Here is a 110,567-nt window from a genome sequence, read left to right as displayed (position 1 = left end):
CCCGGCGGCTCGATGGCCGAGACCGGCGCGCACGGCGAGCAGCTCTGGCTGCTCGGCGGACTCGCGCTGGCCCTCGCGGGCACGGGCGCGGTGGCGAAGGCGGCCCTGCGCGGCCGCCGTGGCGACTGAGCGCCGACCTCGTATACGTACGTTTGAGCGTTTACGGGACGGGCTAGGTTCGGCACATGGCTTCAGTACTGGTGGCTTCGAACCGCGGTCCCCTCTCGTACGTGCCGCGCGAGGACGGCTCGGGCGCGCTCGACGCCCGTCGCGGCGGCGGCGGACTCGTCTCCGGTCTCTCGGCGGCCCTCGCCGGGCAGCCGGAGGCGCTCTGGGTGTGCGCGGCGCTCTCGGACGGGGACCGGGAGGCCGTGCGCACGGGCGTCTCGGAGCCCGGCGTCCGCATGCTGCCGGTCGATCCGGTGGTCTACGACGGGGCGTACAACGGCATCGCGAACTCGGTGCTGTGGTTCCTCCACCACCATCTGTACGACATCCCGGTCGCGCCGGTCTTCGACGCGGAGTTCCGGCGCATGTGGGAGGCGTACCGCGACTACAACCGCGCCTTCGCGGAGGCGCTGGCCGCGGAGGCGGCGGAGGGTGCGGAGGTCCTGGTGCAGGACTACCACCTGGCGCTGGTGCCGGGGCAGTTGCGGGAGCTCCGGCCCGACCTGCGGATCGCGCACTTCACGCACACGCCGTGGGCGTCGCACGAGTATCTGCGGATGCTGCCGGAGGACGTCCGCGAGGAGCTTCTGTGGGGGATGCTCGGCGCGGACGAGCTCGGCTTCCACACCTGGGCCTGGGCGTCGGAGTTCATCGGCGGCGCGCACATCGACAGCGCCGAGGGGGTGGCGCAGGGCTCCTCACCGAGCGGTGATCCGTGGCGCGGAGTGCACCACCGCCGGTATGGCGGGCCCACGCGTTCCACGCGGGTGCGGGTGTACCCGCTGGGTGTGGACGGGGACGAGCTGCGGGCGCTGGCGCACCGGCCGGAGGTGGACGACCGGCTGGCCGCGCTGCGGGCCGAGGTCGGCGACCGGAAGACGATCGTCCGGGTGGACCGTACGGAGCTGTCGAAGAACGTGGTGCGCGGCCTGCTCGCCTACCGCGAGCTGCTGCGCGAACGGCCGGAGTGGCGGGGCCGGGTCGTCCACCTGGCCTCGGCCTACCCGTCCCGCCAGGACCTGGCGGTCTACCGCGACTACACGGCCGCGGTCGCGCGGCTGGCCGAGGAGATCAACACGGAGCTGGGCACGGAGGACTGGCAGCCGGTGCTCCTGTCCGTGAAGGACGACTTCGCGCGCTCCCTCGCGGCGTACCGGATGGCGGACGTGGCGCTGATCAACCCCGTGCGGGACGGCATGAACCTGGTGGCCAAGGAGATCCCCGTGGTGTCCGAGGCGGGGTGCTCGCTGGTGCTGTCGACCGGGGCGGGGGCGTACGAGGAGCTGCGGGAGGACGCGCTGACGGTCAATCCGTACGACGTGTCCGAGACCGCGCGGGCCCTGCACGAGGCCCTGACGACGGGCCCGTCCGAGCGGGCCGACCGCACCAAGCGCCTGGCGGCCAAGGCGACGGCGCTGCCGCCGCGGCGGTGGTTCCTGGACCAGCTGGAGGCCCTGCGCGAGCCGCGCTGACCGGCCCGGCTCTCCGGGCGCGTCCCCGCCGGCACGGCGGGGACGCGCCCTTCGCGTCTCAGCCGGCACGGCGGGGACGCGCCCTTCGCGTCTCAGCCGGCCTCGCGTACCGCCTCGGCCAGGTCCGCGAGGAAACGGACCACGGCCGCCGGGCCGGGGACCGAGAGGTCGGCGCGGTCGGAGACTTCGGTGACCTCCGCGGAGCCGCTGCACACCAGCAGGCCCGGGATGCCGTCCGAGCGGAGTTTCTCCACGGCCGCGAAGGCCGGAAGGTCACCCAGGTCGTCGCCCGCGTACAGGACGGAACCGGCGCCCACCTCCCGTACGTACTCCCCGAGCGCCACCCCCTTGTCCATGCCCGGCGGGCGCAGTTCCAGGACCATGCGGCCCGGTTCCAGGACCAGGCCGTGGCGGGCCGCCAGGTCACCGAGGGGGTCCTTGAGGGCCTCGAAGGCGCCCTGGGGGTCGGAGGCGCGACGGGTGTGCACGGCGACCGCGCGCCCCTTCTCCTCGATCCAGGTGCCCGGCCACGCGCCGACGCGGTCCAGGAAGCCGGGGAGTTCGGCGCGGACGGCGGCGACGCCCGGGTGCGGTGGGGCGGCCTGGACGGTGCCGGTGACCGCGTCCCAGCGTTCGGCGCCGTAGTGTCCGAGGACGACGAGGTGTTCCAGGCCCGGGACGCCCGCGAAGCCGCCGTACCGTACCGCCACACCCGCCGGGCGGCCGGTCACCACCGCGATCGAGGCGATCCGGGGGGCCAGTGCGGCGAGGGCGGGGACGGCGCCGGGGTGGGCGCGGGCCTGCTCGGGGTCCGGGACGATCTCGGCGAGCGTCCCGTCGAAGTCGAGGGCGACGACGGCCGTCTCGGGCCGCGCGAGGAGCGCGGCCAGGCCGTCGCGGCCGGCGGGCGTGGTCGGGTGCGGAAGACTCACCATGGGAAGACCCTACCCAGGGAGCCTCAGCGGCGCTGCTCCTTCTCGGCACGCACCCGGCGCAGGCGGTTGACGGTCACCGGGTCGTGGGCGAGGGCGCGCGGGTCGTCGAGGAGGGCGTTGAGCAGCTGGTAGTAGCGGACGGGCGACAGGCCCAGCCGCTCGCGGACGGCCCGCTCCTTGGCCCCGGGCCCGGGCCAGGACCGGCGCTCCAGCGCGAGCACGGCCCGCTCCCGCTCCCCGAGGCCGCGCTCCTGGGCCTCGGACCCTTCGCCGGAGCCGGGGCCACCGGCGGCCTGTCCCTCACCGAGGGCGGGATCACCGGCCCCCGGCTCCTCGGCGAGCCCCCGGACACCGCCACCCGGCTCCTCGCCGTGGACTACGTCCGGCTCCTCGCCGCACCCCGTCCCCGGCCCTTCAACGTTGGTCATACGACCCAACTTATTCCGCGCTCTCGGCGGCCGTCGCTTCCCGGGCTATCTTCCCGAGCACCTCCGACGCCTTCGCCCCGGGCGCCACGGCCTTGCCGATGTTCTGCTTGATGTTCTCGCTGACCCGCGCCCAGGACGTCTTGCCGACCGGCGGCAGCTGCGAGCCGGGCAGTTCCTTGAGGAACTCGCGCAGGTTCCGGTGCTCGGGCTCGGCCTGCATCGTGGCGTACGCGCTGACGGTCGGCGGCAGCAGATCGTTGTCCCCGGCGAACTTCAGGACGTTGGCGTCGCTGAAGACGAAGTCCAGGAAGCCGCCGATCCGCTCGCGGTGGCCGTTCTGCTTGAAACCCATGATCCAGTCGGCGACGCCCATGGACGCCTTCGCCTTGCCTTCCACCCCCGGCAGGGCGATCTTGCCGACCTTCACGCCCTTCTTCTCCGCCTCCTGCATCAGGGACGGGTGGCCGTTGAGCATGCCGACCTCGCCCCGCGCGAACGCGGCGAAGGCGTCCTTGCGGTTGAGCTTCCCGGGCGCGACCGGGCCCGTCAGGCCCTTCTCGACGAGGTTCGTCCGCAGCCAGTCGAAGGTCTTCACGTTCTGCTCGGAGTCGATCTTGTAGCGGTCGGTGGCGTCGGTGTATCCGTCGCCACCGCTGAGCAGCCACATCATGGTCTCCGCCTGCGCCTCCTCCGGGCCGAGCGGCAGGGCGAAGGGGTACGGGACGCCGTCGTCCTCCAGCTTGCGCGCGGCGGCGGCGAGCTCGGCCCAGGTCGTCGGCGCCTTGGTGACGCCGGCCTCCTCGAACAGCTCCTCGTTGAAGAAGAGCAGCCGGGTGGAGGCGGCGAAGGGAAGGCCGTACTGCGTTCCCCTGCTCTCTCCGGCGGCGGTCAGCGGGGCGAGGAAGTTGGCCTGGACGGGGATGGAGAGCAGTTCGTCGGCGGAGTAGAGGGCGCCCGCGGCGGCGTAGTCGGCGTACGCGCCGATCTGCGCGATGTCGGGCGCCTGGCCGGCCTTCACCATCTCGGCGACCTTGCGGTCGACGTCGTTCCACGACTCGATCTGGACGTCGACCTTCACCCCGGGGTGCTCGGCCTCGTACGCGGCGGTGAGCCCGTCCCAGTACTTCTTGGTGGTGTCGCCGCCGGTGAGGTCGTAGTCGGCGGCGACCAGCTTGAGGGTCACGTCGCCGGAGTCGCCGCCGGTGAGGCCGCAGCCGGAGAGCGCCGCGGTCAGGCCCAGCGCGGCGATGGTCGCGGTCAGTCCAAGGAGTCGCCGCTGCACAGCGTTGTCCCACCCTCTGCTCGTCGTCGAGCTGTGATTTTCACAGGAGGAGAAGCATAAGGTCTACACCACTGGGGTATCGCTCCGGCATCGGGCGCCGCCGAGCCCACCGGCCCGCGCAGCCGCGCCCGGAAGCCCGTCCCCCGGCCCGCGGCCGCACCCGGAAGCGACCCTCCCGCTTTTGTATGCCCGCACAACAATCCCGCCCAGTGGACTAGACCTTTCTGCGGTCCGCAGGCGACACTGTCCCCCGTGAGACACGTCATCGCCCTCGATGTGGGCGGCACCGGCATGAAGGCCGCCCTCGTCGGGGCGGACGGCACCCTGCTCCACGAGGCGCGCCGCGCCACCGGACGGGAGCGCGGCCCCGAGGCCGTCGTCGAGACCATCCTCGGTTTCGCCGCCGAACTGCGCGCCCACGGCCTGGAGCGGTACGGGCGGCCCGCCGCGGCCGCCGGCGTCGCCGTCCCCGGCATCGTCGACGCCGAGAACGGCATCGCCGTCTACGCCGCCAACCTCGGCTGGCGCGACGTCCCGATGCGCGCCCTGCTCAGCGAACGCCTCGACGGAGTCCCCGTCGCCCTCGGCCACGACGTCCGCACCGGCGGCCTCGCCGAGGGCCGCATCGGAGCCGGCAACGGCGCCGACCGCTTCCTCTTCGTGCCGCTCGGCACCGGCATCGCCGGCGCCATCGGCATCGGCGGCGCCATCGAGGCCGGTGCCCACGGCTACGCCGGCGAGATCGGCCACATCGTCGTCCGCCCCGGCGGCACCGAGTGCGGCTGCGGCCAGCGCGGCTGCCTGGAGCGGTACGCCTCCGCCTCCGCGGTCTCCCTCGCCTGGGCCGCCGCCTCCGGCGACCCCGACGCGGACGCCGCCGACTGCGCCAAAGCGGTCGAGTCCGGCGATCCCACCGCCGTACGGATCTGGCAGGAGGCCGTCGACGCCCTCGCCGACGGCCTGGTCACCGCGCTCACCCTGCTGGACCCCCGCACGCTCATCATCGGTGGCGGTCTCGCCGAGGCCGGGGAAACCTTGTTCACACCCCTGCGGGCCGCGGTGGAGGAGCGAGTGACCTTCCAGAAGCTGCCCGCCATCGTCCCGGCGGCCCTGGGGGACACCGCCGGATGCCTGGGCGCGGGCCTTCTCGCCTGGGACCTTCTCTCCCTCCCCGACAGCAGCACCCGCAACGAGTCCGACTCGGAGGTATCCGCCTGATGGCCGATCGCACAGTTCTCGCCGGCGCGCGCGTCGTGCTGCCGACCGGAATCGTCGAGAACGGACGCGTGATCGTCGAGGGTGGCCGCATCGGCGGCGGAGGCGCCTCCGAGAGCCGCGAGGGAGCCCCCGCCCTCGACCTGACCGGCCACTGGGTCGTCCCCGGCTTCGTCGACACGCACAACCACGGCGGCGGCGGCGCCTCCTTCACCTCCGGCACGGTCGACGAGGTCCTCAAGGGCGTCCACACCCACCGCCTGCACGGCACCACCACCACCGTGGCGTCCTTCGTCACCGGCGACATGGACTTCCTCGGCCGGCGCGCGGGCCTCCTGTCCGAGCTGGCCGAGCAGGGCGAGATCGCCGGCCTCCACTTCGAGGGGCCGTTCATCTCCCCGTGCCGCAAGGGCGCGCACGACGAGACGCTGCTGCGCGACCCCGACCCGGCCGAGGTCCGCAAGCTGATCGACGCGGGCCGGGGCCAGGCCAAGATGGTGACGCTCGCCACCGAGCTGCCCGGCGGCGTCGACTCCGTGCGCCTGCTCGCCGAACACGGCGTGATCGCCGCGATCGGCCACACCGACGCGACGTACGAGCAGACCGTCGAGGCCATCGACGCGGGCGCCACCGTCGCCACGCACCTCTACAACGCGATGCCCGCCCTCGGCCACCGCACGCCCGGGCCGATCGCCGCGCTCCTGGAGGACGAGCGGATCACGGTCGAGCTGATCAACGACGGGACGCATCTGCACCCGGCCGCCCTGGAGCTGGCGTTCCACCACGCCGGCCCGGACCGGGTCGCCTTCATCACGGACGCGATGGACGCCGCCGGCTTCGGCGACGGCCGCTACATGCTCGGCACGCTGGAGGTCGAGGTGAAGGACAGCGTGGCGCGGCTCGTCGAGGGCGGCTCCATCGCGGGCTCCACCCTCACCCTGGACCGGGCGTTCAAGCGCGCCGTGACCGTCGACCGGCTGCCGGTCGAGTCCGTCGTCCGGGCCGTCTCCGCCAACCCGGCCCGCCTGCTCGGCATCGACGACAGGGTCGGCTCGCTGGAGCCCGGCAAGGACGCCGACCTGGTGGTCCTCGACGAGAAGTTCGACCTCAAGGGCGTGATGCGCAAGGGCGCCTGGGTGGTCGAGCCGCGACCGGCCTGATCCGGCCCGGCCGGAACGCGAGGCGGTCGACCGGGGGTCTGGGCCAACCGCCTTCCGTTTGGCATGATCGGGGCGCGTTCTACGAGCTTCTACGGGGTACGGGGGTACGGCAGGTGATTCTCACGGTCACCCTCAACACGGCACTGGATCTCACCTACCGGGTGCCGGCCCTCGTCCCGCACGCCTCCCACCGCGTCACCCAGGTGATCGAGCGCCCCGGCGGCAAGGGCCTCAACGTCGCCCGCGTCCTGGCCGCCCTCGGCCACGACACGGTCGTGACCGGGTTCGCGGGCGGCCCGACCGGCGAGGTCCTGCGGGCCCGTCTCGCGGAGCTGCCCCTGACCGACGCGCTGGTCGCGACCGCCGGCCCCACCCGTCGTACCGTCGCGGTGGTCGACGCGGCGAGCGGCGACACCACCCAGCTCAACGAACCCGGCCCCACCATCGGCCCGGCCGAGTGGGCGGCCCTCACCGGCCGGTACGCCGCACTGCTGCGGGGCGCCGAGGCGGTGGCCCTGTGCGGCAGCCTGCCGCCCGGCATCCATGTCGGCGCGTACGCCGAGCTGGTCAGACTCGCCCGGGGCGCCGGGGTCCCGGTCCTGCTCGACACCAGCGGCGAGCCGCTGCGGCGCGGTATCGCCGCCCGTCCCGACCTGGTGAAGCCGAACGCCGACGAGCTCGCCCAGCTCACCGGCTCCCGCGAACCGCGCCGGGCCACCCAGGACGCCCGACGGCGCGGAGCCCGCGCGGTGGTCTCCTCGCTCGGTCCGGAGGGCATGCTGGCCGCCACCCCGGACGGTGTGTGGTGCGCGGCTCCCCCGGCCCCGGTGCGGGGCAACCCGACCGGCGCCGGCGACTCGGCCGTCGCGGGCCTGCTCTCCGGCCTGGTCGACGGGCTGCCGTGGCCGGACCGCCTGGCCCGCGCGGTCGCCCTGTCGGCCGCGACGGTGCTCTCCCCCGTGGCGGGCGAGTTCGAGCGGTCGGCGTACGAGGAGCTGCTGTCCCGGGTGACGGTGGAGGAGCAGGCCGAGGCGGCCTGAGAACCCAGCCGGGACTCAGAGGTCGTCGCTGATCTTCACCCAGTCGAAGATCACGTCGCACTGGTTCCCCTGCTCGCAGGAGAGCATGATCGTGTTCTGCCCCTTCTCGAGCGACACCTGCGACCACGTGGTCTGCCAGTTCTTCTCGAGGTTGGGGTCCGAGGATCCGATGAAGTTCTTCAGGTTCATCGGATTGGTGTTCGCCTTGCCGTTGACGGTCACCGTGGCGTTGGCGTCCTTGGCCGGGATCGCGTACCGCACCGACATCTTGTACTTGCCGGCTGCGGGCACCTCGGTCTGCCAGGTCACCGACGACCCGATGGCGTTGAACCCGGTGACATAGGCGCCGTCCGCGCCCTCCGCGCCCTTGATGTCCTTGGCGAGCAGCGCCGAACCGCCCAGCTTGAGCGTGGCCGCGTCCTGCTGGGGCAGCTCGGGCGGGGTCTCATCGGCGGAGGGCTGGGTGCTCGGGCTCTCCTGGACCTGCTCGGAGCCGCCGGTCGGCGTGCCGCCCGCGTCGGAGCCGTCGCCGTTCTTGTCGCCCGTGTTGTTGAGGACGGCGGCCGTGATCCCGATCACGACGACCGCGACGACCGCGATCGCGCCGATCAGCAGACCCTTGGTGTTGGGGCCGCGGCCGCGCTGGGGCGGCATCGGGGGCTGGCGGGTCCGGTCGCCGCCCGGGTAGGTCTCGGGCGCCGCGTACTGCGGGTTCGGCCGGCCGTACTGCTGCTGGCCGCCGTAGTGCTGCTGCTGCGGCACATGGGCCTGGGCGGGTGCGCCGTACTGCCGCTCGCCGACCGTCCTGACCTGGTTGTACGAGGTTCTGGGGACGCCGGGCTGCGCGGCCGGGCCGGGGTAGCCGTAGCCACCGCCCTGGGGCGGCTGTGCGCCTGCCGCCTGGCCGTCCGCGTACAGGTAGCCGAACGGATCGTCGTCCTCGGGCGTGTTCGCGCCGTCGTTACCGGCAGCCATCCCTGGTCACTCCTATCCATGCTCGCCAGCCGTCGCCGACCGGCCGAGCCTACCTCGAACGAGGAACGCTTCGATCCGTTCCTTGACCGGCCGGTGATCGACCGGGAAGTGACCGACGGGTGAAGAGAAGGGCTATCCGGCGCGCCGGTGGACCTTGGCGCGAGAGCGCTTCTCGATGTACATCCGCTGGTCGGCGGAGTTCAGGACCTCTTCGACGCTCATGCCGCACTCGGCCCAGCCGATGCCGAAGCTCGCCCCGACCCTGACCGCCCGCCCGTCGACCCGGATCGGCGGAATGATGGCGTTCCGCAGCCGAACGGCCAGGTCAGCGGCGTCGGCGGCACCGAGGCCGTCGGCGAGGACGACGAATTCGTCACCCCCGAGCCGGGCGACGGTGTCTCCGTCGCGTACGCCGGTGGTGAGCCGGCGGGCGACCTCGATGAGAACGGCGTCCCCGGTGTGGTGCCCGAAGCGGTCGTTGATCGACTTGAAGCCGTCGAGGTCGCAGAAGAGGACGGCGAGCCCCTTCGTCCCGTCGTCGACCTCACCACCCGGCGGGGCGACGGCGTGGACGTGATGGTCGTACGGGCCTCCGGTGGCAGCGCCGGGTGCCGGGTCGAAGCCGAAGCCGTGCTCGTGGCCGTACGGGGAGTCGTAACCGGCGTCGGGGTCCCCCGCCTCGCCCGCGCGGGCGGCGTGCGGGCGTTCGCAGATCCGGGCGCTGAGCCGGGAGCGCAGTTCGGCGCTGTTGGGCAGGCCGGTGAGGGCGTCGTGGGAGGCGCGGTGGGCGAGCTGGAGCTCGTGGCGTTTGCGCTCCTCGATGTCCTCGACGTGGGTGAGGAGGAAGCGGGGGCCGTCGGCGGTGTCGGCGACGACGGAGTTGCGCAGCGAGACCCAGACATAGGTGCCGTCGCGGCGGCCGAGGCGCAGCTCGGCGCGGCCCCCTTCGGCGGAGGTGCGCAGCAGGGTCCCTATGTCCTCGGGGTGGACCAGGTCGGCGAAGGAGTAGCGGCGCATGACGGAGGCCGGCCGGCCGAGGAGGCGGCAGAGGGCGTCGTTGGTGCGCAGGAGCCGGCCGTGCTGGTCGCCGCCCATCTCGGCGATGGCCATGCCGGAGGGGGCGTACTCGAAGGCCTGCCGGAACGACTCCTCACTGGCGCGCAGGGCCTGCTGCTCGCGTTCGAGGCGGACGAGGGCACGCTGCATGTTTGCTCGCAGGCGCGCGTTACTGATCGCAATCGCCGACTGGGAGGCGTACATCTGGAGCGCTTCCCGGCCCCAGGGGCCGGGGTGGCGGCCGTTGCGGGGCCGGTCGACGGAGATCACTCCGAGGAGCTCGCGGCCGGAGCCCGGGGGGCCTCCCGGGTGGGCGGAGCGAACGCCGGGGGAGTACATGGGGGCGTAGAGGCGGTCGTGGGGGTGCCACTCGTCCTCGAAGCGGGGGGCCGGGCCTTCGGTGTGCCACTGCGGCACGTCGTCCTCGATGAGGACCCAGCCCTCGGTGTGCGGGATGAACCGCAGGTCACCCCAGGCGACGCCCATGGAGAGGCGGCGTTCCCAGGATTCGCGGGAGCCGACGCGGCCGGTGATCAGGGCTTCGGCGGCGGCGCTGCCGGCGAAGGCGGCGACGACGAGGTCTCCGTCGGGGCGGACGAGGTTGACGCAGGCCAGCTCATAGTTGAGACCGGCGACGATGCCGTCGGCGACGGTCTGAAGGGTGTCCGCCAGACTGCGCGCTGTATTGAGGTCGGCCACGACCTGATGCAGTTGCCGCAGGGTCGCAAGGCGGACGTACGGCTCCGACTCGGTCTCCATCGCTCGCTCTCCCCGAGACCTCGACAGCAACTCCAGGGTTCTCATCGGCTCTCTTGCTGCACTGTCTCCGCCACTGAATCACAGCGAGCTGTGCACCCGGTACACAGGGTCAACAAATACTGGGCTCTGTGACTCAAGTCACAATAGGGTCTGAAGGGTTGGCGGGTGGGGTGGAAAGCGCTCCCGTTCTTTCTTGAACGCAAACGGGTCGGACAGGGCCGATCCGGCCGGTTCCTGAGCGCCGGGCGGTCCGGCGGGTCAGGACCCGCCTGGGACCGGCGGGCGGTCCGGCGGGTCCTAGGACCGGCGGGGGGTCCGTTCTGGTCCCGGGGCCCGATGCGGGGCGGGCCGGGCCGCGACTAGCGTGCGAGGTGTGCTGCAGAAGACCCTGACCTCGCCTCCCCCGGCCATCCCTCATGCTGAGGGGGTGAGCAACGACGAGTTCCGGGCGGCGATGTCCCGGCTGGCGGCGGGCGTGGTGCTGGTGACGGCGCACGACCCGGACGACGGCCCACGCGGTGAGGACGTCGGGATGACGGCGACCGCGTTCATGTCGGTGTCCCTCGACCCGCCCCTGGTCCTGGTCAGCCTCCGCAACGGCTCCCGGATGGACGACCTGCTCGCCGAGGTCCCCGTCTGGGCGGTCTCGGTCCTCTCCGAGAGCCAGCGCCATGTCGCGGGCCGCTTCGCGATGAAGGGCCGGGTGAGCGACCGCCTCCTCTTCGAGGACGTGCCGTACACACGCGGCGAGGAGAGCGGTGCGCCCCTGATCGGCGGCGCGCTGGCGACGCTGGAGTGCCGTACGGAGAACCGCGTCGTGGCCGGCGACCACACCCTGGTCATCGCCCGCGTCCTGACGGCCGCCTTCCCCTCGTCCGACGGCGCCCCGCTGACCTACTTCAAGGGGAAGTACCGCCACCTGGCCTGACGCGCCCACGCGCCGGGGGTCCTTGCCGGGAGCGCGCCGGGGGTCCTCACCGGGGAGCGTCCGAAGGCTCCCGTCAGCCCCAGTCGCGGCCCTGGCGGCCGCGCTTCGTCTCGGCGCGCTGCTTCTTCACGCGCAGCCGGCGCTCGTTGATGCCCCGGGGGATCTTCGTCGCCCGGCGCGGCTTCGGCGGCGGGGCCGTGGCCTCGGCGAGCAGCGCGGCGAGGCGGACCGCCGCCGTCTCGCGGTTGCGCCACTGCGAGCGGTGCTCCGACGCCCGTACGGTCAGCACCCCGCCCACCAGCCGCGACGCCAGCCGTTCGAGCGCCCGCGCCTTCCAGACCTCGGGCAGCGCCTCCGTGCGCGCCAGGTCGAAGCGGAGCTCCACCTGGGAGTCGCTCGTGTTGACGTGCTGCCCGCCCGGCCCCGACGACCTGGAGAAACGCCACATCAGCTCGGCCTCGGGAAGCGAGACGGAGCCACGGATGACATACGGACCGGACATGCCGTCCATGTTCCCCGGAACGGGCCTCGCCCGTCACCCACTTTTCGCGGCCGGTCTCCCGGCGGAAGCCCACCGCCCGGACCGGACGGGAACCGGTAAGGCCCCCTCCGCGTTATCCCGTGTGACGACGACAGTCGACGACATCATGACGAAAGGGACTTCCCATGGCTGTAAGCCTGTCCAAGGGCGGCAACGTCTCCCTGACCAAGGAGGCTCCGGGCCTGACCGCCGTCACCGTGGGCCTCGGCTGGGACGTCCGTACGACCACCGGCACCGACTTCGACCTCGACGCCTCGGCGATCGGCGTCGACGCGGCCGGCAAGGTCGCCTCCGACGCGCACTTCGTCTTCTTCAACAACAAGTCCACCCCGGACCAGACCATCGTCCACACCGGTGACAACCGCACCGGCGAGGGCGGCGGCGACGACGAGCAGATCAACGTCAACCTCGCCGCTCTGCCGCCGAACGTCGACAAGATCGTCTTCCCGGTCTCCATCTACGACGCGGTCAACCGCTCGCAGAACTTCGGCCAGGTGCGCAACGCCTACATCCGCATCATCAACCAGGCCGGCGGCACCGAGCTGGCCCGCTACGACCTCTCCGAGGACGCCGCCGTCGAGACCGCCATGGTCTTCGGCGAGCTGTACCGCAACGGCGCGGAGTGGAAGTTCCGCGCGGTCGGCCAGGGCTACGCCTCCGGCCTGGAGGGCATCGCCCGCGACTTCGGCGTCAACCTCTGACGGACACGCGCCGTACGCCCGCCGTACGCCAAGGCCCCGGCTCCGGCCGGGGCCTTACCGTTTCCGCATGATCGTCGAGCCCTACGCCTCCGCCGACCACGCCCTGCCCGGCCCGCTCCTCACCGAGCTGACCGAGCTCTACGCCTCCAACCGCGACTTCCACGCGGTCACCGGCGACTTCCCGGACCCCGACGGCATCCTCCCCGAACAGGTCGCCGCCGCCCTCGCCGATGAACTCGCCCGCCCCGGCTCCGAGGTGCTCCTCGCCCGCTCCGAGGGCCGGCTGATCGGCATCGCGGTCACCCTCGACCACCACCCCGACCCCACCGACCCCGACCCCTGGATCGGCCTGCTGATGGTCGACGCGCGCGCCCACCGGTCGGGCCACGGCCGCGCCCTCGCTGGCACGGTCGAGGGACGTTTCCGCGCCGAGGGCCGTACGGGCGTCAAGCTCGCGGTCCTGGAGAACAACCCCCGGGGCCTCGCCTTCTGGACCTCCCTCGGCTACGCCGAGACCGACCGCCGCCCGGACCTGGAACACGGCCGCCCGAGCCTGGTCCTGCGCAAGAGCCTCTGACGGCCCCGGAGCCGCTCACAGGACTCTGACGACCCCGGGGCCGCACGAGCCCTCTGACGCCCCAGGATCCCCGGGGCTACTGAGGCCGCTCCGGCTTCCCGTCCCCGTACAGCCACACGTCCCACACCTCGTCGAGGTCCTCGCCCGCCACGTCCTCCACATAGGCGGTGAAGTCCTCCGTGGAGGCGTTGCCGTGACGGTGCTTCGCGGGCCAGCCCGCCAGGATCTCGTAGAACGTGTCGTCGCCGACCGCCTGGCGGATCTTGTGCAGCACCATCGCGCCGCGCTGGTACACCGGCGGGTCGAACAGGTTCTCCGCCGTCGGCGGTTCGGCGGGCGGGAAGGCCCAGTTGGCCTCGTCGGCGAAGGCCTTCTCGAAGCCGCGCTGGGCCGGGGTGTCCTCGAAGTCCTCGGCGTACAGCCACTCCGCGTAGGTCGCGAAGCTCTCGTTGAGCCACATGTCCCGCCAGGTCGCGGGCGAGACGGAGTTGCCGTACCACTGGTGCGCGAGCTCGTGGACGAGGGTCGGGGCATCGAAGGCGTCCTGCGGGAAGACGGGCCGGGTCTGGGTCTCCAGGGCGTAGCCGACGTCGCCGGCCGCTTCGACGATCGCGCCGGTGGAGGTGAAGGGATAGGGCCCGAAGTTCTCCTGCTGCCACTCCAGGATCTCGGGGATGCGGCCGAGCAGCGCGGAGCTGTCGGCGGCGACGGTCGGGTCGACGGCGGTGTGCACGGCGACGCCGGAGGGGGTCGTGGCGGTTCTCGTCTCGTACCGGCCGATCGCGACCGTCGCGAGGTAGCTCGCCATCGGCTCGGCGCTGTGCCAGACGGCGGTGGTCCGGCCGCCGGCCGTCCGCTCGCTGCGCAGGGTGCCGTTGGAGACGGCCCGCAGCCCCGCCGGGACGGTGAGGGTGATGTCGTACGTCGCCTTGTCGGACGGATGGTGGTTGCCGGGGAACCAGGCCATCGAGCCGACCGGTTCGCCGAGCGCGAGCGCTCCGTCCTTCGTCCGCAGCCAGCCCTCGCCCGCCCCGTCGGCGTCGGTGATCTTCCGCGGTACGCCGGAGTACGTGATGGTGGTCCGGAAGACCTTCCCCTTGCCGATCTCCTCGCGGGGCCGCAGCGTCAGTTCGCCGCCCGCCCGGTTGACGGCGGCCGGGGCGCCGTCGACGGTGGCGCGGCCGACGGTGAGACCGGCGAGATCGAGGTTGAAGGCGCTCAGGTCCTGGGTGGCGCGGGAGGTGATCTCGGCGGTGGCGTCGAGGCGGCCGTCGGCGGGGTCGTAGTCCAGCGTGAGGGCGTAGTGCCGGACGTCGTAACCGCCGTTGCCGAGCTTGGGGAAGTACGGGTCGCGCAGCCCCGCGGCGCCGGGGGCGCCGTCCACCGGCCCGCCCGTGTCACCGGTACAGCCGGCGGAGCCGACGAGAAGCAGCAGCGTCGCGGCGGCTGCCAGGGCGGCTCGGGTACGTCTCTCCACGGAACGATCTTAGGCGGGGGTACGAATCCGGCGGCGCCCGGCCGGGGTCCGGGCGCCGCCGGGGGGCGGGGGGGCTGCTACTTGTCGAGCGCCACCCGGGGGTGCGGGGGGCTGCTACTTGTCGAGCGCCTCCGCGCCGGCGCGGGCGAACTTCTCGTCCAAGTCGCCGCTGGGCGCGCCCGCCACGCCGATGCCGGCGATCGGGGCGCCCTTGGCCGTGACGGGGACGCCGCCGCCGAGGAACAGGGTGCCGGGGATGTCCTTCAGGTTCGGGGCCTGGGCCAGGCGCCCGGCGAGGACGGAGGTCGGGGCGTTCCAGGAGACCGCGGTGAACGCCTTGCGCTCGGCGGACTCGTAGGACTGCGGGCCGGCGCCGTCACCGCGGAGGGTCACGATGGTGTTGCCGTTGCGGTCCACGACGGCGACCGTCACGCGCTGGTTCTCGGCCTCGGCGGCGTCCAGGGTGGCCTGCGCGGCCTTGGTCGCGGCCTCGATCGTCAGGTGTGTGGTCTGCTGGAGGTTCCGGTTCGCGGCGTCGGCCTTGACGGCGGCGGCGGGGGCGGCGGCCGGAGCGGAGGCGTTCGCGGAGACGGCGCCGAAGGTGCCTGCGGCGAGGGCGGCGGCCGCGGTGGCGCCGATGAGCATCTTCTTCACGGTGAACTCCCTGGGATGGCTGCGGGATGGTGCGTCATGACTGAGTGCGTCGCTCTGCCATCGATCCTCCGGCCGGATCCGGGCCCCCACGGTCGACGGAGCGGCTGCCTCCGCGGCGCGGTACGGACGACACGCGGGTCAGCCGATCGGTTGATGCCCCCGTGGTCCCCCAGGGCCACCATGGAGGCGTACACCCAGGTCAGGACCGTCAGAACCCGTACGGAAAGGCGTGTGATGGAGCAGGACCCGGACGCCCGCTGGCTGGCGCGGGTCATGCACGTCGCCTTCTTCCTCCTCCTCGGCGCGTCCCTGGTCCGCTTCCTGCTGCGGCACCCGTGGGAGGACCGCGGCCCGTGGATCGTCGCCCTCTCCGGCGCCCTCGCCTCCCTCTACGTCCTCGGCCCCGTGCTCGGCACCCGCGCCACCCCGCGCCGGCTCGGCTGGCTCTTCACCGTCGTCGCCGTCTGGATGCTCCTCGTCGTCCTCGCGCCGAGCTTCGCCTGGTGCGCGGTCCCGCTCTTCTACACCGGTCTGCGCACGCTCCCGCCGCGCGCCGCCCTCGTCCTGGTCGCGCTGCTGACCGTCTTCGTCGTGGCCGCCCAGGTCCAGCTCTCGCACGGCGGCTGGGACCCGAACCTGATCATCGCCCCGCCGGCCGTCGCCGCCATCGCCACCGCCGTCTTCGTGCACGCTCAGCGCCAGGCCGACCGGCAGCGGGCGCTGATCGACGACCTGCTCCGGACCCGCCGCGAACTGGCCGCGATCGAGCGCCGCGAGGGCACTCTCGCCGAGCGCCAGCGGCTCTCGATGGAGATCCACGACACCCTCGCCCAGGGGCTGTCCAGCCAGCAAATGCTGCTCCAGGCCGCGGACCGCACCTGGGACAGCGACCCGGAGACCGCCCGCCGCCATGTCCGTACCGCCGAGTCCATCGCCGAACGCAACCTCGCCGAGGCCCGCCGCTTCGTCCACGATCTCGCCCCCGCCGACCTCGCCGAGGGCGGCGGCCTCGAGGCGGCGCTGCGCACCCTCGCGGGCCGCGAGTCCGCCGCGTTCCGGGTCGACGGGGCGCCGGTGCCGCTGCCCGACCGGGTGCAGTCGGCGCTGCTGCGCATCGCGCAGGGCGCCCTCGCCAACGTCCGCGAGCACGCCGCCGCCACCTCCGCGGCGCTGACCCTGACCTACCTCGACGACCAGGTCGTCCTCGACATCGCCGACGACGGCCGCGGCTTCGAACCCCCGCCGTCCCGTGAGCCCGGGGTACGCGGCCACGGCCTGCCCGCCATGCGGGTGCGTGCCCAGCAGCTCGGCGGCACGCTCACCATCGAATCCACACCCGGCGAGGGCACGGTGCTCTCGGTCGCGATCCCCCTCACGCCCCCTGCGGAGACCTCATGACGGCGGTACGGATCCTGCTGTGCGACGACCACGCGGTCGTACGCGCCGGGCTGCTCGCCCTGCTCGGCAGCGCGCCCGGCATCGAGGTCGTCGGCGAGGCCGGCAGCGGCGAGGAGGCGGTCGCGATGGCCGCGAAGCTGGCCCCGGACGTCGTCCTGATGGACCTTCAGCTCGGGCCCGGCATCGACGGGATCGAGGCGACCCGCCGGATCGCGGCGTCGGGGACGGGCGTCCACGTCCTGGTCCTCACCACGTATGACACGGACGCCGACATCACCCGCGCCATCGAGGCGGGCGCCACCGGCTACCTCCTGAAGGCCGAACGGCCCGAGGAACTGTTCGCCGCGATCCACTCCGCCGCCCAGGGCCGCACCACCCTGTCCCCGCCCGTCGCAAGCCGCGTCATGGACCGGATGCGCGGCGCGGCCGGGCCCACGCTCACGGACCGCGAACGGGACATCCTCGGCCAGCTCGCCCACGGCCTGGGGAACCGCGAGATCGCCCGCGCGCTCTTCATCAGCGAGGCGACCGTGAAGACCCATCTCGGCCGGATCTACGCCAAGCTGGGCGTCGACACGAGGGCGGGCGCCGTGGCCGTGGCCAAGGAACAGCGCCTCCTGCCCTGAGCCGCCCCTGACTGCTACGCTTCGCAACCATTCCATCACAAAGCGTGAGATAGCGGGAGCGTGCGTGAAGATCGCCTGCGTCGGCGGTGGGCCCGCCGGCCTGTACTTCTCGATCCTGATGAAGCGGCAGGACCCGTCCCACGACATCACGGTCTACGAACGCAACCCGGCCGGCTCCACCTACGGCTGGGGCGTCACCTACTGGGCCGGGCTCCTCGACAAGCTCCGGGCCGGCGACCCTGAGTCCGCCGACGCCATCGGCGAGGCGTCCGTGCGCTGGACCGACGGCGTCGCCATCGTCCGCGACGAACGCACGGTCCACCGCGGCGACGAGGGCTTCGGCATCGGCCGCCGCCGCATGCTCACCCTCCTCGCCGAACGGGCCGAAGCCCTGGGCGTACGGCTCGAGTTCGAGCACGCCATCCCCGGCGAGGACGCCCCGGAACTCGCCGGCGCCGACCTGGTCGTCGCCGCCGACGGGGTCAACAGCGTGCTGCGCGAGGCCCACGGCGACCACTTCGGCGCCGCGGTGACCACCGGCCGCAATCCGTACATCTGGCTCGGCACCACCAAGGTCTTCGACTCCTTCAGCTTCGCCTTCAAGGAGACCGAGCACGGCTGGATCTGGTGCTACGCCTACGGTTTCAGCGGCGAGCGGTCCACGTGTGTCGTCGAATGCTCCCCGGAGACATGGGCCGGTCTCGGCCTCGGCACGCGAGGCGAGGCCGAAAGCCTGAACCTGCTGGAGAAGCTCTTCCACGACCTCCTCGACGGTCATCCGCTGATCGGCCGGTCGCAGGGCGACGACGCCGCGCGGTGGCTGCACTTCCGCACCCTGACCAACCGCACCTGGCACCGGGGCAACGTGGTCCTGCTCGGCGACGCCGCCCACACCACCCACTACTCCATCGGCGCGGGCACCACCCTGGCCCTGGAGGACGCCCTCGCCCTCGCGGACGCCCTGCGCGGGGCCCCGGGGGCGGGGGCCGGGGCGGGGGCCGGCCGGGACCTCGACGAGGCGCTGAGCCGTTACGGCCGGCGGCGGCGCGCGGAGCTCCTGCCGGCCCAGAGCGCGGCGCGCTACAGCGCCCGGTGGTACGAGAACCTCCCCCGCTACATGCGCCTGGAGCCGGCCCGGATGTTCGCGCTGCTCGGCCAGCGGCACTCTCCCCTGCTCCCGTACGTCCCGCCCCAGCTCTACTACCGGATCGACAAGGCGGCCGACCAGCTGGAAGGGCTGCGCCGCCTCAAGCGCTGGCTGGGCCCCCGCCTCGCCCGCACCGTCCAAGCCCGAACGGCCCGGCCCCGGACGGCGAGCCGCGCCCGTACCGGGACGCGCGCGGGCGCCTGACGGCAGAGGGAACCCGGCACCCGAACCCGGCACCCGGACCTGGGGCCCGGCCCCGCAAACGGACCCCTGACGGCACCGGCCCCGTACGCGCGCCCGCCCCGCGCGCCGGTCCCCGCCACGGCCGGCCCGTCGTCTCCCCCGGCGTGGGACCATCGACCCGTGCTCGACATCGGCTACTCCCTCTCCCGTCGCTTCCCCGACCCCCCGCAGACCGACTACCGCCGCGCGGACGTCCACGCCCTGCGCCACGACCTCTTCTGCGGGGACGTCTACCTCGCCGACCCCAAGGCCGACCGCGAGCTGTCCACAGCCTGGGGATGGGTGCCGGTGCTCGACTTCGCCTGGGCGCTGTGCGACATCGTCGAGCAGCTCGACCGCGACCCGCGCGGCAACCGGTCCGCGCGCCCCCAGTACGCCGAGCTCGACTTCACCGAGTCCTCCGACCGCATGCTCTTCGAGCGCCGCTTCGGCTGGGTGGACGTCGAGGCCGACTGGATGCCCGGCGACGAACCGCCGCTCACCTTCAACCACCGCGAGCTGCGCCGCGAGGCCCGCGACTTCCTGCACGACCTGATCGCCGACCTCACCGACATGCACGAGGGTCTCGGCGACAACCCCGCGATCTGGGATCTCCAGGCCCGCTTCCCCCGCGTCCCCTGACACCCGCGCGGGGCCACGGAGTGTCTTCCCGCCGCGCACCACGACCCTCTCCAGGACCGCCCCGCGCAGCCGCGTCCCCCCGAGCCGCGCGTCCAGGATCTCCCCATCGCGCAGCGACGCCCCGCCAGATCCGTCCCCACCCCCGTATCCCGCCCCCCGTATCCCGCTCAGCACACAGTCCAGCACCCGCGCCGCCGTCAGCCGCCGCACGGCGGCCACCGCCTTCTTGCCGCTCCGTGTCGCCATGCCCCCCATAGTGACGTGCGCCACTGACAACGCCCCGATGTCACGCCCCGCACCCCCGCGTCCGTCCCCTCCGTGAGACCGACCCAGGGAGCGTCACATGCAGCGGAACAGGCAGCACATCACCGTCGTCGGCGGCGGATTCGCCGGACTCACCGCGGCCCTCACCGCCGCCGAGGCGGGGACCAAGGTCACCCTCCATGAGGCCCACGAAACCCTCGGCGGCCGCGCCCGCACCGCCGAAGGGCCGTACCGCACCAACGAGGGCCCCCACGCCCTCTACAACGGCGGCCCCCACTGGAGCTGGCTCCGGCAGCGCGGACTCCTCGGACCACTCGCGCCTCTCCCGCCGCTGGAGGCCGTCCGGTTCCGCTTCCACCGCGACGGCACCCTGCGCCGCACCCCGCCCCTCGGCTTCCTGCGCCACACCCTCCGTACGGCCGAACAGGCCCCCGTCGACCTCGACTTCCGCACCTGGGCCACCCGGGCCTCCGGCCACCGGGCCGCCCGCGACGCCGCCGCGTACGCCGGGGTCGCCCTCTTCCACCACGACCCCAGCTCGCTCTCCGCGCGCTTCGTCCAGGAACGGCTCCACCGGGCCGCCGCACTGCCTCCCGAGGCCCGCTACATCCGCGGCGGCTGGGGAGAGCTGATCGACCGGATGGCCGCCCGGGCCTGGGACCTCGGCGTACGGATCGAGACCTCGTCCCGCCTCGACGCGCTGCCGCTCGCCGACGGTCCGGTCATCGTCGCCACCTCCCTCGCCGCGGCCGCCCGCCTCCTGGGCGATCCCGGCCTGACGTGGGAGAGCGGCCGCACGGTCCTCCTCGACCTGGCGCTGCGCCGCCGCCCGGGAGACCCGTTCGTCATCTCCGACCTGGACGCCCCCGGCTGGATCGAACGCTTCACCGCGCAGGACCCGTCCCTCGCCCCGGCCGGCGAAGAGCTGATCCAGGCCCAACTGCCCATCGGCCCGGGCCGGCCCAAGGCCGACGGCGTCGCCCACGCGGAACGCCTGCTCGACCTCGGGTTCCCCGGCTGGCGCGACCGTACGGTCTGGCGCCGCGAAGCCGTCTCCCACGGCCGTACGGGGGCGGTCGACCGGCCCGGCACCACCTGGCGCGACCGCCCCGCGATCGACCGCGGCGACGGCGTCTACCTCGTCGGCGACCAGGTCGCGGCGCCCGGCGTGCTCTCGGAGGTCTCCTTCACCAGCGCCGTCGAAGCCGTGTCGCTGGCCCTGCGCGCCAACCGCCTTGACCTCAAGCGCGCTTGAGGTTGAAAGCTGGGCTCACCGAACGATCACCGCGCCGAAACGATCAGCCGCCGAACGGTCACGCGACCCGGGGAGCCCGCCATGCACGCCATCCGCCTCCACGCCTTCGGCCCCGCCGAGAACCTGACGTACGAGGAGGTCCCCGACCCCGTCCCGGGCCCCGGCCAGGTGCGTGTCGCCGTCACCGCGGCCGGCGTCCACCTCCTCGACACGGCCCTTCGCATGGGGCAGACCGGACCGTTCCCCGCCCCCGCCGAACTCCCCACGATCCCCGGCCGCGAGGTCGCCGGCACCGTGGACGCGCTCGGCGAGGGCACCGACCCGGCCTGGCTCGGCAAGCGGGTCGTCGCCCACCTCGGCCTCGCCCCCGGAGGCTACGCCGAACTCGCCGTCGTCGACGCCGCCAGGCTCCACGAACTCCCCGACACCCTCGGTGACGCCGAAGCCGTCGCCATGATCGGCACCGGCCGCACCACCCTCGGCATCCTCCAGTTCACCGAGCTCGGTCCCGACTCGGTCGCCGTCGTCCCAGCGGCCGCCGGGGGCATCGGCACGCTCCTCGTCCAGTACGCGAAGAACGCCGGCGCCACCGTCATCGGACTCGCGGGCGGCCCCGAGAAGGTCGCCCTCGTCCGGGGCAACGGCGCGGACCTGGCCGTCGACTACACGCTCCCCCACTGGCCCGACGAGGTGCGCGCCTTCCTCGGCACCCTCCCCCGGACTCCCTCCGGGGAGACCCGTACGGCCACCGTCGTCTTCGACTCCGTCGGAGGAGACACCGGCCGCGCCGCCGTCGACCTCCTCGGCAAGGGCGGCCAACACCTGGTCTTCGGCTGGTCCGGCGGCGGCCTCCACGACGGCGGACCCCTCACCTTCACCGAGGAGGAGCTCACCACCCGGGGCATCACCTCCGAGAGCGTCCTCGGCCCGGTCATGCTCCAGAAGGCCGGCGGTGACATCCGCGACCTCGAACTCGCCTCCCTCGCCGCCGCCACGGCGGGCCACCTCCGCCCGGCCGTCCACCCCTTCCCCCTCGCCGAGGCGCCCGCCGCCCACCGGGCCCTGGAGACGCGCGGCACGGTCGGCAAGGTGGTCCTGATCCCGTAGGCGCATCGCGCTATCGACGGGCCTCTCCTCCGACCGATGACCTGGCGAAACGCTCTCCCGGGCACGTGACGGAGAGCCGCCTGACCCCTTTGGCGACCGCCGACGAAGACAACTGACCCTCGGCAAGGGGTTCCGAGGGTCAGCCGGACAGCTCTGCTCAGGCGTCGTCGCGGAGGGCCAGCCTCATGATCACGGCCCACAGTGCCTTAACTGCGAGTGCGACCGCGAACCGCGAGGCCAGTTCCTTGATCCATGACTCCTTATCCTTCGCGGCCATCTTGCAACCTCCTTATCCGGGCGTACGGCGAGCCGACGACTCACCGCCAAGGCGGTAGGGGGCCACCGCCTCGCAGGAGTAGAGAGACCGGCCCCGGCGGGACCCCCTTTGTCCACGCCGGGGCCGGGCCCCCCTATGCGCCCGGATGTGTGAGGTGCATGGATCGAGGTTATCCGGAGGCGTTCGCCAACTCCACTGTTTGGTAAAGCAGTTGCTTGCCCACCTGTCCGCAGCCAGCGATCTGGAGCACTGGGCCAGTCGCCGCAGGTCGGCCCCCGGCGAATCGCGAATATTCAAGAATCACGGCGGACAGAACGTCATCGGCGGCTCCATCCTGGACGCGGCCCGACCGGGTCATCCGGGCGAAAGGGGAACGACGTTGGCAAGGCGACTTCGCTTCATCGGCACCAACTCCGGCAACGACGGCTGTCCGACGCTCTACGAAGACCTGGACACGGGGGAGGTCCTGGTCCAGGGAGACGCTGTGACCGACCCCGAAGACGTGGCTCAGCTCCGCAACGTAAAGCCCGGCGAGGGGTTCGTGATGGTGCCCCGTGTGCTCCTGGCCGACTTCGCCCCGAGGGATGTGGACCGGGTGCCGACGATGATCAGCTTCGAAGAGTTCGGCGGGATGTTCCGCACCTTCGAGCACACCGCCTGGCGGCTGGAGACCCGCCGCCGGTACGCGTCGGACGAGGAGACGGAGACGTACATCCGGTTCGCCCGGGGCGAGGATGCCGGATGGGACCTGGATGACCCGTGGTGCGCGTCCCGGCGCGAGCAGTCCGCCCTCGGCAAGCGGTTCGAGCGCGTACGCATCGTGGACAACCCGCCGACCCTCGGACAGCGGTACCTCCTGGACAACGCCCGGCGCAACAGCGCCGTGGGAGAGGACATCCGCAACCTGTGGCGGAGCGACGCCGAACGGCTGAAGCTCCCCGACGAGGACTTCTGGCTGTTCGACTCGCGCGTCATCGCACGGCTTCACTTCGACGAGGGCGACGACATGACCGGCGTCGAACTCGTCACGGATCCCGTGGAGGTCCTGCGCGCCTGCCAGGTCCGCGACGCGGCATGGCACCACGCGGTCCCGTACGACCAGTTCGACCGCCAGGTACCTTCCACCGAGTGAGCGCCGGCTTCCAACAGGCCCGGGCGGCCCTCGGCGCGCGGCACAACTGCCGCGTTCGCTCTGCGGTGCTTACGGATCGTTACGATCTCAGCTCGGCGTCGTCGGCCGCCAGGTCTTACGGGCACCGAGAAATGCCGTCACAAGCGCCATCACAGCGAAGAAGACGATCAAGAAGGGGCTCTTGCAACTGGCGGCAGTCACAAGCATGAACAGACAGACGTGGTGGTGGCCCCGTAAGAACCCCAAGACGCCCTACGCGCCCGCCCCCAGCCTGTCGAGAGCCTCGTCCGTCAGCCGGTACACCGTCCACTCGTCCTGCGGCTTCGCGCCCAGCGACTTGTAGAAGTTGATCGACGGGGTGTTCCAGTCCAGGACCGACCACTCCAGGCGCTCGTACCCACGCTCCACACAGATCCGCGCCAGCTCCCGCAGCAGCGCCTTCCCGTACCCGCCGCCCCGCAGCGACGGCCGCACATACAGGTCCTCCAGATAGATCCCGTGCACCCCGCGCCACGTCGAGAAGTTCAGGAACCACAGCGCGAAGCCCGCCACCTCGCCCTCGTCCGTCTCCGCGATGTGGGCGAACGCCGCGGGGCGCTCGCCGAACAGCGCCTCGCGCAGCTGGTCCTCGCTCGCGCGCGCCTCGTCGAGCGCCTTCTCGTACTCGGCGAGCTCACGGACCATCGCGTGGATGACGGGGACATCGGCAGGAGTGGCAGTACGAATCATGCGCTCAGCCTGCACCGGTCAGCGCGTGCGCGCCAAGAGCGTCCGGGCGATGGACACCTGTTCCTCGTCCAGCTCCGGCTCCCCGTCCTCCACGTCCCACAGCCCGTTCTGCAGCACCCGTCCCAGCGTCCAGGCCGCCGCCCGCCCCCGGTCGAGCCCCAGGACCTCCGTCATCAGGTCGAAACGCCACAGCGTCTCCGCCGGATCCGGATCGAAGGCGCTCGTCAGCGCGGGCAGCAGATCGAACCCCGGGTCGCCGGCCAGCGGCTTCGGGTCGATCGCCAGCCACGGCTCCCGGTCGGCCGCCAGGATGTTGTCGCTGTGCAGGTCCCAGTGGAGCAGTCGGTCGCCGGGCTCACCCATGACCTCCCCTACCGCCGCCGCGCAGTCCCGCAGCAGCCGCGCGTCCTCCGCCCCGAGCCGCGCCGCCGCCCCCGGTACGTCCGCCAGCATCCGCGCGGCGATGTCACCGAGCCGGCGCACGCCCTCCGGCGCGGGCACCGCCACGAGCCGGGCGAGCACGTCCGCCAGGATCCGCGTCACCTCCCGCGTGTCCTCCACCGTCGACAGATGCCGGCTCTCGTCCAGCCGCTCCAGAAGCAGCGTCCCCGTCTCCGGATCGTCGTCGAGGAGACGTACGGCCCCGGCGCCTCCCCACGCCCGCAGCGCCACCGCCTCCCCCGCGCTCTCCTCGTCCAGGAGCTGCATCTTCAGCGCGGCCCGCACACCGTCGGCCGTCCGCGTCACCGGCAGGACCAGCGACGCCACGCCGTACATCGACGGTCCGGCCGGCCGCAGCCCCCAACGGTCCAGAAAGCGCGCGGCCCGGCCGGGCAGCGCGGCGACGAACGCGCGCCCCGCGTCGCCGTTGAACCGCGCCTGGGACTCGGCGAGTTCCTCCGGTACATGGATCACATGGGAAGGCACACGGCGATGCTAGACATCGTCCGCTCCCCGGCACACGCGAATAACGGCCGCATCGCCGCGGTCGCCTCGTCCGGGAGCCGCCCGGCGGTCCTCGCAACGGGACGGCCGCCGCCGACCCCCGCCCGCGCGCCGGAAGGCCCGTATCCACAAGGCCGACGGCTCAAGTAACCTCCCGCCCACACCCCAGGGAGAAGGGCACCATGAGCAGCACGGTCAACGGCGGCATTTCATACTGGTACGCGCGGGAAGGCACCCCCGCTCCCCGCGAACCTCTGCCCGGGGACGCCACGGCCGACGTCTGCATCGTCGGCGGCGGCTACACCGGCCTGTGGACCGCCTACTACCTCAAAAAGGCCGTCCCCTTCCTCAATATCACCGTCCTCGAAGCCAAGTTCTGCGGCTACGGCGCCTCCGGACGCAACGGCGGCTGGCTCTACAACGGCATCGCCGGCCGCGACCGGTACGCCAAGCTCCACGGCCACGACGCGGCCGTCCGTCTCCAGCAGGCGATGAACGACACCGTCACCGAGGTCATCCGCGTCGCCGCCGAGGAAGGCATCGACGCCGACATCCACCAGGGGGGCGTCCTGGAGGTCGCGACCTCCCCCGCCCAGCTCGCCCGCCTCAAGGACTTCCACGCCGTCGAGATCGCCTTCGGCGAGAAGGACCGCGAACTCCTCGGCGCCCGGGAAACCGCCGACCGCGTCCGCGTCACCGGCGCCGTCGGCTCCTCCTGGACACCCCACGGCGCCCGCCTCCACCCCGTGAAGCTCGTCAAGGGCCTCGCCGCGGCCGTCGAAGCCCTCGGCGTCACCATCCACGAGTCCACCCCGGTCACCGAGATCGAGCCCAAGCACGCCATCACCCCGTACGGCACCGTCCGCGCCCCGTACGTCCTGCGCTGCACGGAAGGCTTCACCGCCTCCCTCGCCGGGCAGCGGCGCACCTGGCTCCCCATGAACTCCTCCATGATCGCCACGGAGCCCCTCACCGACGCCCAGTGGGAGACCGTCGGCTGGAACGGCCTCGAAACCCTCGGCGACATGGCCCACGCCTACATGTACGCGCAGCGCACCGCCGACGGCCGCATCGCGCTCGGCGGCCGCGGCGTCCCCTACCGCTACGCCTCCCGCACCGACAACGACGGACGCACCCAGCCCCAGACCGTCGAAGCCCTCCGCGAGATCCTCATCCGCTTCTTCCCCTCCCTCGCCGGCCTCGGCATCGCCCACGCCTGGTCCGGCGTCCTCGGCGTCCCGCGCGACTGGTGCGCCACCGTCACCCTCGACCGCTCCACCGGCCTCGGCTGGGCAGGCGGTTACGTCGGCTCCGGCGTCGCCACCGCCAACCTCGCCGCCCGTACTCTCCGCGACCTCATCCAGCAGGACTCGGGCCAGTCGGGGCCCACCGACCTGACCGCGCTGCCCTGGGTCGACCACAAGGTCCGCAAGTGGGAGCCGGAGCCCTTCCGCTGGCTCGGCGTCCAGACGATGTACGCGGCCTACCGCACGGCCGACCACCGCGAATCCACGACTCACACGGCGACGACGGACCGCCTCGCGAAGATCGCCGACCGCCTCTCGGGCCGCTGAGGGGGCCGCAACGCACAAGCGTCCCGGACCTGAGTGGTCCGGGACACGAGATTGGTGGAGCCCCCTGTCGGGATCGAACCGACGACCTACGCATTACAAGTGCGTTGCTCTTCCGCTGAGCTAAGGAGGCATCGCTCTCAACGCTCACGCGCGCGAGGCTCCACCACTCTACACAGCGTCGCGAACCCCCAGCCAAGAACTTCAAGATCACCGTAACCACCCGCCCACACGTTCGTTGACCGGACTGGAGTGCAGTTCCGATTATCGGACAGCAGGGCGGGGAGGGGCGATGACGGAGCCGGTACGTGTGGTCGGCGCCGAGGCCGAGCGCGTCAAACGGGAGGCCCTCGGCATCGCCGACCGGCGCAAGCACCAGGGCCGCGCCGCGATTCCCATGCAGCGCGGCCCTGCTCGAAAATCTCTCCGCCCCCGACTGCTGACAGATCGGACACCGCCAAGGTAGCGTCACGGGAAGTTCACTCCGATGGACTAGACCCATCCTTCCTTCCACTACGGATCGTCCGGCACGTTCCTGCCGGTGAAGGGACACACCACCATGGCTTCTGTCACGTTCGACAAGGCGACCCGGCTCTACCCGGGGTCCGACAAGCCCGCCGTCGACCAGCTCGAGATCGAGATCGAGGACGGCGAGTTCCTCGTCCTCGTCGGCCCCTCCGGCTGCGGCAAGTCCACCTCCCTGCGCATGCTCGCCGGCCTGGAGGACGTCAACGGCGGCTCCATCCGCATCGGTGACCGCGACGTCACGCACCTGCCGCCGAAGGACCGGGACATCGCCATGGTGTTCCAGAACTACGCGCTGTACCCGCACATGACCGTCGCCGACAACATGGGCTTCGCGCTCAAGATCGCCGGCGTCAACAAGGCCGAGATCCGCGCCAAGGTCGAAGAGGCCGCGAAGATCCTCGACCTCACGCCGTACCTCGACCGGAAGCCCAAGGCGCTCTCCGGTGGTCAGCGCCAGCGTGTCGCCATGGGTCGCGCCATCGTGCGTGAGCCGCAGGTCTTCCTCATGGACGAGCCGCTGTCGAACCTCGACGCCAAGCTCCGTGTCTCCACCCGTACGCAGATCGCCAGCCTCCAGCGCCGGCTCGGCATCACCACGGTGTACGTCACCCACGACCAGGTCGAGGCCCTCACCATGGGCGACCGCGTCGCCGTGCTGAAGGACGGTCTGCTCCAGCAGGTCGACTCGCCGCGGAACATGTACGACCGCCCCGCCAACCTCTTCGTCGCCGGCTTCATCGGGTCCCCCGCCATGAACCTGATCGAGGTTCCGATCACCGACGGCGGCGTGAAGTTCGGCAACAGCGTCGTCCCGGTCTCCCGCGAGGCGCTCTCCGCCGCCACCGCCAAGGGCGACACGACCGTCACCGTCGGCATCCGCCCCGAGCACTTCGACGTCTCGGGCGCCACCAGCAAGGAGGGCCTGGCCGTCTCCGTGAACGTCGTCGAGGAGCTCGGCGCCGACGGTTACGTCTACGGCTCCTCCCGCGTCGGCAGCGAGGACAAGGACCTGGTCGTCCGCGTCGGGGGCCGCGCCGTGCCGGAGAAGGGCTCCACCCTGCACGTCGTGCCCCGCGCCGACGAGCTGCACGTCTTCTCCACCTCGACGGGCGAGCGCCTCTCCGGCTGACGCCGGGACCGGCACCCCGGTCAGCCGCCGAAAGGCCCCGTCCCCGCTTGCGGGCGCGGGGCCTCTCGCGTACTCCCGCACCCCCCGCCACGGCTGGCGACAAATACCCCGGCAGACCCGCCAATTCGGGCACCCGCGTCAACACGGAATTCGAAAAGCCGCCGAGAGCCATCCCCCGCGAGAGTGACTAAATGTCGCCATGTCACTACGGGCCGCTACGCTCGCCTGCGTGAAGCACACTGCCCGCCGTATCGGCCGCTCTCTCGCCCTCGTCCTGCCCGTCGTCCTGGTGCTCTCCGGCACGCTCGCGGTGTCCGCCGTTCCGTGGGCCGGCCAGGGCTCCGGGACCCAGATGCTCACCGCATCCTCCGAGGACGTCTCCGTCCCCGCCAAGCCCCGCGCCCCGCAGGATATTCTCCGCGACCGGCTCCTCGCAGAGCTTCAGGAGAAGGATCCCGGAACGGCTCTCACCCACCTCCAGCGCGAGGTCGAGAACCGCCCGTCCCTCGCCAAGCACTGCATGTCGATCGCCCGCGCCCTCGGCCGCGCCGCCGTCCAGCACTACGGCCCCACGCGCGCCCAGTCCTACTCCCGCCCGGTCTGCGACACCTCGTTCGCGTCCGGCGTGATGTACGCCAGCTGAGCCGGCACGCCGATCGACAGTCCAGCCTCAAGAGGGACGCATATCGTTCCGGTATGCACACCACCCCGACGCAGGCCGTGGTCCTGGCGGGCGGCCAGGGCTCGCGCCTGCGCCCCTACACCGACGACCGCCCCAAGCCGATGGTCGAGATCCCGGGCACCGGGACCCCGATCATCGGCCATCAGCTGTCCTGGCTCGCCGCCGAGGGCGTCACGGACGCCGTGGTCTCCTGCGGCCATCTCGCCGAGGTGCTCCAGGAGTGGCTCGCCTCCGCCGTCCTCCCCCTGCGCGTGACGACGGTCGTCGAGACGGAGCCGCTGGGCCGCGGCGGCGGTCTGAAATACGCGGCGGCGCATCTGCCCGAGCCCGGGGAGCCCTGGTACGCCACCAACGGCGACATCTGGACCCGTTTCTCCCTGCGGGAGATGGCCGGGTTCCACGCGGAGCGCGACGCCACCGCCACCCTCGCGCTCGCCCGCCCCCGGATCCCGTGGGGTGCTGTCGAGACCGACACCTTCGGGCACATCACCGACTTCATCGAGTCGCCGCCGTCGCCGTATCTCATCAACGCGGGCGTGTACGTCTTCTCCGCGGCCTTCACGGACCTTCTGCCGGACCGGGGCGACCACGAGCGCACCACGTTCCCCCGTCTCGCCCGTGAGCGCCGTCTGGCGGGCTTCCCGCTGCCCCAGGGGGCGTACTGGCGGGCCATCGACACCGCGAAGGACCTCACGGAGGCGGCGAAGGAGCTGGCCTCCCCGGGCGCCTGACAGCCCGACAGCCTTTCCAGGGCGCCTGCCAGCCCGACCGCCGCTTCACGGCACCTGACAGCCCGACCGCCGCTTCACGGCACCTGACAGCCCGGCAGCCTGCCGGGCGCGCCTCTGACAGCCCGACTGCCTCTCCCAGGGCGCCTGGCAGGCTGCCGGGCCCCGGAGAGGACCGCCCAGGCATCCCCGGCAGCCTCACAGCCCCGATAGCCCGGAGCATGCCCCCGAGGGGCCCACGACATGTCCGGGCGCGACCTCCCCCGTACACATACAAAAGGGCGGCCCCCCGCTTCACGCGGGGGGCCGCCCTCTCCGTCTGCGCCGTACGTCAGCCCAGCAGGCCGCCGATCGGGTTGCGGTTGCCGCCCGTCGTCGAGCCGCCGTCCGTGGAGCCGCTGCCGCCGCCGGATCCTGAACCGCCCGAGCCACCGCTGCTCCCGCCCCCGGTGCTCGTCGGGCCGGAGGTGGTGGTCGGGGCCGGCCTCGACTGGCTCGGCGAGCTGTCCGTACCGCGCGTGGCGGTGGGCCGGCTCTGCTCGGCGCGGCCGGTCTCCCGTGCGGTCTGGCTCGGCGCGGCGCTCTCCTCCTTCTCCTCGCGCTCCCCGCTCGCGCCGGCGGTCTCCGACGGCTTGGGGCGGGTGGAGGCGGACTTGGACGGGCTGCGCTCGCCGGGCTCCCGCGTGAGGGGCTGGCCGGGGAGGTGGTTGATCGGGTCGTCGTTCGGGCCGGGCACCGTGACCATCTCCGTGGAGCGGACGGCTCCGCCGAGCATCGAGCCGACGAGCAGGGTCAGGCCGACGACGACGGAGGTGACGACGAGGCCCCGGCGCAGGACGCGGCGGCGCAGGTCCCACAGCTCGGAGCGGGGCCCGAGGGTCCGCCAGGCCTCGCCCGCGAGGCGGCCGTCGATGGAGTAGACGGGGGCGCCGGCGATGATCAGCGGTGACCAGGCGGCGAGGAAGATGATGTCGGCGGAGTCGTAGACCGGGACGCTCTTCCAGCTGACGGTGAGGATCAGCGCGGCGGAGAGCAGGGCGCCGATGACGGCGGCGACCCGCTGCCAGAGCCCGAGGACGGTCAGGACGCCGACGACGACCTGGAGGAAGGCGACGGTCAGGCCCGCGCCGACGGGGTGCTGGAGGGCGAAGTCGCGCAGGGGCTCGGCGAGGTCCCACGGGTGGAGCGAGTTGAGCCACTTGACCATGGAGCCGCGTTCGCCGCCGTCGAAGTAGACGGGGTCGCACAGCTTGCCCATGCCGGCGTAGATCGAGATGAAGCCGAGGAAGACGCGGAGCGGGAGCAGCACGACGCCGAGGTTCATCCGGCGCCCGGGGTAGTAGGCGTGCCGGACCGGGTCGGCGCCGTGGCGGTGCGAGCGGGCGCGGTCGTCGTCCGGGTCGGCGTCCCCTTCGTCGTACGACGGACCGTAGGGCGGCTCCTCGTACGACTCGCCCTGCGGCGGGTCGTAGGCCCCTTCGGCGCGCCGCATGGGGGGCAGCAGCGGGGGTCCGTCGGCGGCTCCGGGGACGACGGGGGTCGGCATGGTGTCGCCGATGCGCGGGATGGCCTGCGTGGCTCCGGCGTCGAGGGACGCGGGGGGTTCGAGGGTGGAGACGGAGGACTCGCGCATGGCCTGGAGCAGTCCGGTCGCGCCGGGGTCGCCCGGCGCGGACTTTCCGGTCCAGACGACGGGGCGGCGGCGGCCCGCCGCTCCCACGGCCGCGGCCGCCCCCACGGCGGCTCCCCCGCCGAGTGCGGAGAGGCGGGGGGCGGCGGCGAACTTCGACTGCTGGGCGGTCGGCGCGAGCCGCACACGGAAGCTGGCGTGGTTCACGATGACCTGCGCGGGGTCGGAATCCACTTTGACCATGCTCAGCGCGGGCTGATCGTCGAACCCCGGCCGGGGCGTTCTGGTGTCCACACTCATCTAACCGAGTGACGTGGGGTTAGGACACTGCCTTGACGGGCTCGGAATGTCCGAGACCCGTCAAGATCGCCTGGCACGGGAAAGGGCCCAGCTCAGGGAGGTGGGCCCGTTCCGGGTGTACGCCGTTCGAGGGGCGTACGGAGGGTCAGCGCGAGCGGCGGCGGGCGACCTCGTAGAGGACGATTCCGGCGGCGACGCCCGCGTTGAGCGACTCGGCGCCACCGGGCATGGCGATGCGGACGCGGTAGTCGCAGGTCTCGCCGACGAGCCGGCCGAGGCCCTTGCCCTCACTGCCGATGACGATGACGACGGGGCCGTCGAGCGCCTCCAGGTCCTCGACCGTGTGCTCACCGTCGGCGGCGAGGCCGACGACCGTGAGGCCCTCCTTCTGGAAGCCCTCCAGCGCGCGGGTGAGGTTGGTGACGCGGGAGACGGGAGTACGGGCGGCGGTGCCGGCCGAGGACTTCCAGGCGCCGGCGGTCATACCGGCGGCGCGGCGCTCCGGGACGACGACGCCGTGGCCGCCGAAGGCGGAGACGGAGCGGACGATCGCGCCGAGGTTGCGGGGGTCGGTGACACCGTCGAGGGCGACGATCAGCGGGTCCTCGTGGGCCTCGTAGGCGGCCGCCGTCAGGTCCTCGGGGTGCGCGTACTCGTACGGCGGGACCTGCAGGACGACGCCCTGGTGGTTGAGCCCGTTCGTCATCCGGTCGAGCTCCTGGCGCGGGGCTTCCATCAGGTTGATGTTGCCGCGCTCGCCGGCGAGCTTGAGGACGTCGCGTACGCGCTCGTCGTTGTCGATGAACTGCTGGACGTACAGCGTGGTCGCGGGGACGCCGTCGCGGAGCGCCTCGAAGACCGGGTTGCGGCCGACGACCATCTCGGAGGTGCCCTTGGGGCCGCCGCGGCGGGGTGCGGGGCGGCGGGCGGCGGCGTGCTTGGCCTGGGCGGCGGCGATGCGGTTCTTCTTGTGACCCTTGCGGGCGGAGGCGGGCGGCGTGGGGCCCTTGCCCTCGAGGCCCTTGCGCCGCTGGCCACCGCTGCCGACCGTCGCGCCCTTCTTGTTGGACGTGCGACGGTTCCTGCGCTGGCTGTTCCCGGCCATGACTACCTGTTTTCCTCGACTGCGTACATAAGTCTGTAGATGAAGTGTGCCGCCCGGTCCGCCGAGCGGCACATCAGTGGGTGCCCGGGCCCGCGTCAGCGGGAGGCGAGCGTCCAGCGAGCCCCGTCCTGGCCGTCCTCGATGACCAGGCCGGACTGGGTGAGCTGATCGCGGATCGCGTCCGCGGTCGCCCAGTCCTTGCGCTCGCGGGCCGACTCGCGCTGCTGGAGCACGAGGCGTACGAGTGTGTCGACGACGCCGTGGAGGTCCTCGCCGCCGCCGGACTCGCCGGCCCACAGGGGGTCGAGCGGGTCGAGGCCGAGGACGCCGAGCATGGCGCGGACCTCGGCGAGGCGGGCGATGGCCTCGTCCTTGTCGTCGGCGGCCAGCGCGCTGTTCCCCTGCCGGACGGTGGTGTGGATGATCGCGAGGGCGTGCGGGACGCCCAGGTCGTCGTCCATGGCGTCGGCGAAGGCGGGCGGCACCTCGGGGGCGGGCGGGACGGTCTTGCCCGCCTTCTCGGTGACGCGCTGGATGAAGCCCTCGATCCGCGCGAACGCGGACTCGGCCTCGCGCAGCGACTCCTCGCTGTACTCGATCATCGAGCGGTAGTGCGGGGTGCCGAGGTAGTAGCGCAGGACGATGGGGCGCCAGTTCTTGACCATCTCGGAGACGAGGACGGAGTTGCCGAGGGACTTCGACATCTTCTCGCCGCTCATGGTGACCCAGGCGTTGTGCACCCAGTACGAGGCGAAGTCGTCGCCGAACGCCTTGGCCTGGGCGATCTCGTTCTCGTGGTGGGGGAAGATCAGGTCGAGCCCGCCGCCGTGGATGTCGAAGGCGGAGCCGAGGTACTTGTGGGCCATGGCCGAGCACTCCAGGTGCCAGCCGGGGCGACCGCGTCCCCACGGGGTCTCCCAGTCGGGCTCGCCGGGCTTGGTGGCCTTCCACATCGCGAAGTCGCGCGGGTCGCGCTTGCCGGTGATGCCTTCCTCGGCGGGCTGGCGCAGGTCGTCGAGGTCCTGGTTGGACAGGGCGAGGTAGCCGGGGAAGGAGCGCACGTCGAAGTAGACGCTGCCGTCGGCCTCGTAGGCGTGGCCGCGCTCGATGAGGCCGCGCATCATCTCGACCATCTCGGTGACGTGACCGGTGGCACGGGGCTCGTAGCTGGGCGGCAGGCAACCGAGGGCCTGGTAGCCGTCGTTGAAGGCGCGCTCGTTCTCGTAGCCGATGGACCACCAGGGGCGGCCCTGGTCGGCCGCCTTGGCGATGATCTTGTCGTCGATGTCGGTGACGTTGCGGACGAACGTGACGTCGTAGCCGCGGTACTGGAACCAGCGGCGCATGATGTCGAAGTTCAGCCCCGACCGGATGTGGCCGATGTGCGGGGCGGCCTGCACGGTGGCGCCACAGAGGTAGATCGAGACGCAGCCCGGTGTGAGCGGGGTGAAATCACGGATCTGCCGGGCGCTGGTGTCGTACAGGCGAATAGTCACCACTCCAGGGTAGTGGGCGTGTGGTAGTGCCCCGCGACCGATTCCCGACCGCGGGGCGTCTTTTTCACCGTGGTCACGGGCTTCTGTGGGCGTGTCCCGTCGATCGGGCCGGATCGGGGAGCGGGCGGCTGCGGCCGTACGCGGACGGCCGCCGGTGTTCCGCCGCCCGATCAGCCGGCGTCCCTCTCGGGCCGTACGCGGACGACGAGAGCGGTCGCGATGGCCGCGAGGCCCTCGGCGCGGCCGGTGAGGCCGAGGCCGTCGGTCGTCGTGCCGGAGACGGCGACGGGGGCGCCGACGGCTTCGCTCAACGCCTTCTGTGCCTCGTCGCGGCGCTTGCCGACCTTCGGGCGGACGCCGATGACCTGGACGGCGACGTTGCCGATCTCGTACCCCTCGGCGCGGACGATGCGGGCGGCCTCGGCGAGCAGGGTGACGCCGGAGGCGCCGGACCACTCGGGGCGGGAGGTGCCGAAGTGGGCGCCGAGGTCGCCGATGCCGGCGGCGGAGAAGAGGGCGTCGCAGGCGGCATGGGCGGCGACGTCACCGTCGGAGTGCCCGGCGAGGCCGTACTCCTCCTCGGGCCACAGGAGGCCGGCGCACCACAGGTCGCGGCCGCGCTCGAAGGCGTGGACGTCGGTGCCGATGCCGACCTGCGGCAGCTTCAGGGGCTCAGAAGCCATCGTTGGCCCTCCGGCGGGCGAGAACGGCCTCGGCGAGGACGAGGTCGAGCGGACGGGTCACCTTGAACGCCTCCTCGTGGCCGGGCACGACCACGACGGGCGCGCCGAGCCGTTCGACCATGCCGGCGTCGTCGGTGGCGCCGTCTCCGGCGAGGGCGACGGTGGCGTGGGCGTTGACGAGGGTGTCGTGGTCGAAGCCCTGCGGCGTCTGGACGGCACGGAGCCGGGAGCGCTCGGGCGTGGCGACGACCTTCTCGGCCTCGCCCTTGTGCTCCGCCGGTTCGACCTCCTTCACCGTGTCCGCGAGCGGCAGGGCGGGGACGACGGCGACCGCACCGTCCCGTACGGCCTCGATGACCGCGTCGACGGTGTCGACGGGGACCAGCGGGCGGGCCGCGTCGTGGACGAGGACGGTCGTGATGCCCTCGGGGAGCGCTTCGAGGCCGAGCCGTACGGATTCCTGGCGGGTCTCCCCGCCGGGGACGACCAGGTAGTCGGTGCGCTCGGGCAGGGCGTGCGTGTCGAGGAGGTTCTTGACCTCGGCGGCGCCGACAGCGCCGTCGGGGGGCGCGACCACGACGACCAGGGAGACCGCGCGGGAGGCGGCCATCGCGCGGACGGCGTGGATGAGCATGGGGGTGCCGTTCAGCGCGCGGAGCGCCTTGGGGGCGCCCGGGCCGAGCCGTACGCCCCGGCCGGCCGCGGGGATCACCACGGCGGTACGGACAGGACGCGCTTCGTCTGACATCGGTTGCACTCCGGCAGGTTTGTTTCCTCGGCCGACGTGGGTAGGCCCTCACCGTGCCGGGCGCGACGCGTGGACCGGGCCCTTTCCGTGACGACGGTCGGGCGTAGCGCGACGGGCACAGGGGATGTGGCGCGAGGGGACAGGGGCTACGGGTCTCTTCGTGTGCTGGATGGGTTTTCGTGGACGCCTACGGCCGTGCGGCGACGTGTGTGCCGTGCGGTGTCGGCGGCCTGCGTGTCGCGTGCGTTGCATGTGTCGCGTGCGTTGCGCGTCGTCTGCGTCCGTGAGGTGCACGAGCTGGTGCGCTCGCGGATGTGAGGGACGTGGTGCGAGGCGGGCCAGGGAGCGTGCCCAGGAGAGTGCGGGGAGAGGAAATAATGCCGCAGCGCCCGGCGACGGCACTGTGGTGTTCCACAGCACGTCAGCGGGCACCGCGGCATCGCTGCTCTCAGGACGCGAGGACCTCGTCGAGGAGAGCCTCGGCCTTGTCCTCGTTCGTGTTCTCCGCGAGGGCCAGCTCGCTCACCAGGATCTGCCGAGCCTTGGCGAGCATGCGCTTCTCACCTGCGGAAAGTCCGCGCTCGCGCTCCCGGCGCCACAGGTCACGCACCACTTCGGCGACCTTGATGACGTCGCCGGAGGCGAGCTTCTCGAGATTTGCCTTGTAGCGCCGGGACCAGTTCGTGGGCTCTTCGGCGTACGGCGCGCGCAGCACCTCGAAGACCCGGTCCAGCCCATCCTGACCGACCACATCGCGGACTCCGACGAACTCCGCGTTGTCCGCCGGCACCCGAACCGTCAGGTCGCCCTGGGCGACCTTGAGCACCAAGTAGGTCTTGTCCACGCCTTTGATCTGGCGAGTTTCGATGGCCTCGATCAGCGCGGCCCCGTGATGGGGATAGACCACGGTGTCGCCAACCTTGAACGTCATGTGACAGGTACCCCTTCCGTGGCTATCCAGGGTAACACGGATACGGCTTCTTCTGAATGGCGTTTTCGCAGGTCAGGGCATATCTCAGGGCTTGACAACAGCAACACGAACGTGCTGCGACGGGCTCCCCGGAGGGGGTATTCGCAGGTCGGAGCGGCTGTGCGGACGGAGAGAAACGCGCGCGTCACACACGTACGAGACCCTCCGAAGAAGGAGTGATGTACCGGTTTGTCGGGTTCCGGCGGCGCCTTGTCACCTACTCCGTTCGAGGATCGTTCACCCGTACGGATGCATCCTGGATCGAATCCCGAATTGATCATCGGACGGCGGTACGGATTTTCCCGCGGGCGCGGGTTCGCGAAATGCGCGGCCGGTCGGCGAATTGATCACGACGGTTATGTGAACGGTGTGTCACGGCGAGTCAATGCCCTGTCGGCCCGCCCCTGCGAGCGAGGGCGGGCCGAGGCGGCGAGGTGCCGTGCCAGGGGGCGCGGACCCGGCCGGGAGCCGCCCGACAGGCCTCGGGGGCGGCCGGACAGACCGTAGGGGCGGGTCGGGTGCGGGCCGGAGAGTGCGGCTCGGTAACCTAAGCGCGCTGACGCACCTTTAGCTCACCCTTAGCCGGTTGATCACAGCTCGACCTCAGCCGGCTTGTCCCCCGCCCGTCCGAACGTCCTAGGAGTTGCCGCCGCCGTGAGCCGCAGCCTTCGACGCGGCGCCCTCGCCGCCACCGCCATCGTGTTCTCGATCGCCTCGCTGTCCGCCTGCGGGGCGGGCAATGACGCGCAGACGCTCGGCGTCCGGCCGGACAACGCCGCCGCGTCGGTGGACGACGTCAAGATCCAGAACGCGCTCGTGATCACCCAGCCGGACTCCACCGTGAAGGGCCCGGCCGTCGTCGCGGCCACGATCTTCAACAACGGCCGCACGCCGCAGACCCTCGACGCGATCACGCTGCCGGGCACCAAGGCCACGGTCCAGCTGAAGCCCGCCACCGGCGCGGGCCCGATCACCGTCCCCGCGGGCGGCTCGGTCATCATCGGCGGCAAGGGCAACGCCTCCGCCACGATCCAGAACGGCAGCGAGGCCGCCAAGGTCGGCGACGCCCAGCAGGTCGTCTTCAAGCTGAGCAGGACCGGCGACGTGAGCCTGGAGGCGTTCGTCGTCCCCGCGACCAGCTACTTCAAGGACTTCGGCCCGGCCGAGGTCCCCAAGCCCCCGGGCGCCACGCCGACCGCGTCGGCGACGGCCAGCCCGACGGGTGAGGCCGCCCACGGGGCCGAGCAGGGGGCCGGGCACGGGTCCGGCCACTGACGGACCGCGCCACGACGCGGAGAGGGGCGCCCCACCGGAGTGATCCGGCGGGGCGCCCCTTCGTCGTCCTCGCGGCATGAGCCACCCTCGCCCAGGCCGGTCCGCCGGTCTACGGCTCGAACTTGTAGCCCAGGCCGCGGACCGTCACCAGGTAGCGCGGCGCGCCCGGGTCCGGTTCGATCTTGGCGCGCAGGCGCTTGACGTGCACGTCGAGGGTCTTGGTGTCACCGACGTAGTCAGCCCCCCAGACCCGGTCGATCAGCTGCATACGGGTCAGGACGCGGCCCGCGTTGCGCAGGAGCATCTCCAGGAGGTCGAACTCCTTCAGCGGGAGGTCGACCTTGCCGCCCGAGACGGTGACGACGTGGCGGTCCACGTCCATGCGGACCGGGCCGGCCTCCAGGGCCGCCGGGGTGACCTCCTCCGGCTCGCCGCGCCGGCGCAGCACCGCGCGGATGCGGGCGACCAGCTCCCGCGACGAGAAGGGCTTGGTCACATAGTCGTCGGCCCCTATCTCCAGGCCGACGACCTTGTCGATCTCGCTGTCCTTGGCCGTCACCATGATCACCGGGACGTTCGAGCGGTTGCGCAGCTGGCGGCAGACCTCGGTGCCGGGCAGCCCCGGCAGCATGAGGTCGAGGAGGACGAGATCCGCTCCATTGCGCTCGAACTCGTCGAGTCCGTCGGGCCCGGTCGCGGCGACCGCGACCTCGAAGCCTTCCTTGCGGAGCATGTACGACAGGGCGTCGCTGAAGGATTCCTCATCCTCGACGACGAGCACTCGGGTCACGGAAGGACCTCCGGGGCAGGGAGCGGTTCGGTCATGAGATCAGGGGTGGGGGAGACGGAGGAGGCTCGGGAGCCGTGGCCGGAGCCGGAGTGGCCGGAGCCGGAGTGGCCGGGACCGGAGCCGTGGCCGGAGCCCGTGCTTGTGCCGTCGGCCGACGACCGGCGGTCCCGTACGGCGCCCGCCTCGGGCAGCCGCAGGGTGAAGGTGGAGCCCTGGCCCTCGGTGCTCCAGACCGTGACCTCCCCGCCGTGCGAGGCGGCCACGTGCTTGACGATGGCCAGGCCCAGACCCGTACCACCGGTGGCGCGGGAGCGGGCCGGGTCGACGCGGTAGAAGCGCTCGAAGATCCGCTCGCGGTCCTTCTCGGAGATGCCGATGCCCTGGTCGGTCACGGCTATCTCGATCAGGTCGCCGCCCGGGGCCGTCACGCGGCGGGCGGCGATGCCCACCCGCGTACGGGCCGGTGAGTAGTTGACGGCGTTCTCGACGAGATTGCCGAGGGCGGCGGCGAGCTGGCCGCGGCTCCCCCAGACGTACAGGCCGGCGGCGCCTCCGGAGGCCATCGTGATCTGTTTGGTGGAGGCGGTGTGCCGGGAGCGGTCGATGGCTTCGGCGACCAGTTCGTCCACCCGTACGGGCTCGGAGTCCTCCAGCGGGTCGTCGTTCTGCACGCGGGAGAGGTCGATGAGCTCCTGTACGAGATTGGTGAGGCGGGTCGCCTCGATCTGCATCCGGCCGGCGAAACGGGTGACCGCCTCGGGGTCGTCCGAGGCGTCCATGACGGCCTCGGAGAGCAGGGAGAGCGCGCCCGTAGGAGTCTTGAGCTCATGGCTCACGTTGGCGACGAAGTCGCGCCGTACCGCTTCGATACGGCGGGCCTCCGTCAGGTCCTCGACCAGGAGCAGCACCAGGCGGGAGCCGAGCGGCGCGACGCGGGCGGAGACGGCGAGGGCCTCGCCGCGTCCGCTGCCGCGCCGGGGCAGGTCGAGCTCCACCTGGCGTATCTCCCCGTCGCGGCGGGTGTCGCGGGCCATGTTGAGCATGGGCTCGACGGCCAGCTTCCCGCCCCGGACCAGGCCGAGGGCGTACGCCGCCGAGCTGGCCTTGACCACCGAGTCGCTCTCGTCGAGGACGACCGCGGAGGAGCGCAGCACGGACAGCACGGTGTCGACGCCGGGCGGGAGCACCGCGTCGGTGTGCAGGGAGGTACGGGTGGGCCGCGCCTGGTCGCGCTCGCTCCAGCGGAACGCCAGCATGGCGATCACGCCGGTGCACACCCCGGCGATCGCGGCCAATGCGGCGACCGCCGCGTTCACGTCCATGCCAACCAGGTTATGCGGGGTGAGGGACACTCTCCCAGCTGTCCGAGTGGCTGCTCGAACAGTCGTCGCCCAGAGTTCACCATGAGGACGGTGGTGGTTCATTTGCCCCGCTCGCCACGTTGACGTGCGTCGCCCAGAGTTCACCGAGGAGAAAGCGCCGGTTCATTCGGGGTGGAGGAGCCGGACGCGTACGGGACCGAACGTGGGAGCGTGGGGGTCCGAGCCCCACCCGGACCCCGGACGCTTGTGAGAGAGGGACATCGATGCGGGACGCGTACCACGAGGAACTGGACTCGATCGGCGAGAGCCTGGTCGAGATGGCCCGCCTGGTCGGGTCCGCGGTCGGGCGCGCCACGACGGCGATGCTCGACGCGGACCTGAAGCTCGCCGAGAGCGTGATCGCGGCGGACCAGAAGGTCGACGATCTGCAGCACGATCTGGAGGCCCGGGCGATAGCACTGCTCGCCCGGCAGCAGCCGGTGGCGACGGACCTGCGGATCGTGGTGACCTCGCTGCGGATGAGCGCGGACCTGGAGCGGTCGGGCGACCTGGCGCAGCACGTGGCGAAGCTGGCGCGGCTGCGGTTCCCGGAGACGGCGGTGCCGCGGGATCTGCACGCGACGATCCTGCAGATGGGTCAGCTGGCGCAGCGCCTGATGGCGAAGGCGGCGGAGGTCATCATCACGAAGGACGTCGACCTGGCGCTGCAGCTGGAGCACGACGACGACGAGATGGACCTGCTGCACCGGACGCTGTTCCAGCACCTGATGGACGACCGGTGGAAGCACGGCATCGAGACCGCGGTCGACGTCACGCTGCTCGGCCGCTACTACGAGCGCTTCGCGGACCACGCGGTGTCGGTGGCGAAGCGGGTCGTGTACCTGGTGACCGGCGAGCACGCGGACGAGCTGCACCAGGCGGACGCGCCGGTGGAGGGCGCGTAAGCCCTTGGCGGAGGCGGGCCGCACCTCTGTGCGCCGTTGATGCGCCGGGAGGAGCGGGCATGCAATGGGGAAAGGCGACCTACGCCTTCGAGGAGGGACCCCATGGCTGATTCCGCCACGACCGATCCCCAGCAGGAGGCCCCGCGCGACGCGGTGTTCCTGCCCGTCCTCGGCGCCTGCGGGTGCGGCTCGGGCTGCGGCTGCGGCTGCCAGTCCGGCGCGCCGTGCCAGTGCGGGGGCTGCTCGGGCTAGGCCTCGGGCCAGGCCCGGCTCAGTGACGGCGAAGGGCCCTGCCCGGCGATCCGAGGATCCGGGCGGGGCCTTTCGTTCCGGCCTTCGTTTCCTTCCGGCCTTCGTTCCGGCCGTGCCGCTCCCGTTCACGCGTGCCGGTGCCGGCTTCGCGTGCCGGGCCCGGGTCCCGTCAGAGGTCCAGGACGCCGTCAGAGGTCCAGGACGCCGACGGGCTGACCGCCCGTCGTCTCGCCGGTGGGCCGGAAACCGAGCTTCAGATAGAACGCCTCGGGGCCGTCCTCGCCCGGCTCCCAGGAGACGTACACCTGGCGGCCCCCGGTGCGGCGGACCTCGGCGATGACCGATTCGACGGCGAAGCGGCCGTACCCCCGGCCCTGCCGCTCGGCGGCGATGTTGAGACGCCACAGGCCGCTGCGGCGGTCGTTCGGGTCCTTCTTGGGGGCCCACTGGATGTCGATGAAGGCCATCAGGAACCCGACGAGTTCGTCTCCGTCGAAGATCAGCCGCGGCCAGGCGCAGTCGCCGAAGGCGTACGCCTCGGCGAGCGAGTTCGCGACGGGCGCGACGTTCTTCTCCTGGTCGGACCGGACACGCAGCTCCAGGGCGGCGTCCACGTTCTCGGGGGTGATCTTCTCCAGACGGAGCGACGAAGTCATGGCCGGGACCCTACCGACCGTTCATGATCTTCGCCCGCGAATAAGTTCGCCCGCGGTCTTGGATAACACGCCCCGGGGAAGGCCGGGTTCAGCCATGGCCAGCGGCCGCTCAGCCATGGCCCCTTGACAGCGACACGCCCCCTACCAACGGAGAACCCGCAGGCAGGGGGCTTGATCAAGCGCTGTCTACTTCTTCTTGCCCTGGTTCTTCACGGCCTCGATCGCGGCCGCCGCCGCGTCCGGGTCCAGGTACGTGCCGCCCGGCTTGAGCGGCTTGAAGTTCTCGTCGAGCTCGTAGGCGAGCGGGATGCCCGTCGGGATGTTCAGACCCGCGATGTCCGCGTCCGAGATGCCGTCCAGGTGCTTGACCAGGGCGCGCAGGCTGTTGCCGTGAGCGGCAATCAGGACCGTGCGGCCGGTCAGGAGGTCCGGGACGATGCCGTCGTACCAGTACGGCAGCATGCGGTCGACGACGTCCTTCAGGCACTCCGTCCGGGGCCGCAGCTCCGGCGGGATCGTGGCGTAGCGCGCGTCGTGCGCCTGCGAGAACTCGTTGTCGTCGGCGAGGACCGGCGGCGGGGTGTCGTACGAGCGGCGCCAGAGCATGAACTGCTCCTCGCCGAACTCGGCCAGGGTCTGCGCCTTGTCCTTGCCCTGGAGCGCGCCGTAGTGGCGCTCGTTCAGTCGCCAGGAGCGGTGGACCGGGATCCAGTGGCGGTCGGCGGCCTCCAGCGCGAGCTGCGCCGTGCGGATGGCGCGCTTCTGGAGCGAGGTGTGCAGTACGTCGGGCAGCAGGCCGGCGTCCTTGAGCAGCTCACCGCCGCGGACCGCCTCCTTCTCGCCCTTCTCGGTGAGGTTGACGTCCACCCAGCCGGTGAACAGGTTCTTCGCGTTCCACTCGCTCTCGCCGTGGCGGAGGAGGATCAGCTTGTACGGTGCGTCGGCCATGCGCCCGAGCCTAATCCACGCCCGGCGGCCGACGCTCCCCGTCAATTCACTGGCGATCGGCAAGCCCACCCCCGTAAGGTACGGCTCCGGATTGGGACGCTTACAGACGCTGGGGGCCGGCCACACATGTCCATCGACTCGCTCAGACGATCAGCCGTCGCGACCGTCTCCGGGCTTCCCCGCGGATTCTGGTGGCTCTGGCTGTCCACCCTCGTCAACCGCACCGGCGCCTTCGTCCTCACCTTCCTCTCCCTCTACCTCACCCAGGAGCTCGGCCACTCGGCCTGGTTCGCCGGGCTCGTCGTCGCCCTGCACGGCCTCGGCGGCGTCGCCGGCTCCCCGCTGGGCGGCATGCTCACCGACAAGTGGGGCCGCCGGCCCACCATGGTCACGATGCACCTCGCGGCGGCCGCCTCCACCGCCGCCCTCGCGCTCGTCACCAGCGCCTGGGGCATCGCCGTCGTGGTCCTGCTGATGGGCGTCGCCATGCAGGCGGTCCGGCCCTCGATCAACGCCACCATCGCCGACATGGTCCCCGAGAACGACCTGCGCCGGGCGTACGCGCTGAACTACTGGGCGCTGAACCTCGGCTTCGCCATCGCCGCGCTCGGCGGCGGTGCCGCGATCTTCCTCGGCTACCGCAGCCTCTTCGTCGTCGACGCCGTCGCCACCGTCCTGTGTGCCCTGATCGTCTTCCTCCGGCTCCCCGAGACCCGCCCCGACGCCCGGCGGGACACCGCGGGCAAGGTCGTCGAGGAGAAGCGCGTGAGCGTCCTCACCGTGCTGCGCGACGCCCCCTTCCGGACCCTCCTCCTGCTCAACCTCCTGGTCTGCCTGGTCTTCACCGCCCCCTGGATCGGCCTGCCGCTCTCCATGGCGGAGCAGGGCCTCTCCCCCGGCTCGTACGGCGCGGTCATCGCCGTCAACGGCGTCGTGATCGTCGGCTTCCAGCTCCTGGTCAACAAGGTGACCGACAAGCGTTCACCGGCCATGCTGCTCACCGTCTCCTCCCTCCTCTTCGCCGTCGGCACCGGCGCCACCGCCCTCGCCGGATCCCCCGTCGTCTTCGCCGCGACGGTCGTCGTCTGGACGATCGGCGAGATGGTCCACGTGCCGACCAACGCCGCCGCCACCGCCAGGCTCGCCCCCGAGCACGCCCGTGGCCGCTACCAGGGCGTGATGGGCATGTCCTGGGCGGTGGCCGGTTTCGTCGCGCCGATCCTGGCCGGCTGGGTCGTCGACGGTCCCGGACCGGACGTGCTGTGGGCGGCCTGCGCCGTGATCGGCTCGCTCGCGGCGATCGGCTACACCACCCGGTTGCGCAATGCCCTCACCGAGGCCGAGCCGAACACGCCGCCGAACACGCCGCTGAACACGCCGTCGAACACGTCGAACGAGCCGGTCACGCCGGAGGCGCCCGACGCAGCGAGCACGCCCGAGCCCCAGGGCGCCCCCGACGACCAGCCGGCCGACGAGTCCCCCGCACCCGGCGGGGACGAGCCCGCCCCGCCGGACCGGAAGCCCGCCGTCAGCGCCTGATGTTCCGCTGCGCCTCGTACAGGTTCCGGGGGCGCACCGCCCCCGGCCTCCCGTACGCCTCCACGCGCGCGTGGAGGTCTCCAGTGAAGTCGGGCACGTCGATCTGGTCGAACTCACGGACCTCGCTGATGCCCACGGTCGCGCTGTACGGCGCGACCGTGTCGATCTTGACGAGGCCCGCCCGCCCGTTGGTGACCGTCACGTTCCAGTGCGCGAACCGGGCCCCGTACAGCGGGCCCGCCGACGCGTCCCCGCCGTGCCGGCCGTTGTTCTCGACCGTGATCTCGGTCCGTACGTTGGCGAAGGGCATTCCCCGGTGCGTGTCGAAGGTGCCCATCTCCATCACCCCCCGCGACCAGACGTTGTGGCTGGACAGGCCCTCCACGTTGATGCCGTGCAGCTGGGTGCCCGGTGGTGCCGGGACCGTACGGGCGGCGATCCGGAAGTCCTCGACGAGGTTGTCGTGCGCTCCCTCGCGGCAGAAGTACGGATGGTGCGCGCCGCGCCCCTCCACGCGCGTGTGGCGCAGGGTGCAGGCGGAGGCGGCGACGAGACCGAAGCCGTTGTCGACATGGCGGACGACGACGTCGTCGGCCCAGCAGTCGTAGGCGCACTGGAAGGTGACGCCGTTGAAGCCCTTGTCCAGCAGGTGCGGGGCCTGGGGCGTCTCGACCGCCTCCAGGGTCAGGCCCTCCACCCCCGCGTCCGTGAGCGGCTCCGCGAGGGTGGTCAGACGGGGGTCCCACTCGGGGCGTGCGTCGAGCGGGAGCGGGCGCTCGAAGGTGACCTTCCGGCCGCGTACGGCGGCGATCCGCACCGGCCACTCGTAGGGGACGTACGACGTCAGCTTGGTCTTGTCGTCCCAGACGTACGACTCCGCTCCCGGCCCGCCGCCCGCGATGTGTTCGAGGAGCGTGTGTCCGGCGTCGTCGGCCAGCCGGAGGAGAATGATCCGGCCCCGGCGCAGGGCTGACGGGTCGTCGACCGTGACCGTCCAGTCGCCGCGGCGGGCCGGGCGTACGGTCGTGAGGGAGGCCCACTCGTCGCGCTTGTTGCCGGTCCAGCCTTCGAAGGGCCAGGCCCGTTCCCGTATCGCGGCGACGAGGGAGGCGTGCCGTGCGCGCGGGGCGAGCCAGATCAGGCCGCCGGCCCAGGACCAGGAGGACTTGTCGCCGCCGTAGCGGGAACCGTACGGGCCGATCAGCTCGGTGAGGTGTTGCGTCGCCACCAGTTTCGTACGGGCGGATCCCGCGCCCCGCAGCACGACCCGGCTGTGGCCGATGTGGATCAGGCCGTCGATCCGGTACGTGCCGGGCGGGACGAGCACCGTCCCGCCGCCGCGCTTCCCCGCCTCGGCGAGGGCCCGGTTGAAGGCGGGAGCCGAGTCCGTCGAGCCGTCGGGGGTGGCGCCGTGGGAGAGGACGTCGGCGACGACCCGCGGCCGGGGGAGCGAGCCGGGCTGGGGGCGCCCCCGGGCGGAGCCCTGGGGGCGGGCGGCGCCGCGGCGTGCGCCGGCGCGGCCCACGTAGGGGATCTGGGGGTGCGTGTACGGAGAGGCCTCGAACTCCTTCCAAAGGGTGGCGGCGTACGGCACGGGCTCCCGGGTGAACCCGGTCGTCGTGGCGGCGGCCGCCACCGCGACCGCGCCGCCCAGGAACCGCCGTCTGCCGAGTGCCCTGTTCTCACGTGCCCTGTCCGCTGCCATACCCGAGCCCTTTCACATACATGAATAGTGTTCAGATGGGCGCCGGGCGCGAGCATGGCACGGCCAGGCCATGGAGGGAAGGGGTCAGCAAGGGGGCCGTAGGCCAGACCCCCGACGACTGGCGAGCGTCAGTCCGTGGGCTTCTTGGTCAGGTGCGTGAACGCGTCGAGGTTCCGGGTCGACTCGCCGCGCGACACCCGCCACTCGTACTCACGCCGGATCGCGCTCGCGAACCCCAGCTCCAGCAGTGTGTTGAAGGAACCGTCGGCCGCTTCGAGCACCGAGCCGAGCAGCCGGTCCAGCTCCTCGGGCGTGACGGCCGCCAGCGGGAGCTTGCCGGTCAGATAGATGTCGCCGAGCCCGTCGACGGCGTAACCCACTCCGTAGAGCTTGAGATTGCGCTCCAGGAGCCAGCGGTGGACGCCCGCCTCGTTCTCGTCCGGATGGCGGATGACGAAGGCGTTGAGGGAGAGCGAGTGCCGGCCCACCCGCAGGGAAAGGGTGGTGAAGAGCTTGCGCGTGCCGGGGAGCTTCACGACGTACGAGCCGGGCTCGGGGGACTCCCACTCCAGCTCCGCGTCCTTGAAGGTGTCCTCGATGACCCGCTGGGCGTGTACGACGTCAGCCATGGTGCGAGCGTACGCGACGGCGGTGATCATGAGCCCGGTGATCCCGCCCGTGCTCCCGCGTCCGGTGGTCGTGCATCGCCGCCGTGTACACGTCCGCCGTGCCCGACGCCGCCGTGTCCCAGCCGAAGGAGCCGGCGTGCCGGGCGGCCGCCTCGCCCATCCGGGCGGACAGCCCCGGGTCGTCCAGGAACCGGCCGAGCGCGCGGGCGTAGTCCGCCGGGTCGTGCCCCTGGACCAGGAAGCCGGTGACGTCGTCGCGCACCGCGACCGGCAGACCGCCGACCGCCGCCGCGACGACCGGCGTCCCGGCCGCCTGCGCCTCCAGGGCGACCAGGCCGAAGGACTCGCTGTACGAGGGCATGACCAGCACCGAAGCCGCGCGGAACCAGTCCGCGAGCCGCTCCTGGCCGACCGGCGGGTGGAAGCGGACGACGTCCGCGATGCCGAGCCGGGCGGCGAGCTTCTGCAGCCCCTCGGGCTTGGCCAGACCGCTTCCGCTCGGGCCGCCGACGACCGGGACGACCATGCGGGAGCGCAGCGAGGGGTCGCGGGCGAGCAGGAGCGCGGCGGCGCGCAGCAGGATGTCGGGGGCCTTGAGCGGCTGGATACGGCCGGCGAAGACCGGCACGAAGGCGTCGGCGGGCAGCCCGAGGCGGGCCCGGGCCGCGGCGCGTCCGTCCGCCGGCCGGAAGCGGTCGAGGTTCACACCGGGGTGGACGACGGCGACCTTGCCGGGATCGGCGTCGTAGAAGCGGACGAGCTCGTCGGCCTCCTCGGCGGTGTTGGCGATCAGCCGGTCGGCGGCGGAGACGATCTGGGTCTCGCCGATCACCCGGGCCGTGGGTTCGGGGGTGTCCCCCTCCGCCAGCGCCGCGTTCTTGACCTTGGCCATGGTGTGCATGGCGTGCACGAGCGGGACGCCCCAGCGCTCGGCGGCGAGCCAGCCGACATGGCCGGAGAGCCAGTAGTGCGAGTGGACGAGGTCGTAGTGGCCGGGGCGGTGGCCGGCCCAGGCCTGCATGACGCCGTGCGTGAAGGCGCAGAGCTGGGCCGGCAGCTCCTCCTTGGCCAGCCCCTCGTACGGTCCGGCGTCCACGTGCCGTACGAGGACACCGGGCGCGAGCTCGACGACCGGGGCGAGGCCGCCGGTGGTGGCCCGGGTGAAGATCTCGACCTCGATGTTGATCGCGGCGAGCCGCTTGGCCAGCTCGACGATGTAGACGTTCATGCCTCCGGCGTCGCCGGTTCCCGGCTGGTGGAGGGGTGAGGTGTGGACGCTGAGCATGGCCACCCGGCGCGGGGCGCGGTGACGGCCGGGGAGCCGGAGCCTGGACGGTGACGTCAGGGAGCCGGCGAGCCGGGACACGTACTGGCTCACGTCGACGGTCCTTCCGCTCGGAGCGAGGGCATGGCGGGCAGAGCAGGCACGGCGCGCCCGGCGGACAGAGGAACAGCGGGCACGGCGGACCGGACGGCGGACAGCGCCCTCCAGGCGGCACAACACCGGAATCTCGTCATCCATTTCCGTTTTGCCAATTCATTGCCGTGCGGGAACGGCGTGGCGCGGCCCTTACCCTCGTTCCATGCCCCCGCGCCCCACCCGCCCCCGGAGCTCCGCCCGGGGGCCCTCCCCTCTCGCTCCGCCCGCCGGGACCCGCCCCGTCGGCACGACGACCCGCGGGACCACCAACCCCAATCGACTCCGCCGCATGGACCGCTGGATCGCCGCCGTCCACGGCCCGGCCCTGCGCCGGTCGCCCGCCCCGGTCGCCGTCGACCTGGGGTACGGAGCCGCTCCCTGGACGGCCGTCGAGCTGCTCGCCCGGCTGCGCACGGCGGACCCGCGCACCGAGGTCGTCGGCATCGAGATCGAACCGGCCCGGGTCGCCGCCGCCCAGCCGTACGCGCGCGAGGGCCTGGACTTCGTGCACGGCGGCTTCGAGGTCCCGGTGGCGGGACAGGTCGCGCTGATCCGGGCCGCGAACGTGCTGCGCCAGTACGACGAGGACGAGGTCGCCGCCGTGTGGGGGCGCCTGTGCGGGCGGCTCGCGCCGGGAGGGCTGCTGGTGGAGGGGACCTGCGACGAGATCGGGCGCCGGCACGTATGGGTGGCGCTCGACCGGTCCGGGCCCCGGACGGTGACGTTCGCGACCCGGCTCGGTTCGCTGGAGCGCCCCTCGGACCTCGCGGAGCGCCTGCCCAAGGCCCTCATCCATCGCAATGTGCCGGGCGAGCCGGTGCACGCGTTCCTGCGCGACTTCGACCGGGCGTGGGCGGCGGCGGCTCCGTACGCCTCACTGGGCGCGCGGCAGCGCTGGATCCGGGCCGTACGGGACTTGGCGGCGGACTGGCCGCTGACGGACGGCCATCGGCGGTGGCGCCAGGGGGAGGTGACGGTGCGATGGGAGGCACTGGCACCGGGATCGGCGGCGGGGTCGGCGGCGGCGCCGTCGGAAGAAATCCCGGCGCGGGGGGAACGTGACGAGCCGGACAACCGTCCTCGTCGGGGGAAGTGACCCGGCAAGCCCGGCCCTCCCCTGTCGTTTTCACGTTCCGCATGGCACTATCGCCAAGGTCACCAGTAAGTTACTGACGGTAAATCAGGTATGGGACGCAAGGCCGTCCGGGGCCGTCCGAGGGGGAGATTGTGAACCGACGCCGCTGCGCCACCGCCGCGATCACCGTGGTCTGCGCCCTGACGGTGCTGGCTTCACCCGCATTGACCCTTCCCGCCGCGGCGGCGCCCCTGCCGCCGGCCTCGCCCGCCGCACCGGCCGCGCCCGCCCCGCCCGCCGCACCGAAGAAGACCCTCGACGAGGTGCGCAAGGAGATAGACGCCCTGTACCACCAGGCCGCTGTCGCCACCGACGCGTACAACCTCGCCGAGGAGCAGACCAAGGAGCAGTCCGCGGAGATCGTGAAGCTGGCCCGGATGATCGTGGCCGGACGCGAGAAGATCGACCGGCTCAAGGCTCAGGCGGGCGCCGCCGCCCGCGCCCAGTACCGCAACGGCGGGCTGCCCGACGGCGCCCAGTTCGTCCTCACCGACGACCCGCAGCTCTTCCTCGACAACGCCGGACGGCTCCAGCAGGGCCAGAAGGCCACGAAGGACCTGCTCGCCGAGATGAGCCGCACTCAGGCGGAGTTGACCTCCTACGCCAAGGACGCGGGCACCAACTGGACCAAGCTGGAGGCCAACCGCGTCAAGCAGGCCGAGGCCAAGAAGGACATCGACGGCAAGATCGCCGCGGCCAGGAAGCTCGAGTCCGAGCTGGAGGCCGAGGAGCTGGAGCGGCTGCGGCACCTGGAGCGGCAGGAGCAGCACCGCGCGCAGACCGCCTGGCTGGGCACCGGCGTCCTCAAGGACCTGGAGGGGCAGGCGACCGCGCGCGGCAAGCAGGCGGTCGAGTTCGCGACGGCGCAGATCGGCAAGCCGTACGTCTGGGGCGCGGAGGGACCGGGCTCGTACGACTGCTCGGGCCTGACCCAGAGCGCGTGGGGCGCGGCGGGCCGTGTCATCCCGCGTACCTCGCAGGAGCAGTGGAGGCTGCTGCCGCGCGTGGACATCAAGGACATGCGGCCGGGCGACCTGATCGTCTACTACAAGGACGCCAGCCACATCGGGATGTACATCGGCGACGGAGCGATGGTGCACGCGCCCCGTCCCGGCCGGGACGTGACGATCGCGGGGGCGGGCTCGATGGAGATCCTGGGAGTCGTCCGCCCGGAGTGAGACCGGAGTCGGACCGGATCCGGACCGGAGTCGACCGGGACGGGACCTGCGATCGGAGTGACACCGGAGCGACACCGGAGTGACACCGCTCACGGCCGTACGTCGGCCGGGGGCCGCCCCTGACCGGCCGCCCGGCGCGTGATGTTCGTCATGGCCGGAACGTCAACAACCTCCCCATGCACGGCATATGCCAGCGCCACATCGGCGCCCGTGTGGTGATCACCATTCCGCTGCCCGCCGGGGTGACGCTATGGTCCCCGTCTGGCGGGACGTCGTTCGTCGCCCTGCCGCGCCCTCGGGGGGAGGGAAGGAAAACAAGACCGATGCCCGTACCCGTACCGCGACAGAGAATCGTCTCTGCTGCGGCGCCCGGCGCTGCCACCGCGGCGACAGGCACCGATCTCACCCTTCTGGTCGTCGAGGACGACCCGGCGGGTGCCCTCGCCGTACCCGAACTGCTCGACGCGGACGGGACCCGCGTCCGGATCCGTACCGCGCGCAACCTCACCGAGGCCGAGCGGCTGCTCACCGACGACGTGCACTGCGTCCTGGTCGACCTGGCCCTGCCCGGGCCCCGCGCGGCCGGTGACGACCCGCTCGCCCCGCTGCGCCACGTCCTGCGCCTCGCGCCGCGCCACGCCGTCCTGGCTCTGGCGGCCTCGGCCGACGCGGAGCTGGCGGCGGAGGCGGTACGGGTGGGGGCGCAGGACCACCTCTTCCGCGAGGAGCTCGACGGACGGCTGCTCAGCCGGGCGATCCGGTACGCGGTGGAGCGCAAGCGGGCGGACGCGGTGCAGGTGAAGCTGGCCGAGTCGCGGCTGCGGGCGCAGGAGAACGCCCGCCTGGAGCGCGGCCTGCTGCCCACCCCCCTGCTGGAGGGCTCCGACCTGCGGTTCGCGGCCCGCTACCGGCCCGGCCGCTCGCGCGCGCTGCTCGGCGGCGACTTCTACGACACCGTGCGCACCCCCGACGGCACCGTTCACGCCATGATCGGCGACGTCTGCGGGCACGGCCCGGACGAGGCGGCGCTGGGTGTGGAGCTGCGGATCGCGTGGCGTGCGCTGACCTTCGCCGGCCTGTGTGGGGACGAACTGCTCTCCACGTTGCAGCAGGTCCTGGAGCACGAGCGGGAGAGCGAGGAGATCTTCGCGACGATCTGCACGGTCGACATCGCGCCGGACGGGCGCCGGGCGGGCCTGTGCCTGGCCGGGCACCCCTCGCCCCTGATCGCCCGGCAGGGCCGGGCGGCGCAGCTCCTGCCGTACGAGGACGGCGGCCCGGCCCTCGGTCTGCTGCCGCGGGCCCGCTGGCCGCGGCGCCAGGTGGAGCTGGGCGGCACGTGGAGCCTGCTGATGTACACGGACGGCCTGATCGAGGGCCGCTCGGCGGGCCCGGGCTCGCCGCGCCTGGGCCAGGACGGGATGGTCGAGATGATCAACCGGCAGCTGGCGGAGGGCCTGCGGGGCGAGGAGCTCCTGGAGGCGGCGGTGACGGAGGTCCGGGCGCTGAACGGCGGGGAGCTGACGGACGACGTGGCGGTCCTGGCACTGGAAAGGGCCCGGGGGTAGCCCCCGGACCCTGTCCGTGTGTGCGTGCCGTGCTCGGCGTGCTCGGCGTGCTTTTTGCCGCTGTGGTCCGCCGCTACCGGCCGCCGTTGTACGGGCCGTACGGCCCATCGCTGCTGGATCCACCGCGACGGCCGCCACCACCACCCGAGATCTGCCGGATCGCGGGCCGGACGTCGACCATGAAGACGATGGCCGCGATGAGGCCGGCGATCTGGAGGAAGAGCATCGGCAGCAGCAGGTTGAGGGCGAGGTTGACGCCCAGGATGATCAGCCAGAACTTCTTGGTCTGCTTGTCGGCCGCGCGGTAGGCGTCCTCGCGTGCCATCGCCGCGAAGACGAGCGCGGTGACGGCGAAGCCGATGAAGACCAGGCCGATCACCAGCCAGATGATGGAGTCGAATCCCGCGCGCAACATGCGTAGCACCGCCTCGTGAGTGGATGGAGCGCCTCGCGGCCAAGGTACCCGGTTCAACGCCCCGGGCACCCTGATTGGTGCCCGGGCTTACTTCTCGGTGCCCGGGCTTACTTCTCGGTGGCGGAGGCGGGCTTCTTGGCGGCGGGCTTGCGGGCCGTGGCCTTGCGCGCGGACGTGGCGTCCTCGGCCGTGGCGTCGACCGTGGCGTCGTCGGCCGAGGCCTTGGGCTGGACCTTGGGCTCGGGGTCCGGCTCGACGGCGATGGCGATCTCGGTGATCTCCTCGGCGGCCTCACCGCGCCAGGCCCTGACGGCCTCCTCGCCGTGCGCGGCGACCTCCTCGTACTTCTCCCGCGCCTTGACCGCGTACTCGGCGGCGACACCGACTCCGCGCAGGGCCAGGTCCTGGGCGGTCTCGCCCAGCTTCTTCAGATCGGTGTCCAGGCCACCCACGACCTCGGCGAACTTCGACTGCACGGTGACCTGGGCCTCCTTGGCCCGCTCCGAGACCTTCTCCTGCACGGCCTTGGGGTCCGTCTTGCGTACGGCCTCGATCCGGGCGGGCGCCTCGGCGGCGATCTGCTCGATCAGCCCGGGCACCTTCTTGGCCTGCTGGACGGCGAGGTCGGCGGTGCCGGCGGCGAAGTAGAGGGGGGTACGCAGTTCTTCGATGATGGCCATGGTGGTGGTCCTCCCGGATGTCACGTACTGGTTCGAGGGTCGTCGTGCGAGGGTGGTTCGGCATCGCTGTCGGCCGCGGCCGCGGCGGCCTCGGCCGCGTTCTCCTTGCGGAAGGAGTCGTAGATCTGGAGCAGCACCTGCTTCTGCCGCTCGTTGATCGAGGGATCGGCCAGGATGACGGCGCGCGTCTCCAGCTCCTCCCGCTCCGTCTCGTCGAGAATCCCGGCCCGGACGTACAGCGTCTCCGCGGAGATCCGCAGCGCCTTGGCGACCTGCTGCAGCACCTCGGCGCTGGGCTTGCGCAGTCCGCGCTCGATCTGGCTCAGATACGGATTCGACACCCCGGCGGCATCGGCGAGCTGCCGCAGGGACAGCTGCGCGGTGCGCCGCTGCTCGCGGAGGTACTCGCCGAGGTTGCCGACGTTGAGTGATGCCATGCTCCGACCCTGCCACCCCCTGCTAACTATTGCAAGCACCCGCTTGCAATAGTGTCGCGCCTCACGAGGGCCGGCAGCGCAGGTCACCCATGGGTCGGCCCACGCGCAACGCTGGACACTCGGTGGCCACGGCTGGCCCGACCGCACCGTGACCGGGTGGCGTTCGGTTCGGGCGGTGTGAAAATACGGTCGCGGTGATCAGTACGCGCCCCTATGGTGGTCCGATGTCGTCGATCAAGCAGTTCCAGGTCACCTTCGACTGCGCGAAGCCCGAGCGCCTCGCTCGCTTCTGGTGCGAGGTGTTGGGGTACGGCGTACCGCCGGCCCCCGAGGGGTTTGCCACCTGGGACGATTTCAATCGTTCGCTGCCGCCTGAGCAGCAGGATTCGGCGTTCGTCTGCAGCGATCCCTCAGGAGTGGGCCCGCGCCTGTACTTCCAGCGCGTTCCCGAAGGCAAGGTCGTCAAGAACCGGGTCCATCTCTGCGTGCGGGTCGGCACCGGGCTCGTGGGTGAAGAGCGCCTCGCCACACTCCAGGCCGAATGCGCCCGACTGGTCGCGCTCGGAGCGGTGTGCGAGCGGGTCATGCTCGCCGATGAGGAGAACGAGTCCTGCATCGTCATGCAGGACATCGAGGGCAACGAGTTCTGTCTCGACTGAGGCACCGCGCCGGAGCCCGGCGAAACGTTGCGGCCGGTGACCGGGGCGCGGGCGAGCGGTGGACCTCGCGGTCCCGAGTCCGGGCGCGCGGGTCCGCGGCGTGCGATGCTGGGCGGGTGATGCTGGAGGACCTCGTACGCCTACGGCGCGCCCGGGACACGATGGACCGCGACTACGCGCAGCCGCTGGACGTCCCGACGCTGGCCGCCGTCGCCCTCATGTCACCCGGGCACTTCTCCCGCAGCTTCCGCGCCGCCTTCGGCGAGACGCCGTACAGCTATCTGATGACCCGCCGTGTCGAGCGCGCGAAAGCGCTGCTGCGGCGGGGTGACCTGAGCGTGACGGAGGTCTGCTTCGCGGTCGGCTGCACCTCGCTCGGGTCGTGTCGACGTCGAGGAACAGCAGCGGGCGTGGTGGCGCCGTACCACCCCGCCCGCCCCCGTCGCCGTCGCCGCCGCTTCGCGCAGGTCCCATGCCCCCAGCCTGCCAGCGCCGCGCCCGGCAGCCGGCGTGACCCCCTCCCCGTACGGCGGGACGACCGACCGAACCACTGCCCCGCACGCGGGGACCAGTCCGCCCCCACCCCCGAGTCGTCCTCTTCCTGATAATCCGCTACGGATCGACCTTCGTTACCCTGGCGGACATGACGGCCATGGCACCCACGCGCACCGAACCGGACCTGTCCTTCCTCCTGGACCACACCAGTCACGTCCTGCGGACCCGGATGAGCGCGGCGCTCGGGGAGATCGGGCTCACCCCGCGCATGCACTGCGTCCTCGTCCACGCCCTGGAGGAAGAGCGGACGCAGGCCCAGCTCGCCGAGATCGGCGACATGGACAAGACCACGATGGTGGTGACCGTCGACGCCCTGGAGAAGGCCGGGCTGGCCGAACGCAGGCCGTCGAGCACCGACCGGCGGGCGCGGATCATCGCCGTGACCGAGAAGGGGGCGAAGGTCGCCCAGGAGAGCCAGAAGATCGTCGACCACGTCCACGAGAGCACCCTCGGCTCCCTCCCCGACCACGAGCGGGAGATCCTGCTCCGCGCGCTGAACCTGCTCGTCACGGGACACCTGGAAACCCCCGTCGAAGGCCCACGGCCCGCCCGCCGGGCACGCCAGAAGGGGTGACACACACCGGCCCCCAGAACCTCGTTCCGTAAACGATAGTCTGCAACAAAACTATCTGTTACGGTCTCTCCTGTTGCCCTCCCGACGACAGGAGAGACCGCCATGCCGCCCACCGAAACCCCCTCGCGCTCCCGCCGGCTCGCCCTCGGCGTCCTGGCCACCGGAATGCTGATGACGATCCTCGACGGCAGCATCGTCACCGTCGCCATGCCGGCCATCCAGAGCGACCTCGGCTTCACCCCGGTCGGCCTGAGCTGGGTCGTCAACGCCTACCTGATCGCCTTCGGCTCGCTGCTCCTCCTCGCCGGCCGGCTCGGCGATCTCATCGGCCGCAAGAGGATGTTCCTCGCGGGTACGGGAGTCTTCACGGCCGCCTCCCTCCTGGCCGGCGTCGCCACCTCCCCCGGCGTCCTGATCGCCGCCCGCTTCCTCCAGGGGGCCGGCAGCGCGATGGCCTCCGCCGTCAGCCTCGGCATCCTCGTCACGCTCTTCACCGCACCCCGCGAACGGGCCAAGGCCATCGCCGTGTTCAGCTTCACCGGAGCGGCCGGCGCCTCCCTCGGGCAGGTTCTCGGCGGTGTCCTCACCGACGCGCTCACCTGGAACTGGATCTTCTTCATCAACCTGCCGATCGGCGTCGCGGCCCTCCTCGCCGCCCTCCCCGCCCTGCCGGGCGACCGGGGCCTCGGCCTGAGAGCGGGAGCGGACGTCGTCGGCGCGCTGCTCGTCACCTCCGGCCTGATGCTCGGAATCTACGCAGTCGTCAAGATCGAGGAGTACGGCGCCGGTTCGGGCCGCACCCTCGGTCTCGGCGGCCTCGCGCTCGCCCTCCTCGCGGGCTTCGCCGTCCGCCAGGCCACCGCGAGGAACCCGCTGATTCCGCTGCGGATCTTCCGCTCGCGCAGCGTCCTGGGCGCCAACCTGGTCCAGATGCTGATGGTCGCCGCGCTCTTCTCGTTCCAGATCCTCGTCGCGCTCTACCTCCAGAGGGTGCTCGGTTACGGCGCCGCCGAGACCGGCCTCGCGATGCTGCCGGCCGCCGCCGTCATCGGCGCGGTGTCCCTCGGCGTCTCGGCCCGCCTCAACGCCCGCTTCGGCGAGCGCACCGTGCTGCTGGCCGGTCTCGTCCTGCTCGTCGGCGTCCTCGGTCTGCTGACCCGGGTGCCCGTGAACGCCTCGTACGCCACCGACCTGCTGCCCGTCATGCTCCTCGCCGCCGGGTTCGGTCTCGCGCTGCCGGCCCTGACCTCGCTGGGCATGTCCGGCGCGAAGGAGGAGGACGCGGGGCTCGCCTCGGGTCTGTTCAACACCACCCAGCAGATCGGCATGGCCCTCGGCATCGCCGTCCTCTCCACCCTGGCCGCCTCCCGCACCGAGTCCCTCACCGCCGCGGGCCGCCCCGCCGCCGAAGCCCTGACCGGGGGCTACCACCTGGCGTTCGCGGTCGGCACCGGACTCCTCCTCGCCGCCCTGGCCGTCGCCGCGACGGTCCTGCGCCGACCGCGCCCGGCGGCCGCTCCGCTGTACGCCTGAGGGCGGTTCCGGACGAGGGGACGGCGACGAGTTCGACGCCGGGACGGGCCGGCGACGAGGAGGACGACCGCGACTTCCGTGACGACATCGGGGACGCGGACGCGTTCGCCGCCCTGTTCCCGTACAAGGACCGGATCATCGTCGTCCGCTCGGGCAACGGCGTGCGCCCCCTCTCGGCGTACGAACGCTGGTGACGGCCCTTCAGGAAGTCTGAGCGCCGCCGAGCAAGGCCGGCAGGGGCTCGCTGTGGACGAGGTCCAGGCGGGAGACGGCCCGGGTGAGGACGACGTACAGCCGGTGGTGGCCGCGCGGCTCGGCCGCGACGATCGCGGCGGGCTCGGCCACCACCACGTGGTCGAACTCCAGCCCCTTGGCGAGCGTCGCGGGGACCAGCGTGACCCGCCCGTCGGCCTCGTCCAGGGTCCCGTCCAGTGCTCGCGCGAGAGGGGCGACCATCGACTCGGCGGCGATCACACCGATCGCCCCCTGCCTGGTCAGTGCCTTGGCGACCGCTTCGACGACTCCGTCGACGAGGCTCTCCGTCGCGGTGCGGGTCACCTCGCCCCCGGCCCGCAGGGAGGTGGCCGGTGCGACGTCCGCGCCGAGGGCGGGCAGCAGCCGGTTGGTGAGGTCGACGATCGCCTCCGGGACGCGGTAGCCGATGGTCAGCGGAACCACCTCGGCGTCCGGCTTGCCCAGGTGGGCCAGTTGCTCGCACCAACCGCGGGCCGCCCACGGGGTGGTGCCCTGGGCCAGGTCGCCGAGCACGGTCAGTGAGCCGAACGCGGCGCGGCGGGCGATCGCCCGGCACTGCATCGGCGACAGGTCCTGCGCCTCGTCGACGACGACATGGGCGTAGCCCTCGGGACGCTCGATCAGCCCGGCCAGTTCGTCGAGGAGTACGAGGTCGGCGGCCGTCCACCGCGCCGAGCGGTACGAGCGGGGCAGCCGCACCCACCGGATGGCCTCCAGCTCGTCCAGGGTCAGCGCCTCGTCGCGCGGGTCGGTGAGCACCTCGGCGAGCACCTCCTCGGGCGTCACCTTCGGCCAGCAGCCGTCCACGAACGCCGACACCGGGCGGGCCCGCTCGATCCTGCGCGCCCACGCCCGGCCCAGGGGCCCGGCCCGCCGCTCGGCCTGGAGCCGGAGGGCTTGGACGACCCGGTCCCGGACCCGTTCGCGCCCGGTCGCGTACGGCGGCGCCTCCTCCCGTACCGCCGTGACGATCCGCGCCAGTTCGTCCGCCGTGAGCCGCCAGCGGTACGAGCCGTCGGGAACCGTCAACGGCCCGGCGGGGGCGGAGTCGACCCGGGCGTACAGGGCCGTGCGCAGCACCCGCGCCATCCGGGCGTCGTGCTTGACCAGGGCCGCCGCCTCTCCGTCCACTGCGCGCACCTCCTGCCGGGCGATCTCCTCGTCGACCGTCGACTGCCGGATTCCGCTCTCGCCGAGCGCGGGCAGCACCTCGGAGATGTAGGAGAGGAAGGTCCGGTTGGGGCCGAGGACGAGGAGGCCGGAGCGGCGGACGCGCTGTGGGTGGGTGTAGAGGAGGTACGCGGCCCGGTGCAGGCCGACGGCGGTCTTGCCGGTGCCGGGGGCGCCCTGGACGCAGAGGGAGACGGCGGGCCCCGACCGTACGAGGTCGTCCTGTTCGGGCTGGAGGGTGGCGGCGATGTCGCGCATCGGGCCGGTCCGGGGGCGCTCGATCTCCCGGGTGACGATCTCGCCGGCGGTGCCGGTTCCGGAGCGGAGGTACTCGTCCTCCAGGCCGGTCAGATCGGCCGAGTCGCCCTGGCTGTACGGGGCCCAGCCGAAGCGGCGCCGCCGGACCACGCCCTGGGGGGCGTGGGCGCCGGCCTGGTAGTAGGAGCGCGAGACGGGGGCCCGCCAGTCGATGACGAGGGGAGGGGAGGCGGGGTCCTCGGCGATGCGGCGGCGGCCGACGTGCAGGGTCTGGCCGTCCTCGCGGTCGAGGCGGCCGAAGAACAGGGGGCCCGGCGGCTGTTCGCCGAACTCCTTGGCCCGGCTGCGGAGGTGGTAGCCGAGGGATTCGGCGTCGGCACCGGAGGCGGCGACGTCCTCGCCGGTGACGACCTGCTCGGCCACGTCCTCGGCCATCCGGGCCAGGGCGGCGCGGCAGGCGTCGTGATGGGCGCGTTCACGGGCGAGTTCGGGGGCGAGTTCGATGTCCGGGTCGAAGGCCGGGTCCAAGGCCGGGTCGATGTCCGGGTCGAAGGCCGGCTCACGCTTCGTCTCATGGTCGGGTGACGTCATTCCGACAAGCATAGAGGAATAACGTTACCGAGTTACATTATTGTCCGAGTCGCTAAAACGGCAGCCCGTCCCGCAGGCTCCTGAACGCCCGCTCGGCCGCCGCGACAGCCTCCGGGTGCACCTCGTCGGCGCTCTCGCCCGCCGCCATCCGGCGGGCGTTCTCCTCCGCCAGGACGCGCAGGACGGCGACGATCTGCGCGGCGGCGAGGCGGGCCGGCAGCGGCTCGCCACCGAGCGCCCGCGCGAGCGCCGCCTCCGACCGGTCCCGGTAGCCGTGGAGCCGGGCGACCAGCGCCGGGGTGCCGTAGAGGAACCGCTGGAAGGCGAGGACATCGGGGTCGTCGCAGAGCCCCGTCACCGGGTCGCGGCGGTCGAGCCCGCGCAGGAAGTGCGCGCGCAGGGCGTCGAGCGGCCCGGCGCCCGCGGGGCGGGCCGCGACGACCCGGGCGGACTCGTCCTCGTGGTCGGCGAACCGATGGAGTGCCAGGTCCTCCTTGGCCGGGAAGTAGCGGAAGAGAGTCGGCTTGGAGACCTCGGCGGCGGCCGCGACCTCGGCGACGGAGACGGCGTCGAAGCCCTTCTCCAGGAAGAGGGCGACGGCCGTGTCGGAGAGGAGCTGCCGGGTCTGCCGCTTCTTGCGCTCACGAAGCCCGCTCACCCCTTCCCCGCCTCCCCGTCCACCAGGACCGCGACCCCGTCGAGGAGCCGCGCGAGACCGAAGCGGAATTCGTCGTCCGGCGCGTCCGCCTCGTCCAGCACCCCGGAATCGAGCATCCGCGCCACCGCCGGGAAGCGGGCCGGGTCGGCGAGCCGGCGCAGGGTGTGGCTGTAGCGGGCCATGACGACAGCCGGCTCCTCGCCGCTCGCGCCGATCGCGGCGGCGAGGTCGGCGTTCATCAGGGCGTCGCTCTTGACGAATCCGGCCACCAGCAGGACCACGGAGAGCTTGGTGCCCTCGTCGAGGCCGGTGCCGCCGAGGGCGACCATGGCCTTCTCCCACCAGGCGACCGTGTTCGGCGTCGCGGGCGGGCCGGAGACGGGCAGCCGGACCATCCAGAGGTTGCGGTGGTAGACCTCGCGCATCGCCCAGGACCACGCCTCCATCGCCTCGCGCCAGCCCGCGTCGGGCGGGAAGAGCTCCGGTGGGGCGCCGGTGGCCGTGTCCTGCATGAGCACGTACAGCTCGCTCTTGGCGCCGACATAGCGGTAGAGCGACATGGGGGAGACGCCGAGCTCCTTGGCGATCCGCCCCATGGAGACGGCGTCGAGCCCCTCCGCCGCGGCGAGGCGTACGGCCGTGTCGACGATTCCGTCGAGGGTCAGGCCCGGCTTGGGCCCCTTCGCGGGCCGCTCCCGCAGCCCCCAGGCGGCCTCGATGCTCGGCGGCAGGAACGTCCCGCCACCGCCCTTGTCGTCCGCCATGAGCCGCCGCCTCCACATCTCGCGCTTGACGGCCATCCTAGTAATGCGTAACCCTTACACAGTACCGCGTAAGGCATACGCAGTAAGAGGTACGAGCTCGAGGAGCCGCCATGCGACCCACCACCGAGGCCGCCGCCGAGGCGGGCGACAAGGCCCGCCCAGAGGCCGCCACCGAAGCCGCCACCCGCACCACAGCCCGAGCCGCCGCCGACCGCACCAGGGGCGAAAGCGCCGTCGAAGCCGTCGGCCTGCGCAAGACCTACGGGACCCTGCCAGTCCTCGACTCACTCGACCTCCGCGTCGAACGGGGCACTGTCTTCGCCCTCCTCGGCCCCAACGGCGCCGGCAAGACGACCACCGTCCGCGTCCTCGCCACCCTCACCCGGCCCGACGCCGGGCACGCGCGCGTGGCCGGGCACGACGTCGTCGCCCACCGATCGAAGGTCCGCCGGGCCATCAGCCTCACCGGCCAGTTCGCCGCCGTCGACGGCACGCAGACCGGCTACGAGAACCTGCGGATGGCGGCACGCCTCTCCGGCCTGTCCCGCCGGGCCGCCGACCGGCGCGCCACCGAACTCCTGGAACGCTTCGCCCTCGCCGAGGCCGGCCGCCGCCTGGCCAGGACGTACTCCGGAGGCATGCGCCGCCGCCTCGACCTCGCCGCGGGGCTCGTCCGCGACGCGGAGGTGGTCTTCCTGGACGAGCCCACCACCGGCCTCGACCCCCGCAGCCGCCAGGAGCTCTGGCAGACCGTCCGCGAGCTGTCGGCCGGCGTCACGACCGTCTTCCTCACCACCCAGTACCTGGAGGAGGCCGACCGGCTCGCCGGCCGCATCGCCGTCATGGACTCCGGCCGGATCGTCGCCGAGGGCACCGCCGACGCGCTCAAGTCACGCGTCGCCGGCGACCGCCTCGACCTGGCCCTCGCCGACGAACGCGCCTACCTCCGGCTCTCCGGCCGGGCGGTCCACCACTCCCCCGAGACCCTCACGCTCGGCGTCCCCACCGACGGCAGCGCCGCCCACGTCCGGGCGCTCCTGGACGAACTCGACCCCGAGCGGACGGACATCGCGCGCTTCGCCCTGCACACCGCGACCCTCGACGACGTCTTCCTGACCCTCACCGCACGCGCCCCCGAGGAGCCCACCCATGTCTGACGCGCTCACCGTGACCGGCACCCTGACCGGCCGCGCCATCCGCCTCAGCCGCCGCAACCCGGACGCCGTCATCACCTCGATGATGCTGCCCGTCATGCTGATGCTGATCTTCGTCTACTTCTTCGGCGGAGCCATCGACACCGGTACGCGCTACGTCACGTACGTCGTCCCGGGCGTCCTCCTCCTCTGCGCCGGATTCGGCTCGGCGGGCACCGCCGTGTCCGTCAGCGAGGACATGAAGGGCGGCATCATCGACCGGTTCCGGTCGCTCGACATCGGCGGTACGCCGATCCTCGCCGGCCACGTCGGCGCCAGCGTGGCCCGCAACCTCCTCGCCACCACCCTTGTCTTCGGCGTCGCCTTCCTGATCGGCTTCCGGCCGTCGGCCACCCCCGCCGGCTGGCTCGCCGCCCTCGGGCTGCTCCTCGCCTTCATCACCGCCGTCTCCTGGCTGTCGGCGGCGGCCGGACTCCTCGCCAGAACACCCGAGGCGGCGGGCGGGTTCACCTTCTTCATGATGTTCCTGCCGTACCCGAGCAGCGCGTTCGTACCGATCGAGACCATGCCCGGCTGGCTCCACGGCTTCGCCCGGCACCAGCCGGTGACGCCGGTGATCGAGTCCCTGCGCGGTCTGCTGCTCGACCGGCCCGTCGGCAACACGCCCTGGATCGCGCTCGCCTGGTGCGCGGGCCTGCTCGCGCTCGCGGTCGCCGCGTCGGGAAGCCTCTTCCGGCTGCGTACGAAGTGACACACCCGGCGGCCGGACGGCCCCTGGAACGACTCAGAAGATGTCCGGGCACCAGGGCCGGCGCGGGGCCCGCAGCAGGAGGTCCGCGAGGGCGGCGGCGCCCGGGGTGAGCTCCTCGACCCGGCCCAGGGCCGCCAGCCGCACCGGCGATTCGTCGCCGAGCGACAGCGTGCCCAACTCCGCGATGTCGAGGGCGAGATCGGCCGACTCGCCGGTACGGGAGCAGGCGGCGCCCTCCGGGGAGGCGTCGAGCCGGTAGCGGCCGCCCGCCAGACCGTCGGCATCGCGCAGATCGAGGACCAGGCTGCCGGAGGCGCCGTACGTACGGCCCTCCAGGACCTTGGCGACGTCCAGGACCCGGACCCACAGCATGTCGGCGTGCGTCGTGACGCGGGCGGCCCGGGGATCGGGGAGCAGCAGCGGGAGGAGGTCGTCGGGGGCGCGGTGGCCGGACTTGACGGTGGTGACCCAGTCGATCGAGCAGAGGAAGTGCCACAGCGCGCGCTCCGCGGCAGGGGTGGCGGCGATCAGATCGCGGACGGTGGCCGTGTTCAGGGGCTGCTTGCCGTCCTCCCACTTGTCGTCGCAGGTGTAGGCGGCGTAGCCCTGGGGGCTGCCGTCCTCGTCGCGGTAGACGGCGTAGAACGGTTCGGTCCAGGGATGGCTCTGGTAGGCGACGCCGGTGCCGACGTCCCAGCCGCGGGCGTCCCGGCCAACGATGCCCGCGCGGCCGGCGGCGAGCCGGCGGTGCAGGTCGGGACCGATCTTGCGGATCTCCTCGCCGTCGGTGAAGTCGATCCGGCCCCCGTCCCCCGGGCGGCCTGAACGGCGCGGATCGAGACCGGCGCGGCGGACGTCGACGGTCCACTCGGTGGTCCAGGTGGCCGGTCCGAAGCCGTACCGGCCGTAGATCGGGTACTCGGCGGCGATGAGGGTCGCGACCGCGTCGCCGCGCTCCTTGGCGGCGGCGAGATCGGTCGCCATCATGCGGCTGAGCAGTCCGCGCCGGCGGTGGGTCGCGGCGACGGTGACCGCCGAGACGGCGTCGGCGACGAGCGTGCCGCCGCCCACCGTGCTCAACTCCTGCGTGAACGACCGGAAGGTGGCGACGGCCCGGCCCTGGTCGAAGACCCCCAGAACACGCGAGAGGTCGACGTGCGGCAGCCGGTCGGCGACCTCCTCGTCCGCCACGACCGGCGGTCGCAGGAAGCCGGAGTGGACCGCCCGCAGCCAGTCGGGATATTCGGACTCGACGACCGTGCGCACCTCAAGGCTCATCCGACGAGGCTATGCGGGGGCCCGTCGGGCTCGCATCCCGGTTTTCCCGCGGCGCTCGCGGGACATGGCGGGCGAGCGGGCCGGACCGGCGCCGCCCTCGCCTGACATGGCGGGCGAGCGGGCCGGACCCGTCAGTTGAGCAGGTCGTCCACCTGCGCCTCGCCCTCGCGGTAGCGGCGGGCGATCTCCGCGCTGCAGTCGTCGGCGGTCCGCTGGAGCTGCTGCCGCCGCCGCGACACCTGCTGCTCATAGCCGGCGAGCCGCCCCATCGCCCGGTGGAGCTCCTCGTCCGTGCGGGCGGAGAGGTCCGACAGCTCGACCTCCGACAGCATCTCCGTCGCGAGCCGGCAGTACTCCTCGCTCCGCGGCGTCGACAGCGTCACATGCCGCGCCGACGTCCTCAGCCGCGAGGGCGCGTCGGCGAGGATCTCCGAGAGCCGGTCCAGGACCGGCGCCTCCGGGTCCGTACGCCGGGCCAGTTCGGCCCGGAGGATGTCGATCCGGCCCTGCAGCATCCGCCGCACATAGCTCAGGTCCGCCTCGTCCCCCTGCGCGTCCCGGCGCAGTGCCCGCAGCTCCGGCAGCCGCAGCCCGGCGATGTCCGGCTGTGGACTCTCCGGCAGCGCCGGAGCGGCGGTCCGCTGCAGCGGTGGACGTGCGGCCCCGCCGATCCGGATCAGCGGTACGGGACCGGACGGCGACTGTCCGGCGCCATGTGCACTCATGTGAATCGTCCCCTCGACCGGTGCGGAGCCGCACCGCCTGACACGCATGGTGCCACTCCCGCACGTGTGTGTGCAGGAGCACTGCACCCGTTCGGCCCCAGGCAAGTCGGTCGGTAGGTTGGTCCGTATGCGTGCGGTGGTGCAGAGAGTGGACGGCGCGAAGGTCGTCGTCGCCGGTGAGACGGTCGGCGAGATCGTCGGCGAAGGACTGTGTGTGCTGGTGGGAGTCACCCACGAGGACACGCCGGAGAAGGCCGCCCAGCTGGCCCGAAAACTGTGGTCCGTCCGCATTCTGGAGGGAGAGAAATCCTGTTCGGACGCGAATGCGCCCTTGCTGGTGATTTCTCAGTTCACCCTCTACGGGGACGCGCGGAAGGGCCGCAGGCCGACCTGGAACGCCGCCGCGCCCGGCCCGGTGGCCGAACCCCTCGTCGACGAGGTGGTAGCGCGGCTGCGCGACCTGGGCGCGACGGTGGAAACGGGCCGGTTCGGAGCCGACATGCGCGTGTCGCTCACGAATCACGGCCCGTTCACGGTCCTGATCGAGGTCTGACGGTCCTGGTCGAGGTCTGAGCCCTACGGCCCTGCGGCCGACGGGCTTCGGTCTTCCTTCCCGGGCCCTTTCGGTCTTCTTTCTCGGGCCCTACGGCTCCACGACCGTCTCCTGCGCCGCCGCCGTATCCCCGGCGAGGAGCTCCGCGTCGACCGGCACGTTCCGCTTCACCATCGCCAGCGCGATCGGGCCCAGCTCGTGGTGGCGGCCCGAGGTGGTGATGAAGCCCAGCTGCCGGCCGTCGGCGCCGTCCGAGGCGAGCCGGATCGGGGTGCCGGGAGCGGGCAGATACACCTCGCTGCCGTCCAGGTGCAGGAAGACGAGCCGCCGTGGCGGCTTCCCCAGGTTGTGGACGCGCGCCACCGTCTCCTGCCCGCGGTAGCAACCCTTCTGCAGATGGACCGCGCTGCCGATCCAGCCCAGCTCGTGCGGGATGGTCCGGTGGTCGGTCTCGAAGCCGAGCCGCGGCCGGTGCTCCTCGATCCGCAGCGCCTCGTACGCGAGGATCCCGGCGGCCGGCCCGTGCGCCGCCGCGAAGGACTCCAGCTCTGTCCGGGGCAGGAACAGTTCACGGCCGTACGGGGTCTCCCGTACGACCACCCCCTCCGGCACCTCGGCGATGGACCCGGCCGGCAGGTGGACGACGGCGAAGTCCTCCGTACGGTCGGCGACCTCGACCCGGTAGAAGAACTTCATCGACTCCAGATAGGCGATGAGCTCGTCCTGCGTACCGGGCTCGACATGCGCCCAGACCGTCTCGCCGTCGTCGACGAGGTAGAGGGCGTGCTCGATGTGACCGTTGGCCGAGAGGATCAGCGCCTCGGTGGCCCGGCCGGCCGGCAACTCGGCCACGTGCTGGGTCAGGAGCAGGTGCAGCCAGCTCAGCCGGTCGTCCCCGGAGACGGTGACGACCCCGCGGTGCGAGAGGTCGACGAAGCCGGAGCCGCCGGCGAGGGACCGCTGCTCGCGGAAGAGATCGCCGTAGTGCGCGGCGACGCCTTCGTCCCGCCCTTCGGCGGGCACGGCGCCGGGCAGGGACAGCAGGGGGCTGTGCGGAGAAAGTCGCTGCATGGAACCAGACTACGACCGCGTACCGCTGTCCTTGTTCGAACAGTCCGCACATCGGCCGAAGATCGCGAAATGCTTCATGTCCGTCTCGAACCCGAACGTCTCGCGGAGCTTGCCGGTGAACTCGGCGGCGATGTCGACATCAGCCTCGATGACCTCCGCGCACTCCCGGCACACCAGATGCAGATGGTGGTGCCGGTCGGCGAGGTGGTACGTGGGGGCGCCGTGGCCCAGATGGGCGTGGCTGACAAGACCCAGCTCCTCCAGGAGCTCCAGCGTCCGGTAGACGGTGGAGATGTTCACGCCGGAGGCGGTCTTGCGGACCTCGCCGAGGATGTCGTCGGGCGTCGCGTGTTCGAGCGTGTCGACGGCCTCCAGGACAAGCTGGCGCTGGGGCGTCAGCCGGTAGCCGCGCTGCCGCAGGTCGCTCTTCCAGTCGGTGCTCACCACGCCCCCCAGTGTAGGAGGGCGTGGCGCGGTACCGGGGCCGCGTACGCGGACGGCCGACGGGCCGGGGCCTACTTGAAGAAGGCGATGCCGTCGTCCGGCAGGTCGCCGAGGCCGCGCGCCATCTCCGCGACCTCCTCGGGCGTGACGACCTTCTTCAGGTGCGCCGACATGTACGGCCGCAGCGGGACCTCGGGGGTGGACTTCTCGCCGACCCACATCAGGTCGCCCTTGACGTAGCCGTAGAGCCGCTTGCCACCGCTGTACGCGCCGGAGGCGGCGGTACGCGCGACGGCGTCGGTCACGAGGTCGATCTGCGGCTTCTGGTGGGCGAGCTCGCCGTACCAGATCTCCACGATGCCCTGGTCACGGACCATGACGATCTCTACCTTGCGGTCCTTGTCGATCCGCCAGTAGCCGCTCTCGCTCTCCAGCGGGCGGAGCTGGTTGCCGTCGTTGTCCAGGACCCAGGAGCGGGAGCGGTACTCGATGAAGTCCCGGCCGTCGTGGCTGAACGTCACGGACTGGCCGAAGTTGCACTTCTCGGCGCCGGGGAAGTCGGAGACGCCCGCGCCTTCCCACGTCCCGAGAAGGAACGCGAGGGGGACGAGGTCCGGGTTGAGGTCGGACGGGATCTCGATCATGAGTGGCTCTGTCGATCTGTTAGGGGTGATTAGCGCTGGCCCTGGTACAGCTTCTTCACGGCCAGACCGGTGAAGGCGAGCACGCCGACGCAGACCAGGACCAGCAGGGCTTCGAAGAAGATGATCACAGGGTGCTCCTCGAATGAGCGGTGAAGGCAGAACGGGCCGGAACCCAGCTTAATGGGCTGGGGTCCGGCGCCGTCTGTGAGGTGTGTCCAGGGAAGGTCCGGGGTGTCCGGCTGCCTCAGCCGAGGAGCTGCTGCTGGAGCACGACCGCCTGGTGGAACGGTACGGCCGGCGCGCCGCCCTTGCGGTCCTGCCGGACCAGCGCGAGCGTGTCACCGGCCTGGATGTAGCTCCAGCGCGTCTGCTGGGGGCCGTGCGGCTTGTCCTCGGTGAAGTAGTACGCGACGGTGTCCATGACACCTGCCGAGCTTTCCCACTCCGTGTCCAGAACGCCCGCCGCCACGCCGTCGGGCAGGACCTCGGAGGTGGCGCCGGCCTCCAGGGTGTCGTCCTTGAACGTCTCCGAGAAGGCGACCGAGTTGAACTGGAGGAGGAAGACCCGGGTGGTGGTGCCGTCGGGCATCGTCCAGGCGCGGGCGGCGATGTGGCGCAGGGCGGAGTCGGCCAGCGCCTGACGGAGACCGGCCCGGCTCTCCTCCCCGTACTGCGCGAGGTACTGGTCCACGCCGACCCAGCCGCCACCGTTCAGCTTCGCGTCCACGGTCGCCCCCTCGGGTGCCGGCAGCAGCAGCCTGCGCAGGTCGGCATGGTGGATCTCGCCGACGTTCCCGGACGTGAACGGGCGCTGCGCGCCCTCGGGGAGGGCGGGCAGGGAGAGCTCCGGGTACACCCAGCGGCCGTCGTCCTCGGTGGCGAGACCGGGGACGTCGGTGCGATCCATCGCGGTGATCCCGGCGGTCATGCCCGCGCCGAGCGCACCGCACACGACGACGGCGGCGGTCCAGCGGGCGACCGCCCGCAGCACACGCCGGGCCGGCTTGGCGGGTGCGGAGGCCTCGGGCACGGGGGCCGGAGCCTCGGGGGCGGGGGCCGGAGGCACGGGGGCCGGGGCCTCGGGGGCGTCGAGGACGGGTGCCGGAGGCACCGCCTCCTGCTGCTCGGTCATACGTACTCCCCCGGAGACTCGATGTGGTCCAGCTGCTTCTTCACCAGCGCGGCGACGGCGGACTTGTCGAACGGCCTGGAGCCCTCGGCGGTGACGGTCACGGACAGCTCGGAGTCGTACGCCGAGCAGACCATCCCGTCCAGATCCGAACGCTTGTCCTTCTCGCCCTTGGGCCACGCGAAGCAGAACGACTTCTTGTGGTCCTTGATCTTCGGCCCCTCGGGGAACTCCAGGAGCTCGAAGAGCTCACGCTTGACCCCGAAGAGATCACGGATCCGCTTCTTGTCCTTCATGCGGACGATCTCCACGTTCACGACGAGGTCGTCGTTGTCGGAGGTGAAGGAACGCATGGCGACGCCCTGGACGCCGAGCCTGTCGATCTTCTTCTCGTACTCGCGGCGCTTCTTGCCGGTGAGCCCACGTGCCTCCTGTTTCAGCAGTGCCGTGGCCTCCTTCGGTCCGATCTCGGAGTCGTTCCCGTACGACTCGATGTCGGGTCCGAGCCGGAAGCCCTCGGGCACCGGCAGCAACAGCTTGCTGAGCGGCGTCGTCGCCCGCCCCCGGACCACGCCTGCCGCGGGGTCCTTGCCCGGCTCGGCCGTCGGTCCCCAGGCGACGGTCGGCGCCGACCGGTCCGCGCCCTGGACGGTGACCGCGGTGTAGGCGATCCCCCCACCGGCCGCGCCGAGGACGAGAACGGCCGGCAACACGACGGTCAGCAAAGTGCGCCCACGCCCACGCTTTCGCCCCTGCGGCTCTTCCACGACGGCGGTGGGCCCGTCCTCGGTGGTCCGGCTCTCGTTGCCCTGGTCCTCGCTCACAGGCGCTCCAGCTGTCGCTCCGCCAGCAGACGGATGTCGTTCTTGGAGATCTTCTTCTCGGTGTCGAAGATGTTGATCTCCACCATCACGTCCCCGCGGTGGAAGACGGCCCGGGCGCGGTACAGGTCCAGATATCCGGCCTTCCGCTGGACCGGGTAGAGGTAGTAGCGGCCTTCCTCCGTGCCCTTGAGGAGGTCGCCGTCGTTCCGGGCATGGTCCTCCTCGGGCATGTACTCACGCTGCCGCTCCGCGTGCCTGGCCGCACCGAGCGCACTGCTGGAGCGGAACTGCACCAGCCGGATCGTCGTCTCGCGGTGCTCGCCGCTGTCCCAGGCGGTCGCCGCCACCCGGCGGATCTCACTCTCGGAGAGGGACTCGAGCATGTAGCCCTCGTTCACGAACCCGCTCGCGTAGTCGGCGACGGACATCCAGCCGTCGGACTCCGGGATGTCCTCCGACTTCCGCGCGCCCGCGGGCTTGGGCAGAAGCAGCTTGCGCAGATCCCCGTCCGTCTTCACCTTCCGGTCCTCGGCGGCCGTGAGCGGCTCCGGCACCTGGTCCTTCGGGAGCGGTCGCTCGGGGTACGCGAGGTTCGGCCGGCTGAGCGCGGGCAGCGGTGTCGGCTCCCGCTCGGCCTGGATGCCGTATCCGACGGCCGTGCCGCCGATGACGCCCAGGGCGGCGGCGATCGCGATGAGCGCGGCGGTACGACCGGCCCGGCGCCGCCGCGACGGCGCCGGAGAGTCGTCCTGGGACGGCGCCGGCGGGGCCGGCACCGGTGCCTCTACGGCGTGGTGCGTTGTTTCTGTGGCTTCCAATGTCCCCCCACGAGACCTGAAGCGCAGATTCCGTAACCCGCGCATCCAACTGACACGTGAGTCATGCATGGGGTTGCGGTGCTTCGCATTACAGTTCGGTACATGGCGAAGAAGCTCGTGATCAAGGTGACCGCCGGGGCCGACGCCCCCGAACGCTGCTCCCAGGCCTTCACGGTGGCCGCCGTCGCCGTGGCCAGCGGGGTCGAGGTATCGCTCTGGCTGACGGGCGAGTCGTCGTGGTTCGCGCTTCCGGGGCGCGCGGCCGAGTTCGAGCTGCCGCACGCGGCGCCGCTGCCCGATCTGGTCGACTCGATCCTGGCGGCCGGGCGGATCACGCTCTGCACGCAGTGCGCGGCGCGCCGGGAGATCACGGAGAAGGACGTCCTGGAGGGCGTACGGATCGCCGGCGCCCAGGTCTTCGTCCAGGAGGCGATGGCCGACGGGGCCCAGGCGCTCGTCTACTGACGTCCGCGGAACGCCACCGACGCCGGCTACGGACGGCGCTTCTTGCCGTCGAGCTCGTCCCACCACTCGTCGGACTTCGGGTCGCCCGACGGATCGTCCCACCACCGGTCGTCGGGCCCCCGCCGGTTCGCGACCACCGCGGCGACCGGCGGAATGAGCATGGCGGCGACGCACATCCCGATGGCGACGGGCATCGACCACAGCCGCACCACGGCCCAGGCCCCCACGAAGAGCACCAGGCACACGCCCATCATCCAGAAGTAGGCATGCCGCCGCCGCGCGTACATACCTTCAGCGTACGACCGAAGGGCCGTGCCTCAAGTCCTGGTAGTGGCGTCCAACCGTCCCTGTACGCCGGACAGATGTGCTTCGGCGGGCTGCTCCGAACGGTCCTGAGCAGCCTGGACCGCTGTCACTCTCCGTCGGCGGGGCGCATCATGTGCGCCATCCTCCGGAAGGTCGGCGGTCCTCGGCACGCGGACAGAGTCGGGCCTGATGCATTGCGCGGGCGGGCGATGGGTCTCCGTACCAGCCTGGCGGCGCGACACAGCGCGCGGACGCCCAGCCTCTTCCGTCTGCCTGCGGGATACGGACTTCTCTGCCCTGCGCGCGCGCCCAACCCCTGGCCGCGCCTCCCGATCACGATGGCCGAAGCCTCATGACGGGACGTCTTCACGCGCGTCGTACTCGTACTGCGTCTCCAATGCTGCGCACCCCAACGACTGGGCCGCCTGGGCCCGCCGTGCGAGCTGCCACTGGTCGTTCGACCCACGGGTGATCGTGCCGGCCCATCGAGAGGAGCTGAGAGCCGTCAGTTCGCGCTTGCGGCGGGCGAAATCGGCGGCTGTATGGCGGGTCCCCAGGGCAACCCGCTCTGCCAGGTCGCGTGCCGCGAGCCGGGACAGGTACTCCGCCAGCTCCCGGAGAATCAGTGCGTCACGGCCCGACAGGCGCAACCTGGTTCTCACCGTGAGCCCGCCCGCCGGAAGAGCCAGGCGTGGCGGGACCAGCACACGCAGCCCGGACGCCGAACGCTCGGCCATGTCCACCCCCGCCCCCTTGTCCGTCGAACATGTCAACGAGCCAGGTGTGCGAAGGTCACACGATCAGCCGGAGAATCTGATCGCAAAAGGCGCGAAGGGCCGCATCTCGCGGTTCAGGCGTCCAAACCCCCAGGAGATGCGGCCCTTCGGCCAGTCGATGAGGCGCCCCGGCGCCGAGCAGTGCCCGGTGCCGGGGCGCGTCAGAAGATCAGACCGCGATGGCGACCTCGGCGAGGCCGCCGTGCTGCGCCACGACCTGGCGGTCGGCGGTGCCGCCGGGGACCAGGGCGCGGACGGTCCAGGTGCCCTCGGCCGCGTAGAAGCGGAACTGGCCGGTGGCGGAGGTCGGGACCTCGGCCGTGAACTCGCCGGTCGAGTCCAGGAGGCGGACGTAACCGGTGACGGGCTGGCCGTCCTTGGTCACGAAGCCCTGGATGGTGGTCTCACCGGGCTTGATCGTCGAGGCGTCGGGCCCGCCGGGCTGCGCTCCACACATGTTGAGAATCCTTACGGTCGAGGGGTCCGGAGAAGGGGAGGTCCGGGGCTTACTTGTTCGCGCCGAGCTCGATCGGCACGCCGACGAGGGAGCCGTACTCGGTCCACGAGCCGTCGTAGTTCTTGACGTTCTCGACGCCGAGCAGCTCGTGCAGCACGAACCAGGTCAGCGCGGAGCGCTCACCGATGCGGCAGTACGCGATGGTGTCCTTCGCCAGGTCGACCCGCTCGTCCTCGTAGAGGGCCTTGAGCTCGTCGTCCGACTTGAAGGTGCCGTCGTCGTTGGCGTTCTTCGACCACGGGATGTTGCGGGCGCTCGGCACGTGGCCGGGGCGCTGGGACTGCTCCTGCGGGAGGTGCGCCGGGGCGAGCAGCTTGCCGGAGAACTCGTCGGGCGAGCGGACGTCGACCAGGTTCTGGGCGCCGATCGCGGCCACGACGTCGTCGCGGAAGGCGCGGATCGAGGTGTCCTGGGGCTTGGCCTTGTACTCGGTGGCCGGGCGGGTCGGGACCTCCGCGACGAGGTCGCGGGAGTCGAGCTCCCACTTCTTGCGGCCGCCGTCGAGGAGCTTCACGTCCTGGTGGCCGTAGAGCTTGAAGTACCAGTAGGCGTAGGAGGCGAACCAGTTGTTGTTGCCGCCGTAGAGGACGACCGTGGTGTCGTTCGCGATGCCCTTGGCCGAGAGGAGCTTCTCGAAGCCCTCCTGGTCGATGAAGTCGCGGCGGACCGGGTCCTGCAGGTCCTTGGTCCAGTCGATCCGGATCGCGTTGCGGATGTGGTTCTTCTCGTACGCCGAGGTGTCCTCGTCGACCTCGACGATCGCGACCTGCGGGTTGTCGAGGTTCGCCTCGACCCAATCGGCGTCTACCAGGACGTCGCTGCGGCTCATGCTGTTTCTCCTCCGGGGCAGTGTTCGGCGGTGTGGCGCAAGGTGGTGCGGGTACGCGGCATCGCTGGGCGTACGGCTACACAGGTGGCCCCGACCGTGTCGGTCGACGGGCCTGAAGGAATGCGGGCTCGGGCGTCCCGCTCAGACCGAGCGACAGAGCATGGCGGCGACGCGGCACAGGTCTACTGCCCGCCGCTTCGTGAGATCCGCCTGTCGCTTCATGGCCACGATCGTAGGGACGGACAGGCGGCCGTGTCACCGGCGTGTCGTATTTTGAGACGCGATCGTCCGAAGCGTGGGACGCGATCACACCGCGCGGCCGCTGCGGGCGTCTCGGCACCGGCGCCGGGCGCTCTTCATCTACGCCTCGGACAGCGCCGTCTCAGCATGTGGCCCAGCGGGTGCGAGCAGGGCGTGGGAAGGCATGCCGGGGCCTCCCACGAGGCCGGAATGCGGGGCCGGGCGGGTCAGCCCGCCAGGGCCACGTTCCTGCCGGTGACCCCGATGGCCACGCCGTCCTCGCGGGCCTCGACCTTCTCCAGCTTCATGCCTGTCGGCAGGCCGCCGATCGCCCAGTCGAAGTCGGTGCGCTGCCGCACCAGCCGCTCCACGCCGGGGATGCCCTCCCCGGGCACCTCGTCGGCCCGGACCCTGACCGTGGCGTCGTCCTTCCGGGTCACGGTCGAGAGCACGCTGCGGGTGACCTCGCGGCCCAGGACCTCGACGCCGCCGGTGACCTTGACCTTGCCGTCGCCGCCGTAGGCGACGGTCACGTCGCGGTCGGAGGCGGCGGCGAGGTCGGCATAGGAGACCAGCGCCGTGCCCGTGGCGGTCCCGGCGCGCGCACGCGTGTAGTCGCCGTTCAGTGTCACGTCGTGGAACGCGGCGGACATCTCGCTGATCCGGATCTTCCGGCCGCCGGCCGTGGCCTCGACGCCGGTCAGCTTCACGTCGACCTCGTCCAGGCGCTTGTCCATGAGCTGCGTCAGGAAGGGGAAGCCCTTGATGTCGACCTCGGTCGAGCCTGTCCTGGCGGCTCCGAGCCGCACCCGGTCGGCGGCCTCCGATTCGGCGTAGGCGACGGCGAGCCGGTCCAGGCCGACGAAGAGCCCGCCCAGCACGACGGCCACGATCAGCGATACGCGCAGTGCCCTCATGACCCGTGCATCCCCCCAAGAATCTCCGGCCCCCCGACACCTTGATCGACGTGTCGGGGGGCCGGTTGGTTCCCGGGGGCGGGTGCGGCGGACGTCACGCCAGGGCGCGGCCGAGCAGGTAGAGGGCGGGTGCGGCGACGGCCAACGGCAGGGCGACGCCCGCCGTCATGTGGACGAAGCGGGACGGGTAGTCGTAGCTGGCGACCCGCAGCCCGACCAACGCGCACACCCCGGCCACCAGGCCGAGGAGCGCCCCGGAGGCGCCGAGGCCGGTGAACGGGCCGACCGCGATCCCGGCGCCCGCGGCGGCGAGCAGCGCCACGACGACGGAGGCCGGGCCCGGCAGCGGCAGGGCGCGGGCGAGGACGGCGGCGGCGACCGCGACCCCGCCGGCGGTCACGGCCGCGGGGTCGGCGCCGAGGTGCCCGGTGGCCACGATCGTCAGGGCGGCGGAGGCGACGGTGGCCATCAGGCCGTACATGCGCTCGTCCGGGTCGGCGTGGCTGCGGAGCTGGAGGACGAGGGTGAGCAGCACCCAGACGCCGAGCGTGCCGATGACGGCGGCGGGGGCGTTCTCCCGCCCGGCGGCGAGCAGCACGGCGTCGGCGGTGAGGCCGCCGGCGAAGGCGAGGGCGATGCCCTGCCGGGCCGGCCACATGCCGTTGAGCCGGAACCAGCCGGCGGCGGTGACGGCCTGGAGCAGGACGAGCGGTACGAGCAGTCCGTACGGCCCCACGGCCGCGCCGGCCGCGAGCAGCAGGCCGAGCACGGCGGTGAGCACGGCCGGCCGCATGCCGGGCTCGATGACGGGCGAGCGCCCCTCGGCCCGCGCCCGCTGGGCGGCGGTGAGGCGGATGCCGCCACCGGTGGTGGGCGCGGAGTACTCCGGCGCGGGGCCCGCGGCGGGCTCCACGAGAGGCTCGTGGGGGGACGGCTCGTAGCCGGAGAGGGCGGGGGGTGCCGCGGGCTCGTAGGCGGAGGGCTCGTACGCGGCCGGCGTGTGCGGCGGCTGGTACGCCGTGTCGTACGCGACGGGCTGGGCGGGCTGCTGGGCCGCGGGCTGCTGGACCACCGGCTGGTACTGGGTGTCCCAGGTCTGCCCCTCCCACGTCTGGGTGATATGGGGGTCCTGCTGTCCGTGCTGCTGCTCCGCGTACGGCTGCTGTCCGTGCTGCTGCTGCTGCTCGTACCGCTGCGCCGCGTGCGGGTCGTACGGGTCGTACGGATGCTGCTGATCGCTGCTCATGCTGTGCGGTTCACCCTCCTGCGAACGGCGGGAGCACCTCGACCGTGCCGCCCTCGGCAAGCCGTACGGTCTCATGCGCACGGGTCCCGACGGGGTCGCCGTCGACCAGGAACGAACACCGCTGGAGTACGCGGACGAGCTCGCCCGGGTGCTTCTCGCGGGCCGCGTCGAGCGCCTGCGCCAGGTTCTCGGCGGTGTACGGCTCCTCGGCGGTCCCGGCGGCGGCCTTGGCCGCGGCCCAGTAGCGGATGGTCCCCGCTGCCATAGCGGCGCTCCCTTCGTTCGTGTGCGCGCCGCTCCCATGATGGGCTATGCGCGCGTGAGCCAGTCGCCCAGACGGCGGAGGAGCTCGTCGTCCGCCGCGTTCTCGGCATGGCCCATGCCCCGTTCCAGCCAGAGTTCGGACGGCCCGGCCGCCGCCAGCATCCGCGGATGGTCGACCGGGAAGTACGGGTCGCGGTCGCCGTGCACGATCAGGACGGGCGTCGGCGCGATCAGCGGAACGGCCTCGACCGGTGACAGCGGTACGGGGTCCCAGTCCTGGTGGTGGATCCGGGTGCCGAGGCCGTAGCGGCCGACCAGGCGCCCCGTCGGCCGGGTGATCAGCCAGTGGACCCGGCGCATCGACGGCGTGCCCCGGTAGTACCAGCGGGCGGGGGCGCTCACGGCGGCGACCGCGTCGGTATGCGCCCCCTCGCGCCCCTCGCGCCCACCGTGCCGCTCGCGCTCCCGGCGCTCCCCGTCCTGCTCGCGCGCCCCGGCCCGCCCCCCACGCTTCATCTGCCCCTCGCGCTCCGCCGCGTACAGCGCCGCGTGGCGCAGCACCACCGACCCGCCCATGGAGAAGCCGACGGTCACCACGCGCGCGTGGCCGAGTTCGCGTGCCCAGCGGACGGCCGCCGCGAGGTCGAGGACCTCCCGGTCGCCGACGGTGGAGCGTCCGCCGGACCTGCCGTGGCCCCGGAAGGAGAAGGTGACGACGGCGGCGCGCTCGGCCAGGACCCGGGACGCCCGCCGTACGGCCGGCCGGTCCACCGAGCCGGTGAAGCCGTGCGCGACGACCACGGCCGTATCGGTCACACTTGCCGTGGGCGGCTCGTAGACCGCCTCGATCGGGACACCGTCATCGGTGAGCAAGGTGGCGCGCCGAGGGCGGTACGTGATCGAGGAAACATCCACCATGTGAAATCAGCCCTCTGCCTCGGAACTCCTGTGGGCTATTCTCCTTGTCAGAGGATCCGGGCAACGCAGCCCCCGGGTCCTTTTGTGTTTTCCGACCGTTGTTACGGCCGGATGAACAAAAGCTCTCAAGGCGCGAGAGCCGCACGTGAGACACCGCAGTAGCCGCAGACGTCCTCGCAGGGACCGAGGAGGAACCGACGTTATGGGCGAGCGAACGAAGCACGACCGACCGACGACCCGGGCAGGTGGGGCGCGATGAGCTCACTGCTGCTCCTGACCAACGCCCTCCAGCCGTCGACCGAGGTGCTTCCCGCACTCGGCCTGCTGCTCCACAACGTGCGGGTGGCCCCTGCCGAGGGCCCCGCGCTCGTCGACACCCCCGGTGCCGACGTCATCCTGATCGACGGCCGCCGCGACCTGCCGCAGGTGCGCAGCCTCTGTCAGCTGCTCCGCTCCACCGGCCCCGGCTGCCCGCTGATTCTCGTCGTCACGGAGGGCGGCCTCGCGGCCGTCACCGCCGACTGGGGCATCGACGACGTCCTCCTCGACACGGCGGGTCCGGCCGAGGTGGAGGCCCGGCTGCGGCTCGCGATGGGCCGCCAGCAGATCGTCGCGGACGACTCCCCGATGGAGATCCGCAACGGCGACCTCTCGGTGGACGAGGCGACGTACAGCGCCAAGCTCAAGGGCCGGGTCCTCGACCTGACGTTCAAGGAGTTCGAGCTCCTGAAGTACCTCGCCCAGCACCCCGGCCGGGTCTTCACCCGGGCCCAGCTCCTCCAGGAGGTCTGGGGGTACGACTACTTCGGTGGCACCCGTACGGTCGACGTCCACGTCCGGCGGCTGCGCGCGAAGCTCGGCCCCGAGCACGAGTCGCTGATCGGCACCGTCCGGAATGTCGGCTACCGCTTCGTCACCCCGGAGAAGGTCGAGCGCGCCGCCGAGGAGGCACGGGCGAAGGAGGAGGCACGCGTCAAGGACTCCGCCCGTACCGTCACTCGGACGGAGGACGAGGCCGACGTGGTGGAAGCCACAGCACGGCCTGCCAAGAGGTAGGTCACCCCGCGTAGACTGCCGCGCGTGGCCAAGGTGACGCGGGATGACGTAGCGCGACTGGCGGGTACTTCGACCGCGGTCGTGAGTTACGTCATCAACAACGGACCCCGGCCGGTCGCCCCGGCCACGCGCGAGCGTGTCCTCGCCGCCATCACGGAGCTGGGCTACCGCCCCGACCGGGTGGCCCAGGCGATGGCGTCCCGCCGTACCGACCTCATAGGCATGATCGTCCCGGACGCCCGCCAGCCGTTCTTCGCGGAGATGGCGCACGCGGTCGAACAGGCCGCCGCCGAGCGCGGCAAGATGGTGCTCGTCGGCAATTCGGACTACCGCGACGAGCGCGAGGTCCATTACCTCCGCGCCTTCCTCGGCATGCGGGTATCCGGTCTGATCCTGGTCAGCCAGGGCATGAGCGAGCGGGCCGCGAGCGAGATCGAGGCGTGGGACGCGCGGGTCGTGCTGCTGCACGAGCGGCCCGAGGCGCTCGACGACGTCGCGGTCGTCACCGACGACATCGGCGGCGCCCAGCTCGCCACCCGGCATCTCCTGGAACACGGGCACCCGTATGTGGCCTGTCTCGGCGGCATCCCCAACACCCCGGCGGTCGGCGACCCGGTCGCCGACCACGTCGAGGGCTGGCGGCGCGCGATGCTGGAGGCCGGGCGGCCGCTCGACGGCCGCCTCTTCGAGGCCCCGTACAACCGCTACGACGCCTACCGGATCGCGCTGAAGATCCTCGCGGGCCCCGACCGGCCGCCGGCCATCTTCTGCTCCACCGACGACCAGGCGTTCGGTGTGCTGCGGGCGGCGCGGGAGCTGCGCATCGACGTGCCGGGCGAGCTGGCGGTGGCGGGCTTCGACGACGTGAAGGAAGCGGCGCTCACGGACCCGCCGCTGACGACGATCTCCTCCGACCGGCCGGCGATGGCGCGGGCGGCGGTGGACCTGGTGCTCGACGACTCGCTGCGGATCGCGGGCTCCAAGCGCGAGCGGGTGAAGCAGTTCCCTTCGGCGCTGGTCCTGCGCCGTTCCTGCGGCTGCGGCTAGGACGGGCCTCGTCGAAGCCCGACGGCTTTACATAGGGCATACAGCCTTCTGTCGGGCTTCTCAGGACGTCCTCACGGACCTCTCATGTACGGCTCCGAAAGTCGTACCCATGACGGACCACCAGCAGCAGCCGCAGCCGTATTTCCCGCCGCAGCCCCCGCACCCGCCGTACGGCCCGGGCGCCGCGCCCCTGCCGCACCGCCGGGCCAGGCGGGGCGTCGGCCTGATGGCCGCCGTGGCGATCGCCGCGGCCGCAGTCGGCGGCGGCACGGCCACGCTGGTGCAGCAGCTCACCGCGGCCGGCGCGCCGACGGCCGGCGGCGTCAGCGGCACGAACATCTCCACGAGCGGCAAGGGCACGGTCGCCGGGGTCGCCCAGGCCGTCTCCCCGTCCATCGTGGAGATCTCCGCGACCTCCGCCTCCGGCAGCTCCACCGGCTCGGGCGTGATCATCACCGCTGACGGCGAGGTCGTCACCAACAACCACGTCGTCTCCGGCGCCTCCTCGGTCAAGGTGCGGCTCTCCGACGGCAGGACGTACGACGCCCGGGTCGTCGGCACGGACCCCGGCAAGGACCTGGCGCTGATCCGGCTGGAGGGCGCGTCCGGCCTCAAGGCCGCCACGCTCGGCGACTCCGACCGTGTGAAGGTCGGCGACGAGGTCGTCGCGATCGGTTCGCCCGAGGGTCTGACCGGCACGGTCACCAGCGGCATCGTCTCGGCGCTCGACCGCGATGTGACGGTGGCCAAGGACGACGGCCAGGACCAGCGGCAGCCCCGGTACGACGAGCGGCAGGGCTGGCCGTTCGAGTTCGGCGGGCAGCAGTTCAACGGCGACACCGGCTCGTCGAAGACGACGTACAAGGCGATCCAGACCGACGCCTCGCTCAATCCGGGGAATTCCGGCGGCGCGCTGATCGATATGAACGGCGAGATCATCGGAATCAATTCGGCGATGTACGCGCCCAGCGCGTCGAACGGTTCTTCGGCCGGCAGCGTCGGCCTCGGATTCGCGATTCCGGTGAACACCCTGAAGGCCGATCTGGACGAGCTGCGCTCCGGCGGCGGCAACTGAACGGCGGCCCGGCCGGCCCGTGCGACGCTTGGGCCATGACTGGTCCGGTGAATGAAGGCGGCCGCATCCTCATCGTCGACGACGAGCCCGCCGTACGGGAGGCCCTGCGCCGCAGTCTCGCCTTCGAGGGGTACGGGACCGAGGACGCCGTCGACGGGTTCGACGCCCTCGCGAAGATGGAGTCGTACACCCCCGATCTGGTCGTCCTGGACGTGCAGATGCCCCGCATGGACGGCCTGACGGCGGCCCGCCGCATCCGCTCGTCCGGCTCCACCGTGCCGATCCTGATGCTGACGGCCCGGGACACGGTCGGCGACCGGGTCACCGGCCTCGACGCGGGCGCCGACGACTATCTGGTGAAGCCCTTCGAGCTGGACGAGCTGTTCGCCCGGATCAGGGCCCTGCTGCGCCGCAGCTCCTACGCGTCGGCGGCCGGCGGCGCCGAGCCGGATGCGGACGTGCTGGCCTTCGGGGACCTGCGGATGGACCTGGTGACCCGCGAGGTGACACGCGGTGGCCGCCCGGTGGAGCTGACGCGCACGGAGTTCACGCTCCTGGAGATGTTCCTGGCGCACCCCCGGCAGGTGCTGACCCGGGAGCAGATCCTGAAGGCGGTCTGGGGTTTCGACTTCGAGCCCAGCTCGAACTCGCTGGACGTGTACGTGATGTATCTGCGGCGCAAGACGGAGGCGGGCGGGGAACCGCGTCTGGTGCACACCGTGCGGGGCGTGGGGTACGTGCTGCGCGGCGGAGGCCCGGAGTGAGCGGTCCGGCGGCGTGGTTCCGGTCGCGGCCGCTGCGGTCACGGCTTGCGCTGCTCACGGCGGTCGCGGTGGCCCTGGCGGTGGCGGCGGTGTCGGCGGCGTGCTGGTTCGTGACGCGGGCGCAGCTGCAGGCCGAGCTGGACTCGTCGCTGCGCGACAGCAGGCTGGACGAGAGCGCGGTGGCCGATCTGGCGCTCACCTGCGCGCGGCGGGCCGAGACCGCGCCCGTGCCGACGACCGGCTCGTACACCTGGCAGATCGTCCTCACGGACGGCAGGGTCTGTACGTACGGCTCCTCGCCGATTCCCGTGCGGCCGGGGGACGTGGCCGTGGCGCGCGGGCAGGCGGCGTACAGCATGCACACGACGAAGGCCGAGAGCGGCGCGGAGATGCGGGTCTTCACCTATCCGCAGGCCGCCTACCAGAACACGGTGGTGGGGGTCTCCGTCGCCCGGCCCCTGTCGGAGATCGACAACTCGATGTCCACGCTCGCCTGGGTGCTGCTGCTGGTCTCCGGCGTCGGGGTCGTCGGCGCGGGCGCGGCCGGGCTGTGGGTGGCGCGGGCCGGCCTGCGGCCGGTGGACCGGCTGACCGGGGCGGTGGAGCACGTGGCGCGTACGGAGGACCTGACGGTCCGTATCCCGGTCGAGGGGGAGGACGAGGTCGCCCGTCTCTCGCGCTCCTTCAACGCGATGACGGCGGCGCTGGCCACCTCGCGGGACCGGCAGGCGCAGCTGATCGCGGATGCCGGGCACGAGCTGCGGACCCCGCTGACCTCGCTGCGGACCAACATCGAACTGCTGGCCCGCAGCGAGGAGACGGGACGGGCCCTGCCGCCGGAGGACCGGCTGGCGCTGATGGCCTCGGTGAAGGCGCAGATGACGGAGCTGGCCGCGCTGATCGGCGACCTCCAGGAGCTGGCCCGCCCGGACGCGGCCGGGCCGGGTCCGCTGGAGGTGGTCGCGCTGCACGGCATCCTGCGCACGGCGCTCGACCGGGCGCGGCTGCGCGGGCCCGAGCTGACCTTCGTCACGGACCTGGCTCCCTGGTACGTGCGGGCGGAGCCGGCGGCTATCGAACGGGCGCTGGTGAACGTGCTGGACAACGCGGTGAAGTTCTCGCCGCCCCGGGGGACGGTCGAGGTGAGCCTGATGCGGGGCGAGCTGACGGTCCGCGACCACGGGCCGGGCATTCCGCCCGAGGAGCTGCCCCATGTCTTCGAGCGTTTCTGGCGCTCGCCGTCGGCCCGCAGCCTGCCCGGCTCGGGCCTGGGCCTGTCGATCGTGGCCAGGACCGTCCAGCAGGCGGGCGGCACGGTGGCGCTGCGGCCGGCGGAGGGCGGCGGCACGGCGGCGGTGATCCGCCTGCCGGGCGCGCCGACTCCGCCGCCGGAGCTGTCAGTTGTGCCGGATGAGCGATTCGACGAGACCTGAGCGGGTGTCGGGGAAGTCCATCGGGACGATGCCGAGGCCCCTCCAGCCGCTCGCCGTGCCGTCGAGGAACGAGTGGACCTTGGGGTTGAGGCGGTCGGAGTTCCAGCGGGGCGGGAGCAGGGCGGCCGTGGAGACGTAGTTGACGTAGAGCTTGCCGGGCTGGGTTGCCGCCTTGCGGAAGTGGGCCTCGATCTTGGGGTATTTGGCACCGGGCTCGGCCATGTAGTCGTCCTGGATGTCGAACAGGGCGCCGTCGCCGTAGCGGACGCCGGGCAGGCCTGCGTTGTCGGCGAGCAGCACGACCCGGCCGCGGGCCTCGCCGAGGGCGGGCAGGCCGTCGCCGATGCGGAAGAGGGGGCGCCAGCCGCGTACGTCGAGGTAGTGGTCGAAGATCCGGCGGAAGGTGGCGTCGGAGTCCTCGGAGTACTCCTGCTTGACGCGCATGAGGACGGTCTCGGAGGGGTGGGCGGCGAGAAAGTCCCGGCAGGCGGCGAGGACGTCACCGAACATCAGGTTCTGGTAGTACGCGCCGTGGTGGATGGCGAGGGAGTCTCCGGTGACCCGGCAGCGGACGTCCAGGAAGCGGATACCGCTGTCCAGCTGCTGGGCGACGGTGGTGTTCTGGCAGGCGACCCAGAGGCCGCCCTGCCGTGCGCCGGAGTTGTGGGTGCCGGGGATGGTGAGCTTCTGGAGCGGGGTGGGGTCGCCGTGGCCGGCCATCCAGTCCTGGGTGGCCGGCGCCCGCGTGCGCGCGTGGGCGGGCGGGGCTCCGATGAGGACGGTGGCGGTGGTCGCCGCGGCTCCCGCGAGAAAGCTTCGTCGGTCCATGCGCCGGATTATGACGCGTACGCGTCAATCAGCACCAGAGAGAAGGGGCGCCGGACCGTCGTGACGGTCCGGCGCCCCTTCTTCGTACGGCTTACTTGATGACCGTGATCCGGTCCGCCGCCGGCACCGCGAGCGGCGCCGAGGCCGTCGAGTGCGCCGCGAGGTACGCGTTGAAGACGTCCAGGTCCGACGCGCCGACCAGCTTGTTCGTGCCGGTCGCCAGCGCCGGGAAGCCGTCGCCGCCGCCCGCCAGGAACTCGTTCATCGCGACCCGGTAGGTCTTGGCCGGGTCGATCGGCTCACCGTTGAGCTCGACCGTGCCGTCCACGACCCGGTCCGCGCCGGTCTTCGTCATGTCGAGCGTGTACGTGAGCCCCTTCGAGACCTGGAGGATCTTCACCGAGGCCGCGTTGGAGCCGCTGACCTGCTGCTTCAGCGCGGCGAGCAGGTTCGCGCCGGACAGGTCGACGACATTCATCATGTTGGTGAACGGCTGCACGGTGAAAGCCTCCCCGTACGTCACCACACCGTCGCCCTCGGCGCCGGACGCCTTGTACACCAGGTCCGAGCGGATGCCGCCCGGGTTCATCAGGGCCAGCTGCGCGCCGCCCTTGTCCGCCGGGGCCAGGGCCTCCAGCTGGGCGTCGGCGATCAGGTCGCCGAGCGGCTTCTCGTACGCCGTCGAGCCGCGGCCGTCGATATCGGCGGCGATCCAGCCCTGCGGGCGGTTCGCGATCGGGGCGGCCAGCGCGTTCCAGTCGCGGATCAGGTCGCTCAGGTCCTGGGCCTTGGGCACGTCACGGGTGACGACGTGGTTGGCCGACTCCACCGACGCGCGGACGATGTCCTTGGTGCGGCGGTCGTAGGTGAGCGTGGTGTCCGTGTAGAGCTTGCCGTACGAGGACGCCGAGGTGACCAGGCGCGGCTTGCCGGCCGGGTCCGGCACGGTGCACACGTACGCCTGGTGCGTGTGACCCGTGATCAACGCGTCGACCTGCGGGTTCACGTTCTTGGCGATCTCGGTGATCGGACCGGAGATGCCGTCGCCGGGGCCGGGGCTGTCGCAGTCGTAGTTGTACGCCGAGGAGGCCGGGGCGCCGCCCTCGTGGACCAGGGCGACGATGGACTTGACGCCCTTGCGCTCCAGGACCTTGGTGTACTTGTCGATCGTCTCGACCTCGTCACCGAACTTCAGGCCCTTGACGCCCTCGGCGGTGACGATGTTCGGGGTGCCCTCCAGGGTCACGCCGATGAAACCGATCTTGACGCCGTCCTTCTCCCAGACGAAGTACGGGTCGAGCAGCGGCTTGCCGGTCTTCTCGTCCGCCACGTTGGCGGCGAGGTACGGGAAGTCGGCGCCCTCGAAGGTCTTGCCCTCGACGAAGCAGCCCGCGGTCGGGTGGCAGCCGCCGTTCTGTATCCGGGCCAGCTCGCGCGCGCCCTCGTCGAACTCGTGGTTGCCCACCGAGGTGACGTCGAGGTCCAGCTTGTTCAGCGCCTCGACGGTCGGCTCGTCGTGGAAGAGCCCGGACAGCAGCGGCGAGGCGCCGATCAGGTCACCGGCCGCGGCCGTGACGGAGTAACGATTCCCCGCACGGGCCTGGCGCAGGTGGGTGGCGAGGTACTCGACGCCGCCCGCCTTGATCTGCTGCTTGGTGCCGTCCTCGTGGACGTGGGTCACCTCACCCGAGGAACCGGCCGGCGGCTCCAGGTTGCCGTGCAGGTCGTTGAAGGAGAGCAGCTGGACGTCGACGGTCCGGCCCCATCCGTGGCCCTTCGCCTGCCCCTGGTCCTGGGCCGCGCCGGCCGGCAGGGCGGCGACGAGCGCACCGACGGTCGCAAGTCCCGCACCGGCGGCGAGGATCCGCCGGCTCGCCCTGTTCTTCTTCGGTGTCGCTGACATCGCTCCCCTTGTTCTCTGTGACTCCGTCTGCCGCCGCAGCCTAGAGTCAACGCGCGTAGCGCAACAGGGGGTAGCGGGTTACAAGACAGTTGCTTCCGGGTGCGCCGTAGGCTCGTCCCATGACTTCTGACGTGGCACCGGCCCTCGAACCCGGACGGCAGATCCATACCCTCGACGAGCTTTCCCCCGAGCAGGTCCAGGACGTCCTCGACCTGCTGGAGGCCGCGGAGCGCGCGGACGGCATGCACGCGGTGTCCGAGCAGGGGCGGCTGTATCTGCGTCACGGCAAGCGGGAGGGCGTACGGCACTTCCTGCTCACCGTCGGACCGCGGCTCTACGGCTACGCCCAGCTGGAGGACACCGATCCGGTGGAGGCTCCGGCCGCCGAGCTGGTGGTGCACCCCTCGCACCGCGGGCGGGGGCACGGCCGGGCGCTCGGCACCGCCCTGCTCGCCGCCTCGGGCAAGCGGCTGCGGGTGTGGGCGCACGGCGGCAAGTCGGCCGCACGCCATCTGGCGCAGGTGCTCGGCCTGACCCTCTTCCGCGAACTGCGACAGCTGCGGCGTCCGTTGGTGCCGCTGGACATTCCGGAGCCGGTGCTGCCCGAGGGCGTCACCGTCCGTACGTTCGTCCCCGGCCAGGACGACGCTGCCTGGCTGGCCGTCAACGCGGCGGCCTTCGCCCACCACCCCGAGCAGGGTTCGCTCACCCAGCGCGATCTTGACGACCGGATGGCCGAGCCGTGGTTCGACCCGAAGGGCTTCTTCCTCGCGGAGAAGGAGGGGCGGCTGGTCGGCTTCCACTGGACGAAGGTGCACGCGGAGGAGCAGCTCGGCGAGGTGTACGTGATCGGCATCCTGCCGGAAGCGCAGGGCGGCGGCCTCGGCAAGGCGCTCACGGCGATCGGACTGCGGCACCTGGCGGCGCAGACGCTGCCGACGGCGATGCTGTACGTGGACGCGGACAACACGGCGGCGGTGACGGTGTACGAGCGGCTGGGCTTCGTGACGCACGAGGTGGATCTGATGTACCGCACGGAGTCCTGAGACCGGGAGCCGAACCCGTAGGGACAAGGGGGCGGTTGACACCGCCCCCTTCTTTCCACCACCCTTTCACTACTTGATTAGTGAAAGGGTGGTGGAAGGAACATGCTCGAGTACCGGATCGACCGGCGCAGCGGGATCGCCACCTACCTCCAGATCGTCCAGCAGACCAGACAGGCCCTGCGCATGGGCGTCCTGGAACCCGGCGACCAGCTGCCCACCGCGCGCGAGGTCGTCGAGGCCACGGCCATCAACCCGAACACGGTCCTCAAGGCCTACCGCGAACTGGAGCGCGAGGGCCTCGTCGAGGCCCGCCGCGGCCTGGGCACCTTCATCCGCGCCACGCTCGGAACCGCCCCCGCCGCCGCCTCCCCCCTGCGCGGCGAACTCGCCGACTGGGCCCGGCGCGCACGGGCCGAGGGGCTGGACCGGGACGACGTGGCGGCGCTCTTCACTTCCGTACTGGACGAACACTTCGAGGGGGACGACGCATGACCCGCGACACCGTGTTGGAGGCCGACGGCCTCGGCAGGCGATTCGGGCGGCACCGGGCCCTGGACGGCTGCTCCTTCAGCCTCCCGGCCGGCCGCGTCTGCGCGCTGGTCGGCCCCAACGGCGCCGGCAAGTCCACGCTCCTCGCCCTCGCGGCAGGACTGCTCCGGCCCACCGAGGGCACCCTCCGCGCCCCCGCCCGCGAGAAGCTCGCGTACGTGGCCCAGGACAAGCCGCTCTACCCTCGGCTCACCGTCGCCGAGACCCTCGGCATGGGCCGGGAGCTCAACCCCGGCCGCTGGGACGCCGACCTCGCCGAACGGATCACCGGCACCCTGGACCCGCACGCCCGCGTCCGCACCCTCTCCGGGGGCCGGCGCACCCGCCTCGCGCTCGCCCTCGCCCTGGGCAAGCGCCCCGAACTGCTCCTCCTGGACGAGCCGATGGCCGACCTCGACCCCCTGGCCCGCCATGAACTCATGGGCGCCCTGATGGCCGACGCCGCCGAACACGGCACCACGGTCGTCATGTCCTCGCACATCCTCACCGAGCTGGAGGGCGCCTGCGACCACCTGCTCCTCCTCGACCGCGGCCGAATCCGCCTCGACGGCGCCGTCGACGACCTCCTCGCCGCGCACACCCTGCTCACCGGCCCGGTCGCCGATCTCGCCCCGCACCCGGTCATCGACTCCCGCACGACGGGCCGTCAGCTCACCGCGCTCGTCCGCAATGACGGGATCCCGGTCGAGGGCCCCTGGCAGACCTCGGAACCCTCCCTGGAGGAGCTCCTCCTCGCCCACCTCCGCGCCGCCCGCACCCCCGAAGGAGCCTCCGCATGAGCAGCCTCGCCCTGAAGGGCCCGTACTGGGTGACGGCCCGCCAGCACCGGCGGGCGCTGCGGGCGGTCGCCGCCACGGCCGGGCTGAGCCTCGTCTGCGTGGCGGGCCTGCGCTTCTGGGACTCCCGTATCCCCGGCACCAACCAGGACAACGGCCACACGCTGCTGCGGTGGGGCATGGAGTACTTCGCCGTCGGCATGGTCGTCCTGCCCCTGCTCGTCGGCGCGTTCGTCGCGGGCCCGCTGGTCGCCCGCGAGCTGGAGTCGGGGACGTACAAGCTGGCCCTGACCCAGTCCGTCTCCCCGGGCCGCTGGCTCGCCTCGAAACTCCTGGTCGCGGCCGCGGTGACGGTCGGCGGCACGCTGGCGCTGATGGCGGCCTACGCCCTCGGCCTGGCCCGGGTGGCGGGCGACTGGCAGTTCACCTGGGACGAGCGGGGCACGTACGAGTCGACCGGCCCCCTCCTCGTCGCGCACGGGCTGCTCGCCGTCGCCGCCGGCGCGCTCGTCGGCCAGCTCGTCCGCCGGACTCTGGTGGCCATGTCGGTGACCGGCGTGGTGGTGGGGGCGGTGCTGCTCGCGCTGCACGCGCTGCGCTGGGACCTCCTGCCGGTACGGACGATCACCGGCCCGGCCGGCCCCACGCTCTGGGTGCCCGACGGGGGGCTGGAGACGGACTCCGGTCTGATCAGCGCCACGGGAGAGCGGCTGCCCGGCTGGTTCTGCGCCGAGCCGCTCGACGAGAGCGGGGTGTGCCGGTCGGACGAGAACATCGCCGCCCGGTACATCGACTACCACCCCGCCTCCCATTTCTGGCCCACCCATCTCATCGAGACCGGCATCGTCCTCGCCCTCGCCGCCCTCGCGCTGCTGGCCGCCTTCCGCGTCCTGCGCGCCCGGCACCCGTAGAAACGGCGCGGGGCCCACGTCCGGGGCCCCGCCCCGATTCCGGTACGACACGTCCTCGTTACCGCGCATTCAGACACGCTTGCGACGCTCACGCAATGACGCCCGCCGTGCCCGCGCTCCCGAAAGGGAGACTTCCCTCCACCACGGCCCGCTCCGACGCGCCCGACCAGCCCTTCGCGCGGAAGAATAGGGCCATGAGCCAGCAGCCCGCCGAGGTCCCGGTCCAGTCCTCCGCACAGCCGTCCGCGACGCCCACGACGTCGGCCCCGAACGGTCAGAACGGCCAGCCGACCGTCGGCTCCATAGCCGCGCACCGCCCCCACACCGTCCACGCGGGCCCGGTGTCGGACCTCGCGCCCGACCTGGACGCCGATCCGGACGCGTACGAGGGCGACGACGCCGCCGGCGAACTCCCCCAGGGCCGCTTCCTCGACCGCGAGCGCAGCTGGCTCGCGTTCAACGAACGGGTTCTGGAACTGGCCGAGGACCCCGCCACCCCCCTCCTCGAACGGGCTAACTTCCTCGCGATCTTCGCGTCGAACCTCGACGAGTTCTTCATGGTGCGCGTCGCCGGCCTCAAGCGCCGTATCGCCACCGGCGTCGCCACCCGCTCCGCCTCCGGGCTCCAGCCCCGCGAGGTGCTCGACCTCATCTGGACCCGCTCGCGCGAGCTCATGGCCCGGCACGCCGCCTGCTTCCAGCAGGACGTGGCCCCGGCCCTCGCCGACGAGGGCATCCACCTGATCCGCTGGCCCGAGCTGACCGAGAAGGAGCAGGCGCGGCTCTTCACGCTCTTCCGGCAGCAGATCTTCCCCGTCCTCACCCCGCTGGCGGTCGACCCCGCGCACCCCTTCCCGTACATCTCGGGGCTCTCCCTCAACCTCGCCGTCGTCGTACGCAACCCGGTCAGCGGCCACCGCCACTTCGCGCGCGTCAAGGTGCCGCCGCTGCTCTCCCGCTTCCTGGAGGCCTCCCCGCAGCGCTACGTCCCCCTGGAGGACGTCATCGCCGCACACCTGGAGGAGCTCTTCCCCGGCATGGAGGTGCTGGCGCACCACATGTTCCGGGTGACCCGGAACGAGGACCTGGAGGTCGAGGAGGACGACGCGGAGAACCTGCTCCAGGCCCTGGAGAAGGAGCTCATGCGGCGCCGCTTCGGGCCGCCGGTCCGCCTGGAGGTCGAGGAGTCCATCGACCCGTACGTCCTCGACCTGCTGGTACGCGAGCTGAAGGTCTCCGACGCCGAGGTCTACCCGCTGCCCGGGCCGCTCGACCTGACCGGGCTCTTCGGCATCGCCTCCCTGGACCGGCCCGAGCTGAAGTTCCCGAAGTTCGTCGCCGGCACCCACCGCGACCTCTCCGAGGTCGAGTCGGCGTCCGCGCCCGACATCTTCGCCGCGCTGCGCGAGCGGGACGTCCTGCTCCACCACCCGTACGACTCCTTCTCCACCTCCGTCCAGGCGTTCCTGGAGCAGGCCGCCGGCGACCCGGACGTGCTGGCCATCAAGCAGACGCTGTACCGCACCTCCGGCGACTCGCCGATAGTGGACGCCCTCATCGACGCCGCCGAGTCCGGCAAGCAGGTCCTCGTCCTCGTCGAGATCAAGGCCCGCTTCGACGAACAGGCCAACATCAAGTGGGCGCGCAAGCTGGAGGAGGCCGGCTGCCATGTCGTCTACGGCCTCGTCGGCCTCAAGACGCACTGCAAGCTCTCCCTCGTCGTCCGGCAGGAGGGCGAGCTGCTGCGCCGCTACTCCCACGTCGGCACCGGCAACTACCACCCCAAGACGGCCCGGCTCTACGAGGACCTCGGCCTCCTGACGGCCGACCCGCAGGTCGGCGCGGACCTCTCCGACCTGTTCAACCGGCTCTCCGGCTACTCCCGCCGCGAGACCTACCGGCGGCTGCTCACCGCCCCCAAGTCCCTGCGGGACGGCCTGGTCTCCCGGATCCAGAAGGAGATCGTCCACCACCGGGCCGGGCGGCCCGCCTACGTCCGGATCAAGGTCAACTCGATGGTCGACGAGGCCGTCATCGACGCCTGCTACCACGCGGCGCGGGCGGGCGTGCCGGTCGACATCTGGGTCCGCGGCATCTGCGCGGTACGGCCCGGCGTCACCGGCCTGTCCGAGAACATCCGGGTCCGCTCGATCCTCGGCCGCTTCCTGGAGCACTCCCGGATCTTCGCCTTCGGCAACGGCGGCGAACCCGAGGTCTGGTTCGGCAGCGCCGACATGATGCACCGGAACCTGGACCGCCGTATCGAGGCCCTCGTCCGGGTCTCCGACCCGGCCCACCGGGCCGCCCTCAGCCGGCTCCTGGAGACCGGCATGTCCGACACGACCTCCTCCTGGCACCTCGGCCCGGACGGGAACTGGACGCGGCACGCGACCGACCCGGAGGGCCAGCCGCTGCGGCACGTCCAGGAGATGCTCATCGACGCGCGGAGGCGCCGGCGTGCACAGCCCTGACCACGACCGCACCACGGAAGCCCCCGCGGGGGTGACCACCGGAGTCTCCCCGGGAAGGACCACGAACGTCACCGCGGGCGAGATCCTCGCCCCCTACCTCCACGCACGGGCCGCGGACTTCCTGCGCGCCCTGCGCCTGCACGCGGAGAGCGGCGCGGACACCAGCGGCTCGGAGGAGGCGGCCCGGTCCCTGCGGTCCGCCGCCCGCAGGATCAGCGGAACCCTGCACACCTTCCGGCCGCTCCTCGACGCCTCCTGGGCCGACCAGCTCCGCACCGAGCTGGCCTGGCTCTCCGGCACGCTCGCGCTGGAGCACGCCTGCACCTCCCGGCTGGTCCGGCTGGTGGACGCGCTGTCCCGCCTGTCGAGCGGAGGCGGTCCCGTGCCGGCCGCCCGGGGCACGGCCGGCACGGGGCTCACGGTGGGCGCCGCCCGCGCCGGCGCCCTGCTCGAACGCCAGCTCACCCTCGCCCGTACGCGAGCCCACTCCGCCGCGCTCCAGGCGCTCGGCTCCTCCCGCTTCCACGCGGTCGCGGACGCGGTCGCCCTGCTGGCCTCGGAGGTGCCGCTGGGGCCCGCGGCGGCGGCTCCGGCGATCGAGGCCCTCGACGCGCCCGCCGAGAGCGTCGAGCGCCGTCTCCTGGACGCCGTGGCCGGGCTGCCGCTGTCCCGGGCCGCCCACCCGTACAACGCCGACGCCCTCGCCCTCGCGGCCGGCGAGTCCCAGGACACGCCCTGGCACCAGGCCCGGCTCCTGCTGCGCCTGCACCGGTACGCCTGCGAGGTCCTGCACGCGGGCACCGACCCGGACCCGGTCCTCTACGAGGCCGGCCGCGCCCTCGACCGCCACCGCGACGCCTCCGAGGCCGCCGCCGCGGCGGCCACGGCGGCCCGCACCCCCCGTATCGCCCCGGCCACGGCCTACGCGCTCGGCGTCCTCCACGCGGACCAGCGCCACGAGGTCGAGGCGGCCAGGTTCGCCTTCCAGCGGGCCTGGCGGAGAGCGACGGCGGGGGTCCCGTGATCCGGGCGGCCGGCTGCGTCCTGTGGCGCCCCGCCCCCTCGGGCCGGGGCATCGAGATCGCGCTGATCCACCGGCCGAAGTACGACGACTGGTCGCACCCGAAGGGCAAGCTGAAACCGGGCGAGACGGCGCGGGAATGCGCGGTCCGCGAGGTCCTGGAGGAGACCGGCCAGGCGTGCGCCCTGGGCGACCGCCTCCCCACGGTCCGCTATGCGGCGAAGGGCCGCCCCAAGGAGGTCCGGTACTGGTCGGCCCGCGCCCTGGGCGGCACGTTCACGCCCGGCCGCGAGGTCGACCGGCTGGTCTGGCTCCCTCCCGCCGCCGCCCGCGCCCGCCTCACCCGGGCGCAGGACCGCGAGCTCATCGACGCGCTGCCGGCCGCTACACCCGGATAGCCCGCCGTCCGGGGTCCCCGCACCCGGCCTTCCGGCACGGTTCACTTGCCGTTCACCCTGTTCCGCCGACCGCTTCACCTGTTCTGCCTAATTTCGGCCGTACAAGGTGCACAAGCTGAGTGAAGCACCGGCAACCCCGACACGCGCCGCCGTACAACGTTGAGGACAGGTAAAGGTCCGCGCCAGGCGGCTTCTGGAAGGAACACCCGAAAGTGAAGCTTTCGCGCAAGAACGGGCTTCGCGCCACCGCGCTCGGTGCCCTCGCCGTCTCCGGCGCCCTGGTTCTCACGGCGTGTGGTTCGGACGACAACACCGGTGCGACCCCGAACGGCGACAAGACCTCCGCCGCCGCCTCGAACATCAAGTGCGACGGCGCCGAGGGCCAGCTCCTCGCCGCCGGTTCCAGCGCGCAGAAGAACGCCATGGACCTGTGGGTCAAGAACTTCCAGGCCGCCTGCTCCGGCGTCGAGGTGAACTACCAGTCCATCGGCTCCGGCGGCGGTATCACCAAGTTCAACCAGGGCCAGGTCGCCTTCGCGGGCTCCGACTCCGCGCTCAAGGAGGACGAGGTCGCCGCGTCGCAGAAGATCTGCAAGGGCGGCAAGGGCATCAACCTGCCGATGGTCGGCGGCCCCGTCGCCATCGGCTACAAGCTGGAGGGCGTGGACAACCTGGTCCTGGACGCCCCCACCCTCGCCAAGATCTTCGACTCGAAGATCACCAAGTGGAACGACCCGGCGATCGCCAAGCTGAACCCGGGCGCCAAGCTGCCGGGCAGCACCATCCAGGCCTTCCACCGCTCCGACGAGTCGGGCACCACCCAGAACCTGGGCAAGTACCTCTCCACCGCCGCCCCGGCCGACTGGAAGCACGACCCGAAGTCGAAGTCGTGGCCGGCCCCCGGTGGCCAGGCCGCCAACGGCTCCTCCGGTGTCGCCGCCGCGGTCAAGGACGCCGAGGGCTCGATCGGCTACTTCGAGCTCTCCTACGCGACCGCGAACAAGATCCCCACGGTCAGCATCAACACCGGCGCCTCCGCCCCGGTCGCGGCCACCACGGAGAACGCCTCCAAGGCCATCGCCGCCGCCAAGGTGAAGGGCACCGGCAGCGACCTGGCCCTGGAGCTCGACTACGCCACCAAGGCCGAGGGCGCCTACCCGATCGTCCTCGTCACCTACGAGATCGCCTGCGACAAGGGCAACAAGGCGGAAACCCTGCCGACCCTGAAGGCGTTCCTCAATTACGCCATCAGCGAGGAGGGCCAGAAGGTCCTCGCCGACGCCGACTACGCCCCGATCCCGGCCGAGATCGCGACCAAGGTCCGCGAGATCGTCCCCACCCTGTCCTGATCCCCGGCCGGGGCCGGCCCGTCACACCGACGGCCGGCCCCGGCATTCCGGTGCACCGCCGCCAGGGGCCGCCCGTACACGCGTACCGGCCCCGCAGACCGGAGAGACCGATGGCTACGACCACACCCACACCACCCATAGACAAGGGGCGCGCCCAGGGCGCGACCCGCCCCGGCGACCGGATCTTCCTCGGTCTGTCCCGCGGCTCCGGCATCACCCTGCTGGTGATCATGGCCGCGATCGCGGGCTTCCTCACCTACCGCTCGGTCCTCGCCATCTCGCAGGACTCCACGAACTTCCTCACCACCTCCGAGTGGAACCCGGCCGGCAACCCGCCCGTCTTCGGCATCGCCGTCCTCGCCTTCGGCACGGTCGTGTCGTCGGTCATCGCCATGGTCATCGCCGTGCCGGTCGCCATCGGCATCGCGCTGTTCATCTCGCACTACGCGCCGCGCAAGCTGGCCAAGCCGCTCGCGTACCTCGTCGACCTGCTCGCCGCCGTGCCCAGCATCATCTACGGCCTGTGGGGCGCGATCTTCCTGGTCCCCTACCTGGCCGGCCTGAACGAGTGGCTCGACCGGTACATGGGCTGGACGTACATCTTCGACAAGACCAGCGACGGCGTCGCCCGCTCCCTGTTCACCGTCGGCATCCTGCTGGCGATCATGATCCTGCCGATCATCACCAACGTGACCCGCGAGGTCTTCCTCCAGGTCCCGAAGATGCACGAGGAGGCCGCGCTCGCCCTCGGGGCCACGCGCTGGGAGGTCATCCGCATCTCGGTGCTCCCCTTCGGCCGCTCGGGCATCATCTCCGCCTCGATGCTGGGCCTGGGCCGCGCCCTCGGCGAGACCATGGCCGTAGCGGTCGTCCTCTCCCCCAGCTTCGTCATCTCGGGCCGCCTCCTCGACCCGGGCGGCGGCACGTTCGCCCAGAACATCGCGGCGAAGTTCAACGAGGCCAACGAATTCGGCCGGGACGCGCTGATCGCCTCCGGCCTCGTCCTCTTCGCCATCACCCTGCTGGTCAACGGCGCGGCCCGGTGGATCATCGCCCGCCGCAAGGAGTACTCGGGAGCCGCCGCGTGAGCAGCGCCACACAGGAGCGTCCGCCCGTGACGACCACCCCCGTGCAGCACGACCCGCTGCGGCACGCCCGGCTTCCGCGCTGGACCCCGGCCGCCGTCGCCGTCGGGTCGATCGCCGCCGCCGTCGGCCTCGGGCTCGCGGCCGGCTGGCACAGCCGCGTCCAGTGGGGCCTGATCGCCGCACTGTTCTTCGTCCTCGCCACCTACGCGATCACCACCAAGGTGGAGGGCAGCCGCCAGGCCAAGGACCGCGTCGCGACCAGCCTCGTCTGGGTCTGCTTCATCCTGGCCGTCATCCCGCTGATCTCCCTCGCCTGGGTCACGGTCAGCAAGGGCCTGGAAGTCCTCGACCCCTACTTCCTCACCCACTCGATGAACGGCGTCCTGGACGCCGAGGCCGGCGGCGGTGTCTACCACGCGCTGCTCGGCACGATGGAACAGGTCGGCATCGCCACCCTGATCGCCGCCCCGATCGGCCTGCTGACCGCGGTCTACCTCGTCGAGTACGGCGGCGGGAAGCTCGCCCAGGCCGTGACCTTCTTCGTCGACGTCATGACGGGCATCCCCTCGATCGTCGCGGGTCTGTTCATCCTCGCCACCTGGAATCTGATGCTGGGCTTCGGGCCCTCGGGATTCGCCGGGGCGATGGCCCTCGCCATCCTGATGATGCCGGTCGTGGTCCGCTCCACCGAGGAGATGCTCAAGCTCGTCCCCAACGAGCTCCGCGAGGCCTCCCTGGCCCTCGGCATCCCGAAGTGGCGCACCATCCTGAAGGTGGTCCTGCCGACCGCGATCGGCGGCATCACCACGGGCGTCATGCTCGCGGTCGCCCGCATCACCGGCGAGACGGCCCCCGTCCTGCTCCTCGTGTTCGGTACGAAGCTGATCAACCCGAACCCCTTCGAAGGCGCCCAGTCCTCGCTGCCGCTGTACGTGTACGAGCAGTACGCGGTCGGCACCGACGCCGCCGTGGCCCGCGCCTGGGCCGCCGCGCTCGTCCTGATCGCCTTCGTCATGATCCTCAACCTGGTGGCCCGCGGCATCGCCCGCTGGAAGGCCCCGAAGACCGGCCGCTGACCGCGGCTCTTTGGAAGTGAACTGATATGGCCAAGCGAATCGACGTCAGCGGCCTCTCCGCGTACTACGGCGCCCACAAGGCGATCGACGACATCTCCATGACGGTCGAGCCCCGCTCGGTGACGGCCTTCATCGGCCCCTCCGGCTGCGGCAAGTCGACCTTCCTGCGCACCCTGAACCGGATGCACGAGGTCACCCCCGGTGGCCGCGTCGAGGGCAAGGTGATGCTGGACGACGAGAACCTGTACGGCTCCCACGTCGACCCGGTCGCCGTGCGCCGCACGGTCGGCATGGTCTTCCAGCGCCCGAACCCGTTCCCCACCATGTCGATCTTCGACAACGTGGCGGCGGGCCTGCGCCTGAACGGCTCGTACAAGAAGTCCCAGCTCAACGAGATCGTCGAGCGCTCCCTCAAGGGCGCGAACCTCTGGAACGAGGTCAAGGACCGGCTGAACAAGCCCGGCTCCGGCCTCTCCGGCGGTCAGCAGCAGCGTCTGTGCATCGCCCGCGCGATCGCGGTCGAGCCCGAGGTCCTGCTGATGGACGAGCCCTGCTCGGCGCTCGACCCGATCTCCACCCTCGCCATCGAGGACCTGATCGGCGAGCTGAAGGAGCGCTTCACGATCGTCATCGTGACGCACAACATGCAGCAGGCGGCGCGGGTGTCGGACCGTACGGCCTTCTTCAACCTCGCGGCCGTGGGCCAGCCGGGCAAGCTGATCGAGCTCGACGACACCGACCGCATCTTCTCCAACCCGAGCGTCCAGGCGACCGAGGACTACATCTCCGGCCGCTTCGGATAGCCCATCGACCATGCGGCTCGGCCGCGTGGCGTCCTGCGGTGCTGCATGGCGGTGCCACCGCACGACGAAGGGCCCGGCTCCCCCACAGGGGAGCCGGGCCCGTTTCCGTACCGTCGGAGCGTGCGTCAGCCGAAGAACAGCCTGACGATGTAGTAGCTCACCGCCGCCACCAGCGCCGCGGCCGGCATCGTGATGAACCACCCCAGGATGATGTTCTTGGCTACGCCCCAGCGCACCGCGTTCACGCGCTTGGTGGCCCCCACGCCCATGATCGCCGAGGTGATCACATGCGTCGTGGAGATCGGCGCGTGGAACATGAAGGAAGCCGTGTACATCACGGACGCCGCCGTGGTCTCCGCCGCGAAGCCCTGCGGCGGGTCCAGCTCGATGATCCGGCGGCCGAGGGTCCGCATGATGCGCCAGCCGCCCGCGTACGTACCGAGGGACAGCATCACCGCACAGGCGATCTTGACCCAGGCCGGGATCGCGTCGCCGGCCTGCTCGACGTCGGCGATGACCAGGGCCATCACCACGATGCCCATCGTCTTCTGGGCGTCCTGCAGACCGTGGCCGAGCGCCATGCCCGCCGCCGACACCGTCTGGGCGATCCGGAAGCCGCGCTTCGCCTTGCTCGGGTTCGCCTTGCGGAAGATCCACAGGATCGCGCACATGACCAGATAGCCCAGGAGCAGACCGACGACCGGCGAGATGAACATCGGGATGACGACCTTCTCGAGCACCCCGGACCAGATCACGTCGATCCCGCCCGCGAGCGCCGCGCCCACCATGCCGCCGAACAGCGCGTGCGAGGAGGAGGACGGAAGACCGAAGTACCAGGTGATCAGGTTCCAGGCGATCGCGCCGACGAGCGCGGCGAAGAGGATGCCCATCCCCTTGCTGCCTGCGGGCGTCTCGATCAGGCCCTTGCTGACCGTCTTGGCGACGCCGCTGCCGAGGAACGCGCCCGCCAGGTTCATCACCGCCGCCATCGCCAGCGCCGCCCGCGGGGTCAGCGCCCGGGTCGACACGGAGGTGGCGATGGCGTTGGCGGAGTCGTGGAAGCCGTTCGTATACGTGAAGCCGAGCGCGACACCGATGGTCACGACCAGAGCGAAGGTGTCCACGAAGCTCAGGACTCCTTGACCGCGATGGTCTCCACCGTGTTCGCGACGTGCTCGAAGGCGTCGGCGGCCTCTTCCAGCACATCCACGATCTGCTTGAGCTTGAGCACCTCGATGGCGTCGTACTTGCCGTTGAAGAGCGTCGCGAGGAGCTTGCGGTGGATCTGGTCCGCCTGGTTCTCCAGGCGGTTGACCTCGATCCAGTACTCGGTGAGGTTGTCCATCGTCCGCAGGTGCGGCATGGCCTCGGCGGTCAGCTCCGCGGCGCGGGCCAGCACCTCGATCTGCTGCTCGACACCCTTGGGGAGTTCCTCGACGTTGTAGAGGACGACCAGGTCGACGGCCTCCTCCATGAAGTCCATGATGTCGTCGAGGGACGACGCGAGATTGTAGATGTCCTCGCGGTCGAACGGCGTGATGAACGAGGAGTTCAGCTGGTGGAAGATCGCGTGGGTGGCGTCGTCACCGGCGTGTTCCGCTGCCCGCATCCGCTCCGCGATCTCGACCCGGGCGGAGGCGTCCGCTCCGAGCAGTTCCATCAGGAGCTTCGAGCCCGTGACGATGTTGTCCGCGGACGCGGCGAACATGTCGTAGAAGCTCGTCTCCCTGGGGGTCAGACGAAATCGCACGTGGGGTCCTCGGGGTGCTGGGTTTCGGTCAGGCTGATGCTAGGCGCATCATCCGGCCACGGCTAACCGGCGTCCCCTCAGTGTCGCCCATCAGGCACAGTGGCATGCACGGACCCCCGCCCGGATCGACGGGGATCGGTACCATATACCCACGAGGGGTATACCCACCCCTTTATGGACAACGGGAGGACGCGATGACGACCACCGAGGCGGACCAGGCCACCCCCGAGGCCGTCGAGCCGACCGTCGTGCCGGCCGACCACGACCACGGCGTGCACGGTTACCACAAGCAGAAGGACGAGCACCTCAAGCGGCTGCGCCGTATCGAGGGCCAGATCCGCGGTCTTCAGCGGATGGTGGACGAGGACGTCTACTGCATCGACATACTCACCCAGGTCTCCGCGTCCACGAAGGCCCTGCAGTCCTTCGCGCTCCAGCTCCTGGAGGAGCACCTGCGCCACTGCGTGGCGGACGCGGCGCTGAAGGGCGGCGACGAGATCGAGGCGAAGGTCGAGGAGGCCACGAAGGCCATCGCGCGGATGCTGCGTACCTGAGCCCCGGACCCGCCGGCCGGCTCAGCCGGCCCGGCCGGCTCCCTCGGCTCTTTCGGCCTGTTCGGCTCGCTCGGCTCGCTCGGCGGCCACCCTCAGTACCTCGTCGATGCGGTCGGCACTGAGACGCTCCCCGTCGGCGGCCGACGCCGCGATGATCAGTTCGCCGCACAGCTCGATCTCGGCGAGGGCGACGCGGTCCTGGTCGATGGGGAATGTAGCGGTACCGGGCGGAGCCACGCGGTTTCACCTCTTCCTGCCGACGTCGGTCTCCCAGCGTAGGGACCGCGCCACGCGCCGCGCATGACACGTCCGGACCATTTGGGGAGTGGCCCGGGAAGAGTGGCCTACGGGTGGCTCGTCACACCTTGATCTTCCCGGCGTAGATGTCCTCGCGGGCCGGCAGCCGTACCTCGACGGGCGTGCCGAAGGCGTACAGCAGGGTCGTCGACGCGACCGCGACGTCACGGCCCTGGTTGGCGAAGCTGAACTGGTGCCGGACCTTGCGCAGCCGCCCCTCGTCGTCCAGATAGGCGTCGAAGGGCACGGTGTCCTTGGTGAACCCTTTCGCCGCCGCGGCCAGCGCTCCGCGCACCTGCGGCGAGGCCGCCCGCGCGGCCACCGCGATGTCGGCGATCCCCCGGTAGTGGCTGACTCTCACCCCCGCGAGATCGACCTCGCCGACGTAGACCACCTGCCGTACGCCGCGCAGCAGCTCGACCGCGGCGGCGGGATCGGTGGCCCCGCCCGTGACGAGGTTGCCGTCGTCGAGCGTGGTCGTGTCGACCCGGACCCATTTGTCGGCGGGCACCCCGGCGCCGCGGTTCTTCATGTAGAGCGCGCCGGGGCTGAAGAGTTCGGTGATGGGCCGGTGTGCGCCGGCGCCGGCGGCGTCCTTGGGCAGGACGACCTCAAGGCGGCCCGTACGCCTGCGGAAGTCGTAGCCGCCCTCGCCGCGGATGGTCACTCTGGTCCCGCCGGCCGCCATCTCCATGGACGTGGTCGCCTTCGACGTCCCGGCGCGGGTCAGCACCTCGGCCGCGTCCCGCACGGTCGCCGTCGGATCACCGCCGGGCTTGGCGTCCGCGGGTGCGGAACACCCGCTCGCGGCCGCCCCGACCAGGGCGGCGACGACGGCGATCGCCCCGCCCCCACGCCCGTACCTCCGCACCACCATCGCCTGCCAACCCCCAACGCCGTGCCGCTGCTTGTCCGGGACCCGCCCGACCCGCATAACGACGGTCACGGCGACCCGTCACGCGCAGTACGGTGGGTCCGTGCATGAGCAGGCCCCGCATCACACGACCACGACGGAGCGCGGCTCCTTCGCGATAGCCACGTGCAGCTGTGGCTGGACCGGCCCGGCGCGCAGATCCCGGGACCGGGCCCGCACGGACGCGCGGACCCACACGGCGACGCCGGCGCCGCAGGGGGCGCTGGGCGGGCAGTCCTGAGGCGGAGAGCGCTCGGGCCGATCCCCGCCGGCCGGCCTCAGGCGGCCAGGTCGCTCTCGCCGGAGCCCAGCCGGGGCTCGGGGAGGTCGAGGGCCTCGGGCCGGGGGCGGCGCTCGGCGGCGCGCCGGGAGCGCACGAGCCGGGCTCCGTGCTTCGACCGGGCCACGGCGGAGACCACCGGGGTCAGCAGGGCGAGCGCGAGCGGCGCGAGGAGCAGGGCCACCGCCGTACCGAGGGCGAACCCGCCGATGACGTCGGTGGGGTAGTGCACGCCCATGTAGACCCGGCAGAAGCCTTCGGCGAAGGCGAGGCCGATCGCGGCCAGGCCGAGCTTGCGGTGGGCGACGAACAGCCCGACGCCGATGGCCATCGCCATGGTGGCGTGGTCACTGACGAAGGAGAAGTCGGTCTTCCCGTCGACGAGGACCTCCAGCCCCTGATGGTCCTTGAACGGCCGTGGGCGCTCGACGAATCCGCGAATGGGGATGTTGACGAGGAGGGCGACACCGGCCGCGAGCGGGGCCCAGACGAGCCCGGCGAGGCCGGAGACCGAGTCGGCGACGCTCCCCCGCCGGCGGATGCTCGCCCAGCACCAGAGGGCGACGAGGACGAGGCCGAGCATGATCCCGTACTCGCCGACGAATCCCATGACCCGGTCGAACCACGGAGGCGCGTCCTTCGCCAGCCCGTTGATGTCGTAGAGCAGGCCGACATCGGGGTTCGAACCGTCCGATGCGAGTCCAGCCATCTGCCGCGGCCCCTTGCCTTGTCATGTGAGTCGACCCTGAGCGGTCGAAATCAGGGAACGAACCGCCTGAGGCCAGCGTTCCGCTCTTTCCCGAGAATCACCATGACGTTACCGAAGAGTGACACGTCGTCGCAGCTCAGGGCCATTGCCTAACGGAGAGTTCCAGCCATGTGGCCGGTGCCGCACCGACTCCCCGTCAGACTTCCGGCGGCCCGCTGGGCAGCGCCGCCGCACCGTCCCGGGTGACTCGGGTCGCACCGAAGTAGTCCGGTGTGTCGATCTTCGTGAACCGGATCACGGCCCCGGTGCGCGGGGCGTCGATCATATAGCCGCCGCCGACGTAGATGCCGACATGCCTGATGGCACGGGAGTTGGTGAGGTCGTCGGAGAAGAAGACGAGATCACCGGGCAGCAGTTCGTCACGGGACGGATGAGGCCCGGCGTTGTACTGGTCGTTGGCGACGCGCGGCAGCTCGATCCCGACGCTCCGGTACGCGGCCTGGGTCAGCCCGGAGCAGTCGAATCGGCCATTCTGCGCCGCTGTCCCCGTACCGCCCCAGAGATAGGGGGTGCCGAGCTTCTGCTGCGCGAAGTAGATGGCCCCGGCCGCCTGCCGGGAGGGATCGACCCGGCCGACGGGCCGGGCGAAGCTCTTCTCCAGGGAGCGGATGATCCGCACGTAGTTCTGCGTCTCGCTGATCCGCGGGACGCCGCCGGACTTTATGACGCGGTACGCCCCCGCGTTGTACGCGGCGAGCATGTTGTTCGTCGGGTCGCCGGGCACGTCCTTCACGTAACCGGCGAGCTCGCAGTCGTACGAGGCGGCGGACGGGATCGCGTCCGCGGGGTCCCAGACGTCCCGGTCCCCGTCGTTGTCCCCGTCGATACCGTGCCCGGCCCAGGTGCCGGGGATGAACTGGGCGATGCCCATGGCGTTGGCCGGCGAGACGACCCTCGGATTCCAGCCGCTCTCCTGGTACAACTGCGCGGCCAGCAGCGCCGGGTTGATGGCGGGGCAGAGGTTCCCCCACCGCTGCACCAGCCCCTGGTACGCGGCCGGCACGGCCCCCTTGGCCAACCCGACGGTGCCGTTCCGGGCGTCCCCGGCGCCTCCGAACAGCCCGGCGGCGGCGGAGTAGGTCCCCACGACCAGCAGCGCGACAAAGCTGAGGCACGCGCCGACCACCCCACCGGCCACCCACCAAGCCCTGCCCACCGCGCGCACCTTACGCACCGTCAACCACCCCTAGGCCCTCGGTAGTCCACCACCCGGCAGTCTAGGCGCCAGGACCGCCGATCAGGGGGCGGTCGAGGCGGAGGACGCCGGGCCGTCGGCCCGGCGCCACCACCCCAAGAGTGGAACAACGACGATCATTGCCCGGAGTCACCCACCGTGATACACAGAGTGACCATACGCTTCTTCGCATGGAAACCGGCCATACCGCCGCAGGTCAAGACGGTCAGACCGGTCAAGTGTGCGGGGATCGGGTAAAGAGAGCCGTCAAGCCGTCACACGCGGGCGGTTTCATCAGCGAAGATAGGACGATGACCCATGCCATCCGGCAGGGGCGATGAACTACCCAACAGGGGCGGTGAGTTACATGTACCTGGCGGCCGAGAAGGGCGACATCACCACCATCATCGGTGGAATCGCCCCGAACTGGGGGCCTTTCGGGACCCTGGGCAATGAGGCCAAGGTGATGATCGAGGTCGTGATGGCCGTGGCCATCCTGCTCTGCCTCGGCATCGCCATCTGGGGAGCGGCCAAGCAGCGCATCGGCGCGACCGCCCTCCGGGACACGTTCAGCGCCGAGCAGGGCAAGGGGCTGATCGTGGCCGGCCTCACCGGCGTCTTCATCATCGGCTCGCTGGGGACGCTGTTCACCATCGTGTACGGGATGGCTGTCTAACCACCGAGGTCAGATCCCTGATGTCCAGTCACCACACCGCGCCCGCGCGGAGACCAGAACGGCTTCTGTCGTACCCGCGAACGGTTGAGGGGGCGTACCCGTCATGAGCCTCGGCGACGAGAACGACGGCTTCGGCGGAGTGGGCGGCTCGGGCCAGACCCGTACGCGCCTGCCCGAGGGCGGCAGCGGTGACGTCTACGGCGGCGCCAGGCGCCCACCGATGCGCAGCTCGCGCTCGCTGATCACGGTGGTGGGTGTGGTGGTCCTGCTGATCGCCGCGATCGCCTTCGCGAACCGCGGCGGCGGCGGTGAGGCCACGGACACGGCGGGCTCGACCACGGACAAGACCCCCGCCGGCGCGGGCGCCCCGACCTCGGCGACGGGCGTCCGCCCGGTGACGGGCAAGAACGGCCAGATCCCGATGGGCTTCGCCCACGACGAACAGGGCGCGCAGAGCGCGGCGTCGAACTACGCCGTGGCCCTCGGCTCCGCCGAGATGTTCCAGGCGGAGCCCCGGCGCGACATCGTCCAGGCCATCCACGACCCCGCCGTCGTCACCGGCCTGCTCAAGAGGCTGGACGACTCCTACTCACCGGGATTCCTGGCGAACGTCGGCCTCGACGCGAACGGCACCGCACCGGCCGGCATGACCTTCGTCTCGCGCACGATTCCGGTCGGCTCGAAGGTACGGGACTTCACCGGCGCGTCCGCCACCGTCGACGTCTGGTGCACCGGCCTCGTGGGGCTGGCCGGTGAGGGCTCGACCAAGCCGGTCACCTCCAACTGGTTCACCATCACCCAGAAGCTCCGGTGGGTGGAGAACGACTGGAAGGTCGTCTCCTCGGAGCAGGCCGAAGGCCCGACCCCCGTCAACGGCGACAACCGCGCCTCGATGGCGGACGAGATCGCCAAGGCCGTCGAGGGCTACGGAGGGTTCACCTATGCCCGCTGACCGACGTCCCCGTGTCCGTCCGCTCATCACGCTGGCCGCGGCGCTGCCCGCGACTCTGGTCCTGCTCCCGGCGCGCGCCCACGCCGCCCCCACCCCGACGCCCACGCCGTCGCCCAGCACGAGCAACAATCCGTGCGACCTCATCGTCGGTCAGGCCAGAGAGCTCTGCGAGGACGGCGACCCCGGCGGCACCCCCCGTCTCAACGACCCCACCTCCGCCCTCGACCCCCTCTCCTCCCTCGCCCGCGGCTGCGCCGACGCCGCCGTCTCCATCGTCGACGCGCTCTCCAAGGCCGTGAAGGAGACCGCCGACGTCGACTTCACCAACCCCGACTTCCTCGCCCGCTACGCCATCGTCTTCGCCGCCGCCACCGTCCTCACCCTCATCCTCTGGCTGCTGGCCGTCGCCAAGCGCGCCATCCGCGGCGTTCCCCTCACCACCGCGATCTCCGAGGCCATCGGGTTCCTCTGGCTGACCGTCCTCGCCTCCGCGTTCACGCCGCTCATCCTCTACACCGTCGTCTCGGCGACCGACGCCGTCACCGAGGTCATCGCGTCCGGGACCGGCCAGCAGACCGACGTCTTCTTCGGGAGCTTCAAAGAAGCCCTCCAGAAGGGCGACAGCATCGGTGGCGGGCCCATCATGCTGATCATCGTCTCGCTGGTGACCGTGCTCGCCGCCGGCGTGCTCTACCTCGAGCTGTTCCTGCGCGCCGTGCTGCTCTACGTCGGCGCCCTCCTCGGCGTCGTCGTCTACTCCGGGCTCGTCGACAAGAACATGTGGGGCCACGTGCGCCGCTGGGCCGGGATCATGATCGCGGTCATTCTCGTCAAGCCCGTCATCGTCATCGTGCTCGGTCTCGCCGGCGCGCTCTCCTCCGGCACCGGGCCCGACGCGTTCTCCGCCGTCGTCTCCGGGCTCGCGATCATCCTGCTCGCCATCTTCGCCTCCGCGATGATCTACCGGTTCGTCCCCGGCTTCGGCGACGAGATCGTCGCCTCCCGCGACAACCGGCTCCACCGCTCCGGCGAGAACGCGGCCGCCGCCGTGATCTCCTCCCCCGCCTCCCTCGTCTCGCAGGGCATCAAGACCCACAGCGCCCGCGGCGACGGCGGAGGCGGCCAGTCCAACGCCGCCGGCGGTGGCGCCCGGCCCGCCAACCCCCTCGCCGGAGGCGTCGCCGCCCACAGCAGCCGCGGAGGCGCGGCCGGGGGCGGCGGCGGAACTGTCCCCTCCGCCGCACCCCCGCCGCGTAGCAGCAGCCCCACGACAGGCACCCCGCACAGCAACCGAAAGAACTCTGGAGGTGGAGGGCGTTGACGACCCAGTCCCAGCCGGTCACGCCCCGCCGTACGTATCTGATCGGCCGCGCCCGGCCGAACGCGATCGTCGGCAAGAACCGCGAGACCGGCGAGATCGCGCTGATCATCGCCGGCGCGTTCCTCGGCATGATGAGCGGGTTGATCGTCCCCGTCCTGACCCTGCGGATCGTCCTGCTCATGGGCTTCCCGCTGCTCGCGCTCGCCGCGGTGTACGTCCCGTACAAGCACCGCACCTTCTACAAATGGTTCGAGATCAACCGCAGTTACAAGCGCTCCCTCAAGCGCGGCACCGCCTACCGCTCCACCGCCGTCGAAGCCGGCACCCGGCTCGACGGCCGCGAGGTCGAGGTCGGGCCGCCGCCCGGCATCGGCCGGATCAGCTGGATGTCCGCGCCCTTCGGCCCGGACGAGATCGCCGTCCTCCTCCACGCCGACCGGCGGACCGTCACGGCGGCCATCGAGATCGAGGGCCCGGGCGTCGGCCTGCGCGACAGCGAGGACCAGGAGGCCCTGGTCGACCGTTTCGGCACGCTCCTCAAGCACGTCGCCAACGGGGACGGCTTCGTCACCCGCCTCCAGATGCTCGCCCGCACCCTCCCGGCCGACCCCGACGCCCACGCCAAGGACGTCGCCCAGCGCGGCGACCCCCACGCGCCCGCCTGGCTCCAGGAGTCGTACGAGCAGCTCCAGTCGATGGTCTCCACCTCCAGCGAGCAGCACCGCGCCTACCTCGTCGCCTGCATGCACTACACCCGCGAGCTCGCCGCCGAGGCCAACGCCATGGCCCGCGCCGCCCGCCACGCCTCCGGCGCCCGCAAGCTCGACCGCGACGCCGGCCTCGCCGTCGTCATGGCCCGCGAACTCACCGACATCTGCGCCCGGCTGGCGGAAGCGGACATCAGGGTCCGCCAGCCCCTCGGGCAGTCCCGGCTCTCCTCCCTCGTGCACTCCATGTACGACCCGGACCACCCCATCGACCACATCCAGGCCATGACGAAGCGCAACGCCTGGCCCGCCGAGCTCGACGCCATGGAGCCCACCTACCTCCAGGCCAAGACCCGCGAGTCCTCCACCCGCGCCCCGTGGTGCCACGCCACCGCCTGGGTGAAGGAGTGGCCGATGACCCCCGTCGGCGTCAACTTCCTCGCCCCGCTCCTCGTCCACACCCCCGACGTCATCCGCACGGTCGCCGTCACCATGGACCTCGAACCCACCGAGGTCGCCATCGAGCGCATGCTCACCGAGAAGACCAACGACGAGGCCGAGGCCTCCCGCCAGGCCAAGATGAACCGCACCGTCGACCCGCGCGACATCGCCGCCCACGGCCGGCTCGACCAGCGGGGTGAAGATCTCGCCAGCGGCGCGGCGGGCGTCAACCTGGTCGGGTACATCACTGTGTCGTCGCGTTCGCCCGAGGCCCTGGCCAGAGACAAGCGCACGATCAGGGCCTCCGCCGGCAAGTCGTATCTGAAGCTGGAGTGGTGCGACCGCGAGCACCACCGGGCCTTTGTGAACACCTTGCCGTTCGCGACCGGCATCCGCCGCTAGCCGCTAAGGGGCCCGTGCCAATGCGAGATCCGCTCTCCGCCGTCACCGAGGCGTTCACCTCCTTCCTCTTCGGGAAGGTGGAGACGACACGGCTGCCCGTCCGCACCTCGACCGGGCAGGCCCAGGCCGTCTACCTGCCCACGGCCGCCCCCGGCCTCGGCGACTCCGGCGTGATCATCGGCCGCGAGGTGTACAGCGGCAAGGGGTACATCTACGACCCGTTCCAGCTGTACGGCCAGCAGCTCCCGGCCCCCCACTGGCTCGTCCTGGGTGAGTCCGGCAACGGAAAGTCCGCGCTGGAGAAGACGTACGTCCTGCGCCAACTCCGCTTCCGGGACCGCCAGGTCGTCGTCCTCGACGCCCAGGGCGAGGACGGTGTCGGCGAGTGGAACCTCATCGCCCAGGAGCTGGGGATAACCCCCATCCGCCTGGACCCGATGGTCGCCGTCGACTCCGGCATCCGGCTCAACCCGCTCGACCCGTCGATCACCACGACCGGGCAGCTCGCCCTGCTCCGTACGATCATCGAGGTCGCGATGGGCCACGGCCTGGACGAGCGCGCGGGCTTCGCGCTCAAGGTCGCCCACGCCTACGTCACCGAGCACATCACCGACCGCCAGCCGATCCTCACCGACATCGTGGAGCAGCTGCGCCACCCGAAGGCCGAGTCGGCCGAGGCGATGAACGTCGACATAGACGATGTACGGGCCTGGGGCCTGGACGTCGCGCTCGTCCTCGACCGGCTGGTCGACGGTGACCTGCGCGGCATGTTCGACGGCCCGACGACCGTCGGCATCGACCTCGACGCCCCGCTGATCGTCTTCGACCTGTCCCACATCGACCGCAACTCGATCGCCATGCCGATCCTGATGGCGATCGTCGGCGTCTGGCTGGAGCACACCTGGATCCGCCCCGACCGGAAGAAGCGCATCTTCCTGGTCGAGGAGGCCTGGCACATCATCAACAGCCCGTTCGTGGCCCAGCTGTTCCAGCGGCTGCTGAAGTTCGGCCGCCGGCTCGGCCTGTCCTTCGTGGCGGTGGTCCACCACCTCTCCGACGTCGTCGACGGGGCGGCGGCCCGGGAGGCTGCGGCCATCCTCAAGATGGCCTCGACCCGGACCATTTATGCCCAGAAAGCCGACGAGGCCCGCGCCACGGGACGGGTCCTCGGCCTGCCGCGGTGGGCGGTCGAGATCATCCCGACGCTCACCCCGGGCATCGCGGTCTGGGACGTCAACGGCAATGTGCAGGTGGTCAAACACCTCATCACCGAGAAGGAACGTCCGCTCGTCTACACCGACCGAGCGATGACGGAGTCCTCGATCCCGGACGACCTTCCCGAGGACCTGCGGGCCGCGGAGTGGGAGGCGGAGCAGCGGGCCGCCCTCATCGAGCAGCAGGTGAACGACCCCTCCGAGTCAACGGTGGCATGACATGGCGAAGGACCAGCGGGAAGGCGGGGCGCCCGACGGGCTGTTGGTGGGGCTCCTGGGGCTGCTGCTCGGCCTGAGCGTGCTGGTGTGGACGGCGACGGGCCTGGCCGGTCTGTTCGCCAAGGGCGCCTGGCCGACGGGCGTCACGTTCACCAGGACACCGCTCGCCATCCGCGCCCTGATCGGCCGGCCGCAGGACCTGGCGGGCGCGTGGCCGCAGACCCCGGCGGGCGAGCTGTCGGGGTACGGGCTGTTCTGGGGCCTGTTCATCGGCGAGCTGATGGTGCTCGCGGTCCTCATGGTGTTCGCGGTGGGGACGCTGGCGCGGTGGAGAACGGTACGGGCGGCGAGACGGGACGCGGAGGCGTACAGCGCGTACGGTACGGACGGGGTGGCGGCACCGGCACCGCGGACGGCTCCCCCGGCGGAGGCCCGGCCCCCGGCCCGGGTCGCCGCCCAGGTCGCGCCCACGGAGTCCGCTGAGTCCGCTGTACGGGTCGAGCCGGCCGTACGGGAAGAGCCGGTGGTACGGGTCGAGTCAGCCGTACGGGAAGAGCCGGGGGTGCGCGAAGAGCCCGGCCTCCGTGCCCCCGCCGCCCCCGTCCTCCCCTCACCCCGGACTCCGCGCCTGCTCTACGGCTCCCCCGCCGCCCGTCGGCCCTCCGCCCTCCAGGCCGTCCAGGACGCCGAGGGCCCCGCGCTCGTCGTCACCTCCGACCCCACCGTCTGGGCCGACACCAAGGACGCCCGCGGCAAACTCGGCCCCGTCCTCGTCTACGACCCCGGGCACCTCTGCGACACCCCGGCCCGCCTCCACTGGTCCCCCACCGACCGGTGCGAGGACCCCGCCACGGCCCAGGAACGGGCGATCGCGCTCCTCACCCCCGTACGCCCGCCGTCCCGCCTGGACGCCGCCGTCGCCGACACCGCCGAGACCCTCCTGCGCTGCTGGCTGCACGCCGCCGCCGTGGACGACCGCCCGTTCAAGCAGGTCCACCGCTGGGCGCAGGGCACGGGCGCCCACGAACCCGTACGGATCCTCCGTACCCAACCCAAGGCGGCCGGCGGGCACGCCGGGCTCCTGGAGTCGGCGCTGACGGCGTATCCGGAACGACGAGAGATGGCACAGGAGTTGACCGCACGGGCGCTGTCGTCGCTCTTCTCGGTCCACATCCGCGAGGCGTGCACACCGAATCGAACAGATTCGTTGACACTGGCATCTTTCATCGCCGAAGGGGGCACCCTTTATGTGGTGGGCGAACCGGTCGAGGACCCGCGCACCCACCCCGGCGCGATGCCTCTGCTGACCGCCCTGACCGCAAGCGTGGTCGAGCACGGCCGCCGCATGGCCGCACGGTCATCCGACGGTCGGCTCGACCCACCACTCACCGTCGTCCTCGACGACGTCGCCGCCGTCGCCCCGCTCCCCCGCCTCCCCGAACTCCTGGCCCGGGGCCGCGACGAGGGCCTGCCGACCCTGGCCCTCCTCCGCTCCCGCGAACAGGCCCGCGCCCGCTGGCCGGAGCCGCTGCCGCAGGACTGAGGCGCCCGCCCGCACGCGGCGCGACCCTGGCCCGCACGCGGCGCGAGCTAGACGCCCACCGGCCGCCGCAGCTCGTACTCCAGCTCGCTCGCCGTCTCGTGCCCCGGCACCGCCACCCGCTCCCCCGTCGCCACGAACCCGAACCGCCGGTAGAAAGCGGCGGCCCGCGCGTTGTCCTCGTGGACATAGAGCCGCACCCGCCGGATGGCCGGCTCCGGCAGCGACCAGGACCACTCCACGCCCGCCCGGAACAGCTCCTCCGCCAGCCCGGCCCCGCGCGCCTCCGGCCGTACGTACACCGCCACGATGTGCGTCTGGTCGACCGTCGCCGCCTCCCCGAAACGCACCTCGTCCGACGGCCGCTCCACCAGCACCGAGATCGTGCCCGCCCAGCTCCCGTCCGGGGCCTCCGCCACGAACTGCCGGGCGCCGCCCGTCCCGCCCTCGGCAGCGCCCTCCGTCCGCTCCCGCCAGAAGGAGTCCGGCCGCTCGACGGCGTTCTCGTACGTGTCCAGGAAGGCAATGCCCGCGACGGGGTCCCGCAGCGCGGCCAGCCGGATCTCGCGGGCCTTCGCCCACTCCTCGGCCCGGATGGCTCGTATCAAATGGTCCATGCCCGATGGTCTCCACCACCGCACCGCCCCGACAAGCGACTTTCGACGCCGGCCCCCGAAGTTCGTACCCGGTACCCAGCGCGTACGGCCTTCGGCACCCGCCGCCCCTGGGTCCTGGGTCTGGGACGTGCCGCTGACCGCGTTCTGGGTGATCGCCGCCCTCGTGGACGCGAGGGGCGGCTGGGACCAGCCGCCGCGGCCGAACGCACCAGGATCGCCCAGGAGATGCACGACATCATCGGCCACAACCTGTCGGTCGTCACCGGCCTCGTCTCCCCGTCCCACCAGCTGCACGGGGCCGCAACGCCCACGAACGGGCTTGACCCTCACGTCGCGTACAGCGAGTCCGGGTCCTGAACGCAGAAAAGCCCCGCACCAGAAGGTGCGGGGCTTTCCCACAATGATTGTTCGGCGGCGTCCTACTCTCCCACAGGGTCCCCCCTGCAGTACCATCGGCGCTGAAAGGCTTAGCTTCCGGGTTCGGAATGTAACCGGGCGTTTCCCTAACGCTATGACCACCGAAACACTATGAAGATATCGAACCGGAAATCGGCACAGTTCGTTACTTCAGAACTAACACAGTGGACGCGAGCAACTGAGGACAAGCCCTCGGCCTATTAGTACCGGTCAGCTCCACCCATTACTGGGCTTCCACATCCGGCCTATCAACCCAGTCGTCTACTGGG

At 71.8% G+C, this 110,567-nt stretch carries 111 protein-coding genes, 1 tRNA gene, 1 rRNA gene and 2 pseudogenes (1 of these 115 running past the window's edge); 58 read left to right on the top strand and 57 right to left on the bottom strand.

Features of this window, described 5'->3' with window-relative positions:
• Together ACWDX6_RS11420 and ACWDX6_RS11415 are read left to right on the top strand one after the other, a co-directional pair.
• Positions 1-129 carry the 3' portion of a hypothetical protein gene (locus ACWDX6_RS11420; RefSeq protein WP_451484702.1) on the top strand. 162 nt of this gene lie to the left of the window's left edge, so the window shows 129 of its 291 coding nt (coding positions 163-291); its start codon lies off the left edge, out of view; its stop codon occupies positions 127-129.
• Positions 130-185: 56 nt separating this feature from the next.
• Complete coding sequence (locus tag ACWDX6_RS11415) at positions 186-1,640, top strand: alpha,alpha-trehalose-phosphate synthase (UDP-forming) (RefSeq protein ID WP_451484701.1); 1,455 nt, start codon at positions 186-188, stop codon at positions 1,638-1,640.
• Between the two features lie 92 nt (positions 1,641-1,732).
• Here the strand turns inward: ACWDX6_RS11415 and otsB are convergent, their stop codons facing one another.
• Genes otsB through ACWDX6_RS11400 form a run of 3 tightly spaced genes read right to left on the bottom strand, consistent with a single transcriptional unit; the run spans position 1,733 to position 4,285 of the window.
• On the bottom strand, positions 1,733-2,575 hold the full coding sequence (gene otsB, locus ACWDX6_RS11410; protein WP_451484700.1) for a trehalose-phosphatase: 843 nt from the start codon (positions 2,573-2,575) through the stop codon (positions 1,733-1,735).
• A 23-nt stretch (positions 2,576-2,598) separates the two neighbouring features.
• Positions 2,599-3,003, bottom strand: a complete 405-nt coding sequence (locus ACWDX6_RS11405; protein WP_451484699.1) for a DUF3263 domain-containing protein — start codon at positions 3,001-3,003, stop codon at positions 2,599-2,601.
• A gap of 10 nt (positions 3,004-3,013) precedes the next feature.
• Complete coding sequence (locus ACWDX6_RS11400; RefSeq protein ID WP_451484698.1) at positions 3,014-4,285, bottom strand: ABC transporter substrate-binding protein; 1,272 nt, start codon at positions 4,283-4,285, stop codon at positions 3,014-3,016.
• A gap of 252 nt (positions 4,286-4,537) precedes the next feature.
• On the opposite strand from ACWDX6_RS11400, the gene ACWDX6_RS11395 reads away from it, so the two are divergent.
• The 3 genes from ACWDX6_RS11395 (at position 4,538) to ACWDX6_RS11385 (ending at position 7,700) form a co-directional block, all read left to right on the top strand.
• On the top strand, positions 4,538-5,503 hold the full coding sequence (locus tag ACWDX6_RS11395) for an ROK family protein (protein ID WP_451484697.1): 966 nt from the start codon (positions 4,538-4,540) through the stop codon (positions 5,501-5,503).
• Positions 5,503-6,660 carry an N-acetylglucosamine-6-phosphate deacetylase gene (gene nagA / locus ACWDX6_RS11390; RefSeq protein WP_451484696.1) on the top strand — a complete coding sequence of 386 codons (1,158 nt, stop codon included), beginning with the start codon at positions 5,503-5,505 and terminating at the stop codon, positions 6,658-6,660. The genes ACWDX6_RS11395 and nagA overlap by 1 nt, the downstream gene beginning before the upstream one ends.
• Positions 6,661-6,773: 113 nt before the next feature.
• Positions 6,774-7,700, top strand: coding sequence for a 1-phosphofructokinase family hexose kinase (locus ACWDX6_RS11385; RefSeq protein WP_451484695.1), 927 nt, complete (start codon positions 6,774-6,776; stop codon positions 7,698-7,700).
• A gap of 15 nt (positions 7,701-7,715) precedes the next feature.
• On the opposite strand, the gene ACWDX6_RS11380 is transcribed toward ACWDX6_RS11385, so the two are convergent.
• Complete coding sequence (locus tag ACWDX6_RS11380) at positions 7,716-8,675, bottom strand: CBM35 domain-containing protein (protein ID WP_451484694.1); 960 nt, start codon at positions 8,673-8,675, stop codon at positions 7,716-7,718.
• Between the two features lie 132 nt (positions 8,676-8,807).
• Positions 8,808-10,490: a diguanylate cyclase CdgB gene (cdgB, locus tag ACWDX6_RS11375; protein WP_451484693.1), complete on the bottom strand. Its 1,683-nt coding sequence runs from the start codon at positions 10,488-10,490 to the stop codon at positions 8,808-8,810.
• 373 nt (positions 10,491-10,863) lie between these two features.
• Here cdgB and ACWDX6_RS11370 point away from each other — a divergent pair, with 373 nt between their 5' ends.
• Positions 10,864-11,418, top strand: a complete 555-nt coding sequence (locus tag ACWDX6_RS11370; RefSeq protein ID WP_451484692.1) for a flavin reductase family protein — start codon at positions 10,864-10,866, stop codon at positions 11,416-11,418.
• Positions 11,419-11,491: 73 nt separating this feature from the next.
• Here ACWDX6_RS11370 and arfB read toward each other — a convergent pair whose 3' ends face one another.
• Positions 11,492-11,929: an alternative ribosome rescue aminoacyl-tRNA hydrolase ArfB gene (gene arfB, locus ACWDX6_RS11365; RefSeq protein ID WP_451484691.1), complete on the bottom strand. Its 438-nt coding sequence runs from the start codon at positions 11,927-11,929 to the stop codon at positions 11,492-11,494.
• Positions 11,930-12,084: 155 nt separating this feature from the next.
• On the opposite strand from arfB, the gene ACWDX6_RS11360 reads away from it, so the two are divergent.
• Both ACWDX6_RS11360 and ACWDX6_RS11355 read left to right on the top strand, forming a co-directional pair.
• Positions 12,085-12,660 carry a TerD family protein gene (locus ACWDX6_RS11360; RefSeq protein WP_356891921.1) on the top strand — a complete coding sequence of 192 codons (576 nt, stop codon included), beginning with the start codon at positions 12,085-12,087 and terminating at the stop codon, positions 12,658-12,660.
• Between the two features lie 67 nt (positions 12,661-12,727).
• Complete coding sequence (locus ACWDX6_RS11355) at positions 12,728-13,237, top strand: GNAT family N-acetyltransferase (RefSeq protein WP_451484690.1); 510 nt, start codon at positions 12,728-12,730, stop codon at positions 13,235-13,237.
• 76 nt (positions 13,238-13,313) lie between these two features.
• Here the strand turns inward: ACWDX6_RS11355 and ACWDX6_RS11350 are convergent, their stop codons facing one another.
• Positions 13,314-14,714 (bottom strand): M1 family metallopeptidase, encoded by a 1,401-nt coding sequence (locus ACWDX6_RS11350; protein WP_451484689.1) that lies wholly within the window; start codon positions 14,712-14,714, stop codon positions 13,314-13,316.
• Between the two features lie 114 nt (positions 14,715-14,828).
• A complete protein-coding gene (locus ACWDX6_RS11345) occupies positions 14,829-15,359 on the bottom strand; it encodes a GlcG/HbpS family heme-binding protein (RefSeq protein WP_451484738.1) in 531 nt (176 codons plus the stop codon).
• Positions 15,360-15,602: 243 nt separating this feature from the next.
• Between ACWDX6_RS11345 and ACWDX6_RS11340 the strand changes: the two genes are divergently transcribed.
• The 7 genes from ACWDX6_RS11340 (at position 15,603) to ACWDX6_RS11310 (ending at position 23,438) form a co-directional block, all read left to right on the top strand.
• Positions 15,603-16,766: a sensor histidine kinase gene (locus ACWDX6_RS11340; protein WP_451484737.1), complete on the top strand. Its 1,164-nt coding sequence runs from the start codon at positions 15,603-15,605 to the stop codon at positions 16,764-16,766.
• Positions 16,763-17,392: a response regulator gene (locus tag ACWDX6_RS11335; RefSeq protein ID WP_451484688.1), complete on the top strand. Its 630-nt coding sequence runs from the start codon at positions 16,763-16,765 to the stop codon at positions 17,390-17,392. Before ACWDX6_RS11340 ends, ACWDX6_RS11335 begins: the two co-directional genes overlap by 4 nt.
• Positions 17,393-17,456: 64 nt before the next feature.
• Positions 17,457-18,743: an FAD-dependent monooxygenase gene (locus ACWDX6_RS11330; RefSeq protein WP_451484687.1), complete on the top strand. Its 1,287-nt coding sequence runs from the start codon at positions 17,457-17,459 to the stop codon at positions 18,741-18,743.
• 159 nt (positions 18,744-18,902) lie between these two features.
• Positions 18,903-19,403, top strand: coding sequence for a hypothetical protein (locus tag ACWDX6_RS11325; RefSeq protein ID WP_451484686.1), 501 nt, complete (start codon positions 18,903-18,905; stop codon positions 19,401-19,403).
• A 343-nt stretch (positions 19,404-19,746) separates the two neighbouring features.
• Entirely contained in the window at positions 19,747-20,922 is a 1,176-nt protein-coding gene (locus ACWDX6_RS11320; protein WP_451484685.1) for an NAD(P)-binding protein, read from the top strand.
• Between the two features lie 81 nt (positions 20,923-21,003).
• Positions 21,004-22,029: a zinc-binding dehydrogenase gene (locus ACWDX6_RS11315; RefSeq protein WP_451484684.1), complete on the top strand. Its 1,026-nt coding sequence runs from the start codon at positions 21,004-21,006 to the stop codon at positions 22,027-22,029.
• A gap of 656 nt (positions 22,030-22,685) precedes the next feature.
• Entirely contained in the window at positions 22,686-23,438 is a 753-nt protein-coding gene (locus ACWDX6_RS11310) for a DUF6879 family protein (RefSeq protein WP_451484683.1), read from the top strand.
• A gap of 252 nt (positions 23,439-23,690) precedes the next feature.
• Here the strand turns inward: ACWDX6_RS11310 and ACWDX6_RS11305 are convergent, their stop codons facing one another.
• Positions 23,691-24,167 (bottom strand): N-acetyltransferase family protein, encoded by a 477-nt coding sequence (locus ACWDX6_RS11305; protein ID WP_451484682.1) that lies wholly within the window; start codon positions 24,165-24,167, stop codon positions 23,691-23,693.
• Between the two features lie 18 nt (positions 24,168-24,185).
• Positions 24,186-25,094 carry an aminoglycoside phosphotransferase family protein gene (locus tag ACWDX6_RS11300; RefSeq protein ID WP_451484681.1) on the bottom strand — a complete coding sequence of 303 codons (909 nt, stop codon included), beginning with the start codon at positions 25,092-25,094 and terminating at the stop codon, positions 24,186-24,188.
• A gap of 200 nt (positions 25,095-25,294) precedes the next feature.
• On the opposite strand from ACWDX6_RS11300, the gene ACWDX6_RS11295 reads away from it, so the two are divergent.
• Positions 25,295-26,686 (top strand): NAD(P)/FAD-dependent oxidoreductase, encoded by a 1,392-nt coding sequence (locus ACWDX6_RS11295; RefSeq protein ID WP_451484680.1) that lies wholly within the window; start codon positions 25,295-25,297, stop codon positions 26,684-26,686.
• Between the two features lie 55 nt (positions 26,687-26,741).
• Here the strand turns inward: ACWDX6_RS11295 and ACWDX6_RS11290 are convergent.
• Positions 26,742-26,816: transfer RNA gene (locus ACWDX6_RS11290), tRNA-Thr, on the bottom strand.
• A gap of 426 nt (positions 26,817-27,242) precedes the next feature.
• Here ACWDX6_RS11290 and ACWDX6_RS11285 point away from each other — a divergent pair.
• The 3 genes from ACWDX6_RS11285 (at position 27,243) to ACWDX6_RS11275 (ending at position 29,753) form a co-directional block, all read left to right on the top strand.
• A complete protein-coding gene (locus tag ACWDX6_RS11285; protein WP_451484679.1) occupies positions 27,243-28,340 on the top strand; it encodes an ABC transporter ATP-binding protein in 1,098 nt (365 codons plus the stop codon).
• A 229-nt stretch (positions 28,341-28,569) separates the two neighbouring features.
• Complete coding sequence (locus ACWDX6_RS11280; RefSeq protein ID WP_451484678.1) at positions 28,570-28,983, top strand: hypothetical protein; 414 nt, start codon at positions 28,570-28,572, stop codon at positions 28,981-28,983.
• Positions 28,984-29,036: 53 nt separating this feature from the next.
• Positions 29,037-29,753, top strand: coding sequence for a nucleotidyltransferase family protein (locus tag ACWDX6_RS11275; protein WP_451484677.1), 717 nt, complete (start codon positions 29,037-29,039; stop codon positions 29,751-29,753).
• A 328-nt stretch (positions 29,754-30,081) separates the two neighbouring features.
• On the opposite strand, the gene ACWDX6_RS11270 is transcribed toward ACWDX6_RS11275, so the two are convergent.
• The 6 genes from ACWDX6_RS11270 to ACWDX6_RS11245 all read right to left on the bottom strand — a co-directional run bounded on the left by ACWDX6_RS11270 (position 30,082) and on the right by ACWDX6_RS11245 (position 36,643).
• Positions 30,082-31,680: a DoxX family membrane protein gene (locus tag ACWDX6_RS11270; protein ID WP_451484676.1), complete on the bottom strand. Its 1,599-nt coding sequence runs from the start codon at positions 31,678-31,680 to the stop codon at positions 30,082-30,084.
• 145 nt (positions 31,681-31,825) lie between these two features.
• On the bottom strand, positions 31,826-32,785 hold the full coding sequence (gene rlmB / locus ACWDX6_RS11265) for a 23S rRNA (guanosine(2251)-2'-O)-methyltransferase RlmB (protein ID WP_451484675.1): 960 nt from the start codon (positions 32,783-32,785) through the stop codon (positions 31,826-31,828).
• 95 nt (positions 32,786-32,880) lie between these two features.
• Positions 32,881-34,281, bottom strand: a complete 1,401-nt coding sequence (cysS, locus tag ACWDX6_RS11260; protein ID WP_451484674.1) for a cysteine--tRNA ligase — start codon at positions 34,279-34,281, stop codon at positions 32,881-32,883.
• Positions 34,282-34,451: 170 nt separating this feature from the next.
• The gene (gene ispF / locus ACWDX6_RS11255; protein WP_451484673.1) at positions 34,452-34,964 is read right to left on the bottom strand and encodes a 2-C-methyl-D-erythritol 2,4-cyclodiphosphate synthase; all 513 of its coding nucleotides are present in this window, start codon (positions 34,962-34,964) and stop codon (positions 34,452-34,454) included.
• Positions 34,954-35,712: a 2-C-methyl-D-erythritol 4-phosphate cytidylyltransferase gene (gene ispD, locus ACWDX6_RS11250; protein ID WP_451484672.1), complete on the bottom strand. Its 759-nt coding sequence runs from the start codon at positions 35,710-35,712 to the stop codon at positions 34,954-34,956. The genes ispF and ispD overlap by 11 nt, the downstream gene beginning before the upstream one ends.
• 448 nt (positions 35,713-36,160) lie before the next feature.
• The gene (locus tag ACWDX6_RS11245) at positions 36,161-36,643 is read right to left on the bottom strand and encodes a CarD family transcriptional regulator (protein ID WP_003953493.1); all 483 of its coding nucleotides are present in this window, start codon (positions 36,641-36,643) and stop codon (positions 36,161-36,163) included.
• Positions 36,644-37,336: 693 nt separating this feature from the next.
• Here ACWDX6_RS11245 and ACWDX6_RS11240 point away from each other — a divergent pair.
• Positions 37,337-37,957 carry a DUF461 domain-containing protein gene (locus ACWDX6_RS11240; RefSeq protein WP_451484671.1) on the top strand — a complete coding sequence of 207 codons (621 nt, stop codon included), beginning with the start codon at positions 37,337-37,339 and terminating at the stop codon, positions 37,955-37,957.
• Positions 37,958-38,066: 109 nt separating this feature from the next.
• Here the strand turns inward: ACWDX6_RS11240 and ACWDX6_RS11235 are convergent, their stop codons facing one another.
• Together ACWDX6_RS11235 and ACWDX6_RS11230 are read right to left on the bottom strand one after the other, a co-directional pair.
• Entirely contained in the window at positions 38,067-38,747 is a 681-nt protein-coding gene (locus ACWDX6_RS11235; RefSeq protein ID WP_451484670.1) for a response regulator, read from the bottom strand.
• Positions 38,744-40,069 carry a sensor histidine kinase gene (locus tag ACWDX6_RS11230; protein WP_451484669.1) on the bottom strand — a complete coding sequence of 442 codons (1,326 nt, stop codon included), beginning with the start codon at positions 40,067-40,069 and terminating at the stop codon, positions 38,744-38,746. Before ACWDX6_RS11230 ends, ACWDX6_RS11235 begins: the two co-directional genes overlap by 4 nt.
• 263 nt (positions 40,070-40,332) lie before the next feature.
• On the opposite strand from ACWDX6_RS11230, the gene phoU reads away from it, so the two are divergent.
• The gene (gene phoU / locus ACWDX6_RS11225; RefSeq protein WP_451484668.1) at positions 40,333-41,013 is read left to right on the top strand and encodes a phosphate signaling complex protein PhoU; all 681 of its coding nucleotides are present in this window, start codon (positions 40,333-40,335) and stop codon (positions 41,011-41,013) included.
• A 102-nt stretch (positions 41,014-41,115) separates the two neighbouring features.
• Positions 41,116-41,265, top strand: a complete 150-nt coding sequence (locus tag ACWDX6_RS11220; RefSeq protein ID WP_403287565.1) for a hypothetical protein — start codon at positions 41,116-41,118, stop codon at positions 41,263-41,265.
• Positions 41,266-41,453: 188 nt separating this feature from the next.
• Here ACWDX6_RS11220 and ACWDX6_RS11215 read toward each other — a convergent pair whose 3' ends face one another.
• Positions 41,454-41,921 carry a GNAT family N-acetyltransferase gene (locus ACWDX6_RS11215; RefSeq protein ID WP_451484667.1) on the bottom strand — a complete coding sequence of 156 codons (468 nt, stop codon included), beginning with the start codon at positions 41,919-41,921 and terminating at the stop codon, positions 41,454-41,456.
• Positions 41,922-42,107: 186 nt separating this feature from the next.
• The gene (locus ACWDX6_RS11210) at positions 42,108-42,869 is read right to left on the bottom strand and encodes a phosphoglyceromutase (RefSeq protein ID WP_451484666.1); all 762 of its coding nucleotides are present in this window, start codon (positions 42,867-42,869) and stop codon (positions 42,108-42,110) included.
• Positions 42,870-42,995: 126 nt separating this feature from the next.
• On the opposite strand from ACWDX6_RS11210, the gene ACWDX6_RS11205 reads away from it, so the two are divergent.
• Positions 42,996-44,408 (top strand): MFS transporter, encoded by a 1,413-nt coding sequence (locus ACWDX6_RS11205; protein WP_451484665.1) that lies wholly within the window; start codon positions 42,996-42,998, stop codon positions 44,406-44,408.
• Here the strand turns inward: ACWDX6_RS11205 and ACWDX6_RS11200 are convergent.
• From ACWDX6_RS11200 to mshA, 3 genes are all read right to left on the bottom strand, one after another.
• Complete coding sequence (locus ACWDX6_RS11200; protein ID WP_451484664.1) at positions 44,398-46,113, bottom strand: glycosyl hydrolase family 28-related protein; 1,716 nt, start codon at positions 46,111-46,113, stop codon at positions 44,398-44,400. The genes ACWDX6_RS11205 and ACWDX6_RS11200 overlap by 11 nt on opposite strands.
• 128 nt (positions 46,114-46,241) lie before the next feature.
• A complete protein-coding gene (locus ACWDX6_RS11195) occupies positions 46,242-46,742 on the bottom strand; it encodes a YbjN domain-containing protein (RefSeq protein WP_451484663.1) in 501 nt (166 codons plus the stop codon).
• Positions 46,735-48,120, bottom strand: coding sequence for a D-inositol-3-phosphate glycosyltransferase (gene mshA / locus ACWDX6_RS11190; protein ID WP_451484662.1), 1,386 nt, complete (start codon positions 48,118-48,120; stop codon positions 46,735-46,737). The genes ACWDX6_RS11195 and mshA overlap by 8 nt, the downstream gene beginning before the upstream one ends.
• Before the next feature lie 331 nt (positions 48,121-48,451).
• Here mshA and ACWDX6_RS11185 point away from each other — a divergent pair, with 331 nt between their 5' ends.
• The 3 genes from ACWDX6_RS11185 (at position 48,452) to ACWDX6_RS11175 (ending at position 52,043) form a co-directional block, all read left to right on the top strand.
• Positions 48,452-49,258, top strand: coding sequence for a class I SAM-dependent methyltransferase (locus ACWDX6_RS11185; RefSeq protein ID WP_451484661.1), 807 nt, complete (start codon positions 48,452-48,454; stop codon positions 49,256-49,258).
• 131 nt (positions 49,259-49,389) lie between these two features.
• Complete coding sequence (locus ACWDX6_RS11180; RefSeq protein WP_451484660.1) at positions 49,390-50,475, top strand: C40 family peptidase; 1,086 nt, start codon at positions 49,390-49,392, stop codon at positions 50,473-50,475.
• A gap of 323 nt (positions 50,476-50,798) precedes the next feature.
• Entirely contained in the window at positions 50,799-52,043 is a 1,245-nt protein-coding gene (locus ACWDX6_RS11175) for a PP2C family protein-serine/threonine phosphatase (RefSeq protein ID WP_403287556.1), read from the top strand.
• A 73-nt stretch (positions 52,044-52,116) separates the two neighbouring features.
• Here ACWDX6_RS11175 and ACWDX6_RS11170 read toward each other — a convergent pair whose 3' ends face one another.
• The 3 genes from ACWDX6_RS11170 to ACWDX6_RS11160 all read right to left on the bottom strand — a co-directional run bounded on the left by ACWDX6_RS11170 (position 52,117) and on the right by ACWDX6_RS11160 (position 53,575).
• A complete protein-coding gene (locus ACWDX6_RS11170; RefSeq protein WP_451484659.1) occupies positions 52,117-52,458 on the bottom strand; it encodes a DUF2516 family protein in 342 nt (113 codons plus the stop codon).
• A 107-nt stretch (positions 52,459-52,565) separates the two neighbouring features.
• Positions 52,566-53,138: a hypothetical protein gene (locus ACWDX6_RS11165; protein WP_451484658.1), complete on the bottom strand. Its 573-nt coding sequence runs from the start codon at positions 53,136-53,138 to the stop codon at positions 52,566-52,568.
• Between the two features lie 20 nt (positions 53,139-53,158).
• Positions 53,159-53,575 (bottom strand): helix-turn-helix domain-containing protein, encoded by a 417-nt coding sequence (locus ACWDX6_RS11160; RefSeq protein ID WP_451484657.1) that lies wholly within the window; start codon positions 53,573-53,575, stop codon positions 53,159-53,161.
• Between the two features lie 224 nt (positions 53,576-53,799).
• Between ACWDX6_RS11160 and ACWDX6_RS11155 the strand changes: the two genes are divergently transcribed.
• The 4 genes from ACWDX6_RS11155 to ACWDX6_RS11140 all read left to right on the top strand — a co-directional run bounded on the left by ACWDX6_RS11155 (position 53,800) and on the right by ACWDX6_RS11140 (position 56,896).
• A complete protein-coding gene (locus ACWDX6_RS11155; RefSeq protein ID WP_451484656.1) occupies positions 53,800-54,234 on the top strand; it encodes a VOC family protein in 435 nt (144 codons plus the stop codon).
• A 119-nt stretch (positions 54,235-54,353) separates the two neighbouring features.
• Positions 54,354-54,839: a helix-turn-helix domain-containing protein gene (locus ACWDX6_RS11150; RefSeq protein WP_451484736.1), complete on the top strand. Its 486-nt coding sequence runs from the start codon at positions 54,354-54,356 to the stop codon at positions 54,837-54,839.
• Between the two features lie 38 nt (positions 54,840-54,877).
• A complete protein-coding gene (locus ACWDX6_RS11145) occupies positions 54,878-55,363 on the top strand; it encodes a MarR family winged helix-turn-helix transcriptional regulator (RefSeq protein ID WP_451484655.1) in 486 nt (161 codons plus the stop codon).
• Positions 55,364-55,465: 102 nt separating this feature from the next.
• Positions 55,466-56,896, top strand: a complete 1,431-nt coding sequence (locus ACWDX6_RS11140; protein ID WP_451484654.1) for an MFS transporter — start codon at positions 55,466-55,468, stop codon at positions 56,894-56,896.
• Positions 56,897-57,097: 201 nt separating this feature from the next.
• On the opposite strand, the gene ACWDX6_RS11135 is transcribed toward ACWDX6_RS11140, so the two are convergent.
• From ACWDX6_RS11135 to ACWDX6_RS11125, 3 genes are read right to left on the bottom strand one after another with little or no spacing between them, the layout of a single operon-like run.
• Complete coding sequence (locus ACWDX6_RS11135; RefSeq protein WP_451484653.1) at positions 57,098-59,170, bottom strand: HelD family protein; 2,073 nt, start codon at positions 59,168-59,170, stop codon at positions 57,098-57,100.
• 52 nt (positions 59,171-59,222) lie between these two features.
• On the bottom strand, positions 59,223-59,828 hold the full coding sequence (locus tag ACWDX6_RS11130; RefSeq protein WP_451484652.1) for a TetR/AcrR family transcriptional regulator: 606 nt from the start codon (positions 59,826-59,828) through the stop codon (positions 59,223-59,225).
• Positions 59,825-60,628 carry a TetR/AcrR family transcriptional regulator gene (locus ACWDX6_RS11125; RefSeq protein WP_451484651.1) on the bottom strand — a complete coding sequence of 268 codons (804 nt, stop codon included), beginning with the start codon at positions 60,626-60,628 and terminating at the stop codon, positions 59,825-59,827. The genes ACWDX6_RS11130 and ACWDX6_RS11125 overlap by 4 nt, the downstream gene beginning before the upstream one ends.
• Positions 60,629-60,702: 74 nt before the next feature.
• Here ACWDX6_RS11125 and ACWDX6_RS11120 point away from each other — a divergent pair, with 74 nt between their 5' ends.
• Together ACWDX6_RS11120 and ACWDX6_RS11115 are read left to right on the top strand one after the other, a co-directional pair.
• Entirely contained in the window at positions 60,703-61,749 is a 1,047-nt protein-coding gene (locus ACWDX6_RS11120) for an ATP-binding cassette domain-containing protein (RefSeq protein WP_451484650.1), read from the top strand.
• A complete protein-coding gene (locus ACWDX6_RS11115; RefSeq protein ID WP_451484649.1) occupies positions 61,742-62,497 on the top strand; it encodes an ABC transporter permease in 756 nt (251 codons plus the stop codon). Before ACWDX6_RS11120 ends, ACWDX6_RS11115 begins: the two co-directional genes overlap by 8 nt.
• A gap of 33 nt (positions 62,498-62,530) precedes the next feature.
• On the opposite strand, the gene ACWDX6_RS11110 is transcribed toward ACWDX6_RS11115, so the two are convergent.
• Positions 62,531-63,775, bottom strand: a complete 1,245-nt coding sequence (locus ACWDX6_RS11110; RefSeq protein WP_451484648.1) for a GNAT family N-acetyltransferase — start codon at positions 63,773-63,775, stop codon at positions 62,531-62,533.
• Positions 63,776-63,906: 131 nt separating this feature from the next.
• Positions 63,907-64,500, bottom strand: a complete 594-nt coding sequence (locus tag ACWDX6_RS11105; protein ID WP_451484647.1) for an RsiG family protein — start codon at positions 64,498-64,500, stop codon at positions 63,907-63,909.
• A gap of 127 nt (positions 64,501-64,627) precedes the next feature.
• Here ACWDX6_RS11105 and dtd point away from each other — a divergent pair, with 127 nt between their 5' ends.
• On the top strand, positions 64,628-65,053 hold the full coding sequence (dtd, locus tag ACWDX6_RS11100; RefSeq protein ID WP_451484646.1) for a D-aminoacyl-tRNA deacylase: 426 nt from the start codon (positions 64,628-64,630) through the stop codon (positions 65,051-65,053).
• A gap of 90 nt (positions 65,054-65,143) precedes the next feature.
• On the opposite strand, the gene ygfZ is transcribed toward dtd, so the two are convergent.
• The 6 genes from ygfZ to ACWDX6_RS11070 all read right to left on the bottom strand — a co-directional run bounded on the left by ygfZ (position 65,144) and on the right by ACWDX6_RS11070 (position 69,941).
• A complete protein-coding gene (gene ygfZ / locus ACWDX6_RS11095; protein ID WP_451484645.1) occupies positions 65,144-66,124 on the bottom strand; it encodes a CAF17-like 4Fe-4S cluster assembly/insertion protein YgfZ in 981 nt (326 codons plus the stop codon).
• Positions 66,125-66,133: 9 nt separating this feature from the next.
• On the bottom strand, positions 66,134-66,571 hold the full coding sequence (locus tag ACWDX6_RS11090; RefSeq protein ID WP_451484644.1) for a Fur family transcriptional regulator: 438 nt from the start codon (positions 66,569-66,571) through the stop codon (positions 66,134-66,136).
• 68 nt (positions 66,572-66,639) lie between these two features.
• Positions 66,640-67,212, bottom strand: coding sequence for an FABP family protein (locus ACWDX6_RS11085; protein ID WP_451484643.1), 573 nt, complete (start codon positions 67,210-67,212; stop codon positions 66,640-66,642).
• A gap of 244 nt (positions 67,213-67,456) precedes the next feature.
• Positions 67,457-68,344 carry a hypothetical protein gene (locus tag ACWDX6_RS11080; protein ID WP_451484642.1) on the bottom strand — a complete coding sequence of 296 codons (888 nt, stop codon included), beginning with the start codon at positions 68,342-68,344 and terminating at the stop codon, positions 67,457-67,459.
• Complete coding sequence (locus tag ACWDX6_RS11075; protein WP_451484641.1) at positions 68,341-69,165, bottom strand: hypothetical protein; 825 nt, start codon at positions 69,163-69,165, stop codon at positions 68,341-68,343. Before ACWDX6_RS11075 ends, ACWDX6_RS11080 begins: the two co-directional genes overlap by 4 nt.
• Entirely contained in the window at positions 69,162-69,941 is a 780-nt protein-coding gene (locus tag ACWDX6_RS11070) for a hypothetical protein (protein ID WP_451484640.1), read from the bottom strand. Before ACWDX6_RS11070 ends, ACWDX6_RS11075 begins: the two co-directional genes overlap by 4 nt.
• A gap of 144 nt (positions 69,942-70,085) precedes the next feature.
• Between ACWDX6_RS11070 and ACWDX6_RS11065 the strand changes: the two genes are divergently transcribed.
• Complete coding sequence (locus tag ACWDX6_RS11065) at positions 70,086-70,448, top strand: DsrE family protein (RefSeq protein ID WP_356891811.1); 363 nt, start codon at positions 70,086-70,088, stop codon at positions 70,446-70,448.
• Positions 70,449-70,474: 26 nt separating this feature from the next.
• On the opposite strand, the pseudogene ACWDX6_RS11060 reads toward ACWDX6_RS11065, so the two are convergent.
• The 9 genes and pseudogenes from ACWDX6_RS11060 to ACWDX6_RS11020 all read right to left on the bottom strand — a co-directional run.
• Positions 70,475-70,753 (bottom strand): annotated as a pseudogene (locus ACWDX6_RS11060) (DUF3099 domain-containing protein); the annotation flags it as partial.
• Between the two features lie 351 nt (positions 70,754-71,104).
• The gene (locus ACWDX6_RS11055) at positions 71,105-71,497 is read right to left on the bottom strand and encodes a hypothetical protein (RefSeq protein WP_451484639.1); all 393 of its coding nucleotides are present in this window, start codon (positions 71,495-71,497) and stop codon (positions 71,105-71,107) included.
• 202 nt (positions 71,498-71,699) lie between these two features.
• The gene (locus ACWDX6_RS11050; protein WP_015035121.1) at positions 71,700-71,987 is read right to left on the bottom strand and encodes a DUF1416 domain-containing protein; all 288 of its coding nucleotides are present in this window, start codon (positions 71,985-71,987) and stop codon (positions 71,700-71,702) included.
• Between the two features lie 49 nt (positions 71,988-72,036).
• Positions 72,037-72,876, bottom strand: a complete 840-nt coding sequence (locus ACWDX6_RS11045) for a sulfurtransferase (RefSeq protein ID WP_403287526.1) — start codon at positions 72,874-72,876, stop codon at positions 72,037-72,039.
• A 141-nt stretch (positions 72,877-73,017) separates the two neighbouring features.
• On the bottom strand, positions 73,018-73,098 hold the full coding sequence (locus ACWDX6_RS11040) for a putative leader peptide (RefSeq protein WP_350497993.1): 81 nt from the start codon (positions 73,096-73,098) through the stop codon (positions 73,018-73,020).
• A gap of 245 nt (positions 73,099-73,343) precedes the next feature.
• Complete coding sequence (locus ACWDX6_RS11035; protein WP_451484638.1) at positions 73,344-74,033, bottom strand: LmeA family phospholipid-binding protein; 690 nt, start codon at positions 74,031-74,033, stop codon at positions 73,344-73,346.
• A 94-nt stretch (positions 74,034-74,127) separates the two neighbouring features.
• A complete protein-coding gene (locus ACWDX6_RS11030; RefSeq protein ID WP_451484637.1) occupies positions 74,128-75,279 on the bottom strand; it encodes a hypothetical protein in 1,152 nt (383 codons plus the stop codon).
• Positions 75,280-75,289: 10 nt separating this feature from the next.
• Complete coding sequence (locus ACWDX6_RS11025; protein ID WP_451484636.1) at positions 75,290-75,544, bottom strand: MoaD/ThiS family protein; 255 nt, start codon at positions 75,542-75,544, stop codon at positions 75,290-75,292.
• A 44-nt stretch (positions 75,545-75,588) separates the two neighbouring features.
• Positions 75,589-76,461, bottom strand: a complete 873-nt coding sequence (locus tag ACWDX6_RS11020; protein ID WP_451484635.1) for an alpha/beta hydrolase — start codon at positions 76,459-76,461, stop codon at positions 75,589-75,591.
• A 255-nt stretch (positions 76,462-76,716) separates the two neighbouring features.
• Here ACWDX6_RS11020 and ACWDX6_RS11015 point away from each other — a divergent pair, with 255 nt between their 5' ends.
• The 5 genes from ACWDX6_RS11015 to ACWDX6_RS10995 all read left to right on the top strand — a co-directional run bounded on the left by ACWDX6_RS11015 (position 76,717) and on the right by ACWDX6_RS10995 (position 81,836).
• Complete coding sequence (locus tag ACWDX6_RS11015) at positions 76,717-77,517, top strand: response regulator transcription factor (RefSeq protein ID WP_451484634.1); 801 nt, start codon at positions 76,717-76,719, stop codon at positions 77,515-77,517.
• Positions 77,518-77,541: 24 nt separating this feature from the next.
• Complete coding sequence (locus ACWDX6_RS11010; protein WP_451484633.1) at positions 77,542-78,564, top strand: LacI family DNA-binding transcriptional regulator; 1,023 nt, start codon at positions 77,542-77,544, stop codon at positions 78,562-78,564.
• Between the two features lie 109 nt (positions 78,565-78,673).
• The gene (locus ACWDX6_RS11005) at positions 78,674-79,639 is read left to right on the top strand and encodes a S1C family serine protease (protein ID WP_451484632.1); all 966 of its coding nucleotides are present in this window, start codon (positions 78,674-78,676) and stop codon (positions 79,637-79,639) included.
• Between the two features lie 35 nt (positions 79,640-79,674).
• Positions 79,675-80,403, top strand: a complete 729-nt coding sequence (locus ACWDX6_RS11000) for a response regulator transcription factor (protein ID WP_451484631.1) — start codon at positions 79,675-79,677, stop codon at positions 80,401-80,403.
• Positions 80,400-81,836, top strand: coding sequence for a sensor histidine kinase (locus tag ACWDX6_RS10995; RefSeq protein ID WP_451484630.1), 1,437 nt, complete (start codon positions 80,400-80,402; stop codon positions 81,834-81,836). Before ACWDX6_RS11000 ends, ACWDX6_RS10995 begins: the two co-directional genes overlap by 4 nt.
• On the opposite strand, the gene ACWDX6_RS10990 is transcribed toward ACWDX6_RS10995, so the two are convergent.
• Together ACWDX6_RS10990 and ACWDX6_RS10985 are read right to left on the bottom strand one after the other, a co-directional pair.
• Entirely contained in the window at positions 81,801-82,664 is an 864-nt protein-coding gene (locus tag ACWDX6_RS10990) for a phosphatidylinositol-specific phospholipase C (protein WP_451484629.1), read from the bottom strand. The genes ACWDX6_RS10995 and ACWDX6_RS10990 overlap by 36 nt on opposite strands.
• A gap of 91 nt (positions 82,665-82,755) precedes the next feature.
• A complete protein-coding gene (locus ACWDX6_RS10985) occupies positions 82,756-84,567 on the bottom strand; it encodes a bifunctional metallophosphatase/5'-nucleotidase (RefSeq protein WP_451484628.1) in 1,812 nt (603 codons plus the stop codon).
• Between the two features lie 119 nt (positions 84,568-84,686).
• On the opposite strand from ACWDX6_RS10985, the gene mshD reads away from it, so the two are divergent.
• The 11 genes from mshD (at position 84,687) to pstB (ending at position 96,055) form a co-directional block, all read left to right on the top strand.
• The gene (gene mshD / locus ACWDX6_RS10980; RefSeq protein WP_451484627.1) at positions 84,687-85,613 is read left to right on the top strand and encodes a mycothiol synthase; all 927 of its coding nucleotides are present in this window, start codon (positions 84,687-84,689) and stop codon (positions 85,611-85,613) included.
• Positions 85,614-85,715: 102 nt separating this feature from the next.
• Entirely contained in the window at positions 85,716-86,105 is a 390-nt protein-coding gene (locus ACWDX6_RS10975; protein WP_451484626.1) for a GntR family transcriptional regulator, read from the top strand.
• Complete coding sequence (locus ACWDX6_RS10970; protein WP_451484625.1) at positions 86,102-86,941, top strand: ABC transporter ATP-binding protein; 840 nt, start codon at positions 86,102-86,104, stop codon at positions 86,939-86,941. The genes ACWDX6_RS10975 and ACWDX6_RS10970 overlap by 4 nt, the downstream gene beginning before the upstream one ends.
• Positions 86,938-87,849, top strand: coding sequence for an ABC transporter permease (locus ACWDX6_RS10965; protein WP_451484624.1), 912 nt, complete (start codon positions 86,938-86,940; stop codon positions 87,847-87,849). Before ACWDX6_RS10970 ends, ACWDX6_RS10965 begins: the two co-directional genes overlap by 4 nt.
• Before the next feature lie 194 nt (positions 87,850-88,043).
• Entirely contained in the window at positions 88,044-90,320 is a 2,277-nt protein-coding gene (locus tag ACWDX6_RS10960) for an RNA degradosome polyphosphate kinase (protein WP_451484623.1), read from the top strand.
• A gap of 31 nt (positions 90,321-90,351) precedes the next feature.
• The gene (locus tag ACWDX6_RS10955) at positions 90,352-91,344 is read left to right on the top strand and encodes a CHAD domain-containing protein (protein WP_451484735.1); all 993 of its coding nucleotides are present in this window, start codon (positions 90,352-90,354) and stop codon (positions 91,342-91,344) included.
• A complete protein-coding gene (locus ACWDX6_RS10950) occupies positions 91,341-91,739 on the top strand; it encodes an NUDIX hydrolase (RefSeq protein ID WP_451484622.1) in 399 nt (132 codons plus the stop codon). The genes ACWDX6_RS10955 and ACWDX6_RS10950 overlap by 4 nt, the downstream gene beginning before the upstream one ends.
• A 212-nt stretch (positions 91,740-91,951) precedes the next feature.
• On the top strand, positions 91,952-93,088 hold the full coding sequence (gene pstS / locus ACWDX6_RS10945; protein ID WP_451484621.1) for a phosphate ABC transporter substrate-binding protein PstS: 1,137 nt from the start codon (positions 91,952-91,954) through the stop codon (positions 93,086-93,088).
• 110 nt (positions 93,089-93,198) lie between these two features.
• Complete coding sequence (gene pstC, locus ACWDX6_RS10940; protein ID WP_451484620.1) at positions 93,199-94,176, top strand: phosphate ABC transporter permease subunit PstC; 978 nt, start codon at positions 93,199-93,201, stop codon at positions 94,174-94,176.
• A complete protein-coding gene (gene pstA / locus ACWDX6_RS10935) occupies positions 94,173-95,252 on the top strand; it encodes a phosphate ABC transporter permease PstA (RefSeq protein WP_451484619.1) in 1,080 nt (359 codons plus the stop codon). Before pstC ends, pstA begins: the two co-directional genes overlap by 4 nt.
• Positions 95,253-95,278: 26 nt before the next feature.
• Positions 95,279-96,055, top strand: coding sequence for a phosphate ABC transporter ATP-binding protein PstB (gene pstB / locus ACWDX6_RS10930; RefSeq protein ID WP_403287504.1), 777 nt, complete (start codon positions 95,279-95,281; stop codon positions 96,053-96,055).
• Between the two features lie 125 nt (positions 96,056-96,180).
• Here the strand turns inward: pstB and ACWDX6_RS10925 are convergent, their stop codons facing one another.
• Positions 96,181-97,179 (bottom strand): anion permease, encoded by a 999-nt coding sequence (locus tag ACWDX6_RS10925; RefSeq protein WP_451484618.1) that lies wholly within the window; start codon positions 97,177-97,179, stop codon positions 96,181-96,183.
• Between the two features lie 5 nt (positions 97,180-97,184).
• Positions 97,185-97,805 carry a DUF47 domain-containing protein gene (locus ACWDX6_RS10920; RefSeq protein ID WP_403287502.1) on the bottom strand — a complete coding sequence of 207 codons (621 nt, stop codon included), beginning with the start codon at positions 97,803-97,805 and terminating at the stop codon, positions 97,185-97,187.
• Positions 97,806-97,999: 194 nt separating this feature from the next.
• Here ACWDX6_RS10920 and ACWDX6_RS10915 point away from each other — a divergent pair, with 194 nt between their 5' ends.
• Complete coding sequence (locus ACWDX6_RS10915; protein WP_403287501.1) at positions 98,000-98,359, top strand: metal-sensitive transcriptional regulator; 360 nt, start codon at positions 98,000-98,002, stop codon at positions 98,357-98,359.
• A 21-nt stretch (positions 98,360-98,380) separates the two neighbouring features.
• Here ACWDX6_RS10915 and ACWDX6_RS10910 read toward each other — a convergent pair whose 3' ends face one another.
• From ACWDX6_RS10910 to ACWDX6_RS10895, 4 genes are all read right to left on the bottom strand, one after another.
• Complete coding sequence (locus tag ACWDX6_RS10910) at positions 98,381-98,596, bottom strand: hypothetical protein (RefSeq protein WP_451484617.1); 216 nt, start codon at positions 98,594-98,596, stop codon at positions 98,381-98,383.
• Between the two features lie 121 nt (positions 98,597-98,717).
• Entirely contained in the window at positions 98,718-99,533 is an 816-nt protein-coding gene (locus tag ACWDX6_RS10905) for a hypothetical protein (RefSeq protein ID WP_451484616.1), read from the bottom strand.
• Between the two features lie 314 nt (positions 99,534-99,847).
• The gene (locus tag ACWDX6_RS10900) at positions 99,848-100,558 is read right to left on the bottom strand and encodes a phosphatase PAP2 family protein (protein WP_451484615.1); all 711 of its coding nucleotides are present in this window, start codon (positions 100,556-100,558) and stop codon (positions 99,848-99,850) included.
• 196 nt (positions 100,559-100,754) lie between these two features.
• The gene (locus ACWDX6_RS10895; protein ID WP_451484614.1) at positions 100,755-101,774 is read right to left on the bottom strand and encodes a C40 family peptidase; all 1,020 of its coding nucleotides are present in this window, start codon (positions 101,772-101,774) and stop codon (positions 100,755-100,757) included.
• Positions 101,775-102,159: 385 nt separating this feature from the next.
• On the opposite strand from ACWDX6_RS10895, the gene ACWDX6_RS10890 reads away from it, so the two are divergent.
• The 6 genes from ACWDX6_RS10890 to ACWDX6_RS10865 all read left to right on the top strand — a co-directional run bounded on the left by ACWDX6_RS10890 (position 102,160) and on the right by ACWDX6_RS10865 (position 109,267).
• Positions 102,160-102,468, top strand: coding sequence for a hypothetical protein (locus tag ACWDX6_RS10890; RefSeq protein ID WP_451484734.1), 309 nt, complete (start codon positions 102,160-102,162; stop codon positions 102,466-102,468).
• A 103-nt stretch (positions 102,469-102,571) separates the two neighbouring features.
• Complete coding sequence (locus ACWDX6_RS10885; protein ID WP_451484613.1) at positions 102,572-103,420, top strand: hypothetical protein; 849 nt, start codon at positions 102,572-102,574, stop codon at positions 103,418-103,420.
• On the top strand, positions 103,410-104,741 hold the full coding sequence (locus ACWDX6_RS10880; RefSeq protein ID WP_451484612.1) for a hypothetical protein: 1,332 nt from the start codon (positions 103,410-103,412) through the stop codon (positions 104,739-104,741). The genes ACWDX6_RS10885 and ACWDX6_RS10880 overlap by 11 nt, the downstream gene beginning before the upstream one ends.
• On the top strand, positions 104,738-106,291 hold the full coding sequence (locus ACWDX6_RS10875) for an SCO6880 family protein (RefSeq protein ID WP_451484611.1): 1,554 nt from the start codon (positions 104,738-104,740) through the stop codon (positions 106,289-106,291). The genes ACWDX6_RS10880 and ACWDX6_RS10875 overlap by 4 nt, the downstream gene beginning before the upstream one ends.
• A gap of 20 nt (positions 106,292-106,311) precedes the next feature.
• Positions 106,312-107,724 carry an ATP-binding protein gene (locus tag ACWDX6_RS10870; protein ID WP_451484610.1) on the top strand — a complete coding sequence of 471 codons (1,413 nt, stop codon included), beginning with the start codon at positions 106,312-106,314 and terminating at the stop codon, positions 107,722-107,724.
• Position 107,725: 1 nt separating this feature from the next.
• Positions 107,726-109,267, top strand: a complete 1,542-nt coding sequence (locus tag ACWDX6_RS10865) for a type IV secretory system conjugative DNA transfer family protein (RefSeq protein WP_451484609.1) — start codon at positions 107,726-107,728, stop codon at positions 109,265-109,267.
• A 47-nt stretch (positions 109,268-109,314) separates the two neighbouring features.
• Here the strand turns inward: ACWDX6_RS10865 and ACWDX6_RS10860 are convergent, their stop codons facing one another.
• Entirely contained in the window at positions 109,315-109,881 is a 567-nt protein-coding gene (locus ACWDX6_RS10860; protein WP_451484608.1) for a GNAT family N-acetyltransferase, read from the bottom strand.
• A 189-nt stretch (positions 109,882-110,070) separates the two neighbouring features.
• On the opposite strand from ACWDX6_RS10860, the pseudogene ACWDX6_RS10855 reads away from it, so the two are divergent.
• Positions 110,071-110,151: pseudogene (locus ACWDX6_RS10855) on the top strand (histidine kinase); the annotation flags it as partial.
• Between the two features lie 136 nt (positions 110,152-110,287).
• On the opposite strand, the gene rrf reads toward ACWDX6_RS10855, so the two are convergent.
• Positions 110,288-110,404: ribosomal RNA gene (rrf, locus tag ACWDX6_RS10850) — 5S ribosomal RNA — on the bottom strand.
• Positions 110,405-110,567: the final 163 nt, after the last annotated feature.

It is taken from the genome of Streptomyces sp. NPDC003027 (assembly GCF_053591435.1).
Note: the sequence above shows the minus strand (reverse complement) of the source record. Positions and strands in the feature narration are given on the sequence as shown.

Excerpts from the sequence above, each read along its gene's own strand:
- ACWDX6_RS11175 (WP_403287556.1), top strand. The coding sequence starts at position 50,799 with ATGCCCGTACCCGTACCGCGACAGAGAATCGTCTCTGCTGCGGCGCCC.
- ACWDX6_RS11185 (WP_451484661.1), top strand. The coding sequence starts at position 48,452 with ATGGACCGCTGGATCGCCGCCGTCCACGGCCCGGCCCTGCGCCGGTCG.
- ACWDX6_RS11340 (WP_451484737.1), top strand. The coding sequence starts at position 15,603 with ATGGAGCAGGACCCGGACGCCCGCTGGCTGGCGCGGGTCATGCACGTC.
- ACWDX6_RS11245 (WP_003953493.1), bottom strand. The coding sequence starts at position 36,643 with ATGACGTTCAAGGTTGGCGACACCGTGGTCTATCCCCATCACGGGGCC.
- pstB (WP_403287504.1), top strand. The coding sequence starts at position 95,279 with ATGGCCAAGCGAATCGACGTCAGCGGCCTCTCCGCGTACTACGGCGCC.
- ACWDX6_RS11345 (WP_451484738.1), bottom strand. The coding sequence starts at position 15,359 with ATGCTCATCGGCGCCACCGCGGCCGCCGCCCTCGCCGCAGGCACCTTC.
- ACWDX6_RS11275 (WP_451484677.1), top strand. The coding sequence starts at position 29,037 with ATGCACACCACCCCGACGCAGGCCGTGGTCCTGGCGGGCGGCCAGGGC.
- rlmB (WP_451484675.1), bottom strand. The coding sequence starts at position 32,785 with ATGGCCGGGAACAGCCAGCGCAGGAACCGTCGCACGTCCAACAAGAAG.
- ACWDX6_RS11160 (WP_451484657.1), bottom strand. The coding sequence starts at position 53,575 with ATGGCATCACTCAACGTCGGCAACCTCGGCGAGTACCTCCGCGAGCAG.
- ACWDX6_RS11150 (WP_451484736.1), top strand. The coding sequence starts at position 54,354 with ATGCTGGAGGACCTCGTACGCCTACGGCGCGCCCGGGACACGATGGAC.
- ACWDX6_RS11125 (WP_451484651.1), bottom strand. The coding sequence starts at position 60,628 with ATGGCCGTCAAGCGCGAGATGTGGAGGCGGCGGCTCATGGCGGACGAC.
- ACWDX6_RS11080 (WP_451484642.1), bottom strand. The coding sequence starts at position 68,344 with ATGACCGAGCAGCAGGAGGCGGTGCCTCCGGCACCCGTCCTCGACGCC.
- ACWDX6_RS10970 (WP_451484625.1), top strand. The coding sequence starts at position 86,102 with ATGACCCGCGACACCGTGTTGGAGGCCGACGGCCTCGGCAGGCGATTC.
- ACWDX6_RS11230 (WP_451484669.1), bottom strand. The coding sequence starts at position 40,069 with ATGGACGTGAACGCGGCGGTCGCCGCATTGGCCGCGATCGCCGGGGTG.
- ACWDX6_RS11025 (WP_451484636.1), bottom strand. The coding sequence starts at position 75,544 with ATGGCAGCGGGGACCATCCGCTACTGGGCCGCGGCCAAGGCCGCCGCC.
- ACWDX6_RS11085 (WP_451484643.1), bottom strand. The coding sequence starts at position 67,212 with ATGATCGAGATCCCGTCCGACCTCAACCCGGACCTCGTCCCCCTCGCG.
- ACWDX6_RS11120 (WP_451484650.1), top strand. The coding sequence starts at position 60,703 with ATGCGACCCACCACCGAGGCCGCCGCCGAGGCGGGCGACAAGGCCCGC.
- ACWDX6_RS11295 (WP_451484680.1), top strand. The coding sequence starts at position 25,295 with ATGAGCAGCACGGTCAACGGCGGCATTTCATACTGGTACGCGCGGGAA.
- ACWDX6_RS10975 (WP_451484626.1), top strand. The coding sequence starts at position 85,716 with ATGCTCGAGTACCGGATCGACCGGCGCAGCGGGATCGCCACCTACCTC.
- ACWDX6_RS11205 (WP_451484665.1), top strand. The coding sequence starts at position 42,996 with ATGTCCATCGACTCGCTCAGACGATCAGCCGTCGCGACCGTCTCCGGG.
- ACWDX6_RS11285 (WP_451484679.1), top strand. The coding sequence starts at position 27,243 with ATGGCTTCTGTCACGTTCGACAAGGCGACCCGGCTCTACCCGGGGTCC.
- ACWDX6_RS11270 (WP_451484676.1), bottom strand. The coding sequence starts at position 31,680 with ATGAGTGTGGACACCAGAACGCCCCGGCCGGGGTTCGACGATCAGCCC.
- ACWDX6_RS10985 (WP_451484628.1), bottom strand. The coding sequence starts at position 84,567 with ATGTCAGCGACACCGAAGAAGAACAGGGCGAGCCGGCGGATCCTCGCC.
- ACWDX6_RS11000 (WP_451484631.1), top strand. The coding sequence starts at position 79,675 with ATGACTGGTCCGGTGAATGAAGGCGGCCGCATCCTCATCGTCGACGAC.
- ACWDX6_RS11360 (WP_356891921.1), top strand. The coding sequence starts at position 12,085 with ATGGCTGTAAGCCTGTCCAAGGGCGGCAACGTCTCCCTGACCAAGGAG.
- cdgB (WP_451484693.1), bottom strand. The coding sequence starts at position 10,490 with ATGGAGACCGAGTCGGAGCCGTACGTCCGCCTTGCGACCCTGCGGCAA.
- ACWDX6_RS11045 (WP_403287526.1), bottom strand. The coding sequence starts at position 72,876 with ATGAGCCGCAGCGACGTCCTGGTAGACGCCGATTGGGTCGAGGCGAAC.
- mshD (WP_451484627.1), top strand. The coding sequence starts at position 84,687 with ATGACTTCTGACGTGGCACCGGCCCTCGAACCCGGACGGCAGATCCAT.
- ACWDX6_RS11030 (WP_451484637.1), bottom strand. The coding sequence starts at position 75,279 with ATGAGCAGCGATCAGCAGCATCCGTACGACCCGTACGACCCGCACGCG.
- nagA (WP_451484696.1), top strand. The coding sequence starts at position 5,503 with ATGGCCGATCGCACAGTTCTCGCCGGCGCGCGCGTCGTGCTGCCGACC.
- ACWDX6_RS11165 (WP_451484658.1), bottom strand. The coding sequence starts at position 53,138 with ATGGCCATCATCGAAGAACTGCGTACCCCCCTCTACTTCGCCGCCGGC.
- ACWDX6_RS10990 (WP_451484629.1), bottom strand. The coding sequence starts at position 82,664 with ATGGACCGACGAAGCTTTCTCGCGGGAGCCGCGGCGACCACCGCCACC.
- ygfZ (WP_451484645.1), bottom strand. The coding sequence starts at position 66,124 with ATGCAGCGACTTTCTCCGCACAGCCCCCTGCTGTCCCTGCCCGGCGCC.
- ACWDX6_RS10960 (WP_451484623.1), top strand. The coding sequence starts at position 88,044 with ATGAGCCAGCAGCCCGCCGAGGTCCCGGTCCAGTCCTCCGCACAGCCG.
- ACWDX6_RS11220 (WP_403287565.1), top strand. The coding sequence starts at position 41,116 with ATGGCTGATTCCGCCACGACCGATCCCCAGCAGGAGGCCCCGCGCGAC.
- ACWDX6_RS11140 (WP_451484654.1), top strand. The coding sequence starts at position 55,466 with ATGCCGCCCACCGAAACCCCCTCGCGCTCCCGCCGGCTCGCCCTCGGC.
- ACWDX6_RS11035 (WP_451484638.1), bottom strand. The coding sequence starts at position 74,033 with ATGAGGGCACTGCGCGTATCGCTGATCGTGGCCGTCGTGCTGGGCGGG.
- ACWDX6_RS11170 (WP_451484659.1), bottom strand. The coding sequence starts at position 52,458 with ATGTTGCGCGCGGGATTCGACTCCATCATCTGGCTGGTGATCGGCCTG.
- ACWDX6_RS11215 (WP_451484667.1), bottom strand. The coding sequence starts at position 41,921 with ATGACTTCGTCGCTCCGTCTGGAGAAGATCACCCCCGAGAACGTGGAC.
- ispF (WP_451484673.1), bottom strand. The coding sequence starts at position 34,964 with ATGGCTTCTGAGCCCCTGAAGCTGCCGCAGGTCGGCATCGGCACCGAC.
- ACWDX6_RS11305 (WP_451484682.1), bottom strand. The coding sequence starts at position 24,167 with ATGATTCGTACTGCCACTCCTGCCGATGTCCCCGTCATCCACGCGATG.
- ACWDX6_RS11155 (WP_451484656.1), top strand. The coding sequence starts at position 53,800 with ATGTCGTCGATCAAGCAGTTCCAGGTCACCTTCGACTGCGCGAAGCCC.
- ACWDX6_RS10900 (WP_451484615.1), bottom strand. The coding sequence starts at position 100,558 with ATGGCTGGACTCGCATCGGACGGTTCGAACCCCGATGTCGGCCTGCTC.
- ACWDX6_RS10885 (WP_451484613.1), top strand. The coding sequence starts at position 102,572 with ATGAGCCTCGGCGACGAGAACGACGGCTTCGGCGGAGTGGGCGGCTCG.
- ACWDX6_RS10865 (WP_451484609.1), top strand. The coding sequence starts at position 107,726 with ATGGCGAAGGACCAGCGGGAAGGCGGGGCGCCCGACGGGCTGTTGGTG.
- ACWDX6_RS11110 (WP_451484648.1), bottom strand. The coding sequence starts at position 63,775 with ATGAGCCTTGAGGTGCGCACGGTCGTCGAGTCCGAATATCCCGACTGG.
- ACWDX6_RS11040 (WP_350497993.1), bottom strand. The coding sequence starts at position 73,098 with ATGAAGCGACAGGCGGATCTCACGAAGCGGCGGGCAGTAGACCTGTGC.
- ACWDX6_RS11135 (WP_451484653.1), bottom strand. The coding sequence starts at position 59,170 with ATGACGTCACCCGACCATGAGACGAAGCGTGAGCCGGCCTTCGACCCG.
- ACWDX6_RS11020 (WP_451484635.1), bottom strand. The coding sequence starts at position 76,461 with ATGGTGGATGTTTCCTCGATCACGTACCGCCCTCGGCGCGCCACCTTG.
- ACWDX6_RS10870 (WP_451484610.1), top strand. The coding sequence starts at position 106,312 with ATGCGAGATCCGCTCTCCGCCGTCACCGAGGCGTTCACCTCCTTCCTC.
- ACWDX6_RS11315 (WP_451484684.1), top strand. The coding sequence starts at position 21,004 with ATGCACGCCATCCGCCTCCACGCCTTCGGCCCCGCCGAGAACCTGACG.
- ACWDX6_RS10965 (WP_451484624.1), top strand. The coding sequence starts at position 86,938 with ATGAGCAGCCTCGCCCTGAAGGGCCCGTACTGGGTGACGGCCCGCCAG.
- ACWDX6_RS11005 (WP_451484632.1), top strand. The coding sequence starts at position 78,674 with ATGACGGACCACCAGCAGCAGCCGCAGCCGTATTTCCCGCCGCAGCCC.
- ACWDX6_RS11145 (WP_451484655.1), top strand. The coding sequence starts at position 54,878 with ATGACGGCCATGGCACCCACGCGCACCGAACCGGACCTGTCCTTCCTC.
- otsB (WP_451484700.1), bottom strand. The coding sequence starts at position 2,575 with ATGGTGAGTCTTCCGCACCCGACCACGCCCGCCGGCCGCGACGGCCTG.
- ACWDX6_RS11355 (WP_451484690.1), top strand. The coding sequence starts at position 12,728 with ATGATCGTCGAGCCCTACGCCTCCGCCGACCACGCCCTGCCCGGCCCG.
- ACWDX6_RS11065 (WP_356891811.1), top strand. The coding sequence starts at position 70,086 with ATGGCGAAGAAGCTCGTGATCAAGGTGACCGCCGGGGCCGACGCCCCC.
- phoU (WP_451484668.1), top strand. The coding sequence starts at position 40,333 with ATGCGGGACGCGTACCACGAGGAACTGGACTCGATCGGCGAGAGCCTG.
- ACWDX6_RS10905 (WP_451484616.1), bottom strand. The coding sequence starts at position 99,533 with ATGGTGGTGCGGAGGTACGGGCGTGGGGGCGGGGCGATCGCCGTCGTC.
- ACWDX6_RS11405 (WP_451484699.1), bottom strand. The coding sequence starts at position 3,003 with ATGACCAACGTTGAAGGGCCGGGGACGGGGTGCGGCGAGGAGCCGGAC.
- ACWDX6_RS10915 (WP_403287501.1), top strand. The coding sequence starts at position 98,000 with ATGACGACCACCGAGGCGGACCAGGCCACCCCCGAGGCCGTCGAGCCG.
- arfB (WP_451484691.1), bottom strand. The coding sequence starts at position 11,929 with ATGGACGGCATGTCCGGTCCGTATGTCATCCGTGGCTCCGTCTCGCTT.
- ACWDX6_RS11210 (WP_451484666.1), bottom strand. The coding sequence starts at position 42,869 with ATGGCCGACGCACCGTACAAGCTGATCCTCCTCCGCCACGGCGAGAGC.
- ACWDX6_RS11200 (WP_451484664.1), bottom strand. The coding sequence starts at position 46,113 with ATGGCAGCGGACAGGGCACGTGAGAACAGGGCACTCGGCAGACGGCGG.
- ACWDX6_RS11050 (WP_015035121.1), bottom strand. The coding sequence starts at position 71,987 with ATGTGTGGAGCGCAGCCCGGCGGGCCCGACGCCTCGACGATCAAGCCC.
- ispD (WP_451484672.1), bottom strand. The coding sequence starts at position 35,712 with ATGTCAGACGAAGCGCGTCCTGTCCGTACCGCCGTGGTGATCCCCGCG.
- ACWDX6_RS11115 (WP_451484649.1), top strand. The coding sequence starts at position 61,742 with ATGTCTGACGCGCTCACCGTGACCGGCACCCTGACCGGCCGCGCCATC.
- ACWDX6_RS11415 (WP_451484701.1), top strand. The coding sequence starts at position 186 with ATGGCTTCAGTACTGGTGGCTTCGAACCGCGGTCCCCTCTCGTACGTG.
- ACWDX6_RS10860 (WP_451484608.1), bottom strand. The coding sequence starts at position 109,881 with ATGGACCATTTGATACGAGCCATCCGGGCCGAGGAGTGGGCGAAGGCC.
- dtd (WP_451484646.1), top strand. The coding sequence starts at position 64,628 with ATGCGTGCGGTGGTGCAGAGAGTGGACGGCGCGAAGGTCGTCGTCGCC.
- ACWDX6_RS10880 (WP_451484612.1), top strand. The coding sequence starts at position 103,410 with ATGCCCGCTGACCGACGTCCCCGTGTCCGTCCGCTCATCACGCTGGCC.
- ACWDX6_RS11015 (WP_451484634.1), top strand. The coding sequence starts at position 76,717 with ATGAGCTCACTGCTGCTCCTGACCAACGCCCTCCAGCCGTCGACCGAG.
- ACWDX6_RS10890 (WP_451484734.1), top strand. The coding sequence starts at position 102,160 with ATGTACCTGGCGGCCGAGAAGGGCGACATCACCACCATCATCGGTGGA.
- ACWDX6_RS11380 (WP_451484694.1), bottom strand. The coding sequence starts at position 8,675 with ATGGCTGCCGGTAACGACGGCGCGAACACGCCCGAGGACGACGATCCG.
- ACWDX6_RS11335 (WP_451484688.1), top strand. The coding sequence starts at position 16,763 with ATGACGGCGGTACGGATCCTGCTGTGCGACGACCACGCGGTCGTACGC.
- pstC (WP_451484620.1), top strand. The coding sequence starts at position 93,199 with ATGGCTACGACCACACCCACACCACCCATAGACAAGGGGCGCGCCCAG.
- ACWDX6_RS11320 (WP_451484685.1), top strand. The coding sequence starts at position 19,747 with ATGCAGCGGAACAGGCAGCACATCACCGTCGTCGGCGGCGGATTCGCC.
- ACWDX6_RS11195 (WP_451484663.1), bottom strand. The coding sequence starts at position 46,742 with ATGGCTGACGTCGTACACGCCCAGCGGGTCATCGAGGACACCTTCAAG.
- ACWDX6_RS11105 (WP_451484647.1), bottom strand. The coding sequence starts at position 64,500 with ATGAGTGCACATGGCGCCGGACAGTCGCCGTCCGGTCCCGTACCGCTG.